This window comes from Halobacterium sp. CBA1132, from assembly GCF_001485535.1.
Lineage (GTDB): Archaea > Halobacteriota > Halobacteria > Halobacteriales > Halobacteriaceae > Halobacterium.
This window is the reverse complement of sequence record NZ_BCMZ01000001.1, coordinates 2,394,914-2,502,644: the sequence shown is the minus strand read 5'-3', so window position 1 is coordinate 2,502,644 and position 107,731 is coordinate 2,394,914. Positions and strand designations below refer to the sequence as shown.

The 107,731-nt window shown below is 67.7% G+C and carries 120 protein-coding genes, 2 tRNA genes and 5 pseudogenes (2 of these 127 cut by a window edge); 67 read left to right on the top strand and 60 right to left on the bottom strand.

Going from position 1 to position 107,731, the window contains the following annotated elements:
• Positions 1 to 1,014, top strand: a pseudogene (locus AVZ66_RS13140) (tryptophanase); its annotated part reaches 63 nt to the left of the window's first position; the annotation flags it as partial.
• A gap of 13 nt (positions 1,015 to 1,027) precedes the next feature.
• Here the strand turns inward: AVZ66_RS13140 and AVZ66_RS13135 are convergent.
• A complete protein-coding gene (locus AVZ66_RS13135) occupies positions 1,028 to 1,687 on the bottom strand; it encodes a metallophosphoesterase (RefSeq protein ID WP_058984525.1) in 660 nt (219 codons plus the stop codon).
• 25 nt (positions 1,688 to 1,712) lie between these two features.
• Complete coding sequence (locus AVZ66_RS13130) at positions 1,713 to 2,297, bottom strand: IMP cyclohydrolase (RefSeq protein WP_058984524.1); 585 nt, start codon at positions 2,295 to 2,297, stop codon at positions 1,713 to 1,715.
• 137 nt (positions 2,298 to 2,434) lie between these two features.
• Here AVZ66_RS13130 and AVZ66_RS13125 point away from each other — a divergent pair.
• From AVZ66_RS13125 to AVZ66_RS17095, 4 genes are all read left to right on the top strand, one after another.
• Positions 2,435 to 2,507, top strand: a tRNA-Gln gene (locus tag AVZ66_RS13125).
• A 334-nt stretch (positions 2,508 to 2,841) separates the two neighbouring features.
• Positions 2,842 to 4,059, top strand: a complete 1,218-nt coding sequence (locus tag AVZ66_RS13120; RefSeq protein WP_058984523.1) for a permease — start codon at positions 2,842 to 2,844, stop codon at positions 4,057 to 4,059.
• 49 nt (positions 4,060 to 4,108) lie between these two features.
• On the top strand, positions 4,109 to 4,855 hold the full coding sequence (locus tag AVZ66_RS13115; RefSeq protein ID WP_058984522.1) for a Yip1 family protein: 747 nt from the start codon (positions 4,109 to 4,111) through the stop codon (positions 4,853 to 4,855).
• Between the two features lie 66 nt (positions 4,856 to 4,921).
• Positions 4,922 to 5,056 carry a hypothetical protein gene (locus AVZ66_RS17095; RefSeq protein ID WP_269432494.1) on the top strand — a complete coding sequence of 45 codons (135 nt, stop codon included), beginning with the start codon at positions 4,922 to 4,924 and terminating at the stop codon, positions 5,054 to 5,056.
• 174 nt (positions 5,057 to 5,230) lie between these two features.
• Here the strand turns inward: AVZ66_RS17095 and AVZ66_RS13110 are convergent, their stop codons facing one another.
• Genes AVZ66_RS13110 through AVZ66_RS13100 form a run of 3 tightly spaced genes read right to left on the bottom strand, consistent with a single transcriptional unit; the run spans position 5,231 to position 8,520 of the window.
• The gene (locus AVZ66_RS13110) at positions 5,231 to 5,608 is read right to left on the bottom strand and encodes a hypothetical protein (protein ID WP_058984521.1); all 378 of its coding nucleotides are present in this window, start codon (positions 5,606 to 5,608) and stop codon (positions 5,231 to 5,233) included.
• 42 nt (positions 5,609 to 5,650) lie between these two features.
• Entirely contained in the window at positions 5,651 to 6,160 is a 510-nt protein-coding gene (cgi121, locus tag AVZ66_RS13105) for a KEOPS complex subunit Cgi121 (RefSeq protein ID WP_058984520.1), read from the bottom strand.
• Positions 6,157 to 8,520, bottom strand: a complete 2,364-nt coding sequence (locus AVZ66_RS13100; protein WP_058984519.1) for an ATP-dependent DNA helicase — start codon at positions 8,518 to 8,520, stop codon at positions 6,157 to 6,159. Before AVZ66_RS13100 ends, cgi121 begins: the two co-directional genes overlap by 4 nt.
• Before the next feature lie 127 nt (positions 8,521 to 8,647).
• On the opposite strand from AVZ66_RS13100, the gene AVZ66_RS15760 reads away from it, so the two are divergent.
• Genes AVZ66_RS15760 through AVZ66_RS13090 form a run of 3 tightly spaced genes read left to right on the top strand, consistent with a single transcriptional unit; the run spans position 8,648 to position 10,829 of the window.
• The gene (locus tag AVZ66_RS15760; protein ID WP_082678847.1) at positions 8,648 to 9,925 is read left to right on the top strand and encodes an AAA family ATPase; all 1,278 of its coding nucleotides are present in this window, start codon (positions 8,648 to 8,650) and stop codon (positions 9,923 to 9,925) included.
• A gap of 5 nt (positions 9,926 to 9,930) precedes the next feature.
• Positions 9,931 to 10,527, top strand: coding sequence for a hypothetical protein (locus AVZ66_RS16345; RefSeq protein WP_157575669.1), 597 nt, complete (start codon positions 9,931 to 9,933; stop codon positions 10,525 to 10,527).
• 59 nt (positions 10,528 to 10,586) lie between these two features.
• Positions 10,587 to 10,829 (top strand): ferredoxin, encoded by a 243-nt coding sequence (locus AVZ66_RS13090; protein WP_058984517.1) that lies wholly within the window; start codon positions 10,587 to 10,589, stop codon positions 10,827 to 10,829.
• 183 nt (positions 10,830 to 11,012) lie between these two features.
• Here AVZ66_RS13090 and mdh read toward each other — a convergent pair whose 3' ends face one another.
• A complete protein-coding gene (gene mdh / locus AVZ66_RS13085; protein ID WP_058984516.1) occupies positions 11,013 to 11,927 on the bottom strand; it encodes a malate dehydrogenase in 915 nt (304 codons plus the stop codon).
• 163 nt (positions 11,928 to 12,090) lie between these two features.
• On the opposite strand from mdh, the gene AVZ66_RS13080 reads away from it, so the two are divergent.
• From AVZ66_RS13080 to AVZ66_RS16725, 4 genes are all read left to right on the top strand, one after another.
• The gene (locus AVZ66_RS13080) at positions 12,091 to 12,723 is read left to right on the top strand and encodes an Sjogren's syndrome/scleroderma autoantigen 1 family protein (protein WP_058984515.1); all 633 of its coding nucleotides are present in this window, start codon (positions 12,091 to 12,093) and stop codon (positions 12,721 to 12,723) included.
• A gap of 24 nt (positions 12,724 to 12,747) precedes the next feature.
• Positions 12,748 to 13,140: a universal stress protein gene (locus AVZ66_RS13075; RefSeq protein WP_058984514.1), complete on the top strand. Its 393-nt coding sequence runs from the start codon at positions 12,748 to 12,750 to the stop codon at positions 13,138 to 13,140.
• 62 nt (positions 13,141 to 13,202) lie between these two features.
• On the top strand, positions 13,203 to 14,186 hold the full coding sequence (locus AVZ66_RS13070; RefSeq protein WP_058984513.1) for a tyrosine--tRNA ligase: 984 nt from the start codon (positions 13,203 to 13,205) through the stop codon (positions 14,184 to 14,186).
• Positions 14,187 to 14,284: 98 nt separating this feature from the next.
• Entirely contained in the window at positions 14,285 to 14,461 is a 177-nt protein-coding gene (locus AVZ66_RS16725; RefSeq protein WP_197407773.1) for a hypothetical protein, read from the top strand.
• A gap of 177 nt (positions 14,462 to 14,638) precedes the next feature.
• Here the strand turns inward: AVZ66_RS16725 and AVZ66_RS16720 are convergent, their stop codons facing one another.
• Positions 14,639 to 14,815: a hypothetical protein gene (locus AVZ66_RS16720; protein WP_197407772.1), complete on the bottom strand. Its 177-nt coding sequence runs from the start codon at positions 14,813 to 14,815 to the stop codon at positions 14,639 to 14,641.
• A gap of 117 nt (positions 14,816 to 14,932) precedes the next feature.
• Here AVZ66_RS16720 and eif1A point away from each other — a divergent pair, with 117 nt between their 5' ends.
• The 7 genes from eif1A to AVZ66_RS13035 all read left to right on the top strand — a co-directional run bounded on the left by eif1A (position 14,933) and on the right by AVZ66_RS13035 (position 21,985).
• Positions 14,933 to 15,220 (top strand): translation initiation factor eIF-1A, encoded by a 288-nt coding sequence (gene eif1A, locus AVZ66_RS13065; RefSeq protein ID WP_058984512.1) that lies wholly within the window; start codon positions 14,933 to 14,935, stop codon positions 15,218 to 15,220.
• Positions 15,221 to 15,233: 13 nt separating this feature from the next.
• Complete coding sequence (gene rio1, locus AVZ66_RS13060; RefSeq protein WP_058984511.1) at positions 15,234 to 16,121, top strand: serine/threonine-protein kinase Rio1; 888 nt, start codon at positions 15,234 to 15,236, stop codon at positions 16,119 to 16,121.
• 194 nt (positions 16,122 to 16,315) lie between these two features.
• A complete protein-coding gene (locus AVZ66_RS13055; RefSeq protein ID WP_058984510.1) occupies positions 16,316 to 17,482 on the top strand; it encodes a tryptophan--tRNA ligase in 1,167 nt (388 codons plus the stop codon).
• 149 nt (positions 17,483 to 17,631) lie between these two features.
• Positions 17,632 to 18,183 carry a pre-rRNA-processing protein PNO1 gene (locus tag AVZ66_RS13050; RefSeq protein WP_058984509.1) on the top strand — a complete coding sequence of 184 codons (552 nt, stop codon included), beginning with the start codon at positions 17,632 to 17,634 and terminating at the stop codon, positions 18,181 to 18,183.
• A 202-nt stretch (positions 18,184 to 18,385) separates the two neighbouring features.
• Positions 18,386 to 20,074 carry a thermosome subunit alpha gene (gene thsA / locus AVZ66_RS13045; protein WP_394326155.1) on the top strand — a complete coding sequence of 563 codons (1,689 nt, stop codon included), beginning with the start codon at positions 18,386 to 18,388 and terminating at the stop codon, positions 20,072 to 20,074.
• A gap of 323 nt (positions 20,075 to 20,397) precedes the next feature.
• Positions 20,398 to 21,384 carry an ornithine cyclodeaminase family protein gene (locus AVZ66_RS13040; RefSeq protein ID WP_058984508.1) on the top strand — a complete coding sequence of 329 codons (987 nt, stop codon included), beginning with the start codon at positions 20,398 to 20,400 and terminating at the stop codon, positions 21,382 to 21,384.
• A 406-nt stretch (positions 21,385 to 21,790) separates the two neighbouring features.
• Positions 21,791 to 21,985, top strand: a complete 195-nt coding sequence (locus tag AVZ66_RS13035) for a cold-shock protein (RefSeq protein WP_058984507.1) — start codon at positions 21,791 to 21,793, stop codon at positions 21,983 to 21,985.
• Positions 21,986 to 22,054: 69 nt separating this feature from the next.
• On the opposite strand, the gene ligA is transcribed toward AVZ66_RS13035, so the two are convergent.
• Together ligA and AVZ66_RS13025 are read right to left on the bottom strand one after the other, a co-directional pair.
• Positions 22,055 to 24,190 (bottom strand): NAD-dependent DNA ligase LigA, encoded by a 2,136-nt coding sequence (gene ligA, locus AVZ66_RS13030; protein WP_058984506.1) that lies wholly within the window; start codon positions 24,188 to 24,190, stop codon positions 22,055 to 22,057.
• 39 nt (positions 24,191 to 24,229) lie between these two features.
• Positions 24,230 to 25,381 (bottom strand): MFS transporter, encoded by a 1,152-nt coding sequence (locus AVZ66_RS13025; protein WP_058984505.1) that lies wholly within the window; start codon positions 25,379 to 25,381, stop codon positions 24,230 to 24,232.
• Between the two features lie 130 nt (positions 25,382 to 25,511).
• Here AVZ66_RS13025 and AVZ66_RS13020 point away from each other — a divergent pair, with 130 nt between their 5' ends.
• The 5 genes from AVZ66_RS13020 to AVZ66_RS13000 all read left to right on the top strand — a co-directional run bounded on the left by AVZ66_RS13020 (position 25,512) and on the right by AVZ66_RS13000 (position 30,019).
• Positions 25,512 to 26,795, top strand: a complete 1,284-nt coding sequence (locus AVZ66_RS13020; protein WP_058984504.1) for an O-acetylhomoserine aminocarboxypropyltransferase/cysteine synthase family protein — start codon at positions 25,512 to 25,514, stop codon at positions 26,793 to 26,795.
• The gene (gene metX / locus AVZ66_RS13015) at positions 26,795 to 27,976 is read left to right on the top strand and encodes a homoserine O-acetyltransferase (protein ID WP_058984503.1); all 1,182 of its coding nucleotides are present in this window, start codon (positions 26,795 to 26,797) and stop codon (positions 27,974 to 27,976) included. Before AVZ66_RS13020 ends, metX begins: the two co-directional genes overlap by 1 nt.
• 48 nt (positions 27,977 to 28,024) lie before the next feature.
• Entirely contained in the window at positions 28,025 to 28,222 is a 198-nt protein-coding gene (locus AVZ66_RS13010; protein ID WP_058984502.1) for an antitoxin VapB family protein, read from the top strand.
• Positions 28,219 to 28,623 carry a PIN domain-containing protein gene (locus AVZ66_RS13005; protein ID WP_058984501.1) on the top strand — a complete coding sequence of 135 codons (405 nt, stop codon included), beginning with the start codon at positions 28,219 to 28,221 and terminating at the stop codon, positions 28,621 to 28,623. Before AVZ66_RS13010 ends, AVZ66_RS13005 begins: the two co-directional genes overlap by 4 nt.
• A gap of 100 nt (positions 28,624 to 28,723) precedes the next feature.
• Complete coding sequence (locus tag AVZ66_RS13000; RefSeq protein WP_058984500.1) at positions 28,724 to 30,019, top strand: O-acetylhomoserine aminocarboxypropyltransferase/cysteine synthase family protein; 1,296 nt, start codon at positions 28,724 to 28,726, stop codon at positions 30,017 to 30,019.
• Here the strand turns inward: AVZ66_RS13000 and AVZ66_RS12995 are convergent, their stop codons facing one another.
• The 3 genes from AVZ66_RS12995 to AVZ66_RS12985 form a co-directional block, all read right to left on the bottom strand.
• Complete coding sequence (locus AVZ66_RS12995; protein ID WP_058984499.1) at positions 30,020 to 30,550, bottom strand: hypothetical protein; 531 nt, start codon at positions 30,548 to 30,550, stop codon at positions 30,020 to 30,022.
• A 267-nt stretch (positions 30,551 to 30,817) separates the two neighbouring features.
• Positions 30,818 to 31,453 (bottom strand): phosphoserine phosphatase SerB, encoded by a 636-nt coding sequence (gene serB, locus AVZ66_RS12990; protein ID WP_058984498.1) that lies wholly within the window; start codon positions 31,451 to 31,453, stop codon positions 30,818 to 30,820.
• 51 nt (positions 31,454 to 31,504) lie between these two features.
• Positions 31,505 to 32,296: an HpcH/HpaI aldolase/citrate lyase family protein gene (locus AVZ66_RS12985; RefSeq protein ID WP_058984497.1), complete on the bottom strand. Its 792-nt coding sequence runs from the start codon at positions 32,294 to 32,296 to the stop codon at positions 31,505 to 31,507.
• 219 nt (positions 32,297 to 32,515) lie between these two features.
• Here AVZ66_RS12985 and serA point away from each other — a divergent pair, with 219 nt between their 5' ends.
• The 4 genes and pseudogenes from serA (at position 32,516) to AVZ66_RS16340 (ending at position 36,590) form a co-directional block, all read left to right on the top strand.
• Complete coding sequence (gene serA, locus AVZ66_RS12980; protein WP_058984496.1) at positions 32,516 to 34,099, top strand: phosphoglycerate dehydrogenase; 1,584 nt, start codon at positions 32,516 to 32,518, stop codon at positions 34,097 to 34,099.
• Positions 34,100 to 34,131: 32 nt separating this feature from the next.
• Positions 34,132 to 34,633, top strand: a pseudogene (locus AVZ66_RS12975) (acyl-CoA thioesterase).
• A 139-nt stretch (positions 34,634 to 34,772) separates the two neighbouring features.
• A complete protein-coding gene (locus AVZ66_RS12970; protein WP_058984495.1) occupies positions 34,773 to 36,239 on the top strand; it encodes an ATP-binding protein in 1,467 nt (488 codons plus the stop codon).
• 153 nt (positions 36,240 to 36,392) lie between these two features.
• Entirely contained in the window at positions 36,393 to 36,590 is a 198-nt protein-coding gene (locus tag AVZ66_RS16340) for a hypothetical protein (RefSeq protein WP_157575668.1), read from the top strand.
• Here the strand turns inward: AVZ66_RS16340 and thrC are convergent.
• The 11 genes from thrC to AVZ66_RS12920 form a co-directional block, all read right to left on the bottom strand.
• The gene (gene thrC, locus AVZ66_RS12965) at positions 36,587 to 37,834 is read right to left on the bottom strand and encodes a threonine synthase (protein ID WP_058984494.1); all 1,248 of its coding nucleotides are present in this window, start codon (positions 37,832 to 37,834) and stop codon (positions 36,587 to 36,589) included. The two genes, AVZ66_RS16340 and thrC, sit on opposite strands and share 4 nt — an antisense overlap.
• A 63-nt stretch (positions 37,835 to 37,897) precedes the next feature.
• Positions 37,898 to 38,059, bottom strand: a complete 162-nt coding sequence (locus tag AVZ66_RS16335; RefSeq protein ID WP_157575667.1) for a hypothetical protein — start codon at positions 38,057 to 38,059, stop codon at positions 37,898 to 37,900.
• Between the two features lie 45 nt (positions 38,060 to 38,104).
• Entirely contained in the window at positions 38,105 to 38,986 is an 882-nt protein-coding gene (gene argF / locus AVZ66_RS12960; RefSeq protein WP_058984493.1) for an ornithine carbamoyltransferase, read from the bottom strand.
• Complete coding sequence (locus AVZ66_RS12955) at positions 38,974 to 39,984, bottom strand: [LysW]-lysine hydrolase (protein WP_082678846.1); 1,011 nt, start codon at positions 39,982 to 39,984, stop codon at positions 38,974 to 38,976. The genes argF and AVZ66_RS12955 overlap by 13 nt, the downstream gene beginning before the upstream one ends.
• Positions 39,981 to 41,093, bottom strand: coding sequence for an aspartate aminotransferase family protein (locus AVZ66_RS12950; RefSeq protein ID WP_058984491.1), 1,113 nt, complete (start codon positions 41,091 to 41,093; stop codon positions 39,981 to 39,983). Before AVZ66_RS12950 ends, AVZ66_RS12955 begins: the two co-directional genes overlap by 4 nt.
• On the bottom strand, positions 41,090 to 41,926 hold the full coding sequence (locus tag AVZ66_RS12945) for an acetylglutamate/acetylaminoadipate kinase (RefSeq protein WP_058984490.1): 837 nt from the start codon (positions 41,924 to 41,926) through the stop codon (positions 41,090 to 41,092). Before AVZ66_RS12945 ends, AVZ66_RS12950 begins: the two co-directional genes overlap by 4 nt.
• A gap of 28 nt (positions 41,927 to 41,954) precedes the next feature.
• A complete protein-coding gene (gene argC, locus AVZ66_RS12940; protein WP_058984489.1) occupies positions 41,955 to 43,028 on the bottom strand; it encodes an N-acetyl-gamma-glutamyl-phosphate reductase in 1,074 nt (357 codons plus the stop codon).
• Positions 43,028 to 43,942, bottom strand: a complete 915-nt coding sequence (lysX, locus tag AVZ66_RS12935) for a lysine biosynthesis protein LysX (protein WP_058984488.1) — start codon at positions 43,940 to 43,942, stop codon at positions 43,028 to 43,030. The genes argC and lysX overlap by 1 nt, the downstream gene beginning before the upstream one ends.
• Position 43,943: 1 nt before the next feature.
• Positions 43,944 to 44,108, bottom strand: a complete 165-nt coding sequence (gene lysW / locus AVZ66_RS12930; RefSeq protein ID WP_058984487.1) for a lysine biosynthesis protein LysW — start codon at positions 44,106 to 44,108, stop codon at positions 43,944 to 43,946.
• Positions 44,109 to 44,335: 227 nt separating this feature from the next.
• Positions 44,336 to 45,865 carry an argininosuccinate lyase gene (argH, locus tag AVZ66_RS12925; protein ID WP_058984486.1) on the bottom strand — a complete coding sequence of 510 codons (1,530 nt, stop codon included), beginning with the start codon at positions 45,863 to 45,865 and terminating at the stop codon, positions 44,336 to 44,338.
• A complete protein-coding gene (locus tag AVZ66_RS12920) occupies positions 45,862 to 47,097 on the bottom strand; it encodes an argininosuccinate synthase (RefSeq protein WP_058984485.1) in 1,236 nt (411 codons plus the stop codon). Before AVZ66_RS12920 ends, argH begins: the two co-directional genes overlap by 4 nt.
• Positions 47,098 to 47,407: 310 nt before the next feature.
• On the opposite strand from AVZ66_RS12920, the gene AVZ66_RS12915 reads away from it, so the two are divergent.
• Both AVZ66_RS12915 and AVZ66_RS12910 read left to right on the top strand, forming a co-directional pair.
• Positions 47,408 to 47,602 carry a hypothetical protein gene (locus AVZ66_RS12915; protein ID WP_058984484.1) on the top strand — a complete coding sequence of 65 codons (195 nt, stop codon included), beginning with the start codon at positions 47,408 to 47,410 and terminating at the stop codon, positions 47,600 to 47,602.
• Positions 47,603 to 47,639: 37 nt separating this feature from the next.
• Positions 47,640 to 48,167, top strand: a complete 528-nt coding sequence (locus tag AVZ66_RS12910; protein WP_058984483.1) for a 2'-5' RNA ligase family protein — start codon at positions 47,640 to 47,642, stop codon at positions 48,165 to 48,167.
• Positions 48,168 to 48,538: 371 nt separating this feature from the next.
• Here AVZ66_RS12910 and AVZ66_RS12905 read toward each other — a convergent pair whose 3' ends face one another.
• A complete protein-coding gene (locus AVZ66_RS12905; protein WP_058984718.1) occupies positions 48,539 to 50,719 on the bottom strand; it encodes an ATP-dependent DNA helicase in 2,181 nt (726 codons plus the stop codon).
• A gap of 173 nt (positions 50,720 to 50,892) precedes the next feature.
• Here AVZ66_RS12905 and AVZ66_RS16715 point away from each other — a divergent pair, with 173 nt between their 5' ends.
• Positions 50,893 to 51,045, top strand: coding sequence for a hypothetical protein (locus AVZ66_RS16715; protein WP_197407771.1), 153 nt, complete (start codon positions 50,893 to 50,895; stop codon positions 51,043 to 51,045).
• 43 nt (positions 51,046 to 51,088) lie between these two features.
• On the opposite strand, the gene dpsA is transcribed toward AVZ66_RS16715, so the two are convergent.
• Together dpsA and AVZ66_RS12895 are read right to left on the bottom strand one after the other, a co-directional pair.
• Positions 51,089 to 51,628: a DNA starvation/stationary phase protection protein DpsA gene (gene dpsA / locus AVZ66_RS12900; RefSeq protein ID WP_058984482.1), complete on the bottom strand. Its 540-nt coding sequence runs from the start codon at positions 51,626 to 51,628 to the stop codon at positions 51,089 to 51,091.
• A 96-nt stretch (positions 51,629 to 51,724) separates the two neighbouring features.
• On the bottom strand, positions 51,725 to 52,672 hold the full coding sequence (locus AVZ66_RS12895; protein WP_058984481.1) for a cation diffusion facilitator family transporter: 948 nt from the start codon (positions 52,670 to 52,672) through the stop codon (positions 51,725 to 51,727).
• Between the two features lie 57 nt (positions 52,673 to 52,729).
• On the opposite strand from AVZ66_RS12895, the gene AVZ66_RS12890 reads away from it, so the two are divergent.
• Together AVZ66_RS12890 and AVZ66_RS12885 are read left to right on the top strand one after the other, a co-directional pair.
• Positions 52,730 to 53,116 (top strand): hypothetical protein, encoded by a 387-nt coding sequence (locus AVZ66_RS12890; protein ID WP_058984480.1) that lies wholly within the window; start codon positions 52,730 to 52,732, stop codon positions 53,114 to 53,116.
• 37 nt (positions 53,117 to 53,153) lie between these two features.
• Complete coding sequence (locus AVZ66_RS12885) at positions 53,154 to 53,666, top strand: metallophosphoesterase (protein ID WP_058984479.1); 513 nt, start codon at positions 53,154 to 53,156, stop codon at positions 53,664 to 53,666.
• A 97-nt stretch (positions 53,667 to 53,763) separates the two neighbouring features.
• Here the strand turns inward: AVZ66_RS12885 and AVZ66_RS12880 are convergent, their stop codons facing one another.
• Positions 53,764 to 54,393, bottom strand: a complete 630-nt coding sequence (locus AVZ66_RS12880) for a helix-turn-helix domain-containing protein (protein ID WP_058984478.1) — start codon at positions 54,391 to 54,393, stop codon at positions 53,764 to 53,766.
• A gap of 206 nt (positions 54,394 to 54,599) precedes the next feature.
• Between AVZ66_RS12880 and AVZ66_RS17090 the strand changes: the two genes are divergently transcribed.
• Positions 54,600 to 54,734, top strand: coding sequence for a hypothetical protein (locus AVZ66_RS17090; RefSeq protein WP_269432493.1), 135 nt, complete (start codon positions 54,600 to 54,602; stop codon positions 54,732 to 54,734).
• Here the strand turns inward: AVZ66_RS17090 and AVZ66_RS12875 are convergent.
• Positions 54,731 to 55,747, bottom strand: a complete 1,017-nt coding sequence (locus AVZ66_RS12875; RefSeq protein ID WP_058984477.1) for a low specificity L-threonine aldolase — start codon at positions 55,745 to 55,747, stop codon at positions 54,731 to 54,733. The genes AVZ66_RS17090 and AVZ66_RS12875 overlap by 4 nt on opposite strands.
• A 94-nt stretch (positions 55,748 to 55,841) precedes the next feature.
• On the opposite strand from AVZ66_RS12875, the gene AVZ66_RS12870 reads away from it, so the two are divergent.
• Together AVZ66_RS12870 and AVZ66_RS16330 are read left to right on the top strand one after the other, a co-directional pair.
• Positions 55,842 to 56,951: an aminopeptidase gene (locus AVZ66_RS12870; RefSeq protein ID WP_058984476.1), complete on the top strand. Its 1,110-nt coding sequence runs from the start codon at positions 55,842 to 55,844 to the stop codon at positions 56,949 to 56,951.
• A 469-nt stretch (positions 56,952 to 57,420) separates the two neighbouring features.
• Positions 57,421 to 57,570, top strand: a complete 150-nt coding sequence (locus tag AVZ66_RS16330) for a hypothetical protein (protein WP_157575666.1) — start codon at positions 57,421 to 57,423, stop codon at positions 57,568 to 57,570.
• A 255-nt stretch (positions 57,571 to 57,825) separates the two neighbouring features.
• Here AVZ66_RS16330 and AVZ66_RS12865 read toward each other — a convergent pair.
• Positions 57,826 to 57,900: transfer RNA gene (locus AVZ66_RS12865), tRNA-Arg, on the bottom strand.
• A 115-nt stretch (positions 57,901 to 58,015) separates the two neighbouring features.
• On the opposite strand from AVZ66_RS12865, the gene AVZ66_RS12860 reads away from it, so the two are divergent.
• Both AVZ66_RS12860 and AVZ66_RS12855 read left to right on the top strand, forming a co-directional pair.
• The gene (locus tag AVZ66_RS12860; protein WP_058984475.1) at positions 58,016 to 58,591 is read left to right on the top strand and encodes an AAA family ATPase; all 576 of its coding nucleotides are present in this window, start codon (positions 58,016 to 58,018) and stop codon (positions 58,589 to 58,591) included.
• Positions 58,588 to 59,019, top strand: coding sequence for an RNA-binding domain-containing protein (locus AVZ66_RS12855; protein WP_058984474.1), 432 nt, complete (start codon positions 58,588 to 58,590; stop codon positions 59,017 to 59,019). The genes AVZ66_RS12860 and AVZ66_RS12855 overlap by 4 nt, the downstream gene beginning before the upstream one ends.
• Here AVZ66_RS12855 and AVZ66_RS12850 read toward each other — a convergent pair whose 3' ends face one another.
• Genes AVZ66_RS12850 through AVZ66_RS12840 form a run of 3 tightly spaced genes read right to left on the bottom strand, consistent with a single transcriptional unit; the run spans position 59,020 to position 61,153 of the window.
• Positions 59,020 to 59,988, bottom strand: a complete 969-nt coding sequence (locus AVZ66_RS12850) for a hypothetical protein (RefSeq protein ID WP_058984473.1) — start codon at positions 59,986 to 59,988, stop codon at positions 59,020 to 59,022. It abuts the gene before it with no gap.
• A 28-nt stretch (positions 59,989 to 60,016) separates the two neighbouring features.
• Positions 60,017 to 60,574, bottom strand: coding sequence for a magnesium transporter (locus AVZ66_RS12845; RefSeq protein WP_058984472.1), 558 nt, complete (start codon positions 60,572 to 60,574; stop codon positions 60,017 to 60,019).
• Positions 60,575 to 61,153: a magnesium transporter gene (locus tag AVZ66_RS12840; RefSeq protein WP_058984471.1), complete on the bottom strand. Its 579-nt coding sequence runs from the start codon at positions 61,151 to 61,153 to the stop codon at positions 60,575 to 60,577. It lies immediately after the preceding gene.
• A 79-nt stretch (positions 61,154 to 61,232) separates the two neighbouring features.
• On the opposite strand from AVZ66_RS12840, the gene AVZ66_RS12835 reads away from it, so the two are divergent.
• Positions 61,233 to 61,811 carry an NUDIX domain-containing protein gene (locus AVZ66_RS12835; RefSeq protein WP_058984470.1) on the top strand — a complete coding sequence of 193 codons (579 nt, stop codon included), beginning with the start codon at positions 61,233 to 61,235 and terminating at the stop codon, positions 61,809 to 61,811.
• Here the strand turns inward: AVZ66_RS12835 and AVZ66_RS12830 are convergent, their stop codons facing one another.
• Positions 61,812 to 62,723 carry a hypothetical protein gene (locus AVZ66_RS12830; RefSeq protein ID WP_058984469.1) on the bottom strand — a complete coding sequence of 304 codons (912 nt, stop codon included), beginning with the start codon at positions 62,721 to 62,723 and terminating at the stop codon, positions 61,812 to 61,814.
• Between the two features lie 48 nt (positions 62,724 to 62,771).
• Complete coding sequence (locus AVZ66_RS12825) at positions 62,772 to 64,160, bottom strand: signal recognition particle protein Srp54 (RefSeq protein WP_058984468.1); 1,389 nt, start codon at positions 64,158 to 64,160, stop codon at positions 62,772 to 62,774.
• A gap of 299 nt (positions 64,161 to 64,459) precedes the next feature.
• Here AVZ66_RS12825 and AVZ66_RS12820 point away from each other — a divergent pair, with 299 nt between their 5' ends.
• Positions 64,460 to 64,765: a hypothetical protein gene (locus tag AVZ66_RS12820; protein ID WP_058984467.1), complete on the top strand. Its 306-nt coding sequence runs from the start codon at positions 64,460 to 64,462 to the stop codon at positions 64,763 to 64,765.
• A gap of 85 nt (positions 64,766 to 64,850) precedes the next feature.
• Positions 64,851 to 65,282 carry a hypothetical protein gene (locus AVZ66_RS12815; protein WP_058984466.1) on the top strand — a complete coding sequence of 144 codons (432 nt, stop codon included), beginning with the start codon at positions 64,851 to 64,853 and terminating at the stop codon, positions 65,280 to 65,282.
• 45 nt (positions 65,283 to 65,327) lie between these two features.
• Here the strand turns inward: AVZ66_RS12815 and ftsY are convergent, their stop codons facing one another.
• The 6 genes from ftsY to thpR all read right to left on the bottom strand — a co-directional run bounded on the left by ftsY (position 65,328) and on the right by thpR (position 68,741).
• Positions 65,328 to 66,422: a signal recognition particle-docking protein FtsY gene (gene ftsY, locus AVZ66_RS12810; protein WP_058984465.1), complete on the bottom strand. Its 1,095-nt coding sequence runs from the start codon at positions 66,420 to 66,422 to the stop codon at positions 65,328 to 65,330.
• Positions 66,423 to 66,426: 4 nt separating this feature from the next.
• Entirely contained in the window at positions 66,427 to 66,885 is a 459-nt protein-coding gene (gene pfdA, locus AVZ66_RS12805) for a prefoldin subunit alpha (RefSeq protein ID WP_058984464.1), read from the bottom strand.
• Between the two features lie 135 nt (positions 66,886 to 67,020).
• On the bottom strand, positions 67,021 to 67,686 hold the full coding sequence (locus AVZ66_RS12800; RefSeq protein WP_058984463.1) for a translation initiation factor IF-6: 666 nt from the start codon (positions 67,684 to 67,686) through the stop codon (positions 67,021 to 67,023).
• Positions 67,687 to 67,690: 4 nt separating this feature from the next.
• Positions 67,691 to 67,969 (bottom strand): 50S ribosomal protein L31e, encoded by a 279-nt coding sequence (locus AVZ66_RS12795; protein WP_058984462.1) that lies wholly within the window; start codon positions 67,967 to 67,969, stop codon positions 67,691 to 67,693.
• Positions 67,969 to 68,121 carry a 50S ribosomal protein L39e gene (locus AVZ66_RS12790; protein WP_058984461.1) on the bottom strand — a complete coding sequence of 51 codons (153 nt, stop codon included), beginning with the start codon at positions 68,119 to 68,121 and terminating at the stop codon, positions 67,969 to 67,971. Before AVZ66_RS12790 ends, AVZ66_RS12795 begins: the two co-directional genes overlap by 1 nt.
• A 62-nt stretch (positions 68,122 to 68,183) precedes the next feature.
• Positions 68,184 to 68,741 (bottom strand): RNA 2',3'-cyclic phosphodiesterase, encoded by a 558-nt coding sequence (gene thpR, locus AVZ66_RS12785; protein WP_058984460.1) that lies wholly within the window; start codon positions 68,739 to 68,741, stop codon positions 68,184 to 68,186.
• Positions 68,742 to 68,795: 54 nt separating this feature from the next.
• Here thpR and AVZ66_RS12780 point away from each other — a divergent pair, with 54 nt between their 5' ends.
• The 5 genes from AVZ66_RS12780 (at position 68,796) to sufU (ending at position 73,472) form a co-directional block, all read left to right on the top strand.
• On the top strand, positions 68,796 to 69,560 hold the full coding sequence (locus tag AVZ66_RS12780) for a tetratricopeptide repeat protein (protein ID WP_058984459.1): 765 nt from the start codon (positions 68,796 to 68,798) through the stop codon (positions 69,558 to 69,560).
• Entirely contained in the window at positions 69,560 to 69,850 is a 291-nt protein-coding gene (locus AVZ66_RS12775) for a DUF424 domain-containing protein (RefSeq protein ID WP_058984458.1), read from the top strand. The genes AVZ66_RS12780 and AVZ66_RS12775 overlap by 1 nt, the downstream gene beginning before the upstream one ends.
• A 442-nt stretch (positions 69,851 to 70,292) precedes the next feature.
• Positions 70,293 to 71,501 (top strand): response regulator, encoded by a 1,209-nt coding sequence (locus AVZ66_RS12770; protein ID WP_197407769.1) that lies wholly within the window; start codon positions 70,293 to 70,295, stop codon positions 71,499 to 71,501.
• Positions 71,502 to 71,579: 78 nt separating this feature from the next.
• Complete coding sequence (locus AVZ66_RS12765; protein ID WP_058984456.1) at positions 71,580 to 72,824, top strand: aminotransferase class V-fold PLP-dependent enzyme; 1,245 nt, start codon at positions 71,580 to 71,582, stop codon at positions 72,822 to 72,824.
• A gap of 222 nt (positions 72,825 to 73,046) precedes the next feature.
• Entirely contained in the window at positions 73,047 to 73,472 is a 426-nt protein-coding gene (gene sufU / locus AVZ66_RS12760; protein ID WP_058984455.1) for a Fe-S cluster assembly sulfur transfer protein SufU, read from the top strand.
• 320 nt (positions 73,473 to 73,792) lie between these two features.
• Here the strand turns inward: sufU and radA are convergent, their stop codons facing one another.
• Complete coding sequence (radA, locus tag AVZ66_RS12755; protein ID WP_058984454.1) at positions 73,793 to 74,824, bottom strand: DNA repair and recombination protein RadA; 1,032 nt, start codon at positions 74,822 to 74,824, stop codon at positions 73,793 to 73,795.
• Positions 74,825 to 74,965: 141 nt separating this feature from the next.
• Between radA and AVZ66_RS12750 the strand changes: the two genes are divergently transcribed.
• Positions 74,966 to 76,117, top strand: coding sequence for a 60S ribosomal export protein NMD3 (locus tag AVZ66_RS12750; protein ID WP_058984453.1), 1,152 nt, complete (start codon positions 74,966 to 74,968; stop codon positions 76,115 to 76,117).
• Positions 76,117 to 77,157 carry a class I SAM-dependent methyltransferase family protein gene (locus AVZ66_RS12745; protein WP_058984452.1) on the top strand — a complete coding sequence of 347 codons (1,041 nt, stop codon included), beginning with the start codon at positions 76,117 to 76,119 and terminating at the stop codon, positions 77,155 to 77,157. The genes AVZ66_RS12750 and AVZ66_RS12745 overlap by 1 nt, the downstream gene beginning before the upstream one ends.
• A 120-nt stretch (positions 77,158 to 77,277) precedes the next feature.
• On the opposite strand, the gene AVZ66_RS12740 is transcribed toward AVZ66_RS12745, so the two are convergent.
• Positions 77,278 to 79,089 carry a helicase C-terminal domain-containing protein gene (locus AVZ66_RS12740; protein ID WP_058984451.1) on the bottom strand — a complete coding sequence of 604 codons (1,812 nt, stop codon included), beginning with the start codon at positions 79,087 to 79,089 and terminating at the stop codon, positions 77,278 to 77,280.
• Between the two features lie 208 nt (positions 79,090 to 79,297).
• Here AVZ66_RS12740 and AVZ66_RS16710 point away from each other — a divergent pair, with 208 nt between their 5' ends.
• Positions 79,298 to 79,699, top strand: a complete 402-nt coding sequence (locus AVZ66_RS16710; protein ID WP_058984450.1) for a DUF2178 domain-containing protein — start codon at positions 79,298 to 79,300, stop codon at positions 79,697 to 79,699.
• A gap of 5 nt (positions 79,700 to 79,704) precedes the next feature.
• Positions 79,705 to 79,929 carry a helix-turn-helix transcriptional regulator gene (locus tag AVZ66_RS12730; RefSeq protein ID WP_058984717.1) on the top strand — a complete coding sequence of 75 codons (225 nt, stop codon included), beginning with the start codon at positions 79,705 to 79,707 and terminating at the stop codon, positions 79,927 to 79,929.
• Here the strand turns inward: AVZ66_RS12730 and AVZ66_RS12725 are convergent.
• A complete protein-coding gene (locus tag AVZ66_RS12725; RefSeq protein ID WP_058984449.1) occupies positions 79,926 to 80,123 on the bottom strand; it encodes a hypothetical protein in 198 nt (65 codons plus the stop codon). The genes AVZ66_RS12730 and AVZ66_RS12725 overlap by 4 nt on opposite strands.
• Before the next feature lie 97 nt (positions 80,124 to 80,220).
• On the opposite strand from AVZ66_RS12725, the gene AVZ66_RS12720 reads away from it, so the two are divergent.
• Both AVZ66_RS12720 and AVZ66_RS12715 read left to right on the top strand, forming a co-directional pair.
• The gene (locus AVZ66_RS12720; RefSeq protein WP_058984448.1) at positions 80,221 to 81,123 is read left to right on the top strand and encodes an NAD(P)H-binding protein; all 903 of its coding nucleotides are present in this window, start codon (positions 80,221 to 80,223) and stop codon (positions 81,121 to 81,123) included.
• Positions 81,116 to 81,835 (top strand): hypothetical protein, encoded by a 720-nt coding sequence (locus AVZ66_RS12715; protein ID WP_058984447.1) that lies wholly within the window; start codon positions 81,116 to 81,118, stop codon positions 81,833 to 81,835. Before AVZ66_RS12720 ends, AVZ66_RS12715 begins: the two co-directional genes overlap by 8 nt.
• Here the strand turns inward: AVZ66_RS12715 and AVZ66_RS16705 are convergent.
• Positions 81,832 to 82,005, bottom strand: coding sequence for a DUF5786 family protein (locus AVZ66_RS16705; protein WP_231727121.1), 174 nt, complete (start codon positions 82,003 to 82,005; stop codon positions 81,832 to 81,834). The genes AVZ66_RS12715 and AVZ66_RS16705 overlap by 4 nt on opposite strands.
• Positions 82,006 to 82,070: 65 nt before the next feature.
• On the bottom strand, positions 82,071 to 82,355 hold the full coding sequence (locus AVZ66_RS12710) for a hypothetical protein (protein ID WP_058984446.1): 285 nt from the start codon (positions 82,353 to 82,355) through the stop codon (positions 82,071 to 82,073).
• Positions 82,356 to 82,491: 136 nt separating this feature from the next.
• On the opposite strand from AVZ66_RS12710, the gene AVZ66_RS12705 reads away from it, so the two are divergent.
• Both AVZ66_RS12705 and AVZ66_RS16700 read left to right on the top strand, forming a co-directional pair.
• Positions 82,492 to 83,292 carry a PHP domain-containing protein gene (locus tag AVZ66_RS12705; RefSeq protein ID WP_058984445.1) on the top strand — a complete coding sequence of 267 codons (801 nt, stop codon included), beginning with the start codon at positions 82,492 to 82,494 and terminating at the stop codon, positions 83,290 to 83,292.
• Positions 83,293 to 83,346: 54 nt separating this feature from the next.
• Positions 83,347 to 83,508 carry a DUF6757 family protein gene (locus tag AVZ66_RS16700; RefSeq protein ID WP_197407768.1) on the top strand — a complete coding sequence of 54 codons (162 nt, stop codon included), beginning with the start codon at positions 83,347 to 83,349 and terminating at the stop codon, positions 83,506 to 83,508.
• A 41-nt stretch (positions 83,509 to 83,549) separates the two neighbouring features.
• On the opposite strand, the gene AVZ66_RS12700 is transcribed toward AVZ66_RS16700, so the two are convergent.
• Positions 83,550 to 83,867, bottom strand: a complete 318-nt coding sequence (locus AVZ66_RS12700; RefSeq protein ID WP_058984444.1) for a ferredoxin family protein — start codon at positions 83,865 to 83,867, stop codon at positions 83,550 to 83,552.
• Between the two features lie 91 nt (positions 83,868 to 83,958).
• Here AVZ66_RS12700 and AVZ66_RS12695 point away from each other — a divergent pair, with 91 nt between their 5' ends.
• Both AVZ66_RS12695 and AVZ66_RS12690 read left to right on the top strand, forming a co-directional pair.
• Positions 83,959 to 84,462, top strand: a complete 504-nt coding sequence (locus AVZ66_RS12695; RefSeq protein WP_058984443.1) for a cupin domain-containing protein — start codon at positions 83,959 to 83,961, stop codon at positions 84,460 to 84,462.
• A gap of 43 nt (positions 84,463 to 84,505) precedes the next feature.
• Positions 84,506 to 84,877 (top strand): thiol-disulfide oxidoreductase DCC family protein, encoded by a 372-nt coding sequence (locus AVZ66_RS12690; RefSeq protein WP_058984442.1) that lies wholly within the window; start codon positions 84,506 to 84,508, stop codon positions 84,875 to 84,877.
• Here AVZ66_RS12690 and AVZ66_RS12685 read toward each other — a convergent pair.
• Together AVZ66_RS12685 and AVZ66_RS12680 are read right to left on the bottom strand one after the other, a co-directional pair.
• Entirely contained in the window at positions 84,874 to 85,782 is a 909-nt protein-coding gene (locus tag AVZ66_RS12685) for a phosphotransferase family protein (protein ID WP_058984441.1), read from the bottom strand. The genes AVZ66_RS12690 and AVZ66_RS12685 overlap by 4 nt on opposite strands.
• 169 nt (positions 85,783 to 85,951) lie before the next feature.
• Entirely contained in the window at positions 85,952 to 86,698 is a 747-nt protein-coding gene (locus AVZ66_RS12680) for a type 1 glutamine amidotransferase (protein ID WP_058984440.1), read from the bottom strand.
• A gap of 231 nt (positions 86,699 to 86,929) precedes the next feature.
• Here AVZ66_RS12680 and AVZ66_RS12675 point away from each other — a divergent pair, with 231 nt between their 5' ends.
• Positions 86,930 to 88,114, top strand: coding sequence for an HD domain-containing protein (locus AVZ66_RS12675; RefSeq protein WP_058984439.1), 1,185 nt, complete (start codon positions 86,930 to 86,932; stop codon positions 88,112 to 88,114).
• A 9-nt stretch (positions 88,115 to 88,123) separates the two neighbouring features.
• On the opposite strand, the gene alaS is transcribed toward AVZ66_RS12675, so the two are convergent.
• On the bottom strand, positions 88,124 to 90,907 hold the full coding sequence (gene alaS, locus AVZ66_RS12670) for an alanine--tRNA ligase (RefSeq protein WP_058984438.1): 2,784 nt from the start codon (positions 90,905 to 90,907) through the stop codon (positions 88,124 to 88,126).
• 116 nt (positions 90,908 to 91,023) lie between these two features.
• Between alaS and AVZ66_RS12665 the strand changes: the two genes are divergently transcribed.
• The 3 genes from AVZ66_RS12665 to AVZ66_RS12655 are packed head-to-tail and all read left to right on the top strand — an operon-like array spanning position 91,024 to position 93,911.
• Positions 91,024 to 92,295, top strand: a complete 1,272-nt coding sequence (locus tag AVZ66_RS12665; RefSeq protein ID WP_058984437.1) for a PQQ-binding-like beta-propeller repeat protein — start codon at positions 91,024 to 91,026, stop codon at positions 92,293 to 92,295.
• Between the two features lie 58 nt (positions 92,296 to 92,353).
• The gene (locus AVZ66_RS12660; protein WP_058984436.1) at positions 92,354 to 93,403 is read left to right on the top strand and encodes a glutathione S-transferase family protein; all 1,050 of its coding nucleotides are present in this window, start codon (positions 92,354 to 92,356) and stop codon (positions 93,401 to 93,403) included.
• A gap of 28 nt (positions 93,404 to 93,431) precedes the next feature.
• Positions 93,432 to 93,911: a TspO/MBR family protein gene (locus tag AVZ66_RS12655; RefSeq protein ID WP_058984435.1), complete on the top strand. Its 480-nt coding sequence runs from the start codon at positions 93,432 to 93,434 to the stop codon at positions 93,909 to 93,911.
• Here AVZ66_RS12655 and AVZ66_RS12650 read toward each other — a convergent pair.
• The 4 genes and pseudogenes from AVZ66_RS12650 to AVZ66_RS16915 all read right to left on the bottom strand — a co-directional run.
• Positions 93,908 to 94,222, bottom strand: a complete 315-nt coding sequence (locus tag AVZ66_RS12650) for a hypothetical protein (protein WP_058984434.1) — start codon at positions 94,220 to 94,222, stop codon at positions 93,908 to 93,910. The genes AVZ66_RS12655 and AVZ66_RS12650 overlap by 4 nt on opposite strands.
• Before the next feature lie 56 nt (positions 94,223 to 94,278).
• Positions 94,279 to 94,896 (bottom strand): annotated as a pseudogene (locus AVZ66_RS16925) (replication factor C small subunit); the annotation flags it as partial.
• Between the two features lie 3 nt (positions 94,897 to 94,899).
• Positions 94,900 to 96,150 (bottom strand): annotated as a pseudogene (locus tag AVZ66_RS16920) (replication factor C small subunit); the annotation flags it as partial.
• Between the two features lie 51 nt (positions 96,151 to 96,201).
• Positions 96,202 to 96,555, bottom strand: a pseudogene (locus tag AVZ66_RS16915) (AAA family ATPase); the annotation flags it as partial.
• A 155-nt stretch (positions 96,556 to 96,710) separates the two neighbouring features.
• Between AVZ66_RS16915 and AVZ66_RS12640 the strand changes: the two are divergent.
• Genes AVZ66_RS12640 through AVZ66_RS12630 form a run of 3 tightly spaced genes read left to right on the top strand, consistent with a single transcriptional unit; the run spans position 96,711 to position 98,411 of the window.
• The gene (locus AVZ66_RS12640; protein WP_058984432.1) at positions 96,711 to 97,769 is read left to right on the top strand and encodes a polymer-forming cytoskeletal protein; all 1,059 of its coding nucleotides are present in this window, start codon (positions 96,711 to 96,713) and stop codon (positions 97,767 to 97,769) included.
• A 47-nt stretch (positions 97,770 to 97,816) separates the two neighbouring features.
• On the top strand, positions 97,817 to 98,014 hold the full coding sequence (locus tag AVZ66_RS12635; RefSeq protein WP_058984431.1) for a ubiquitin-like small modifier protein 2: 198 nt from the start codon (positions 97,817 to 97,819) through the stop codon (positions 98,012 to 98,014).
• A 1-nt stretch (position 98,015) separates the two neighbouring features.
• Entirely contained in the window at positions 98,016 to 98,411 is a 396-nt protein-coding gene (locus AVZ66_RS12630) for a GNAT family N-acetyltransferase (RefSeq protein ID WP_394326154.1), read from the top strand.
• Here AVZ66_RS12630 and AVZ66_RS12625 read toward each other — a convergent pair.
• Entirely contained in the window at positions 98,403 to 99,773 is a 1,371-nt protein-coding gene (locus tag AVZ66_RS12625) for a phosphoglucomutase/phosphomannomutase family protein (protein ID WP_058984430.1), read from the bottom strand. The genes AVZ66_RS12630 and AVZ66_RS12625 overlap by 9 nt on opposite strands.
• Positions 99,774 to 99,877: 104 nt before the next feature.
• On the opposite strand from AVZ66_RS12625, the gene AVZ66_RS12620 reads away from it, so the two are divergent.
• Positions 99,878 to 100,453: an NADPH-dependent FMN reductase gene (locus tag AVZ66_RS12620; RefSeq protein WP_058984429.1), complete on the top strand. Its 576-nt coding sequence runs from the start codon at positions 99,878 to 99,880 to the stop codon at positions 100,451 to 100,453.
• Here AVZ66_RS12620 and AVZ66_RS12615 read toward each other — a convergent pair whose 3' ends face one another.
• The gene (locus AVZ66_RS12615; RefSeq protein WP_058984428.1) at positions 100,454 to 100,711 is read right to left on the bottom strand and encodes a GIY-YIG nuclease family protein; all 258 of its coding nucleotides are present in this window, start codon (positions 100,709 to 100,711) and stop codon (positions 100,454 to 100,456) included.
• Between the two features lie 38 nt (positions 100,712 to 100,749).
• The gene (locus tag AVZ66_RS16695; protein ID WP_197407767.1) at positions 100,750 to 100,899 is read right to left on the bottom strand and encodes a hypothetical protein; all 150 of its coding nucleotides are present in this window, start codon (positions 100,897 to 100,899) and stop codon (positions 100,750 to 100,752) included.
• 239 nt (positions 100,900 to 101,138) lie between these two features.
• Between AVZ66_RS16695 and AVZ66_RS12610 the strand changes: the two genes are divergently transcribed.
• Entirely contained in the window at positions 101,139 to 101,306 is a 168-nt protein-coding gene (locus AVZ66_RS12610) for a DUF1931 family protein (RefSeq protein WP_058984427.1), read from the top strand.
• A 44-nt stretch (positions 101,307 to 101,350) separates the two neighbouring features.
• Here AVZ66_RS12610 and rpiA read toward each other — a convergent pair whose 3' ends face one another.
• Entirely contained in the window at positions 101,351 to 102,025 is a 675-nt protein-coding gene (gene rpiA, locus AVZ66_RS12605; protein WP_058984426.1) for a ribose-5-phosphate isomerase RpiA, read from the bottom strand.
• A gap of 110 nt (positions 102,026 to 102,135) precedes the next feature.
• On the opposite strand from rpiA, the gene AVZ66_RS12600 reads away from it, so the two are divergent.
• Complete coding sequence (locus AVZ66_RS12600) at positions 102,136 to 102,648, top strand: hypothetical protein (RefSeq protein WP_058984425.1); 513 nt, start codon at positions 102,136 to 102,138, stop codon at positions 102,646 to 102,648.
• Here AVZ66_RS12600 and AVZ66_RS12595 read toward each other — a convergent pair whose 3' ends face one another.
• The 3 genes from AVZ66_RS12595 to AVZ66_RS17085 form a co-directional block, all read right to left on the bottom strand.
• A complete protein-coding gene (locus AVZ66_RS12595) occupies positions 102,649 to 103,773 on the bottom strand; it encodes an ORC1-type DNA replication protein (RefSeq protein ID WP_058984424.1) in 1,125 nt (374 codons plus the stop codon).
• Between the two features lie 87 nt (positions 103,774 to 103,860).
• Positions 103,861 to 105,861: an endonuclease MutS2 gene (locus tag AVZ66_RS12590; RefSeq protein WP_058984423.1), complete on the bottom strand. Its 2,001-nt coding sequence runs from the start codon at positions 105,859 to 105,861 to the stop codon at positions 103,861 to 103,863.
• A gap of 241 nt (positions 105,862 to 106,102) precedes the next feature.
• The gene (locus tag AVZ66_RS17085; protein WP_082678842.1) at positions 106,103 to 107,263 is read right to left on the bottom strand and encodes a twin-arginine translocase subunit TatC; all 1,161 of its coding nucleotides are present in this window, start codon (positions 107,261 to 107,263) and stop codon (positions 106,103 to 106,105) included.
• A 92-nt stretch (positions 107,264 to 107,355) separates the two neighbouring features.
• On the opposite strand from AVZ66_RS17085, the gene tatC reads away from it, so the two are divergent.
• On the top strand, positions 107,356 to 107,731 hold the 5' end (the start) of the coding sequence (gene tatC / locus AVZ66_RS12580; RefSeq protein WP_058984422.1) for a Sec-independent protein translocase TatC. 1,814 nt of this gene lie beyond the right edge of the window; the window shows 376 of its 2,190 coding nt (coding positions 1-376); it begins with the start codon at positions 107,356 to 107,358; the stop codon falls past the right edge of the window.

The window sequence follows — 107,731 nt, the reverse complement described above, 5'->3', positions numbered from 1 at the left end:
GATACGACGCGCGCCCACATCGCCGCGAACGGCGGCGACCCTGTGGACTGCCCGGTTCCGGAAGCCCGCGACGGCGACAGCGACCACCCGTTCAAGGGGAACTTCGACGTGGACACGGCCCGCGAGGTCGTCGACGACGTCGGCGCGGAGAACGTCCCGCTAATCGTGCTCACTGTCACGAACAACTCGATGGCCGGCCAGCCGGTCAGCGTCGCGAACACTCGCGAGGCCGCCGCGTTCGCCGAAGAAATCGACGCGACGTTCGTCGTCGACGCCTGTCGGTTCGCGGAGAACGCCCACTTCGTGACGCGCCGCGAGGACGAGTTCGCCGGCGACTCCGTCGCCAGCGTCGCCCGCGAACAGCTCTCGTACGCCGACGCGTGCGTGATGAGCGGGAAGAAAGACGGCCTCGTGAACGTCGGCGGGTTCGTCGGCCTCCGGGAGAAGGGGGACCTCTTCGAGGCGTGCCGCCAGCGCGGCATCCTCTACGAGGGGTTCTCGACGTACGGCGGGATGAGCGGCCGCGACCTCGCGGCGTTCGCCGTCGGCCTCCGCGAAGCCGTCGACCCGCCGTACGTCGGCGAGCGCGTCGCGCAGGTCGAGGCGCTCTGCGAGGCCCTCGGCGACCGCGGCGTCCCCGTCTACCAGCCGGCCGGCGGCCACGCCGTCTACGTCAACGCCAACGACGCGCTCCCGCACATCCCACGGGAGGCGTACCCCGGGCAGGCGTTCGTCTGCGAACTCTACCGCGAGGGCGGCGTCCGCGCCGTGGAGCTCGGGCGGTTCGCGTTCCCCGGAACCGAGCGCGACGACCTCGTGCGGCTCGCGGTGCCGCGACGCACGTACGGCCCGGACCACCTCGAACACGTCGCGGACACGGCCGCCGCGGTCTGCGAGAAGGGCAGCGACGTCACCGGCTACGAGGTCGTCTCCGAGCCCGAGATGGCGGAACTCCGGCACTTCTCCGCGGAACTCCGGCCGGTCGACGAGGAGACGCACGCGTCCTCCCCGTAGCGCGCGCGAACCGTCACCGGCCGTCCGCGAGTCGCTCTGCGGTCGCGTCCGGCAGCCCCGCGTCCCGCACGGCGTCCGCGACCCGGTCGATGTCGTACTCGACGCGACGCTCCTCGACAGTCAGGTCGTCGAGGTCCAAGACGGCGTACGCCGCGCGCGGGTCGCGGTCCCGTGGCTGCCCGACACTCCCCGGATTCAGCACCACGCCGTCGTCGTAGACCTCGTGGTGTTGGACGTGCGTGTGCCCGAGAATCAGGACGTCCTCGTCGCCGAGCAGGTGCGGGCCGAACGACTCCGGGTACGTGTAGCGGTCCTGCACCTCGGGGTGGTCGTGGACGACCTTCACGCGGCCGTCGAACAGCGTCCGCTCGCGCGGCAGGCGCTCGACCCACCCGCGCTGGACGTCGTTCAACTCGGCTTTCGCGTGCCGCACGCCCGCTTGGGCCATCCCGTTCCCGCCGAAGTTCCGGTCGGTCGCCACCATCCGGTCGTGGTTCCCCATCACCGTCGGCACGTCGCGCTCGCGGAGCGCGTCCACGCACTCCGCGGGCCACGCGTTGTAGCCGACCACGTCGCCGGCGCAGACGAGCGCGTCCACGGCCGGGAGGTCGTCGAAAACAGTCTCCAGTGCCACGAGATTCGAGTGGATGTCGGAGAGGACGGCGACCTGCATACGCAGGACTGCGTCGCCCGCGGCCTTAGTTCTCCGGTCCGTTCTCGATGGCCGTCGCGTAGCCGTCGCCGTCCCGCACCACGCCGACCGAACAGACTGCGTGCTCGAACGCCGCGCTGTACGCTTCCGCCGCGGCCTCGCTTGCGCTCTCGGCCTCGAAGCCGATTGGTTCGGGGCTGTCCTTCTCGTAGGTCGCGACGAGCGTCGGCTCATCGACTGCTTCCACGAGCAGCGCGTCCTTCCGCACTGTTCCGATGTACGCGTCCCCTTCGGGCGTCAACACGCCGGCGATGCGGGGCGTGTCGTAGTCGTCTTTCTCGTAGTCGAGCGCGAGCAGGCTCTCCGCGAGCGCGTCCCGCGCCGGATAGCCGAGGCCGAGCTTCTCCGTAATCGGGTCGACGTGGCTGCCGTTCCCGACGACGGCGTGGCCCGCCGCCGTCCGGTAGCAGTTGTACGACACGTAGGGGTTGTCCGTCTCCGGCGCGTCCGGCGTTGGCGCGACGGTCACCGCGTCCTCCCGCTGGACCGCTCGGCGGTTCGGGAACGACCGCGAGGACACTCGGTACGCTGCCACGTCCGGACCGACGACGACGAACCGTCCGACGTACATACGCGAACGTGCATTCTCGGACGGCAAATAGGCGTCGAACTACACACGTTTGAGCGGTCGCCGGAGCGCTCGCGGTGCCTCCGTCGTCGGGGTTCGCAACACTCATAAGCCACAATCGCCTTCTACCGTGTGCGAGCAGTCCATTGGGGTAGCGGCCAATCCTGAAGCCTTCTGGGGGCTTCGACCCTGGTTCGAATCCAGGATGGACTACTTCTACTGCGAACGCGAGACGCGTAGCGTTCGAAAATCGCGGAGCGATTTTCGCAGCCCATCAGAACCGCGTTGCGGTTCTGAGGACGTCTCGGCCCGTGCGAACGGCAGCGCCGTGAGCACCGTGAGCAGTGAATCGTCGGGATTCGTCCTCTGGAAGTCGCGCGCAGCGTAGCGAGCACGTCTTCCTCCAGTTCGAATCCAGGATGGACTATTCTCCTTCGACACTCGACTTCGCAGCGGCGCGTCTGCTTCACGTTCCAAACTCTCGCCACCAGCCAGCCGAACGAACCCAACCACAACGCCACTAAACGGGGCGCCCGTACGCGTACACATGAGCGTCGTCGACACGCTCGCGGAGGGACTCCGACTCGGCGGGGAGATGTTCTGGGAGACGTGGTGGGCGCTCGTGCTGGGGTTCACCATCGCGGGCGCCGTCGAGACGTTCGTCAGCGAGGAGCGGATGTCCCGCGTGCTCGGCGGGTCCGGGCTGCGCGAACTCGGGCTCGGCACGCTGTTCGGCGCGGCGTCGTCGTCGTGCTCGTTCGGCGCCGTCGCGACGACGAAGAGCCTCTTCAAGAAGGGCGCGTCACCGATAGCGAGTCTAGCGGCGTTCCAGTTCGCGTCCACGAACCTCGTCATCGAACTCGGGCTCGTGATGTGGATTCTGCTCGGCTGGGAGTTCGTGCTCGCGGACTACGTCGCCGGCCTGTTGCTCATCGTCCTGCTCGCCGCCGTCTTCCAGTACGTCGTGCCGGGAGAGTGGTTCGCCGCCGCCCGCGAGCACGTCCAGTCCGCGGAGGGCGTGCGCGACCCGGTTTGCGGGATGGACGTCGACCCGGCCAGCGACGACATCGTCGCGCTGGAGACCGACTCCGGGACCGAGTACTTCTGCTCGGAGTCCTGCAAGCGCACGTACGAAGACGAACAGCACGGCGAGTCGCGCCACCCGAGTCTCGCGACGAAGCGCGGGTGGCGCCTCGCCGCGAAGAACGCGGTCGGGGAGTGGCAGATGCTGTGGACGGACATCGTCGCGGGCTTCCTCGTCGCGGGGCTCATCGGCGCGTTCGTGCCGCGCGCGTGGTGGACGACGCTGTTCGACGTCGGCGCGCAGGGGTCGTTCTCGTGGGTCGCCGCGAGCGCGATAATCGGCGTCACGGTGGGCGTCGTGACGTTCGTCTGCTCGGTGGGGAACGTGCCGTTCGCGGTCATCCTCTGGAGCAACGGCATCGCGTTCGGCGGCGTCATGTCGTTCATCTTCGCTGACCTCATCGTCCCGACCATCACCGACGCCTACCGGCGGTACTACGGGCTGCGGATGGCGGCGGTGCTGTTCGTCGGCATCTTCGTCACCGCCGTCGTCTCCGGCATCACTATCCACTACGTCTGGCACGGCCTCGGGCTCGTGCCGGCGCAGGGCGAGGTCGGCGGCACCGCGCCCTCGGGGTACACGACGTACCTGAACGCCGCGTTCGCGCTCGTGTTCCTCGCGGAACTGTACTTGATGTACGGCGCTGACGCCGACGAAGCGGAGAGCGCGCACGCGCACTGAGAGAACAGCCGGTACGTTGAAACGCGCCGTGGGCGAACCATCCGCTCCCATGCTTCGGGACGCCCTCCACGGCCTGCGGACGCTGCTGTTCCACCCGGGCTCGTTCTTCGAGACGCACCCGCCCGAGCGGTCCCTCGGCGGCGCCGCAGTCGTCGTTATCGTTGTCGCTTTTCTCACGACCATCGCGTTCGTCGCCGTCGGCGAGTACATGGCCAGCCAAATCGACGCCACCGTCACGGTCACGACGATGGAGCCGTGGCCCCAGTCGCAGTGCGCGAGCTTCGCCGAGATGAACGTCTCGACGCCCGAGCCGTGTACCATCGACGAACCGCAGACGAAGCAGGTCTCGGTCGGCGCGAAGCTCCGCGACGCCATATACCGGCGCGTTCCCGTGCTCTTCTTCGCGACGCTGCTCGGCTGGGTGCTGGTCGCCGTCGCGCTGCACGCGGTCGGCGCGTTCACCGGCAGCCGCGGCTCGTTCACCGCGACGCTCTCAGTCACCGGCTGGGCGATGCCCGCGCAGCTCGTCCAGTCCGCCTTCGGCATCGTCGGAATCGTCGTCCTGTTCTCGGGCGTCGACCTCGCCAGCGACCCCGAGCTGCTGGCCGACCAACTCCGCCGGCTCACCAACACGACCGGCAGCGCAATCGGCGTCCTCGGCGCGCTCGTCGGCACCGCGTGGCAGGCGTACATCTGGACGCACGGCCTCCGCGAGGGCCACGATACCTCGCTGGGCAGCGCGGCCGCTGCGTCCGCGCTCGTCGCCGTGTTGCTGTTCGTCGTCTCGCTCGCGTAGCCACTTTCAGTTTCACTGTGCGGCAGGATCCCGTTCTTGTGTGCGACGTTCGTCTGACGCCGGTAGATGGACCATCCCTCGGACGCTGGCTGGCGCGTCAAGTGCCCGCGCGGCCACACGCGACTGCGCCGGCAGCGCGACGGCCGCTACTACTGTCGGAGTTGCCAGCGCCACTACGACAGACGCGACCTGCGGCAGTGACGACCGCCGTGCGTCTGACGAGCGCATGCTCCTCGCGGGCGACGTTTCGACTGGAAAACCGACTGACAACTTCCACCCGCGACGACCCCGATACCACCTTCTCGACGGGATAATCGCGGGGCAGCGGCCACCCCCGACCCCTCCGTTTCGACTGGAACGGGGTGTGGTACCGTCTCACTCGTCCTCGACGAGGTCCATCGCGTCGAGTTCGCGCTCGGGGTTGTATTCGGCGAGGTCGCCGCGTTCGATGCCCGCGCGCCCCGTCAACTCCCCGAGAATCGCCTCGCGGGCGTCCTCCGGGGTGTCGTACTCCTCGGGCACCAGCCGGTCGAAGACGTCCGCCAGCGCCTCCGTCTCGTTGACGACCTCGTCGCGCTCGGTCGCGTACGCCGCGCGCAGGTCGCTGGCGTTCGTCGGATAGCTCGACCCCTGCACCGCGGCCTCCATCGCCGTCAGCGTCTCCTCGACGTGCTCGGCCTGCGGGCGCTCGTGCTCGCTGGGGAACTCCTCGGTCGACTCCTCGGGCACGAAGTCGTCGCTGTCGTCGCTCATACCTAGGTGGTTCGACGCGCCCGGCAAATGCGTGCTGGCCGCCTACTTCTCGACGTCCAGCAGCGTCACGCGCTCCCGCACGACGCCCGCGAGGTCGCCCGCGGCCGCGTCCAGTTCGGCGTCGCTCACGTCGAAGAACTCCCGAATCGTCTCGCGGTCGCCGTAGACGCCCGCTCCGCTCGGCTCGTCGGCCGCCAGCACTCGCCCGCCGTCGAGGAACGCCGCGACTGCCGCCGCCGCGCTGTCCTCGTCGCCGCCCGCGACAACGACCACGACCGCCTGCTCGCCCTCGTCGACGCCCATTTCGAGCGCCTCCCGAATCTGCCGGCGGCCCGCCGCGTACAGCAGGACTTCGACCGACCGGTCGCTGGCGACGTTCTCGCCGCGGTCGAACGCGCGGTCGGCGTGCTCGACCGCCGCCGCGAGATGCTCGCGGTCCGCGACGTACGCCGCGTCGAACGCCTGCACGACGGTCTCGGGGCCGCCCTCCGGCAGGGCCGCGACGAACACCTCGACGTCCTCGACGACCACGCTGCCCGCGACCAGCTTCACGAGAAGTCCCCCAGATTCGCCTGCCCGCCACGGTCGGCCTCCTCGGCGGCCGCCACCGCGTCCGCGTCGGCGTCCACGCTGTCCATCTCGGGGTTCGAGTGCCCGACGTTCTCCAGGATGCGCTCGGCGGTCTTCTCGCGGCCGCGCACCGCCCCCAGCACGAGGCTCTTCTCGGCGTCCCGGAGGTCGGCGCGCGACTCGACGCCCGCGTTGTAGAGGCGGCGAGCGCGCTTCCGGCCGACGTTCCGCACGCCCGCCAAATCGAGGAGTTCCTCGCGGACGCCGTACTCCACGCGCTTGCGCGCCTCGCGCACAGCGGCCGCCGACTCCACGTCGTCGAGGTCGCCGGCGAGGCGCTCGGCGGCGTGCAGCAGCCACTCTGCGGTCTCGACCTTCCCGCGGATGTCCCCGGGGCCGACCCCGTAGCGCTCCGCGATGCGGTCCTCGTCCAACTCCGAGGCCCAGTCTTCGAGGAGCTTCGCGGTCTTCAACGCCGACAGCCAGTCCTCGAAGGCCGCCTCCTCCTCGCGGGGTGCAGACCCGAGCAGTTCGTCCTCGCGCTCGTAGGCGAGCTCCGTGTACTGCTCGCGGTCCCCCGACCGCAGGTAGAGTTCGTACATGTCCGGCGTCCGGCTCACGAGGTGGAACAGCCCGAACGGCGTCGGACTCGCGCCCCCCTCGCCGGTGTCACCGTCCGCCTCTGGCGCTGGTTCCTGCATCTCGCTGGCGGTCTGGAAGCCGGCGTCCTCGGGGTCGCCACTCGCTCGCTGGCGGCCACCGCTGGCCGTCTCGCTGCGTTCTGCCGCCCGCAGTCCGTCGACCAGCGTCGCCGCGCTCATCGGGTCGACGTACAGTTGGCTCACGAGGTGGCCCGTGCTGGTCGCGCGCAGCGTGCCGTCCTCGCGCTCCACGAACTCGTTCCGGTCGAGGTACGCCAGCACGTCCCGCGTGACGCTCTTCAGCCGCCCGGGGTCGTCGGTCTGCGTGGCGTACAGCGTCTCCCCGAGGAACTCGTGGAGTGCGTCCTCCGTTGTCGTGAATCCCGTCGCGACGGCCGCGAGGACGTGCGTGCGGAGCGCGGGCTCCGCCGCGAGTTTCGAGCGCACGGGCTCGGGCTCCGCGTAGATGTACCGGTCGAACAGCTCCTCTAGCTCGTCGTGGTCGTTCGCGAGCAGCACCGCTTCGCCGTACGGGTCTCGACCGGGGCGGCCCGCGCGCCCGAACATCTGGTGGACCTCCAGCACGGACAGCGGCTGCATGCCGCCCGCAGTGCCGTCGTAGCGCTGCCAGTCCCGCACGACGACTCGGCGGCTCGGCGTGTTCACGCCCGCCGCGAGCGTCGGCGTCGCGGAGACGACTTTGATGGCGCGGTCGCGGAACGCGTCCTCGACGAGCTCTCTTTGCTCTCTCGACAATCCCGCGTGGTGGAACGCCGCGCCCTTCTCCACGGCGTCCGCGAGGTCGGTGCTGGTCTCCGTGTCGCTGACGCCCCTGATTTCGTCGGCGACCTTCCGGAGGCGCTCGCGGTCGTCGTCGCTGATGCCCTGCTTGGTGACGTCCGCGAGCCGGCGCGCCGCTGCCTCCGCGTTCCGCCGGGAGTTCACGAACACGAGCGTCGAGCCGTCGTCCGCGAGCGTGTCCTCCACGATGGCAGCGGTCTGACTGTCGCTGCCGCCGGTCGCGAGTTCCTCCTGCGTGCCGTCGTCGTAGTGGACCGCCTGCCCGTAGTGGACGCCCGTCCGCAGGTCGATTGGCCGCCACTCCGAGTCCACGAGTTCGGCGTCCAGCCAGTCAGCTATCTCGTCGGCGTTCCCGACCGTCGCCGACAGCGCCACCACCTGGAGGTCCTGCACGCGCTGGCGGAGTTTCGCGAGCGTCACTTCCAGCGTCGGGCCGCGGTGGTCGTCGTCGACGAGGTGGACCTCGTCCGCGACCACACACGAGAGGTCGTCGATCCAGCCAGCACCGTTGCGTACGAGCGAGTCGACCTTCTCGGAGGTCGCGACGATGATGTCGTTGTCCGACAGCCGCGAGCCGTCGTCCTCGTAGTTCCCCGTGGAGACGCCCACGGACAGCCCGAACTGCTCGAACGCCTCGAACTCGGTGGCCTTCTCGCCGGCGAGCGCGCGCAGCGGCACGATGTAGAGGGCGGTGCCGCCGTCCTCGATGGCCGACAGCATCGCCAACTGCGCAATCAGGGTCTTCCCGCTGGCGGTCGGCACGCTCGCGACGACGCTCTCGCCCTCCGCGACGCCCGCCTCCACGGCCTCGGCCTGCGGCGGGTACAGCTCCTCGATGCCCCCCGATTCGAGGTGGTCGGCGACCCCCTCGGGGAGACCGGGTACGTCCGCGACTTTCATTACCCCGGAATAGGCTCGTCTCGCGGTTTAAACTGTCGGGCCGGGCAACACCAAATATATACGTTGACCTGTCTCAATCTAAGAGTATCTGGAAAGTTCGCTGTTCCCCAATCATGGATTAGTTAAAATGGTAGATATAGAACGAATTTCGGTTAAAAATTTCAAGGGTCACTCTGATTTCGCCTTCCAAGCGAAGGATATCAACATCATCACTGGTAGGAATAACGTTGGTAAGACTTCTATTCTGGAAGCTATTGACTTAGACTTTAATCCAACCAATGTCCGTGACTACGCTAGCAACGCTGATAAACTGGTAAACGCAAAAACTGACCAAGCTGAAATTCTTTGCACTTACTCGGGAAGTAGCGGACAGGCTGGGCTTGCGGAATTTACGAGTGAAGGCGAAAGGCAGAAACTAACTATTCGGCTTGCCACTGAGGAGGAAAAAATAGATTTCTTTAACACACTTATTGACCGACAAATAAGTGGTGAAGAAAGAGTCCTCAGCGAGCTAAAGGAATCAATTGATCACTCAAATGAAATTGAGACTACCCTCCGCGATTCGGTTGAACGGGTAATTAGTGATTATCTGGCAAATGATGACTTCGATCGGCTTTTTAACTCAGCTATTATTCTAGAACGGGAACAGTCGAAAGTACCCTTTGTCTACATCTCAAAAAATCTCGAAGAATTTGTGTCTGATGTATCGGAAATACTGGCGTACGAGATAGATATTGAATCATCGGACTCTACAGAATACTCTGGCGTTGAATGGGCAATCGAGCGGATATTCCGCGGCCTAATAATTGGTCGGCATGGTAGGAGTAACTACCTTGGAAGAATTGAAGACTCATCCGAAGTCAAATTTGTAAAGTCATTTGATATATCTGAGAAAGATATCCGGTCTCATAATGATTATTCTGTTATACTCAGTCGAATTGAGGACGATCTACGTAATTATGGTCTAGTTGAGAATCTGCATGATTTTAGTCTGGACGAACTAGTTTTTGACGAGAACGGCGATAGATACTCTATCCCATATGATTTCATGGGTGACGGATTTAAGGCGATGGTTGGGCTCCTGTGGGAGCTTCGGGTTAGTGAAGAGCAGAATTACGCTCTCCTCCTCGAGGAGCCGGAAAATCACATGCATCCAGGGTATATCCGGGATCTCGTCGGATTTCTAACCGAGTTTACGACACAAGAAGATACACAAATCTTTATCACCACACATAATATGGACTTTATACGTGAATTTCTTGAATACCCTGGTGAAAATATGCGACCTTACCTTCGCGAAAGTTTCCAAATTATACAAGTAAGGGAACACGCGTCAAAGGTGCTTAACTATGAACAGGCGAAGAGTGAGTTGGAAGAACTTCACCTTGATCTTAGGGGTGGATGAGTCAGATGAGCCGGAGTCTTATTCTTTGTGAAGGCAAGTGGGACATGCACCTATTAAGACAGGTGTTTGAAAGGCTTGACTCTCATCTTGATGTCCGAGAGTTTAATTTAGAAGAGTATGACGGACCGAGACGAGGAGAAGAAACAAGAAAAATTGATTGGTTAAAAAGACCGGACTACCCAGGAGATGTTTTGATTAAGGCTGAGGGTGGTCGGACTTTCCTTAAGCGCACTATAGCAAGTTCTATTAATGATTTAGTGGATGGCGATTTACACTTAAGAATATTAGCAGATTTAGATCACAGGTCCGTTGATGAATGGCTAGGGGATGTAAACGAGCGATTTGATTACACGAAAGATGTTCGAATCGACACTACATCCCAGATATACGACTGCAATATTTTGTGCTGTCATTCTTGCTCTATATTTATTGGGGGAAATTCGGTTGACGAGTTCAACCTAATAGCATTCAAACAAAAAATGGAGGAGGCAGTTGGCATTGATAAAGGAATACATGATAAAAATGATAAATGCCGACTAATAAATCAGTTTTCTGAAGATAGCGGCGACTTCAATGTTGCCGTTGAAAGAACGATACTGTAACCATCCAGATTTTCGCCCAATAGCGGCACGCCTATAACTACTAATTTTGTAATACTGGTATGCGAGTCGAGTTCGACCGCGACGTCTGCATCGGGATGTTCCAGTGTGTCGCGGAGTGGGACGCCTTCGAGAAGGACACCGACGCCGGCAAAGCAGTCCTGCAGGACAGCGAGGAGGTCGAGGACGGCGTGTTCGCGCGCGAGATTCCCGAGGACGCGGAGTTGGACGCGAAGTTCGCGGCGCGCTCGTGCCCCGTCGACGCCATCACCGTCTACGACGACGACGGCGAACAGGTCGTCTGAGGTCTCGTTTCCGCGTTTCCGACGCGGGCAAGGCTTATGCTAACTCACAACACACTAGCGACTGTGATGTGCCACCACTGGGAGGAGGTACCGATTCGGGAACTCGACCCCGAGGCGGAGTCCGTCGACGGCGAGGAACCCGACGACGTAGCCAAAGAAGTCGCGCCCGCGTAGAGCGCTCGTTTACGCGATTTTCTCGTACTGGTCGGAGAGCTTCTCGGCGGCCTCGCCGAGCTGGTCGCGCTCGTACTCCGTGAGGTCCCACTCCACGACCTCCTCGACGCCGTTCGAGCCGAGTTTCACGGGGACGCCGAGACCGACGTCGTCCAGCCCGTACTCGCCGTCCAGCACGACGCTGCCGGGGAGGACTTCGCCCGTGTCGCGGAGGATGGCCTCGACCATGTGGGCGACGCCCGTCGCCGGCCCCCACTGGGTCGCGCCCTTCTTCTCGATGACGTTCATCGCGGACTGCTGGAGTTCCTCGAGAATCTCCTCGCGTTCCTTGTCCGAGAACTCGGGGTCGGCGCCGTCCACGCGCACCTTCGAGAACACGGGCACCTGCGCGTCGCCGTGCTCACCGAGGATAGTCGCTTCGACGTTCTGCACCGGCGCGTCGAAGCGCTGCCCGAGCACGTAGCGGAACCGCGCGCTGTCGAGGCGGCCGCCGAACCCGACGACCTTGTGGCGGTCGCGGTCACCGGCCTCGTAGAGGTGGCGGTTCAGGAGGTCGACGGGGTTCGACGTCGTGACCGTCACGAAGTCGTCGTTGTGCTCGGCGATGGAGGAGCCGATGTCCTCCATGATGGGCGCGTTGTCGCCCGCGAGGTCGATTCGCGTCTGTCCGGGCTGGCGAGGAATCCCGGCGGTGATGACGACGACGTCGGAGCCAGCGGTGTCCTCGTACGTCCCCTGATAGACCTCCGTGTTGGAGTCGTAGGCGACGCCGTGGTTCGCGTCAGCGGCCTGCCCGACGGTCTCGTCTTCCTTGTCCGGGATGTCCACGAACACGAGTTCGTCGGCGATGTCGCGGAGCGCGAGGTTGTAGCCTGCGGCGGCGCCGACCGTGCCGGCGGCCCCCACGATGCTGACTTTCGACATATCACGTGTACCAACCTTTGGGAATCCGTTAAGCGCTTCGGTGGCACCCAGCGCGCGGGAAATTCGCCTGCACGGACGGCGACGACCGTCGACGCGCGCCGGAGTGCTCGAAGCGGGGGTCGCCTCCGCAGGGTTTTCGAGGCGTCGCGTCCTGTGCACACCCATGAGCGACACTGACGACGGCTTCGACGAGGAGGCCGTGCGCGAGGAACTCCGGGAGAAGTACGACGACGACGACCGCGGGGAGACCGAGCGCATGAGCGAACTCCTCCTGCAGGGCGCGACGATGACCAACAAGCACTGCGACCGCTGCGGGAACCCGATTTTCCGCTACGAGGGCCAGTCGTTCTGCCCGAACTGCCAGCAGTCCGGCGGCGAGCAGCAGGCCGCGAGCCAGCCGGCCGACACGCGAGCGCAGGCGGAGGCCCAGCCTGCCGAGGGCCAGCAGTCCGCCGACCGGCAGTCTGCCGACGGACAGCCCGCCGACCAGCAGTCCGCGGGCCGGCAGCCGTCTCGTTCGGTCGAACGCCAGCAGTCCGCTCAGCCCACTCGCGAGCAACCGCCGGCGCAGCCCGCGACGCCCGAGCAGTCGCCGGCCGACAGTCAGCAGCCACCCGCCGGAACCGAGCCGGCTTCCCCCACGCAGTCCGGGGAGGGCGCGGACGCGCTCGACGCCTCGATTGCCGCGCTCGCGCGCCGCGCCGCCGGCGCCGACGACCCGCGTCGCGCCCGCGAGTTCCTCGAAGCCGCCCGCGAGGGCGCCGAAGCTCTCGACGCGCTCCGCCGCAACTCGTAACACGGCGGCCACACACCTCCACACATGGATATTCTCGTGCCCGTCGACGGCTCCGACTGTAGCTTCCGCGCGCTCGGGTTCGCCGCGGAGATGGCGGGCCGCTACGACGGCGACATCGACGTCGTTCATTTCGCCGACTCCGAATCGGAGAGCACCGACGCCGTCGTCGACCGCGTCGACCGCGTCCTCGACGCGCAAGGCGTCGACACGGAACCCGAGGTCAACACGGACATCGACGTGGAGTTCCGGCCCAGTGACAGCGTCGGCGACGACGTCCTCGAACTCGTCGAAGAACGGGGCTACGACCACGTCGTGATGGGCCACCACGGCGCCGGCGCGCTCGAACGCGCGCTCCTCGGGAGCGCCGCCGAGACGGTTCTGCGCGCTGACCGCGTGCCCGTCACGGTCATCCCCTGAGCCGGCGGAAGCGTTCACACACTTCCAAACCGCTTAACCCCGAGCGCTGACTCCGCAGTCGTATGGACACCTACGAACTCCTCTCGCGGAACGCGGCGGAAGTCGTGACCGAGGAGGAACTCGAAGCGCTCGCCGACGACCCCGACGGGAAGCGAGCGTACGTCGGCTACGAGCCCTCGGGCGTGCTCCACCTCGGCCACCTCCTCACCGCGAACAAACTCATCGACCTGCAGGACGCCGGCCTCGACGTCGTCGTGCTGCTCGCGGACGTCCACGCCTACCTCAACGGGAAGGGCTCCTTCGAGGAGATTCGCGCCACCGCCGAGCAGATGAAAGCGCAGTTCCTCGCCTACGGCCTCGACGAGGACAGCACGGAGTTCGTGTTCGGCAGCGACTACCAGATGGACGACGACTACCAGCTCGACGTCCACGAACTCGAACTGGAGACATCGCTGAAGCGCGCCCAGCGCGCGATGGCCGAGATTCAGAGCGGCGAGACCGCGAAGGTCAGCCACCTCGTCTACCCGCTGATGCAGGCGCTGGACATCGAGTACCTCGATGTCGACGTCGCGGTCGGCGGCATGGACCAGCGGAAAGTCCACATGCTCGCCCGCGAGGAACTGCCGAGCCTCGGCTACGAGAAGCGCCCCGCCATCCACACGCCCATCGTCGGCGACCTCGAAACCGGCGAGGGGAAGATGTCCTCCAGCGAGGGCATCACCATCTCCATGGAGGACTCCACCGAAGACCTCGACGAGAAGGTGAATTCGGCGTTCTGCCCGCCGACCCGCGACCCCGAGGGCGACCTCGTCAACCCCGTGCTGGAGCTGTTCCAGTACCACGTCTTCCCGCGCTTCGAGGGCGTCGTCGTCGAGCGCCCCGACGAGTACGGCGGCAATCTGGAGTACGACGACTACGAGGCGCTCGCCAGCGACCTCGAATCCGGCGAACTCCACCCCGCCGACGCGAAGGGCGCGCTCGCGGACTACCTCGACGAACTCATCGCGCCCGGTCGCGAGCGCCTCCGCGAGATTCGCGGCGAGTAGTCGGCGTCTGAATCGCGGCGAGTTCGCTCGGGCCGTCGCCGCCGACGCGGCGTCGCGGCCACCCGGCTTTTCCGTCTGACTCGGCAACTACCGGCCCCATGGTGGAATACTGTGACAGGTGCGGTACGGCTCTCGACCCGGAACAGCCCCGTCACCAGCGGTACGTCTTCGAGGCGGCGAGCGACGACACGGAGACGGTGACCGGGCGACTCTGCTCGGACTGCTTTTTCGAGTTCGAGGAGTGGCTGGAGACGAAGTCCGTCGTCGAGGAGTGACCGAAGCCACGCCACCAGGAGCGCAGTGTGTGGCGCCACGCGCTGCGAGAGACGCTTTCGGCGATAGCGCAAAAACGCGGGTTCACTCAGGTGTCTGCAAAGCGCGTCGTTGAATCAGGAAGCCACGGGGTCGTCCGAGACGGCTCTGCTCTCTCGAACCACTTGGCCCGAGGCGATTCACATTCCGAACACGCCCATCACTGATTTCGCGGCCCGGCGCACGAGCAACGCGAGGCCGAGGAGGACGAGGACGAGGCCGGCGGCGACGATTGGGGCGTTCCACGCGACGACGCCGATGCCGGCGAGAACCAACAGGACGCCGACGACGCCGGAGATCCCGAGTTTGTCGAGCATATCTCCGACCAGCGCCACCACGGGGGTAAGCGTATTGGTCGCGGGGAGCGCGTTCGCGGGGTCGTCTGCACCCCTGATTGTACAGGGTTTAAACCGCTCGCTGTCGTATTCGACGCTATGAGCGACGACGAAGGTGGACGCACGAACCTTCGGATGCCCGAGGACGACGAGGTGTTCGCGGAAGTCACAGACATGCTCGGCGCGAACCGCGTCCGGGTTCGTTGCGCGGACGGGGAGGAGCGGACCGCCCGCATCCCCGGCCGGATGCAGAAACGCATCTGGATTCGGGAGGGCGACGTGGTGCTCGTCGAGCCGTGGGACTGGCAGGACGAGAAGGCCGACGTGGCGTGGCGGTACGAGAAGTCCGAAGCCGACCAGCTCCGAGAGGAAGGCCACATCCAATGACGGTGGCGCGGCGGTGACCGACGACTTCGGACTCGCCGAGGACACCGAGGGGGCGTCCGGAGACGAGTTCGAGGAGATCGACGTCTCGGACACGGAAGCCGACCGCATCGCGCGCCGGCAGGACCGCGAGTTCGCGGAGTTCCGGAAGCGCCTGAAGGACAACGAGCGGTTCAAACTCGACGACGGGGCGTTCGACGACGCGACGTACGCGGCAATCTACAAACTGGTCGAGGACGGCTACGTGGGCGCGTTCGGCGGCCCGATTTCGACCGGGAAGGAGGCCAACGTCTACGAGGCCCTCGACCACGACGGCGGCGACGTCGCGGTGAAGGTCTACCGCATCAACGCGTCGAACTTCACGCAGATGCGGGACTACCTGGAGGGCGACCCGCGCTTCGAGGGGATTCGCGGCGACAAGAAGGCGGTCGTGCTCTCGTGGACGCGAAAGGAGTTCGCGAATCTCCAGCGCGCCCGCGAGGCGGGCGTTCGCGTCCCCGAACCCATCGCTGTCCAGCGGAACGTGCTCGTGATGGAACTCATCGGGCAGGAGGGCGACCCCGCGCCGACGCTGAACGACGTCGACGTGGACAACCCCGAGACGGCCTACGAGGTGGTCCGCGAGTACATCCGTCGGCTGTACGACGCGGGACTGGTCCACGGCGACCTCTCGGAGTACAATCTCGTGGTGTACGACGGCGAACTCGTCGTCATCGACGTGGGGCAGGCGGTCACCATCCACCACAACAAGCACGGCGAGTTCCTGCAGCGGGACTGCCGGAACGTCGCGAACTTCTTCGCGCGGCAAGGGGCGGATGTCGACCCCGAGTCGCTGTACGACTACGTCGTGGAGAACGCGTCCCCGCGCTCCGCGGAGGAGACAGAGCGGCCCGACGACGGGTAGACCGGAATCGTTTTTGCGGCCGTCGAGCTACTCGCGAGTATGCAGTCCGCTCCCACTGGCTGGCGTTGGCGTGCTCCGGGAGCGGACAGTCTCGTCGCCGCGGCCTGACGGGCGTCACTCGGTCGGGTCGGGGGCGTGGCTCCCTCGCTTCTCTCGCGCACCGCTTCGCCGAGCACCAGCCACATCCACACAAAATGCCAGCCGACTCCGAGACCACCCAGCAGGACAGCACCGATTCGGTCACGCCGTACAGCGTCGCGGGCGACGTCGACTACGAGAAACTGCTCGCCCGGTTCGGCGCGGACGCGCTGACAGACGACCAACGACGCCGCTTCCCCGACCACCCGATCGTGCGCCGCGGGTCGTTCTACGCGGGCCGGGATGTCGACGCGTTCCTCGACGGCGAAACGCAGTCCATCGTCACCGGCATCGGGCCGTCCGGGCCGATGCACCTCGGGCACGCGATGGTGTTCTACTTCGCGAAGCGCCTGCAGGAAACGTTCGGAGCGCGCGTCTACGTCCCCGTTTCCGACGACGAGAAACTCTGGTTCAAAGACCAGACCGCCGACGAGACCAGCGACTACCTCGACGAGAACCTTCGCGACCTGCTCGCCGTCGGCTTCGACCCCGAGTTGACGCGAATCGTCGTCGACACCGAGGACGCCGACGTAATCTACCCGCTCGCGACGGCGTTCGCCCGGGACATCACGAACTCGACGCTCGAAGCCGTCTACGGGACGCCCGAAAACGCCGGACAGGGGTTCTACCCGGCGGTCCAGACCGCGCACTTGGTGCTCCCGCAACTGGTCCACGGCGCCCACGAGACGCTCGTCCCCATCGCCGTCGACCAAGACCCCCACGTTCGCGTGAGCCGGGACGTCGCCGCGAAAGCCCGCTACCCCGTCCGGAAGCCGGGCGCACTCCTGATGCAGTTCCTGCCGTCGCTTGGCGGCCCCGGGAAGATGAGCAGTTCCGAGGGCGTCGCGATTCGGCTCACCGACGACGCCGAGACGGTGCGGCGGAACGTCCGCGAGCACGCCTACACTGGCGGTCGCGCGAGCGTCGAGGAGCACCGCGAGCACGGCGGCGACCCCGAAGTGGATGTCCCGTTCCAGTATCTCGCGGCGTTCTTCGAGCCCGACGACCGTGAACTCGCGCGAATCGAGCGCGACTACCGGCGCGGCGACCTGCTCTCGGGCGAACTGAAGGAACTCGCCGCCGACCGCATCGCGGCGTTCCTCGCCGACCACCAGCGCCGCCGCGACGCGCTCGGCGACGTCCACGAGGAACTCGCAGCGTACCGACTCACCGAGGACGAGCGCGAGCGTGCGCGTGCGGTAGTCGGCTTCCAGCGAGGATAACTGGCGCACTCGCGGCTGACTTCCCATCCGAATCGGCCGTGCTGTCTGACGGCGACGAGTCGCTGTCGTTGGAGAGCCGGAACGGCCGTGAACCGCTCACACGCCGTGAGAGAAGGCTTTTACGGTCCCACCGAGTATTCTGGGGTATCATGAAGCACGTGAAGATTCCGCAGGACCGAATCGGCGCGCTCATCGGCGAGGGTGGGGAGACCCTGCGCCGCATCGAGCAGGCCGCCGAGGTCCGTCTCGACGTCGACTCCGAGGACGGGTCGGTCGCCATCGAGCGCACCGGCGACCCGATTCGGGGGATGCAGGCGCCGGAAATCGTCCGCGCCATCGGTCGCGGGTTCGACCCGGACGCCGCGCTCAGCCTCCTCGACGACGAGATGCGGATGTTCGAGACTGTCGACATCGAGCGCGCCGCCCGCAACGACAACGACCTCCGCCGCAAGAAGGGCCGGCTCATCGGCGAGAACGGCCGCACGCGCGAACTGATGGAGGAACTCACGGGCGCGAACGTCGTCATCTACGGGTCGACGTTCGGTGTCATCGGTCAGCCGAACGAGGTCGACGTCGCGCGCTCGGCCGCCGAGATGCTGCTGGACGGCGCGCCCCACGGCTCCGTCTACTCGTTCCTCGAGCGCAAGCGCGCCGAGGAACTCAAACAGCAGGGCATGGAGTACCACGAGTTCTCGGGCTGACGCGGTTCTATCCGCACTTCTGCGGCTCTCGTTTTCCTCACCCGACAGCGGGCGCTCCATCACGTGAGCTTCGACAGAGTAAGCATAAATACCGAATTCCGGAATCGTGGATTTGGCGCTGACTGGCGTCTCAGCGCGTCTCCCCAGGTGTGGTACTCCTTTACGCACAAGTTTTAAATAGAATCGCATTCAATCAATGAGTATGGCGCAGCAGATGGGCAATCAGCCCCTTATTGTACTCTCCGAGGACAGCCAGCGCACCTCCGGAGAGGACGCACAGTCGATGAACATCACCGCCGGGAAAGCCGTCTCCGAGGCCGTTCGGACGACACTCGGCCCGAAAGGCATGGACAAGATGCTCGTGGACTCCACGGGTAACGTCGTCGTCACGAACGACGGCGTCACCATCCTCAAGGAGATGGACATCGAGCACCCGGCGGCCAACATGATCGTCGAGGTCGCCGAGACCCAGGAGACCGAAGTCGGCGACGGCACCACGTCCGCCGTCGTCGTCGCCGGTGAACTCCTCTCCGAGGCCGAGAACCTCCTCGAACAGGACATCCACGCGACCACGCTCGCGCAGGGGTACCGACAGGCAGCAGAGCAGGCCAGCGAACTCCTCGAGGAGAAAGCCGTCGACATCTCCCCGGACGACACCGAGGAACTCGAGAAGCTCGCCGCGACCTCCATGACCGGCAAGGGCGCGGAGAACGCCAAAGACGTCCTCTCCAGTCTCGTCGTGCGCGCCGTCCAGTCCGTCGCGGACGAGGACAGCGTCGACACCGACAACGTCAAAGTCGAGAAAGTCACCGGCGGCGCCATCGAGAACTCGGAACTCATCGAGGGCGTCATCGTCGACAAGGAGCGCGTCAGCGAGAACATGCCCTTCGGCGTCGAGGACGCCAAGATCGCGCTCGTCGACGACGGCCTCGAAATCAAGGAGACCGAGATCGACACCGAGGTCAACGTCACCGACCCCGACCAGCTTCAGGAGTTCCTCGACCAGGAAGAGGAGCAGCTCAAGGAGATGGTCGACGCGCTCTCGGCAGCCGGCGCGAACGTCGTCTTCGTGGACGGCGGCATCGACGACATGGCCCAGCACTACCTCGCACAGGAGGGCATCCTCGCCGTGCGTCGCGTGAAATCCGACGACTTCACCCGTCTGTCCCGCTCGACCGGCGCGACGCCGGTCTCGAACGTCAAGGACATCGAAGCCAGCGACCTCGGTGAAGCCGGCAGCGTCGCCCAGAAGGACATCGGCGGCGACGAGCGCATCTTCGTCGAGGACGTCGAAGAGGCGAAGTCCGTCACGCTCATCCTCCGCGGCGGCACCGAGCACGTCGTCGACGAAGTCGAGCGCGCCATCGACGACGCCCTCGGCGTCGTTCGCGTCACGCTCGAAGACGGCAAGGTGCTGCCCGGCGGCGGCGCCCCCGAGACCGAACTCGCGATGGAGCTGCGCCAGTTCGCCGACTCCGTCGGCGGCCGCGAGCAGCTCGCCGTCGAAGCGTTCGCGGACGCGCTGGAAGTCATCCCGCGCACCCTCGCCGAGAACGCGGGCCACGACCCCATCGACTCCCTCGTGGACCTCCGCAGTCAGCACGACGCCGGCGGCTCCGCGGCCGGCCTCGACGCCTACACCGGCGAAGTCATCGACATGGACGCCGAAGGCGTCGTCGAGCCGCTCCGCGTGAAGACCCAAGCCATCGACTCCGCTACCGAAGCGGCGACGATGATTCTCCGCATCGACGACGTCATCGCCGCCGGCGACCTCGCCGGCGGTCAGGTCGACGGCGACGACGGCGGCGACGAAGGCCCGCCCGCTGGCGGCCCCGGCGGCGCCGGCGGCATGGGCGGCGGTATGGGCGGCGGCATGGGCGGGATGATGTAAAATCGGCAGGAGCCGATTTTACAGCAGCCGACGGAGCTCCGCTCAGTCGGAATGATGTAAACCCACTTTTTGCTACACTCGGACGGCTTCGCCGTCCTCGTTCGCAAAAACTTGGGGAAAAAGCGCCGTCACCCACCTTCGGTGGGTTCGGCGCCAGCGCGCTCCGCGCGCTGTGAACCGGCGACCTCCGGTCGCCGGATGCTCCCGTTTCGCCGCGCTGCACCGCTCGCTCACCGACTCGCGTCTTTCTTTCGGAACTGCCGGACAGCGGCGCCTCTCGACACAAGGGAGGTTCTAAGTGCGGTGCCTGCAATTTTTGCGGCATGGAGACACTGCTGCTCAACAAGGACGACGTCGCCGAGAACGTCCAGATGGGGGACCTCATCCCCGCCGTCGAGGACGCGTTCGCCGCCTACCAGCGCGGCGACGCGCAGATGCCGTCGAAGTCGTACATCGACCTGCCGGAGTACAACGGTGACTTCCGCTCGATGCCCGCCTATCTGGACGCCGGCGACTGGGACGCCGCGGGCATCAAGTGGGTGAACGTCCACCCGGACAACCCCGACCGCTACGACCTCCCGACGGTGATGGGGACGATGGTCTACTCCGACCCCGAGAACGCGTACCCGCTTGCCATCATGGACGGCACGGAGCTCACGATGCAGCGCACGGGCGCCGCCGCCGCCGTCGCCACGGACTACCTCGCCGTCGAGGACGCCTCCAGTTTCGGCGTCGTCGGCGCGGGCGTCCAGTCGTACACTCAGTTGGAGGCCATCTCGACGGTCCGTGACATCGAGGAGGTCGTCGTCAGCGATGTCAACGAGGACGCCGTGCGCGCGTTCGTCGAGCACTTCGAGGACAGCTTCGACGTCCGCGAGGGGTCGATTAGCGACGCCGGCCACTGCGACGTGCTCTCGACGGTCACCCCCGTCGAGGACCCCATCGTCTCCCGCGAGGACGTCGCCGACCACACGCACATCAACGCGATGGGCGCCGACGCCGAAGGCAAACACGAACTCGCCGACGACCTCCTCCTCGACAGCAAGCTCGTCATCGACGACCACGCCCAGACCACCCACTCCGGGGAAATCAACGTCCCCTACAACGCGGGCGTGCTCGGCGACGACGACATCTACGGCCAAGTCGGCGAACTCGTCACCGGCCTCAAGGACGGCCGCACGCCCGAGGACGGCGTCACCGTCTTCGACTCGACGGGCCTCGCGATTCAGGACGTCGCCGCCGCCCACGTCGCCTACGAGCACGCCGACGAGCACGACAACGGCTACGAGTTCGACCTGCTCGGCGTCTAGAACGCACGTTTTGCGCTGCGGGCCGCCTGCGGCGGCCTCTGCTCACGGGCGCTTTGCGCCCGTTCACATGGTTAGCGGGACCTTCGGTCCCGCTCAACTCGGCAAAACCTGCACTAAAAGCACTCCTCCTTCGTGGTTCGAGAGAGCGAAGCTCTCTCGTCATCACGAAAGAGCGCGACGCGCTCTTTCGAACGACTTCGTTTCACTCCACTCAGTCGTCGGCCCGAGCGCTCACGCTGTTCGCGCTCGGTGAACCGCTCGCCTCGGGATCTGTCGAGCCGCGAGGCTCGCGGATGCGTGTCACCGCCACTCTCCGTGGTCGATTTTGGACGTTCGTCCGGCCGACCCCCGTGCTACCCTTCCTCTCGGAATGGTTATACGTGAATGGGGCCTCTATCTGTACGTAATGGCAGAAGGCAAGGTTGACTTCTTCAACCAGACTGGCGGCTACGGTTTCATCACGACTGACGACGAGGACGACGACGTGTTCTTCCACATGGAAGATGTGGGCGGCGAGGACCTCACCGAGGGCACCGAGATCGAGTTCGACATCGAGCAGGCCCCCAAGGGCCCCCGCGCGAAGAACGTCATCCGCGCGTAACTCCCGAATTCAGAACTAACTGCGGATTCTCCGCTTTCCACGCCGCACAGCGACGCGCACGGGAGCGACCTACTGTTCGACGTCGACGCCGCGCTCGTCGAGCAGCGCGAAGAACTCTCCGGGAGATAGCTCCGGGACGCCGTGTTCGTCGGCGTCCTCCCGCTTGCTCGCGCCCGGATTGTCGCCGACGACGAGGTAGTCGGTGTTCCCCGACACCGACGACGTGGCGTGGCCGCCGTGGCGCTCCACGAGGTCCTGCAGGTCGCCGCGCGTCCACTCGTCGACGCTGCCCGTGAACACGACGGTGAGGTCCGCGAGTTCGTCGCTGCTCGCACTCTCCGGGGACTGGGGTTCGCCGAGGCGGTTCTCTTCACGCAGGCGCTCGACGACGCGGCGGTTACGGTCGTTGTCGAGGAACTCCCGGACGTGGCCCGCGACCACGTCGCCGACGCCCGGGACCTCGCGCAGCTCGTCCTCGTCGGCGTCCAAGAACGCGTCCAGCGTCCCGAATTTCTCCGCGACGTCCCGCGCGACCGTCGGGCCGACCTCGGGGATGCCGATGGCCGCGAGGAACTCGCTCAGCGGCGGGTGGCGCGCCTCGGCTAACTCATCGTGGACGTTCCGCGCGCTCGTCTCACCCCAGCCCTCCAGCGCCGCGATATCCTCGACCGTGAGGTCGTAGAGGTCGGCGACATCGTCCTCGACGAGGTCCGCCTCGACGAACTGCTCGGCGGCCGCCTCACCGATGCCCTCGATGTCGAGTACGTCCGCGAAGTAGCCGACCGCGCGCACCAGTTGGGCGGGACACGCCAGCCCGCCCGTGCAGAACGCGATGGGGCCGTCGTACTCCACGTCGCTCCCACAGCGCGGGCAGCACTCCGGCATTTCGAAGTGCCCCTCCGAGCGGGACTCGACGACTTCCTCGACGTACGGGATGACGTCGCCGGCGCGCTGCACGCGCACGCTGTCTCCGATTCCGACGCCCTTCGCCGCGATTTCCTCGCGGTTGTGGAGACTGGCCCGGGACACCGTGACGCCGCCGACCTCCACGGGTTCCAGCAGCGCGACCGGCGTCAGCCGCCCCGTCCGCCCGACCTGCACGACAACGTCGGTAACTCGCGTGACCTCCGCCCGCGGCGGGAATTTGTACGCGAACGCCCAGCGGTAGTGCCGCGCCGTCACGCCGAGGTCGACGCACGTCCGCCGGTCGTCGACTTTCAACACCACGCCGTCGATTTCGTAGTCCAGTTCCTCGCGGTCCTCGCCGAGCGCGTGCCGGTACTGGATGGCGTCGTCGATGCTGTCCACGCGTTCGCTACGCTCGTTGACCTTCAGCCCCCAGTCCGGCAGCGCCTCGTGTTCCGCCCAGTGCGTGTCGAGGCCGGCGTCGAGGCCACCCCGTGAGGGACCAGTCTCTATCGCGTCCCGCGACTCGCCGGCCGCGAGCACGTCGTAGAAGAAGCAGTCGAGGGGGCGTTCGGCGGTGACGCTCGGGTCGAGTTGGCGCAGCGTTCCCGCGGCGGCGTTGCGCGGGTTCGCGAACGGCTCCTCGCCGCGTTCGACGCGCTCGGCGTTGTACTCCTGGAACGCGTCCCGCGGGATGTACACCTCGCCGCGCACTGCGAGGAAGTCCGGCGGGTCGCCGCGGAGGCGCTGGGGGACGCTCTCGATGGTGCGGACGTTCTCCGTGACGTCCTCGCCGGTCTCGCCGTCGCCGCGCGTGGCGGCGCGCACGTACCGCCCCTCCTCGTAGACGACTTCCACGGAGAGGCCGTCGAATTTCGGTTCGCAGACGAAGCGCACGTCCCCGGCCTCGCGTTCGACGCGCTCGGCGAACTCGCGGATGTCGGCCTCGTCGCCGCTGGAGTCGATGGACAACAGGGGGGCGACGTGGTCGACCGTGCCCAGTTCCTCGACGGGTTCGCCGCCGACGCGCTGCGTGGGGCTGTCTTCGGTCTGGAGGTCGAACGCGTCCTCTAACTCCTGCAGCCGCTCGAACAGCTGGTCGTAGGCGTGGTCTGAAATCACGGGGTCGTTCCGGACGTAGTAGCGGTAGTCGTGGTAGCGGACGGCTCCCCGCAGTAGTTCCGCTTGTGCTTCGGCGTCGTCCGCGTCGAGGTCGTCGACGGGCGCGAAGCCAGTGTCGGGGTTTCGAACGTAAGGGTTGTCCTCGGGCGCGTCGTCGAGGGCGTCCGCGTCTGCCATGCAGCGGCGTACGTGTGCCTCGGTGGTAAGCGGTTGGGGCTACGCGTCCAGTCGCAGTAGCGCGGGCAGCGCGAGCGCCGCGAGCAGGAGTTCGGCGCCGCCCGCGAGCGCGAACGCGGTGGTGAAGTCGTACTGCTCGGCGACCCAGCCGCCGCCGACGATACCGGTGAGGAAGCCCAGCGAGCCGGCGACGTTGAATCCGCCCATGCTGACGCCGCGCTCGTCGTCGCCCGCGATGTCGGTGACCAGCGCCATCGTCGCGGGGGACATGAGCGCGCCGAGCACGCCGACCAGCACCATGCCGCCCTGCGCGAGACGCACGTGGGGTGCGAGCCCGATTGCGACGACGACGAGGCCGTAGGTCGCGGAGCCGACGGCGATGGGGACGGTGCGGCCGACGCGGTCGGAGAGCCGGCCGAAGGGGTACTGGAGGAGGGCGAACGGCGCGAAGAACAGTGCGAGCGTGAGGCCGACCGCGCCGGCGTCGAGGCCGAACACCTGTCGGAAGTACAGCGAGCCGACGAGCGCGAAGAAGCCCGCGGTGAAGCGGTCGATGAACCCGAACGCGAACGGGACGCTCAGCGTCGGGCGGTCGCGGAGTACCTGTAGGCCCGAGCGTAGGGAGTCGCCGTGTCCGCTGGGGGCGCGGTCGGGGACGCGGAGCGCGGCGACGCCAGCGACGGCGAGCGCGACGCAGCCGACGACCAGCGGCAGTTTCGGGTCGAGCTCGGTGAGACGGCCGCCGACGGGCGCGCCGAGCGCGGTTCCCGAGCCGATGGCGATGCCGGCGGCGCCCATGTCCTTGCCGTGGTCGTCGGAGAGGTCCATCAGCATCGTCATCGACAGCGAGAACGCGCCGATGGTGGCTGCGCCTTGGGCCGCGCGGAGCACGAGTACCGTTCCGAAGTCGACGTGGAGGGTGGCGAGCGCGGCGTACCCGAGGCTGCCGCCGAGCGCGCCCGCGGCGATGAACGGGACGCGGCGGCCGGCGCGGTCGCTGGCGACGCCCCAGACGCCCGCGAACGCGACGAATGCGGCGAACTCCGCGGCGAGGAACCAGCGGCTCCCGGTGTCGGGGTCGTCGGCGCCGAACGCGGCGACGAGGTCGGCGGCGCCCGGGTAGAGGAGGACTTGCGCGAACAGCACCGCGAACACGACCCCCGCCAGCGCCGCGCGTTCGCGTCGAACCATACGCGTCGTTTCGCCCGTACCGTCAAGAACGCGCCGGATTCCGCTACGCGGCCGGGGCCGATTCGCTGGAGCGGGCAAGCGTTGCCGTAACTACCATGCATATTCTTCTCGGGCTATATTACTTCGATACATGACTGACGCGAGCGGCGGGCGCCACACCCGCAGCGTCCACGCGGGACAGGACCCCGACGAGACAGGGGCGCGCGCCCCGCCAATCTACCAGACGACGTCGTACGTCTTCCCCGACGCCGACGACGCCGCCGACAGGTACGCCTTGGAGTCGGAGGCCGACGTCTACTCGCGCATCTCCAATCCCACCGTCTCCACGCTGGAGGACCGCCTCGCCAGCCTCGAAGGTGGCGTCGACGCCGTCGCCACGAACGCCGGCATGGGCGCCATCGACGGCATCACCACCGTGCTCGCCGAAGCCGGCCGGAACATCGTCGCCAGCGAGGACATGTACGGCGGCACCGGCACCTACTTCTCGCACATCGCCGGCAAGCGCGGCGTCGACACCCGGACCGTCGACGCCCTCGACCCCGCAGCCGTCGAGGACGCCATCGACGAGGACACCGCGTTCGTCCACGTCGAGACCATCGCGAACCCGTCGCTCGTCACGCCCGACTTCGAGGCCATCGCGGACGTCGCCCACGACCACGCCGTTCCCCTCGTCGTGGACAACACGTTCGCCACCCCGCACCTCTGCCGTCCAATCGAGCACGGCGCCGACATCGTCTGGGAGTCCACGACCAAGTGGCTCCACGGTGCCGGCACGACGCTGGGGGGTGTCGTCGTGGACGGCGGGACGTTCCCGTGGGACCACGCGGACGCCGACTTCCCCGAACTCTCGGGCGAGAACCCCGCCTACGGCTTCGACTTCACCGAACGCTTCGGCGACCGCGCGCTCGCCGCGGCCGTCCGCCAGCGCGCCGTCCGCGCCACCGGCACCGGCCAGACGCCCTTCGACGCGTGGCAGACGATGCAGGGCGTCGAGACCCTGCCGCTCCGCATGGACCGCCACTGCGAGAACGCCGCCGCGCTCGCGGACTTCCTCGCGGCCCACGAGGACGTGGCGTGGGTCTCCTACCCCGGAGTAGCGGACCACCCCACGCACGACGAAGCCAGCGAGTATCTGGACCAGGGATACGGCGGGATGCTCACGTTCGGCCCCGAGGGCGGCTTCGACGCCGCGAAAGCCGTCTGCGAGGGCGTCGAGTTGGCGTCGTTCGCGGCGAACGTCGGGGACGCCAAGACGCTCGTCATCCACCCCGCCAGCACCACGCACGCACAGCTCTCCGAGGACGAGCAGCGCGCGGCGGGCGTCAGCCCGGACATGATTCGCGTCTCCGTCGGCATCGAGGACACCGCGGACGTGCTCGCGGACTTCGACCGAGCGCTCGGGGAGGCCCACTGATGCCCGAGACGACGTTCGACGAGTTCGAGTTCGAGAGCGGGCAGACAATCGAGGACTTCACCGTCGCCTACGAGACGTACGGCGAGTTCACGGGTGACAACGCGGTGCTGGTCTGTCACGCGCTCACCGGCAGCCAGCACGTCCGCGGCCGCGGCGACGGCCAGGGCCGCGGCTGGTGGCACGACGTCGTCGGCCCCGGGAAGGCCATCGACACGAACGAGTACTACGTCGTCTGCGCGAACGTCCCCGGGTCGTGCTACGGCACGGACGGCCCCGCCAGCGAGGGGCCGGACGGCGAACCGTGGGGTACGGACTTCCCGCCGGTCACGGTCGGCGACTGGACGCGCAGCCAGCGCCGCCTGCTCGACGACCTCGGCGTCGGCCGCCTGCACGCGGTCCTCGGTGGCAGCGTCGGCGGCATGAACGCCCTCGACTGGGCGCGGCGCTTCCCCGACGACGCCCGCCGCGTCGCCGCCATCGCCGCCGCCCCCCGCCTCGACGCGCAGTGTCTCGGGCTGAACGCGGTCGCCCGCCGCGCCATCCGCGGCGACGCGAATTGGAACGGCGGCGACTACTACGATGGCGAGTTCCCCGAGCAGGGGCTCGCGCTCGCCCGCCAACTCGGCCACCTGATGTACCTCTCGAAGGACTCCATGGAGCGGAAGTTCGGCCGCCGCACCGCGGGCCGCGAGGCCGGCAGCGACGCGTTCCCCGTGGACGACGCGGGCGCGTTCTTCCCGTACCGGGACGTCGAGTCGTACCTCGACTACCAGGCCGAGAAGTTCACCGACCGCTTCGACGCGAACAGCTACCTCTACCTGACGCGCGCGATGGACGACTACGACCTCGCGGAGGGCTACGATTCGGACGCCAGCGCACTCGGCGCGTTCGCCGGGGAAGCCCTGCTGGTGTCGTTCACGGGCGACTGGCACTTCACCGTCGACCAGAGCGAGGGCGTCGCGGAGGCGTTCCGCGAGCAGGAGGTCCCGGTCTCGCACCACGTCGTCGAGTCCGACCACGGCCACGACGCGTTCCTCGTCGAACCCGAGTCCGTCGGCCCCCCGGTCCGTGACTTCCTCGCGAACGGCGTCGCCGGCCGCGCCGTCACGGACACCGTCGACCACGACGACGACCGGCGGACGCTGTACGCCCCCGTCCACAACAGCCTCTTCTCGGGGTAGCGCCCTTCCGCCGAAACGACTACGTCTCTGTATACGACACGTATACACATGAGCACGAGCATCCGCGTCAGCGACGAGACGAAGTCGAAGCTCTCGCGGCTCAAGCGCGACGACGAGACATGGGACGACTTCCTCAGTCGGCTCGCCGACGAGGAAGACCCGATTGACGTCGGCGCGTGGTCCGAGGCGGAAGCCGACCGCGCTCGCGAGGCCGTTCGCGCGTCCCGCGAGAGCTTCCAGCGATGACGTTCCTCGACTCGTCGGTCATCATCGACATGCTCGCTGGCGTCGACGCGACCGTCGAATACGTCCAGCGCCAGCCTGAACCGTACCTCACGTCGTCGCTGTGCGTGTTCGAGGTGCTGAACGGGAAACTCGGCAGCGGATCGACGGACGTTCGTGCTGCGCGCCGGGACTTCGACGGCGTCCACGCCATCGACCTCACCGAGGACGTCGCTATCGAGGCAGCCGCGCTGCAGGACGCGCTTCTCGACGACGGCCAGCGGATGGCCGCCCGCGACTTGCTCATCGCGGCCACCGCTAAATCTACCGGCGACGAACTCGTTGTCGCCGACGGCGACTTCGAGACGACCGTCCTCCAGTCACACCTCGACGTGACGAACCTCGCTTCCGGCGATTGTAGCTAGTCCAGCGCGTCTGTTTCGCTGCTTTCTCGGCGTCACCGTAGCCGGCAGGAACTGCGGGCGACCCCCCGGCTTAACGACCCCGGGGCACGCAGTAGGGGGCATGGGAGACGGAGACGACTACGAGTTCGACACGAACAGCGTCCACGCGGGCCAGGAAGTCGACCCGGCGACCGGGTCGCGCGCGCCGCCGATCTACCAGACGACGTCGTACGTCTTCGAGGACAGCGACGACGCGGCCGCACAGTTCGCCCTGGAGAAGCCGGGATACATCTATTCGCGGCTGATGAACCCGACCGTGGAGACGCTCCAGGAGCGCCTCGCGGCACTCGAAGGCGGCGTCGGCGCCGTCGCGACGTCCTCGGGGATGGCGAGCCTGGACCTCGCGACGTTCGTGCTCGCGAGCGCCGGCGACAACATCGTCGCGTCCAGCGACCTCTACGGCGGGACGTACACGTACCTCACGCACAGCGTCGAGCGCCGCGGCATCGAGACGGAGTTCGTCGACGCCCTCGACTACGACGCCTACGAGGAGGCCATCGACGAGGACACCGCGTACGTGCTCGTCGAGACCATCGGCAACCCGAGCCTGACGACGCCGGACTTCGAGCGCCTCGGCGAGATTACGGACGAGGCGGGCGTTCCCCTCATCGTGGACAACACGTTCGCGACGCCGTACCTCTGCAACCCCCTTGAGCACGGCGCGGACGTCGTCTGGCACTCCACCACGAAGTGGATTCACGGCGCCGGCACCACCGTCGGTGGCGCGCTCGTCGACGGTGGGGAGTTCCCGTGGGAGGAGTACGCCGACAAGTACCCCGAGGTTGCCAAAGACAACCCCGCCTACCACGGCGTGAACTTCGCGGACGCGTTCGGGGACGCGGCGTTCACGTACACCGCAATCGCGCGCGGTCTGCGCGACCTCGGGAACCAGCAGTCGCCGTTCGACGCGTGGCAGACCCTCGAAAAACTCGAATCGCTGCCGCTGCGCATGGAGAAGCACTGCGAGAACGCCCAGAAGGTCGCCGAGTACCTCGTCGACCACGAGGACGTCGCGTGGGTCACGTACCCGGGGCTGGAGGACCACCCGACCCACGAGGAGGCAAGCGAATATCTGGACGGCGGGTACGGCGGGATGATTACGTTCGGCCTCGAAGCCGGCTACGAGGCCGCCAAGGAGACCACCGAGAACACCGACCTCGCGAGCCTGCTGGCGAACGTCGGGGACGCGAAGACGCTCATCATCCACCCCGCCAGCACCACCCACCAGCAGCTCACTGACGAGGAGAAGGACGCTGCGGGCGTCCGCGACGACCTCGTGCGCCTGAGCGTCGGTATCGAGGACCCCGCGGACGTGGTCGCGGACCTCGAAGCCGCCATCGAGGAAGCCTCCCGGTAGTCAGTCTCGGAGCCGGTGGACGAGCGTGCTCCGCTGGCTGTACGCCTGATACACCGCCGACGCCACGAGTAGCGTGAAGACACCGAGTGCGTACGCGCTCGCGCCCACCTCGCTTACGACGGGGACGCCGACCTCCGCCGCGACGACGAGGAGCGCGCCGAGCACGCCCAGCGCGGCGTAGTACTCGGCGTACGAGAGGCCGTACTTCGGGACGACCTCCATGTAGACGCCGACAGTGGGCGCGTTCTCGGCGGGCCGGAGTTCCTTCGTCTGTTCGTCGTAGGAGGCGATGCCGAGCTTCGCGAGCTTCGGCACGTGGGTCTGCTGGAGGGAGATGTAGACGCTCTGCCGGACGTCGCGGGGCGGCGGGTCCTCGCCGGTCTCCCGGGCGGCGATCGCCTCCGAGAGTTCGCGCACGGTCACCGGCTCGCCGGCGTCGCCGAGCAACTCGATGACCATTCGGCGCCGCTCGTTCCGGAGCACGTCGTGGATGTCCGCCTCGGGAAGCGTACCGTCTGAATCGTCCGCCACTACCGCCACGTTCGTCACTTCCACCAATCAACTTTCGGTTGCCGGCGACCGCCCAATCACGTGAAGAAAGCGACGTTAACGACCAATTAAGCAAGGGTGAACGGGGTCTAGCCGAACCCGCCCGGGTCGGTACCGCTCAGTGTGCCCTGGCCGCCCGACTCGGGAATCCCCGCGACTCCACCCGTCGCGGGTTTCTCGTCACACGCTCTACGAACGGAACCACGCCCGCGGCCGGCGCGGGCAGTCCCATCCTTCAGTACGCGCGCTTCAGAAGACGTCGCGCTCGCGCAGCAGCGTCCCTAGCTCGGCCATCGACGCGACCACGGTGTCGCAGTGCTCGTCGACGCCGGGCTTGGGCTGGAAGCCGACGCCGAAGCCGGCCCCGTCGAGCATCGGCGCGTCGTTGGCGCCGTCCCCGACCGCCACCGAGTCCGCGACGTCGACGCCGAACTCCTCGCAGACGTCGACGAGCGCGTCGTCTTTCGTTCCCTCGATGAGCGGCCCCTCCACGTCGCCCGTGAGTTCGCCGTCGGCCTCCGGCAGGCTGTTGGCGACCACGCGGTCGACGGTCACGCCTGCGGCGTCGAGGGCGGCTTCCACGCCGCGACCGAACCCGCCAGTGAGGACGACGACGCGGACGCCGCTCTCGGAGAGTTCGCCGAGCAGTTCGCCCGCGCCGTCCCGCAGGCGGACGTCGCTGTACACGTCGGCCGCGTCGTCGGCAGAGAGGCCGGCGACGAGGCTGGCGCGCTCGCGGAGGCTCTCGGCGTACGAGAGTTCCCCGCGCATCGCGCGCTCGGTGATGTCCGACACTTCGTCGCCGACGCCGTGGCGGGCGGCGAGTCGGTCCATCATCTCCGAGTCCGCGAGCGTGCCGTCGAAGTCGAACGCGACGAGCGTCATTGGCGCGGCCTAGGCGACGGGCAGGGAAAAGCGTCGCTCCTCGGGCAGACGTTACTCGCGAGTACCGAACTCGTCGAGCCAGCCCGAGACGACCTCCTTCAGAGCGCCCGTGGTGCTCCCGAGGTTCAGCATCTGGTAGCCGTTCTCGGCTTTCGCCGCGGCGTCGTCTATCCCGAACGCGAGCCCGCCGACCGGGACGCCGGCGTCGACGGCCGCCGCGCGGACCGCCTCGACGGCCTCCTGCACGTCCGGGTGGTCGACTTCCCCGGGGTGGCCGTACGCCACCGAGAGGTCCAGCGGCCCGAGGAAGACGAAGCCGAGTTCGGGAACGGACAGGATCTCGTCGATGTTCTCGACGGCTTCCCGGGTCTCGATGGTGGTGCCGACCATCGTCTCGCGGTCCTCGTGGGCGACGTAGTCCTCGCCGAGCCCCCAGCGACGTGCCCGCGGCGACCCGAGCCCCCGGTTCCCGGGGTCGCCGTCGTACTCGAAGCGCGCGGACTTCACGGCGGCCTCGACTTCCGAGGCGGTCTCGACGCGCGGCAGGAAGACGTTCCGAACACCGAGGTCGAGGGCCTTCCGCACGAGCGTCGGCTCCGTGTCGGGCAGCCGCACGAGCAGTTCGACACCCGTGCGTTCGGCCGCCCGCAGGAGGTTCTCGACGCTGGGGCCGTCCCACGGGTCGGGGCCGCCGTGCTCGAAGTCCAGCCACACGAAGTCCACGCCGAGCTCGCCGTAGAACTCCACGAGCGTCGGGCTGTACGTCGAATCGAGCACGCCGACGGCGACGCCGCCGTCCCGGACGCGCTCGCGCAACTGGTTCGCCGGTCGTGACGCTGTCATGCGTGTCTGCCGTCGTGCGCTCGCCGTATAGCCTCCGGGGCCGGCCACCGATTCCCCCGAGTCCGGCAAGCCCCGCCGGATTCGGGCGCGCGCGTGGGCAAACGTCCACTTTCCGCGGCGGTATATTACACGTACTTGCGTATTCTGGTCGTTCGTGAACCACCGACAATTCGTGTGCGTGCGGAAACGCTTATCAGCGAGTGAACCGACCGACTTCGCATGAAGGTACTCGTCACGGACCCCATCGCGGACGCCGGCCTCGACCGACTCCGCGAGGCGGGCCACGACGTCGAAACCGCCTACGACGTGGAGGGCGACGCGCTCCTCGACGCCGTCAGCGACGCCAACGGCCTCATCGTCCGCTCCGGCACCGAAGTCACCGAGGAAGTGTTCGACGCCGCGCCCGACCTCGTCATCGTCGGCCGAGCCGGCATCGGCGTGGACAACATCGACATCGACGCCGCCACCGAGCACGGCGTCATCGTCGCAAACGCGCCCGAAGGGAACGTCCGCGCCGCCGCCGAACACAGCGTCGCGATGGCGTTCGCCGCCGCGCGCTCCATCCCGCAGGCCCACGGCCGACTCAAGGACGGCGAGTGGGCGAAAGGCGAGTTCCTCGGCACGGAACTCAACGGGAAGACCCTCGGCGTCGTCGGCCTCGGCCGCGTCGGCCAGGAGGTCGCCAAGCGCCTCGGCGGCCTCGGCATGGACCTCGTCGCCTACGACCCCTACATCGGCGAGGACCGCGCCGAACAGCTCGGCGCCGACCTCGTGGAGTTCGACGAGTGCATCGCCCGCGCGGACTTCGTCACCGTCCACGTCCCGCTCACCGACGAGACGGAGGGGCTGCTCGGCGAGGACGAGTTCGCGCAGCTCGAAGACGGCTACGTCGTCAACGTCGCGCGCGGCGGCGTCGTCGACGAGGACGCGCTCGCGGACGCCGTCGAGGACGGCGTGCTCGCGGGCGCCGCACTCGACGTGTTCGCCGACGAACCGCTGCCCGACGACTCGCGGCTGCTGGACGTCGAGGACATCGTCGTGACGCCGCACCTCGGCGCGTCCACGCAGGCCGCCCAAGAGCACGTCGCCACCTCCACCGCCGACCAGGTCGTCGCCGCGCTGAACGACGAACCCGTGCTGAACGCGCTGAACGCGCCGAGCGTCGACGAGAGCTCGTTCGGCCGCATCGAGCCGTACATCGGCCTCGCCGAGACCGCGGGGAAGGTCGCCGCCCAGCTGTTCGACGGCCGCATCGAGCGCGTCGAAGTCAGCTACGAGGGCGACATCGCCGAGGAGGACCTCGAATTGGTCACGGCGAGCGCCCAGAAGGGCGTCTTCGACCCGCTGGAGTGGCAGGTCAACGCGGTCAACGCCCCCCGGGTCGCCGAGGAGCGCGGCATCGACGTCACGGAGTCCAAGTCCCGGCAGAGCGCGGACTTCCAGAGTCTCGTCTCGGTCACGGTCGGGAACAGCGAGCAGGAACTCACCGTCTCCGGCACGCTGTTCGCTGGCGACGACCCCCGCCTCGTGCGAATCGACGGCTACCGCGTCGACGCCGTCCCGCACGGCCACATGCTCGCCGCGCGCAACGAGGACGAGCCCGGCGTCATCGGCTTCATCGGCACCGTGCTCGGCGACGCCGACGTCAACATTGCGGGGATGTTCAACGCCCGCGAGACCATCGGCGGCGAGGCGCTCACCGTCTACAACCTCGACTCCACGGTGCCCGAGAGCGCTCTCGACGACCTGCTGGCGGACGACCGCATCATCGACGTCCACAACATCGAGCTGAACGGCGAGTAACCCTTTTCTCCCGTCGGCCCGCCCGTCCGTTCGTGCCGACAGTTTCGGAGACGTACATCGAGAATCGCGTTCGCGTCCAGCCCGACGACACGAACAACTACGCGTCCGCGCACGGCGTTCGAAAATCGCGGAGCGATTTTCGCAGCCCGTCAGAACGCACAGCGTTCTGAGGACGGGAACGTCGTGAAGTGGATGGACGAGGTGGGCGCGATGTCCGCGATGCGCCTCGCCGGCTCGACGTGCGTCACCGCGCGCATCAACGGCCTCGACTTCGAGCGCCCCATCCCGCAGGGCGACATCTGCGCCATCGAGTCGTACGCCTACGACGCCGGGACGAGCAGCATTCGCGTGCGACTGCGGGCGTTCCGCGAGGACCCAAGAACTGGGGAGACCGAACAGACGACGAGTTCGCACTTCGTGTTCGTCGCCGTCGGCGAGGAGATGAAACCGACGACGGTGCCGTCGCTGGACGTGGAGACCGACCGCGACCGCCGACTCGAACAGGAGGCGCTCGCGAGTGAGTCGGACCACTGACGAACTGACCGGTATCCTATCCCAGTTCAGAGCGCGGTCAAAATATTCGGGATAGAAATACCGACTGCACTCCCGCATTTCCGGAGTAAAATTGCGACTGCAACCCCAAATTTTTGAACTAGCGGAATTTACTGCCGGCATGAACGAGGCCGATGTCCTCCGAACCCTCTCGCGGATGAATACGTGGTGGGATGGCAACGAGGTCCCAAACTCCCTCCTGAAAGCTGATCACCACCGACTGGACTTCCACCACCTGAGAGGTCGGATTCACGACGAACGGCCAGTGCTGACGATTCGTGGTCCCCGACAGGTCGGGAAGACGACGCTGGTCGGCCAACTCATCGACTCCCTCTTGCAACGCCCCCTGACCGAGCCCGAGCACGTCCTCTACGTGAACGCGGAAAACACTCAGCTACTCCCCGAAGTGGACGGATTGATCGAGGATTCAATCGAGGCCTACGAGGCGAACATTCTCGGGAAGTCGATCCGAGACGCATCTGGTCGCGTCTACGTCTTCGTTGACGAGATACAGAAAATCCCGAACTGGGCGGAGACAGTGAAGTACTACACAGACACGTTTGAGAACCTGAAATTCGTCGTGACAGGCTCAATCAGCACGCTCATCCGCCGGGACGCAAGCGAGTCTCTCGTCGGACGGCTCGACGAGTACCTCCTGATGCCGATGAAGTTCGCGGAGTACGCGCGATATCACGACGTCCTCAGCCAGGTGGAAGTCGCGGACGACGCGCACAGAATCCGGGATGCTCTGAAGGAGTCTCTGGGAGAAGGAGACCCAGATGCGTTCACGAACCAGCTAGCGGGGTTTTACGGCCGGTTCGGTGAGACGGAGCCACAGCTCCGTTCGCTGAGCAACGACTACCTGCTGAAGGGCGGCTATCCGGATGTCCTGGACGAAGAGTACGTCGACGCGTTCGCAGCTCTGGACACGAATCTCCGAAATACGGTCCGCGGCGACCTTCCATCGGTGTTCGACGTTCGCAAACCGGAGGTGGCGCTCGAACTGCTGAACCTCGTGGCGTACTCTTCCGGGCAGAAGTTCAGCGTGCAGAGTCTCCAGGAGTCGTTGTCGGTCGGCCGAGAGACCGTGGAGAACTACCTCGACTACCTAGAGGAGTTCTTCCTCATCGGCCGCGTGTCACGGTACTCTTCGTCGGCGTACGGAGGTGGCGGGCAGAAGAAAATCTACATTCCCGATACCGGGCTTCTCAACACCTTGAACTCGAATCTCGTCGAATCGACGCTCGACAACCCCGACGCGATGGGGGGGATTCTGGAGACGGCGTGCTTCGATCTCTGCAAGCGCCTCCAGTTCCACCTTTCCGACTACCAGACGGCGGAGGTGTCGTACTGGGACGACCCAGGGGAGGTTGATTTCGTCCTCTCGACGCCGTCGTACTGTCTCCCCGTCGAGGTGAAGAACGGGGATCCGGTCGGGAAGGACCTCCGCGGGCTGCGAGCCGTGCTCGATTCGACGCCCGCAAAGTTCGGCATCGTCGTGAACAGAGCCGGGGAGCTAAGACAGGAGTCCGTAGAAACCGGTGAGATCGTCCACGTCCCCGCCTGGCTCTTCTTCACGTTCTGCTGAGAGCGGCCGCGCCGCCGTGCCGATTCCCACGGCCTCAAATGCCCGAACGACCCCGGTGAGACAGTGACAGCAGCGACGGCTTCGGAGGGACCGGTTGACGACGGCCGCGGGGAATGGCTTGTGCGCGGGTACGCTGGACGGCTGTTGGTCGCGGTGTCAGCCGGTTGGCTCGCCATTCAGTGTGGGCGGCTCGTGCTCTCGCCGATGCTGCCGGCCATCAGCAGCGATCTCGGCATCAGCGACGCGCAGGCCGGCTTCGCGTTCGCGACGCTCGCGAACTACGACCTGGCGTTCTACGGCCTCGTGGCCGCACTGCTCGCGGCTGCCGGCATCGTCGCCTGCGTCACCTAGAGAGCGTCGAGCACGCCGTCCGCGTCCGCGGGGACGGGCGTCGTGTCGCCGCCCGCCGCGGCGGCCGCCTCGGGGTCCTTGAGGAGGTGGCCGGTGGTCAGGCAGACGACGCGCTCGTCGGCGTCGATTCTGTCTTCCTCGCGGAGTTTCAGGAGGCCGGCGACGCTCGCCGCCGACGCCGGTTCGACGCCCACGCCGTCCTCCGCGAGCATCCGCTGCGCCTCCGTGATCTTCTCGTCGGAGACGGCGACCGCCGTCCCGTTCGTATCGTAGATGCCGGGCAGCGCCTTCGGCGCGTTCACCGGGTTGCCGATGCGGATGGCGGTCGCGCGCGTCTCCACGTCGTCCCAGCGCTCCACGTAGTCGCGCCCCTTCTCGACGGCCTCGACCATCGGCGCCGCGCCCTCCGCCTGCACGCCCGTGAGCTTCGGCATCTCGGACTCGTCGAGTTCGCCCGCCGCGACGAGTTCCCGGAAGCACTTGTAGAGCGCGGCGGTGTTGCCCGCGTTCCCGACCGGGAGCACGATGCGGTCCGGGAGGTGGCCGTGCGCATCACGGGACTGCTCCAGAATTTCGAGGCCGATGGTCTTCTGCCCCTCCAGGCGGAACGGATTGAGGCTGTTCAGGAGGTACGCCTCCCCGCGGTCCGCGAGTTCCGCGACGACGTCGAGGCAGTCGTCGAAGTTCCCGTCCACCTCGCAGATGCGCGCGCCGTGCAGCGCCGCCTGCGCGACCTTCCCCGCGGCGACCTTCCCCGCGGGCAGCAGGACGAGGACGGGCGTGTTCGCGCGAGCGCCGTACGCCGCCAGCGCCGCCGACGTGTTCCCGGTGGAGGCGCACGCGAGTCGGTCGACGCCGAGTCGGTCCGCGACCTTCACGCCGACGGTCATCCCGCGGTCCTTGAAACTCCCCGTGGGGTTGGCGCCCTCGTGTTTCACGCGGAGGTCCGCCACGCCCGCCTCGGCTTCGATTTCGGGGACATCGTACAGCGGCGTGTTCCCCTCCCGAATCGAGACGCCCTCCTCGAAGGGCAGCGCCGCCGAAAACCGCCAGACGCCCTCCCCGGAGAAGTCGTCGAAGGTTGGGTACTCGTCGTAGCGGGCTTCCAGCAGGCCGCCGCAGTCCGGGCACTCGTACACCACGTCGTCGAACGGCGCGATGGCCGCGCCGCACTCGACGCACGCCAGCCAGACGCCGTCGTCGGCGGCGTCCGGCGTCGGGCCGTCCAGCGAGAGGTCAGTCATGGCTACGTCTCGGTGACGGAGACACAAATACGGGGCGGGTGTTGCGGCTTTTGCCAGCGCCGGTCAGGAGTGGAGCATCGCGTACCCGACCAGCGAGAAGAAGACGAGGACGCTCAGTGCGGTCCACTCGACGAACTCGAGGGCGAGACCGAACAACAACAGGAAGTTCGCGACGAGCAGGACGAGCGCGGCGTCGAGGCGCTTGCGGAGGGCATCGTCTGTCATCACTCTCGCGCTCGCGGGCGACGAGGGAAAAACTGGCGGCGGGGCTCAGTCGACGAGTTCGACGAGCAGCGCCTTCTGGGCGTGCAGGCGGTTCTCGGCCTGCTGCCAGACGACGGACTGCTCGCCGTCGATGACGTCGGCGGTCACTTCCTCGCCGCGGTTCGCGGGCAGGCAGTGCATGAACGCGGCGTCGCCGAGCAGGTCGTCGTCGACCTGGAACCCCTCGAAGGCGTCGAGGCGCTGCTCGCGCTCGCTCTCCTGGCCCATGCTCACCCAGACGTCCGTGTAGACGACTTCGGCGTCCTCGGTGGCGGCCTCGGGGTCCGTGGTCACGGTCACGTCCCCGTGTTCCTCGGCGCGCGCGACGACGGAGTCGTCCAGCGCGTACTCCTCGGGCGTCGCCACCTGCACGTCGTAGCCCATCATCGCCGCGCCGACGGTGAACGACGCCGCGACGTTGTTACCGTCGCCGACCCACGCCACGGTCCCGGAGTCGCCGACGACCTCCCGGAGCGTCAGGAGGTCCGCGAGCGCCTGACACGGGTGGGCGTCGTCGGTGAGACCGTTCACGACCGGCGCGTCGGCGTGCGCGGCAATCTCCTCGAGGTCGTCGTGGTCGAACACGCGCGCCATCACGGCGTCGACGTACCGGCCGAGCGCGCGGGCGGTGTCCGCGACGGGTTCGCCGCGCCCGAGTTGGATGTCGTCGTCGCCGAGGAAGACGCCGTGGCCGCCGAGTTGGGTCATCCCGACTTCGAAGCTCACGCGGGTTCGCGTCGACGGCTTCTCGAACAGCATCGCCAGCGAGCGCCCGGGGAGGGCCTCGTGTGGCATGCCGTCGGCTTGCGCGCGCTTCAACGCGGCCGCGTCGTCTACGACGCCGGCCAGTTCGTCGGTCGTGAGGTCGTCGATTGTCAGGAAGTGCATAGGCGGTCTGCTGCGGTGGTGAGTACGTCGACGCCGCGGTCGAAGGCGGCGAGGTCGATGCGTTCGTCGGGCGCGTGGTCCAAGTCGGAGTCCCCGGGGCCGTACGTGGCCACCGGGCAGTCCCACGCGCCGGCGTAGATGTTCGCGTCGCTCGTGCCGGTCTTCCGGAGGTGCGTGGGGTCGCCGCCCGCGTCCCGGATGCCGGCGCGGAGCGCGCCCGCGACGGGCGTCCGCGGGCTCGCCATGACGGGCGGAATCGACTCCGTCCACGTCACCGAGCCGGCCTCCGTGCAGTCCGCGACCGTCTCGTGGACGTCGTCGGCGGTGGTTCCGGGCGGCAGGCGGAACTGCATCTCCACGGTCGCCTCGACGGCAGTGCCGTCCTCGGCGAGCCCGCCGTCGAAGGAGACGGGCTTGACGGTCACCGACTCGAAGACGGTGTCGTCGTCGGGGAACGCCGCGCGCACGCGCTCGGTCCACGCGGTCGCAATCTGGACCGCGTTGGGCTCGGGCCGCGAGGAGTGGCCGCTCTCGGTGGCGACCTCGTAGGTGCCCGCGACGAGCCCGCGGTAGCCCAGCGTCAGCGCGTCCCAGCCCGACGGCTCGCCGTTCACGACGGCGTCGGGCTCCGCGCGGTCCTCGACGAGGTGGCGCGCGCCCGCTGACGTGGTCTCCTCCTCGACGACGCCCGCGAACGACGCGCCGGTCTCGACGCTCGCCGCGGCCATCGCGGCCAGCGGCCCGGTCGCGTCGACGCTGCCCCGGCCCCAGAGTTCCCCATCCTCGACACGGACGTCGATGTAACCGGGGACGGTGTCGACGTGGCTCGTGAGGAGCACGCTGTCGTCGCCGGGCGCGCGGACGTTGCCGGCGTCGTCGGTCCACGCCTCGCGGCCGTGGCTCTCGAAGTAGTCCACGAGCACACCGGCAGCCTCGGATTCCGCACCCGAAACGGAGGGGGTCGAGACGAGGTCGCGGAGGAGGTCGCGTGGGGTCATAGCTCCTCGGCGAGCGCGTCGACCACGCGGTCTGCGTGGGGCTCGGTGACAGTTAGCGGCGGTAAGAGCCGGACTACCGTGCGGCCCGCGGGGAGCGCGAGGATGCCGTGGTTCATCGCGAGCGCGCGCAGCGCCCGGTTCGCCCCCCGTTTCACCTCGACGCCGACCATCAGCCCGTCGCCGCGAACGTCACGCACCGGCAGTTCCGCGAGCTGTTCCTGGAGGTAGTCGCCGACGCTCGCCGCGTTCGCCGCGAGGTCGTCGTCCTCCAGCACGTCGAGGGTCGCGAGCGCGGCCGCACACGGCACCGGGCCGCCCGAGAACGTCGACCCGTGGTCGCCGCTGTCCTCCGCGAGCCAGTCTGCCACGAGGGTCGCGCCGATGGGGAGGCCGCTGCCAAGCCCCTTCGCGACGGTGAGCGCGTCCGGCGCGACGCCGGCCTGCTCGCACGCCCACAGCGTGCCCGTGCGGCCGAGCCCGGTCTGAATCTCGTCGAAGACCAGCGCCGCGCCCGTCTCGTCGCAGGCGTCACGGGCGGCCTGCAGGTAGCCCTCGGGCGCGGGGTGGACGCCTCCCTCGCCCTGAATCGGTTCGAGGATGACGGCTGCCGTCTCGTCGTCGACGGCCTCGGCGAGCGCGTCGCTGTCCCCGTAGTCGACGAACTCCACGTTCTCGGGGACTGCGAACCCCTCGCGGTACTTCTGCTTCCACGTCGCCGCCAGCGCGCCGAGCGTGCGGCCGTGGAACGCGCGCTTCGCGGCGACGACCTTCTCGCGGCCGGTCGCGTGGCGCGCGAACTTCAGCGCCGCCTCGTTGGCCTCCGTCCCGGAGTTACACAGCCAGACGTTCGAGAGGCTGCCGGGCGCGAGGTCGCCGAGGCGGTCGTACAGCGCGGTCCGCGTCTCCGTGGGATACGAGCCCTGTACGAACAGCAAGTCGCTGGCCTGTGACTCGACGGCCTCCACTACGTCGGGGTGGCAGTGGCCGACCGGCGCGCACGCGTACGACGCGCCCATGTCGAGGTACTCCGTGCCGCCGTCGTCGTAGACGTACGGCCCCTCGCCGGACTCGATTTGGATGGGTTTCTCCCCGAAGACGAAGCCGCTCATGAGAGGGCCTCCGGGCTGAAGCGCGTGCCAGCGCCTTCGAGCGCGGCGACGATGGGGTCGCGGCGGTTCGCGTCCGACACCACGACCGACTCCGCGCCGCCTTCGAGTGCTTCGGTCGCCGCCAGCACCTTCTTCGTCATGAACCCCTCCGCGGCCTCTTTCACGCCGTCGAGGTCCTCGGGCGTCAGCACGTCCTCGATGAGCGACTCGGGGTCGTCGGGGTCCGCGTAGACGCCCTCCACGTCGGTCAACACGACCAGCGTCGCGTCGAGCGCGCCGGCGACCGCGGCGGCCGCGCGGTCCGCGTCCGCGTTCACGGCCGTCCACTCCTCCTCGTCGTCGCTCTCCGCCGCGAACATCGGCACCGACACCACGGGCACGTAGCCCGCGTCTAGCTGCGTCTCCAGCAGGTCGGTGTTGACTGCTTCGATGGTGCCGGAGTGCTCGCCGCGACGAATCTTCTTCTTGCCGTCCTCGACGACGCGCACCGCGGACTTCCGCGGCCCCGACAGGAGCTTCCCGTCGACGCCGTTCAGGCCGACAGCGGGCACGCCAGCGTTCTCGAACGCCGCGACGAGGTCGGTGTTGACCTTCCCCATCGCCATCTCGAAGACGTCCATCGTCTCGCGGTCCGTGAACCGGCCGGTGACGCCCGACGGCGACTCGACGTAGTCGGGCTCCTTCCCGACCATCTCCAGTGCGTCGTCGACCGCCGTCGACCCGCCGTGGACGACCACGACGTCCTCGTCGTTCACCGAGAGGTGCGCGACGTCGGTCACCGCGCCCGCCGGGTCGACGGCGCGGGCGCCGCCGATTTTGACTACTACAGTCACGCGAACCACCCCTGGTGGTGAGCGTGACTCATGGACTCCCCACCGGGTGCAACCCGAGTTGGTCGAGGCCCGCAGACTCCTCGAAGCCGAGCGCGACGTTCGCCGCGTGGACGGCCTGCCCCGCGGAGCCTTTCATCATGTTGTCGATGGCCGAGAACGCCACGATGCGGCCGTTGTCCGCGTCCAACTCGAAGCCGACTTCCGCGCCGTTCGTGCCGGCGACGGCCTTCGGCTCGGGGTAGCGGTAGACGCCGCTGCCGCCCGCGACGATGTCGACAAACGGCTCGTTCTCGTACGTCCCGCGGTACGCGCTCCAGAGGTCGCCCGTGGAGACACCGGAAGACGAGTCTTCCGAGCCCCCGCTCACTCCGTTCGCGGGGAACACGTGGCAGGTCGCGCTCGCGCCGCGGACCATGTCCACGGCGTGCGCGGTGAAGGAGACGGAGAGTCCGAGCTCCTGCTCGATTTCGGCCTCGTGGCGGTGCCCCGTCGGCGCGTACGGGCGCACGACGCCCGAGCGCTCGGGATGCGAGGAGGCGGGACCGCCGCCCGCGCCGCCCTCCGAGGACCCGACTTTCACGTCCACGACGACGTGCGCGCCGTCGAGGAGGCCGGCCTCCTGTAGCGGGCGGAGGCCGAGAATCGTCGCGGTGGCGTTGCAGCCGCCGCCCGCAATCAGGTCCGCGCCCGGCAGGTCGCCCCGGCTGAGTTCCGGGAGCGCGTACACAGCGTCGTCGAGGTGTTCGGGCGCGCTGTGGCCGTCGTACCACTCCTCGTACTGCGCTTCGCTCTCCAAGCGGAAGTCCGCGCTCAGGTCGACGACGGTGTCCGCGGCGGCCTGCCACTCGTCGAGGTGGTCCATCGCGACGCCGTGGGGCGCCGCCGCGAACAGCACGTCGACGGAGTCGAGGTCCGTCGGCGGCGTGAACCGCAGGTCGAGGTCGCGGAGGTTCGGGTGGACGCTCCCGACGGTCTTGTTCGCGTACTCGCGGCTGGTCGCCTGCGCCACCTCGAACTCGGGGTGGCCGGCGAGCAACCGCAGGAGTTCGCCGCCCGCGAACCCGCTCCCGCCGACGACGGTGGCGGTCGTGCCCTCGGCCATCAAGGCGTCACCTCCACTTCCGCCGCGGCGCGGTCCTCCAGCCAGTCGACGACTGTCGCGGGCACGTCGACGTCGCTGGCCTCGTTCAGCGCCTTGAACTCGACGGTGTGGTTGACCTCGTGGACGGTGTAGCCTGCTCCCGGCTCCTCGTCGTCGCCGGTCGCTCCTTCCGGGGCGCTGCGCGCCCCGCGCTCCATCAGGTCCACGCCCAGCAGGCCGCCGCCGACCGCGTCGCTGGCGGCTTCGACGAGTTCGGCGACCTCCTCGTCGACCTCGAAGGAGTCTGTCTGCGCGCCCTTCGCGGCGTTCGTCAGCCAGTGGTCGCCCGAGCGCGTCATCGCGGCGACGGGCTCGCCGTCGGTCGCGAGCACGCGGATGTCGCGGCCCGGCTTCTCGACGAAGTCCTGGATGTAGAACACCTTGTGCTCGTAGTGGCCGAGCGTCGCCTTGTGTTCGAGGACCGCCTCCGCGGCGTTCCGCGAGTCGATTTTTGCCATCAGGCGCCCCCAGGAGCCCACGACGGGCTTGAGGACGCACGGGTAGCCGTACGCCTCGATGGCTTCGAGGGCGCTGTCCGTGGTGAACGCGACCGTGGTGTCGGGCGTGGGGAGTCCCGCGTCGTCCAGCGCGAGGCTCGTCCGCACTTTGTCCGCGCAGACGGCCGCGGTTTCGGGGCTGTTCACGACGGGGACGTCGTAGTGCCGGCAGAACTCCGTGGCGTACTTGCTGCGGCTGGTCGCCAGACAGCGGTCCACCACGACGTCGCAGTCCGCGATGGCGGCGTCCGTGCCGTCGAGGCCGAACCCGTGCTTGCGGACGTCGATCTTCTCGACGTCGTGGCCGCGCTCGCGAAGCTCCCCGAGGAGGAGCTTCTCGTCTTTGCGAATCCGGGAGTACAGGATGCCGACGCGCAACTTACTCCCCCCAGTCCTCGGAGAGCTCGGGCGCTCGATCGAGGACCGGCGGGGCGGTGTCGACGACTTCCAGTTCGGTGCCACAGGTGTCGCAGTCGACGATTTCGCCGACTTCGAGGTCGTCGTGCAGGGCCACGTCGGACCCGCATTCGGGACATGTGCTCATAGCACTCCCACGTTCTCACTGATAGCACTTAAGCTAATCGGACTTGTCAAACTTCTTTTACGAACGGGAGAAGTAGCTAACGGCGCGAAGGCGCCGGAATCGAGCGACCAGTCGAAACCAAATACGTAGTAAGTATGTTGTCTATTTGCCCACGAAGGGGCGGTCGCTCTCGTCGCACTGCCGCCGACGCGGCCGTCGGCTGTCCGCGACCCGCGCCGACCGCCGCCTCACTCATACGCCGCCACCTCCGTAGCGAGGTCGTCGGCCGCCGCGACCAGCGCCGCCTCGCGGTCCGTGACCGCGGCTTCGTCCGCCGCTATCCCCTCCTGCACGTCGTCGAGGGCGTCCCGCAGAGCTTCGGGCGCCGGGCCGCCAGTCGAGTCGCGCTGCGCGACGTTCGTCACGGGGTCCAGCGCCGCCGCCACGACCTCCGGGTCCGCCAGTTCCGACAACGGCTCTCCGGTCACCTCGCGGGCCGCCGCGTCCACCGCGACGAGGTCCGCGCTGTGCTCGCCGGCGACGGCGCTGACGCCGTCGCCCGTGTGACTCTCCGGGACCGAGTTCGCCGCGTCGGCGTCTTCGGTGTGTTCGGCCGCCAGCGCGACGATTTCGTGCGCCGTGCGGAACGGCATCCCCGCCGCCGCGAGCGCGTCCGCCACGCCCGTCGCCGTCGAGAACCCCTCGCCCGCCGCCGCTTCCAGCTCCTCGGCGGGCCACTCCGCCGTCGCGACCGCGCCCGCGGCCACCTCGACGGCGTCGGTCACGTCGTCGACGGCCTGCCACGCGTGCGGCGTCGCACGCTGGAGGTCGCGGTTGTACGCCCGCGGCAGCCCCTTCAGCGTCGTCGCGAGGCTCGTGTACGCGCCCACCGCGTCGCCCGCGGTCGCGCGCACCAACTCCAGCGTGTCCGGGTTCTTCTTCTGGGGCATGATCGAAGACGTCGAGGAGTAGTCGTCGCTCAGCTCCACGAACCCGCGGTTCGCGAACAGCACGACGTCCTCCGCGAGCCCCGAGCACGTCACCGCGACCGAGGACAGCGCCGCCACCGCCTCCAAGAGGAAGTCGCGGCTCGCGGACGCGTCCATCGAGTTCGCCACGACGCCGTCGAACCCGAGCAAGTCAGCGGTGCGCTCGCGGTCCACATCGAACGTCGTGCCCGCGAACGCCGCCGCGCCGAGCGGCGACTCGTTCGCGCGGCCGAACGCGTCCAGCAGCCGGCCGGTGTCGCGCGCGAGCGCCCCCTCGTAGGAGAGCGCCCAGTGCGCGACCGTCGTCGGCTGCGCGGGCTGGAGGTGCGTGTACCCCGGCATCACCGTCTCCGCTTCGGCCTCGGCGACCTCCGCCAGCGCCGTGCGGAGCGCCAGCACGCCGTCCAGCGCGGCCAGCAAGTCCTCGCGGAGGCGACACCGGATGCACGTCGCCACCTCGTCGTTGCGCGAGCGCGCCGTGTGCATCTTCCCGCCGACGCGCCCGACGCGCTCGACGACCGCCGTCTCGATGGCTTCGTGAACGTCTTCGCCGTCCGGCAGCGCGTCGAAGCCCGCGTCCTCGACGCTGTCGAGCGCCGAGAGAATCGTCGCGGCCTCGCCGTCGTCGACGATGCCCCGTTCGGCCAGCATCACGACGTGCGCGCGGTCGACGGCGAGGTCGGCCGCGAAGATGCGGTCGTCGGCGCTCATCGAGGAGAGGAACGACCGCGCGGGGCCGCCGCTGAAGCGGTCGCGGCGCACCACCGTGCCGTCGCTCTCCCCGCTCATTCGTCGGACGCCTCGTCGCTCTGCGCCTCGCTGCCGCCATCCGGCGCGAGTTCCGGCTTGCTCGCGTTCGCGAGGCGGGACTGGAAGCCGTGGTACTTCGCGACGCCGGTCGCGTCGCCCTGCTCGATGCCGTTGACGGTCTCCGTGTCGAAGCTCGCGGCGTCCGCGGAGTACACCGCGTACTCGCTCTCGCGGGCGACCGGACGGGCCTGCCCGCCCTCGAATTTGATGGTGACCGTGCCCGTGACCTTCTGCTGGGTGCCCTCGAAGAACCCGTTCAGGGCGTCCATCAGCGGGTGGTCGACGAGGCCCTCGTAGGCCTTCTGGGACCACTGCTGGCTGACCTGCTTGCTGAAGTCGCGCTCGTCTTTCGTCAGGACGAGCTGTTCGAGCGCCTCGTGGGCCGTGAGCAGCGTCGTCGCCGCCGGGTGTTCGTAGTTCTCGCGGACCTTCAGGCCGAGCATGCGGTCCTCCATCATGTCCGTGCGGCCGACGCCGTAGCTCCCGGCGAGGTCGTTGAGGTACTCGATGAGCGGCACCGGTTCCATCTCGTCGCCGTCGACGGCGACCGGGACGCCCTGCTCGAACTCGACGTCGATGGTCTCGGTCTCGTCGCTCGGGGCGTCCGTCCAGTCGTAGATGTCCTCCGGCGGCTCGTAGCCGGGGTCTTCGAGGTCGCCGCCCTCGACGCTACGGCTCCAGAGGTTCGTGTCGATGCTCCACTCGCCCTCGTTGCCCGCCTCTACTGGCAGGCCCTTCTCGTCCGCGTAGTCGATCTCCCACTCGCGCGTGAGACCGAGTTCGCGAACGGGCGCGATGACGTCGAGGTCGCTGGCGCGCCAGACGGCTTCGAAGCGCAGCTGGTCGTTGCCCTTCCCGGTGCAGCCGTGCGCGAGCGCCGTGCAGCCCTGTTCTTCAGCGACGCCCAGAATCGCTTCCGCGATGACCGGGCGCGCGAGTGCGGTGCCGAGCGGGTAGCCCTGGTAGCTCGCGTTCGCCTGCACCGCCTCGAAGCAGAGGTCGGCGAACTCCGCTTTCGCGTCCACCACGTAGTGGTCGACGCCGAGCGCGTCGGCCGTCTCGTGGGCTTCCGCGAACTCCGATTCGGGCTGGCCGACGTCGACCGTCACGCCGATGACGTCGTCGTAGCCGTACTCTTCTTTCAGCAGCGGTACGCAGACCGTCGTGTCGAGCCCGCCGGAGAAGGCGAGCGCGACCGTTCCTCCTGTCATTGTGTGTTCCGTGTGTGTTGTGTGCCGCAGTAGTCGGGAAGTGATGCGAGACCGAAAACGAGGAGTGTAGCTATAGTGGGGTCAGAAGGACCCCGGTCGTCGCGGCACGCGGCGGGAGGAGACCGAACAGCCGACGGTCCCGCGGCTCACAGCGGGCGAGCGGCGGGCGGGAGCCGACGACTGCGTCATTACCAGTTTCGAACGGTCCCGACGGCTTAAGCGTTGCTCCCGTCCCGTTGTCTTGCCATTGATGGTAACACGACCCACGACTGCCTGAACCCTTATCCGCGTCGTCTCCGAACGCGTCCGTATGCCAACAGCCCGCGGCAAACTCGAGGTCGAAGACCTCCTGAAAATCGTGCTCCTGCTCGTCGTCGTCTGGATCGCCCTCGAAATCCTGGAGGGCATCATCGGCGTCCTCGGCGGCCTCCTCGGGCTCGCGCCGCCGCTGCTCGGTACTATCGTGGTCGTGCTCATCGTGCTGTGGCTGCTCGACGTCATCTAACGCCAGCGCTTTGCCGCTCCGGCCCCCACGAGAGCGTGTGTACAGCGTGAACGCTCCGGTGCCGGACGCGGTCAAGGAGGTCGCAGCGGACCTCCGCCCGGCGCTGTCGGAATTCGCTCGCGTCCGCGAACGACGCGAGCAGACGCTTCTCGTCAAGCGCGTCCCCGCCGACGACCGCAAACAACTCCGCACCGCGTGGCAGACCGCCCAGGACGCCCTCGACGGCGCGCCAGCCGTCGAAGCCCGCGTCGCCGAAGTCGACACCTTCGAGAATCCTCCGAACGGCTCCAGTCCCGTCGTCTACCTCGCCGTCGAGAGCCCCGGCCTCCACGGCCTCCACCAGCGCCTCTGCGAGGTGTTCGACCCCGTCCCAATCATGGAGGGCGGTGACGACTACGACCCCCACGTCACGCTCGCCCGCGACGCCGACGGCTTCCGCGGCCGCCGCGCCGTCGAGAACGTCGACGGCCGCCGCGTCGGCCCCGTCACGTGGACCATCGACGAACTCTACCTCTACGACGCCGAACGCGGCGAACGCGTCGACACGCTCTCCTTGCCCGCGTAGATTCTCAGTTGCTCGTCGTCATCTCGACGGTAACACCTCGAAAGCCCCGGGCCGCTCGGTGCTCCGGGACTCGTTGTGCTCCTCGGCCTCTGGCCTGCGGTGCTTACTTCGTCCGGGAGCAGCCGACCGGCCCGCCCCTTTCAACCCACCCGTAAACGGTTGGTTAGCCGGTAATTGGGCGGACTGAAAGGGGCGGCGGGCTACGGGAAGCACGGCGAAGCAAGCACGCGAGCACCGCGAGCGCGCACAGCGAGCCGCGCGACCGTAGCCCGCCGGGGCTTTCGAGGTGTCAGCGGTCACTTCGAAGGAGTACGCCGGGAATTTCGAGGTGCCGTCGAAGGAGCTGGAGACGCCAGCCGCTGATACGAGACCTACGGACTCGGGGGCTGCCCGTCGTAGGCGTCGAGGTCCGTGTAGAAGTTCAGCATCGACACGCGGAGTTTCTCGGGGTCGATGTCGAGGAGTTCGCGGCGCTCTTCGGCGGGGAACGTCGGGTTGACGCTGTACTTTCGCATGGACGTGCGGCTCTCTTTGGTGTAGCGGCGGTCGACGAGCATGCGCACGCCGAAGTCGTCCGGGGAGCGAATCACGCGGCCCATCGCCTGCCGGGTCTTGCGGACGGTGGGAATCTCGACGGCGTAGCGCCAGCCGGCGTCCTCGTTGCGGCGGTCGTCGCGGTCGCCGAACACGCGCCCGTAGGCGTCTTGGACGGCTTCGGCGCGCGCGTCGAGGTGCGGGTAGGGGACGCCGACGACCGCTACCGTTCGCGCGTCGTCGCCGTCGAAGCTCACGCCCTCCGCGAGCGTCCCCCACAGCGACGTGAACAGGGCGCCGTTGCGGTCGTCCGTGAACGTCTGCCGGAGCTCTTCGGCGCTGGTGCCGGGTTGATCGAGGTAGCGCGCAGCCTCCACGTCCGCCAGCAGGTCGTGGTAGCGTTCGGCTTCGCTGTAGCTCGGGAAGAAGAACAGGCAGTTCCCGGGCGTGAATTTCACGGCGTCCCGGAGCGCGCCCGCGACCTCCCGCTGGGTGTCGGGGTCGTCCCGGTTCGAGGAGAACAGCGGCTTCGTGTCCACCGCGAACGTGCGGCGGCGTTCTTCGGGGAACTGGAGGCCGAACGCCATCGTCTCCGGGTCCTCCAAGCCGAGCACGTCGGCGGTGACGTCGAACGGGCGAAGGGTCGCGCTCATCAGAACGCTCGCGTGGACGGCGTCGAAGAGGTCCGTCGTCACGTCCCGCGGGATGCACGTGTACAGTTCCGCGCGGCCGTAGACGTCGTTCGTTCCTTCGTCGCGGCGCACCGCGGCGGTCGGGTACTGCCCGAGTTCGCCGCTGTCCTCGACGTAGGACTCCACGAACTCCGCGGCCTCCAGCACGAAACACTCCCGGCGCGTCGTCGTCTCGCCGTTCCGGTAGGCTTCGTCGTACTCCTCGTCGAGGTACTCGCCGAGCGCGAGCGCGTCGTCGACGTCCTCCCGGATGCCGGGGCCGGTGTACTGCTGGAGGAACGCCAGCGTGAGGTCGTCGCGCTTGTCCTCGTTGGCGACCGGGACGTCCGTCCAGTTCCCGTCGACCTCCGAGCGCGCGAGCGCCCGGTCGCCGCCCGGCCCGAACGCGCCCTCGTAGGTCTCCACGAGCGCGTCCCGGAACGCCGACACCACGCGCTCGGCGCCCTCCGCACGGCTCTCCTCGACCTCCTCCAACTCGGAGAGCGCGCTGTCGAGGGTGTTCTCGGTGAGCGTCTCGGTGGCGTGGTCCCGGGCGGCGTCCTCGACGTTGTGTGCCTCGTCGAACACCACCACCACGTCCTCGGGGTCGCGGCCCAGCCAGCGGAAGAACTGCGCGCGAATCCCCGGGTCGAGCAGGTGGTGGTAGTTACAGACCGCGAGGTCCACGCCCTCGATGCCGTCTTTGAGGAGTTCGTACCCGCAGAGCCCCCGTTCGTCGGCGTAGTCGTAGATGTCCTCCGGGGTGCGGACGCCGTCGTAGAGCCACTCGTAGAACTCGTCGTTGTCGCCGACGAGGTTGTCGTAGTAGCGCTCGCAGACGTTGCCCTCGCGGAGGTCGTCGAGGTCGTCCTCCACTGATTCGAGTTCGTCCAGCACCGCTTCGCGGGCTTCGGCGGCCTCGGTGTCGCCGTCCTGGCTCTCCTCCAGTAGGGCCTGCTGGCGCTCCTCTAGCTGCCGTTTGTCGCGTTCGGCGTCCACGAGTTCGTGGGTGTTGTCCCGGAGGACTTGGCACTCCTCGTAGTCGACGTCGATGTGACACATCGACCCCTTCCCCTTGAAGACGACCGCGCGCAGCGGCGCGGCGTCGTGAATCTCGCGGGCTTCGCGGACGAACTGGCGCATCTGCTGGTGGACGTTCGTCGTGATGACGACCGTCTTGTTCGTCTCGCGGGCGTGCGCGAGCGCCGGGGCGAGCGCGGCGAGCGTCTTCCCGGTGCCGCAGGCTCCCTCGAACAGCACGTCACGGCCGCTGTCGAGGGCGTCGCGGATGCCGTCCATCGCCTCCCGCTGGTTGTCGTACGGCGACGGCTTCGGGAAGAACTCCATGTAGTCGGGGGAGTTGCTCGCGGCCACGTTGGGGGCTGATTCGGCGCGACGGCGTATAAACGTCCGGCTCCCAGCGGAAGTAGTCGCGGGGGGAGCGGCAGCGTAGCGGCCCGCCCCGAGAGGTTTAGGCACACCAAAACGTATATTCGTGGGTGGGTCCGTACGGGGTAGTAATGGCAGCCACGCAGGACCGCGAGGACGACGCGCCGGCCGCCGGCGAGGGTGTGGCGGCGTTCCAGTCATCGCCGGACAAGACCGTATTCACGGAGTCGGACAACCCCGACGGCTGGATCTCCACGGACCGCACCGTCGACATCGAACGATAGTCGCTGCTGTTCGTCGCGGCGTCGAAAGAAAAACTGGTTCTGTCTACTCTCGGGCGACCAGCGTGTCGTCTTCGAGGTAGTGCTCGATGTGGTGGGCGTCCTCCTCGACCTGCACGAGGTTCTCGCGGAGGATTTCGGCGGTCGCGTGGTCGCCGAGGTTCTGCGCGAGGTCGACGTGCTCACGCAGCGTCTCGATGATGTCGCCGTACATCTCGAGGTCGTTCTCCAGTGACGTCCGGATGTCGTAGACGTCCTCGTCCTCGGGTTCGACCGGGGAGGCGTCTTCGAGCGTGGACATGCTGGCGTGCGGGACGCCGCCCAGTGCCTGCGCGCGCTCTGCGAGTTCGTCGGCGAACGCCTCGGCGTTCTCGGCGGCGTCGCCGAGGAACAGGTGGAGGTCGCGGAACTCCGCGCCCTCGACGTTCCAGTGGTGTTTCCGAATCTGGTGGTAGAGGACGTACGTCGCCGCGAGGTCCGTGTTGAGCGCGTCGATTACCTGTTCGGCCTTCTCCTCGTCGATGCGGAGGCCTTCGGAGCCTTCGACGTCGCCGGCGTGCTTCAGCACGTGCTTCTGGGTGCTCATTACACTCCGACGTTCGTCCGCATCTCACTTAAAGGTTTACCAACTGGAGAAATATATTTTGTAGACGCGAAAACAGAGTTCCCGAAACCCGTGCGACTATCTCTCAGCCTCGGGCTCGACGTACACCTTCGACACCGCCGGGTTCGCCTCCCGGAGCGCGTCTTCGAGGCTCGTAATCACGTCGTCCATCCCCTCGGTGTCCAGTGCGGGGTCGAACGCCACGTCCGCCGTCACGAGAACCTCGTTCGGGCCGAAGTACACCGTCCGGAAGCCAACGATGGAGTCGACCTCGGGGCGCTCCTCGACGATGCGCCGCAGGTCGTTCTCGTCGGCCGCCGGGAGGCTCTCACCGAGCAGCAGGCGCTTGTTCTCCCACGCCAGCGCCGCCGCGAACCCCATCAACAGCAGCCCGATGAGCAGCGCCGCCGCCGCGTCGTAGACGTGGTTGCCGGTCTGCTCGGTGAGGAACACGCCCACTAGCGCGATTCCCAGACCAAGCAGCGCCACCGTGTCCTCCGTGAGCGCGGTCAGCGTCGTCGTGTCGCTGGTGCGGCGGAACGCCTCCCTGAACCCGCTCCAGCCGTGGCGCTCGATCTGGCGTTGCATCTCCCGGTAGGCCTTCACGAACGCGTACGACTCGAACACCATCGCGCCGAGCAACACCGTGTAACTCGCCCACACGCCCGGGAACTCGTAGCCCAGCAGTTTCGCCTGCCGGCCGAGCACGCGCCCGTGGCCGGTCAGCGCCTCGTAGCCGTGGCTCGCGGACTCCCAGCCCGCGATACCGAACAACATCACGCTGACGAGAAACGAGTAGAAGAACTGCGCCTTCCCGTAGCCGAAGGGGTGCGAGCGCGTGCGTTCGCGCTCGCCGTACCGCAGGCCGATGAGCAGGAACACCTGGTTGCCGGTGTCGGAGACGGAGTGGTACACCTCCGAGAGCATCGCCGGGCTCCCGGTCACGAGGAACGCGAGGAACTTCAACACCGCAATCGCGCCGTTCGCAAACAGTGCAGCGAGAACGACCGACTTGCTTCCGGCCATTTCGTCGTGATTCAGCCCGCCGACACATAGGTATTGGCCCAGCCCCAACGCGGAGGTGTGACAGAGTATCAGCCGGGCGCGTGCAACATCGGTCACGCCGAGCGACGCAAACGCTATCTCTCCGGCGTCGCCGGGTTCGGGGCCGCCGCGCTGCTCGTTGTCGCCGTCGCGACGCTCCACGCCGACCCCGCGTGGCTGCTGGCCGCCGTCGCGCCGCTGTTCGTCGGCTTCCTCGGCGTCGTTCAGGCGCGGGCGAAGTTCTGTGTCGGGTTCGCGATGGCGGGCGTCTACGACGTCAGCGGCTCCGGCGACAGCCAGCGACCGGCACCCGAGGCCGGCCAGCGCGCCGACCGCAAGCGCGCCATCGTCCTCTCGGTGGCGGCGCTCGCCGCAGCGACCGCGAGTGCGCTCGCGCTGTACGTCGCTGCGGGCGCGCTCTCGTAACCCAACAGTCACGGCCACGCGGCCGCTACGTCCGCTCGTGATAGCCGTTCTGTCCGACACCCACAGCACGGACGGGCACGAGTTGCAGGGCCGCGCGCTGGCGGCGGTCCGGGAGGCCGACCGGGTCGTCCACGCCGGCGACTTCACCACCGAGACCGCCCTCGACGCGTTCTACGACGCCGGCGACCAGTTGTTGGCCGTCCACGGCAACGCCGACGAGCCAGCGGTCCGCGACCGCCTCCCGGAGTCGCGGACACTGGACGCGAACGCCCTCCGCATCGCGGTCACGCACCGCCAGCACGGCGGCGCCACTGGGCTCGCGTTGTTCGGTCGCGAGCGCGGCGCCGACCTCGTGGTCTCGGGACACACGCATCGACCGGCGGTGACAGAGACAGAAGACGTGGTGTTGTTGAATCCCGGAAGTCACGCCGACCCGCGCGGCAACGCGACGGCGCACGCCGAATTACACCACGAGGGAGGGGGCGTTCGCGGCGAGATTCGGGACCGCAGCGGGAGCGTCCTCCGGGAGTTCCGGGTGGAGGGCCGGTAGCGTCAACGGGGACAGGCCGGGGGGAGCCTGTACCACGTCGTACACCCGCAGGTATCAAATAGCCGACGTAGACTCAAAACACGACTTTACCGTCCGGTTATCGAGCGTACCACGCGGCGCCGACGAGCGCGAGCGCGAGGACGCCACCGAGGAAGAACGCTGCGCCGGCTGGCAGCGACGCGGCGGCGTCGGCGGCCGCGTTGGCTGGCTCGCCGCCGTCTGCGACGAGCGCCGAGAACTCGCTGGTCGTCTCGACGCTACTCTCGCCGGCCGTGCCCGGCGCCTGCAGGCCGGTGCCGACGAACTGCTGGACGAGCAGGCTCACAACACCCAACACGCCGACGACGCCCAGCAGGTTCGTGAGCGCCGAGCGCACGGACTTGCTCTCCTCCTCGTCGCCCGCGAACAACACCACGGGGGCGTCGGCGGGCGCGTAGACGCTCATCTCGCGGCCCTTCGCCGAGTAGCGCGTGTCGCACTCCTCGACGAGGTCCGCGTCCTCCAGATTATCGAGGTGGTACTGGGCGTTCTGGAGGGACGTCTCGCACTCCTCGGCGAGTTCCGACGGGGTCGCCGGCGTGTCGTGGAGCGCGCCGTACAGGTCCCGCGCGGTCCCCGAGGCGAGCGCGGACAGGAGGCGGTCGGCGTCCTCGGAGTCGACGCCGACCACGCGGGGCTCCCCCTCGGCGTCGTCGACCTCCGAGCGAGAGGGTAACAGACCGGACATACCCGCGCTTCGCGTCCGACCGTATTGAGCTTTTCCTGACACAACCGCTGTTCGCCGGGTCCGTGGGCCTCAGTCGTTCGCTCCGCTCACGGCTCCCGGTGGTCGCCGTTCGCATCAACGTGGTTCTCGCTCGTTCGCTTCGCTCACTCGCTCCGAACCACGCTCGCGGGGGAAACGACTAATGCCCGCGGGTCGAACCCCGTGGTATGGTGGAACTCGGCCCCGCGTTCTACGTCCTCGCCGCCGCCTTCCTGTTGTTCGTGTTCTTCGTGTTCCTGTTCCTCCGACGCACGCTCGCCGGCTTCAAGGAGGGGTTCCAGAGCGGGAAGGACGGCGACTAGAGCGCGCGCTCGACGGCTTCGACGGCGGCCTCGACGTCCGCGTCGCCCACGTCGAGGTGCGTGCAGAACCGAATCGTGTACTCGCCGAACTCGCTCCCGAGGACGCCCTCGCTCTCGCAGCACTCCAGTAGCGCTGCGGCGGTCACTCCCGCGTCAGTCGTGTCCACGAGGACGATGTTCGTCTCGGGTTCCGCGACCGATAGTCCGTCGAGCGCGTCGAGTTCGGCGGCAAGCGTCTTCGCGCGCTCGTGGTCGCGGTGGAGGCGGTCGCGGTTCTCTAGCGCTTCGAGGCCCGGCGCGGCGATGATTCCGGCTTGCCGCATCCCGCCGCCCATGAGCTTCCGGACGCGGCGCGCCTGCTCGACGAATTCTTCGCTGCCCGCGAGCATCGACCCGACGGGCGCCCCCAGCCCCTTCGAGAGGCAGAACATCACGGAATCGACGGGCGCTAGCAGGTCCGCGGCGTCGGCGTCCAGCGCGGCCACGGCGTTGAACAGGCGCGCACCGTCGACGTGGACCGGGACGTCGAGGTCGTGGGCCGCCCGCGCCGCGGCCGCGACGTCGTCGGCCGGCACCGGGACGCCGCCCTTCACGTTGTGCGTGTTCTCCAAGCAGAGTAGGCGCGTGCCCGCACGATGGAGGTCCTCTTCGACGTATCCGTCCCGGACCTGCTCAGGGGTCGGCGCGCCGTTCGCGCCGCCGTCGTACGTCCGCACCTGGAGTTGGGAGTGCTGGGCGAACCCGCCGAGTTCGTACTTGTAGACGTGGCTCTCGCGCTCGACGAGCGCTTCCTGCCCGCGCTCCGTGTGGACCCGGGCGGCGATTTGGTTGCCCATCGTCCCCGTCGGCACGTACATCGCGGCGTCCTTCCCGACCGCCTCGGCCGCGCGGCGCTCCAGTTCGTTGACCGTCGGGTCCTCGCCGTAGACGTCGTCGCCGACCTCGGCGTCGGCCGCGGCCGCCCGCATCTCCTCGCTCGGTGTCGTGACGGTGTCGCTGCGCAGGTCTATCACGTGCGCTCGTCCGCGCCGCAGCGCCAAAAGTGAGGCGTCACGGAGGCACTTCGATTCGAAAAGTCCTTTTCGTCGTTCGCGCGAAACGTGCGGTATGGACGACCGCATCCACCGGCACGCCGAAATCATCGTCGACCGCGCCATCGACCTCCAGCCCGACGAGAACGTCGTGGTGAGCCTGCCGCCGGTCGCCGAAGACCTCGCCGTCGCCCTCTACGAGGAAATCGGGAAGGTCGGCGCCAACCCCGTGATGCTCGCGCGCGGCGACCGCGGCATCGGCACGGACCGCGCCGCCCGCGCGTACCTCCGCGAAGTCGACCCCGACGACCTCACCGAGCCCGAACACCTCCTCCAGCTGTTCGAGCACGCCGACGCCGCCGTCGTCGGCCGTCCCCACGAGAACGTCAGCGAGCAGAGCGACGTCAGCACGGAGGTCGGCTCCGCGTTCGCCGCCGCCTACCGCGACGTGCTGAACGCGCGCCTCGACACGAAGTGGTGTCTCACGCACTACCCCGCGTCCGCGGACGCCCAGCTCGCGGAGATGTCCACGGAGGCCTACGAGGACTTCGTCTACGACGCGATGCTCAAGGACTGGGACGAGGTCGAGGCCCACCAGGAGCAGATGGTCGAGATTCTCGACCCCGCCGAGGAAGTCCGCATCGTCTCCGGGGACACCACCGACGTCACGATGAGCGTGAAGGACATGGTGACGCTCAACGACTGCGGGACGAACAACCTCCCCGCGGGCGAGGTGTTCACCGCGCCCGTCCCCGACAGCGTGGAGGGCGAGGTCACGTTCGACAAGCCGGTCTACCATCAGGCCCGCGAGATTCAGGGCGCGTGGCTCAAATTCGAGGACGGCGAAGTCGTGGACTTCTCTGCGGACCAGAACGAGGACGTCCTCGAAGGCATCCTCGAAACCGACGACGGCGCGCGCCGCCTCGGCGAACTCGGCATCGGGATGAACCGCGACATCGACCGGTTCACCTACAACATGCTGTTCGACGAGAAGATGGGCGACACCGTCCACATGGCGCTGGGTCGCGCGTACCCCGCGACGGTCGGCGAGGGCGTCGAGCAGAACGACTCCGCCAAACACGTTGACATGATCGTGGACATGAGCGAGGATTCCTACATCGAGGTCGACGGGGAAGTCGTCCAGCGCAACGGCACCTTCAAATTCGAGGACGGGTTCGAAGCGTAGCGAGAGTCGGAAGGGGCGAGCGCAGCGAGCGACTGAGACTCTCGGGAACTGCGAGCGGGGAGGGACGAACCGCGAGCCTGTCGTAGCGTGGCTCGGAGGGGGCGCGGCTCGGAGGGAGCGCAGCGACCGAGAACCGCGGAAATGGCGAGCGGCGACTTTTGGGAGCCGTGAGCAAACGAGCGAAGCGTACGAATGAGAGCCACGGGACTGACGAACAGCGAACGGCGTGAGCCGCGCCGAGCGCGTGCCCGGTAGCGAACAACCCGCGTTCGTGGTCGCTTTCCCCGCGAATTTTCGACGTGAACGCCGCCAGCGACGGGAAATCTACGCCACAAAAGGTTTGAAACCGCTCTGTTGTCGCGCTCCGACCGGAACGTGCCTTCTGGGCGCGAAGCGCGCCTCTCCGGCGCAGGTGTGTTATCACTTGCCAACCATCGTTTTAAGTCAGTGGCGTGTGTAAGCGTGTCACGTGCCAAAGCTCGACTGCCCCGACTGTGGTCGCGACATCGCGATGCACGAACTCGAAACGCGAACAGTCGCCCAGACCACGGGATTCGAGACGAGCTACCGCTGCCCGTTCTGCCGCGCGGACTTCGAGGAAGTCGCCCAGATGATGTGACCCTCGGCAGTTCGACGCGACGCCCCGGGCACGACCACGATTCTAGCGCTCGCTAGTCGCACGAACAGACCGTGGAGCCTGTTCGTCCATCTCGCAAACGCTACCGGGTCAGAGCACTCTCGGTTTCGTCGCCTACACACCCTCTCGAAGTCGGATTGCGTTCAACTGCGTGTCAAGCGTGTAGTCGGCGGCCATGTCGATGCCTACCGATTGGTTGTTCGCCGGCGGCGCCAACCGGAGCGTCTTCGCGTCCAACGGACACACTGGGATTCGAACCCAGAATCCTCCGCTTAGAAGGCGGATGCCTTATCCGAGTTTGGCCATGTGTCCACGGCTCGCCCGCTGGCGTCCGATACCTGTGCGTACCGCGTCATCGATTAAAAACCGACGGGTTGGCGCCGAGGAGTCGAAGCACACAGGTACGGTCGGCTGCTACGTCGGTGTAATGAGAGTTATCGGTACCGTGGGGATGCCGGGCAGCGGCAAGAGCGAGGCTGCCGCCGTCGCCGAGGAGCTCGGTGTGCCCGTCGTCATCATGGGCGACGTCATCCGGCAGGAGTGCCGGGACCGTGGCCTCGACCCGGCCGAGCACCACGGCCGCATCGCACAGCAACTCCGCGAGGAGAACGGCCCGGGCGCTATCGCGGAGCGCTCGCTGCCCATCATTCGCGAGCACCTCGAAGACAGCGACGTGGTACTGGTCGACGGCATCCGGTCGGGCGTAGAGGTCGAGCAGTTCCGCGAGGCGTTCGACGGCGCGTTCACGCTCGTCGAGGTGTACGCGCCCTACGACTTGCGCCGCGAGCGCATCGAGGGCCGCGGCCGCCCCGGGGACGTCGAGGGCGAGTCGCTCGCGGACCGCGAGGAGCGCGAGCGCGGGTTCGGGATGGACGAAGCCATCGAAGCCGCCGACGTTCGCATGGAGAACACGGGGAGCCTCGAGGAGTTCCACGAGCGCGTCACCGAACTCCTCACAGAGGAGGTCGACGACCCGCCGGAAGCAGGGGTGGAGGAGTCGTGAGCGACGACCAGGGCGTCCTCTACAGCGTGGACGTGGAACTGTCCGCGCCCGTCGAGCCGACGGAGGTCACGGACCGCGTCGCCGAGACGATTACCGGGCTGTTCCCGACTGCAGACGTCGAAACGCACGGAGATAGAGTTACCGCGGAGTGCCACGACGTCGAGCAGTTCCGCGAGCAGTTGTTCGAGCAGCGCATCCTCGACACCGCTCGGAAGGAGTTCCTGCGAAATCAGACGGACAGCGGCTTCAGTTTCGACTTGAAGAAGCAGGCGGCGTACGTCGGGAAGGTGAACTTCTCCGTGGGGAGCGCGGACGAACTCGGCGACCTCCACGTCGAGGTCACGGTGAACGAGCCGGACGTGGAGTCGTTCGTCTCGTACTTCGCGCCGCGGACGGAGGACGGCGAGCCGGTCGAGGCCGACGAGTAGTCACGCCAGCAGGACGGCGATTGCGACCGCGATGAAGACGACTTTTGCGGCGACGTTGACGGCGATGACTTTCGACCCGAAGCGCGCCCCCCAGATGCCGTACTGGAACGGAATCGAGCGCTTGAACGTCGACACCGCGAACGAGACGATGCCGCCGACGAGCATCGTCGCGACGGCTTCGCGGGCGGTGAACGTCCCGGGGACTTGGGGCGCGATGAAGATGGCGCCGGTCGTGGTGTCGACGGCGAACGTCGCGATGGCGGGCACGCTCGCCGATGGCAGCCCAACCAAATCGGTCAGCGGCGCGGCGGCGGCCGTGTACTCCGTCACGTCGTAGGCGGTCGTGAGGTAGACGACGGCGGTGTAGACGACTGCGAGGCGCGGCACGATGCGGACGAGTTTGTCCTTGGTCTTCGAGAGCGCGCCGCGGACGGCCTCGCCGCGCGTCTCCTCGTCGTCGCCGGGGAGGTCGACGTCAGCGTCGGTGGCGGGCGCGACGTTGCGCTCCGTGAGGAGCAGCGCTCCCGCCAGCACACCGGCGAGCGTGATGGCGAGGCTGACGCCGGCGCGCGCACCGACGTACATCAAGCCGACTTCCAGCCCGAGAATCGGAATCAGCACCGGTGCGTAGAACGTGAAGATGTGCTGGACGAACCCGAAGAACGTGTTGATGGTCACCGCAATCAGGGTCGCGCGGTCGTCGAGCACGCCGGCGTCCCGGTACTCCTTGAGCATCCCGTAGCCCGCAGTGGGGGACGCGGTGGTCGCCAGAATCGCTGTCCCCACCTCGTCAGGGAGGTTGGCGGGGCCGGTCAGCGGCTTCGCGAACCGCGCGACGTACTCCACCGCGCCGAACGCGACGGCGAGGTTCGCGAGTGTGAGGCCGACGGCGATGGCGACGGCGACGGCCGCGACCCGAGGGAGGACGTCCGCGAGGAGCGCCGCGAGTTGCACACCGGCTGTTCGCACGCCGGGGAATTACCGGTGTCGGTCGCGGCTACACGACCGCACCCACGACCAGCAGGAAGACGACGACACCGAGCACGTCGCAGGTCGTCGTCACGACGGGGATGACCACGTCGTCCGGGTCCAGTTGGAGTTCGAAGGCGGCGTAGGTCGCAGTGGTCGCGATGGCGACGGCGACGACCGCCAACAGCAGGCCCGAGGCCGCCGCGATGAAGACGACGGTGCCGAGGCCGAGCGCGGCGTCACCGAGCGCGTACCGGGCGAGCCACGCGCCCGCGCCGACCGCTGGGAACAGCGTGGCGGCGAGCGCGAACGTCGCGGCGGCGTTCCCCGCGAGCGCGTCGTCGGTCGGGTCGAACGCCAGCGTGCCGAGGTGGAACGCCGTCGACAGCCGGCTGGCGAGCACGCTCCCGAGGTTGCCGGCGACCGCGATGATGCCGGGGACGAGCGTCAGCAGTGAGGGGTACTTCGTGAGGACGTCGCGGCTGGCGTCCAACACGAGGCCGCCCCAGAGTTCGACGACGGTGAGCGCGACCAGCAGCGGGAACGTCGCCGCGACGATACCGCTGACGCTCCACTCCTCGGGCACTCACACCACCCCGGCGGCGATGGCGAGGCGCGCGCCGGCGAGCATCGTCGCGATACCGATGACGTCTCCCGTGGTAGTGACGACGGGGCCGGCGAGCGCGTCCGGGTTGAGGCCGCGCCGGAACCCCACGAACACCGTGAGGATGACGACGAGCGTGAGGCCGAGCCCGGAGAGCACGCCCGCGACGAGCGCAACGACGACGAGCGCGGGGAGCGGCGCGACCGCGAGGTCGAGCGCGTGGCGGATGCCGTACCCGACGGTCGCGGCGACGGCGGAGATGACGACGCCGTTCAGCATCGCCGCGGCGACCGCCGAGCGCACACGCCGGTCGGGCACGCCCAGTTCGGGTTCGACCAGTCCCTGGTGGAGGCCGGTCGCGAGGCGCGCGCCCAGCGACCCGTAGACGCTCCCGCGGGTCGCCAGCAGCGCGGGGACGATAGTGAGGAGGCCGGGGACGACGGTGAGTTCGCGCTCCATCCCGCCGAGTACGACCCCGGAGAAGACGCTCGCGACGGCGGACAGCACGAGGATGCCAAGCGCCTCGCGGTAGGCGTCCTCGGCGACCGCGCGAATGGTCATGGCCGGGGGAACGCGCCCACCGCGGAAAAAACCCGCCGGCGGGCGTGGCTTTTTGCGGTACGCGTGCGAACCCCCACTCGTGAGCGAGGCCCCCGAGACCGTCGCCGCGCGGCTCCGCGAACGCGCCCGCCGCCTCCGCGAGCAGGCGGTCACCGAGCACGCCGACGGCGACGCGCGCGTGTTCGATCCGCAGCCGGTCGACCCGCCGCCGCACGCGACCGACGACCCGTTCCCCGAGTCCGTCGACGAGCAACTCGACCGGCTGCCGGGTGTCGGCGGCCTCGTGGTCGTCGAGGATGGGCGCGTGCTCGGCGTCCAGCAGGGCTACCGGGAGGGCTGGACGAACCCGGGCGGCGCGCAGGACCCCGGCGAGTCGCTCGCGGAGACGGCGGTCCGCGAGACCCGCGAGGAGACCAACATCGAGGCCGAGGTGACGGGCGTGCTGTACGCCCGCGACTTCGCTATCGACTACGGCGGCCCCGAACGCGTCCACGTCCCACTGGTCGTGTTCACGGGGCGTCGCGTCGGCGGCAGTCGCGCCGCGCCGCTCGTCCGCGTCTCGTCGGGCGAACCCGAAATCGAGGACGTCCGCTGGTTCGACGCGGCGTCGCTGCCCGACGACTTCCGGGACCGCGAACTGATTCTGGAGTTGCTGTAGCTACACGCCGTCCGTCCGCAGGAGGTAGACGAGCGCGCCCGCGCCGCCGAACACGACTGCGCCGGCGAGCCACGGCGCGCGTTTGGGTGGGTTCTCGTGGCGTCCCGACCGCCCGTCGAGGAAGACTGCGACCGGGGCGAGCGCCCACGAGTGTGCGAACACCGTCGCACCGAGGGGGAACGTGAGGTCGAACGCCGACAGCGCCAGCCCCACCGCGAACGCGACGATGGTTCCTGCGAGGACGTCTTGCCAGACGCTCGCGGCCTGTTCGGGCGTGTCGACGACCGCCGCCTTCCGCGCGAGGTACGCCGCCGCGACGCCGACGTTCAGGACGGGGATTGCGCCGCCCGCCGCCCACGGGAGCGGACGCGGGGACCACATCGTGTCCACCGTCTGCCACGCATCGTAGCCCAGCGAAGACGCGAGCACGACGACCGCGGCCGCGAACAGCGGCGTCGCCGCGAACTGGTACGCCGTCCACGCGAGGAAGAAGCCGAGCAAGCCAGCGACCGCGCCGGCGACGATTGCGACCTCCGACAGCGAGTGCGTGTTCTCGCTCGCGGGAACCGTCCGCTCGCGGAGCGCCTGCGTTCCCGCCACGTCGACGCGGTACGCGCCGTCCTTGGATTCGAGGACGACGCGTTCCCCGTCGAGCGCGCCCGGATTGCCGGCCGGCTCGCCGACCGCGTCCAGCACGCGCGCCAGCCGACTGCTCGCGTGGCCGCCGCTGGGCCACGCCTCGAAGACGCGAACGCTCCCGCGCTCGCCGTCCTCGGACTCGCGTTCGACCACGAGTTCGAGCGCGTGGCTGGCGTCCACGTCGAAGGGGTACGCGTCGGGCACGTCGTCGACCGGCACGCGCGTCACTCGCCGGACGCGCGCCTCCCGTGTGGTCGACTCTCGTGCACTCATCCACCCCGACGTACGCGCCCGACGGCAAAACAGTACTGGTCGGCCCGGTTAGAACATGCCGCCGAACCCGCCGCCACCGCCGCCACCGCCGCCCTGCTGCATCTGTTTCATCATCCGCTGCATGTCGCCGTCGCCCATCCCCTGGAACTGCTTCATCGTCTGGGACATCATCTTGTGCTGGTCGAGCAGTTCCCGGATGGTGTCCTCGCTCTGCCCGGAGCCCTTCGCGATGCGGCGGACCTGCGAAGCGCCGACCGAGCGCGGGTTCTCCAGTTCCTCCTCGGTCATCGAGTCCATGATGACCTCGAAGTTCCGCATGCGCTCCTGGGTGACGTCCATGGCGTCGTCCGGGAGCTGGTCCATCATTCCGCCGCCCATCCCCGGAATCATGTCCATCACTTGGTCGAGGGGGCCCATGTTGTCCATGGCCTCCATCTGCTTGCGCATGTCCTTCAGCGTGAACTCTCCCTTCATCAGGTCCTCGGGGTCCCAGTCGTCGTCCTCTTCGAGCCCCGTCTCCTCCATCGCGCGCTCGACGCGCTCGGTGAGCTGTTTGAGGTCGCCCATCCCGAGCAGCCGCGAGATAAAGGAGTCCGGCTCGAAGCGCTCGATGTCTTGGACCGTCTCCCCGGTCCCGAGGAACGCGATGGTCGACCCCGTCTCGTCGACCGCGGTCAGCGCACCGCCACCTTTCGCCGTCCCGTCGAGTTTCGTGATGGCGACGCCGTCGATGCCGATTGCCTCGTCGAACTCGCGGGCCTGGTCTTTCGCGCCCTGCCCGATTGCGGCGTCGAGCACGAGCAGATTGCGGTCGGGGTCGACCGCGCGCTCGATTTCCTCGATTTCGCTGATGAGGTCGTCTTCGAGCGCGTGGCGGCCCGCCGTGTCCACGATGTGGACGTCCGCGTCCTCGGTGGCTTCGAGGCCGTCCCGAGCGATCTTCACGGGGTCGTCCTCGTCCGGGTCGCCGTAGAACGCGACCTCCGCGCGGTCGGTCATCTGGTCGGCTTGGTCGTAGGCGCCCGGGCGGAACGTGTCCGTCTGGATGACTGCGGGGCGCAGTCCCTTCTTCGAGAACCACCACGCCATCTTCGCCGCGGTGGTCGTCTTCCCCGACCCCTGCAGACCCGCCAGCAGGATAGTCTGGTTTTCGAGGGGAATCTCGGTGGAGTCGCCGACGAGGTCGACGAGTTCCTCGTAGACGATGCGGAGCACGTGGTCGCGGGCGGACGTGCCGCCCGGCGGCTCCTCTTCGAGCGCGCGTTCTTCGATGGAGTCCGATAGCTCCATCACGAGGCTCACGTCGACGTCGGCTTGGAGCAGCGACCGCTGAATCTCCTTGACGATCTCGTCGACGTCCTCCTCGGAGATGCGGGACTTCCCACGGAGCTTGTCGAGTGTCCCCCGCAGGGAACTCCCGAGGTCGTCGAGTACCATTGTTACCAGTCAGTAGGCGTCCGGCCCGTAAGAGCCTTTTTCTGCGTAGCGCGGTCGACCGCAGGGAGACCACGGAAATACGAGCGGTGACCAACGGGAGCCGTGAGTAGCGTGGCGAGCGAAGCGAGCCACGTCACAGCGAGCGGTGAGCGATAGCGAACCGCGAGCAGCGTCCCGGCGCGCCACGTCACAGCGAGCGCGGAGCGAAGCGATGCGCGAGCCGCGTGGTCGACCGCAGGGAGACCACACTGCGTTCGAACTCTCGGTGTGTTTTTGTCGAACCGTTGTGACGACTCTGTATGGGCCTCCTCAGTGAGCGACCGCTAGGCTTCGAGATTATCGCGGTCTGGACTGGACTACTCGGGCTCGCGAGCCTCGTTCTGTCAGTTCCGCGGTCACTGACGTATCTCCCCGTCGGCGTCCTCTACGTGGCCGGTTCGTACGGTCTGTGGCGACAAACCAGACGTGGTGCGGCAGTCCTCGTCGCCGCGTGGGTCGTCGGTGCGGCCCATTCGGCTTTCGTCGTGGGGCAGGGACTTCCACTCCTCGGGGCCGTGCTCGTCGCCGGCTACGTTTACCACCGGAGAGCAGCTCTCAAGCCCTGACGAGTTCACTCGCCGACGAGGTAGCGGTCTAGGTGCCGCCCCCACAGTCGGTACGTTCAACCGCACCGATGCCGTACGCCTGTTCGTGCCTACGTACGCTACGAGAGCGCTCGTCTCCGTGCTCTGTGAACTCGCGGCCGACGCCGACCCGGACGGCATCTCGGTTCGGCTCGCCGCGACCCCCGCGGGCGACCTACAGCCGACCGACGGCCCCCTGACGGGGCTGGACGCGGGGACGCCCGTGCTCTCGGATTTCTACTTCCCGGACGCCGGGTCGTCGCTCACCGGCGTCTTCGGGATGGACCTCGCGGCGCCCACCGGGCAGACGGCTGGTCGGTTCGTCTCCCACCCGGACGGCGACCCGACGGTCTCGGTCACGGACGACCTGCACGCGACCGTGCTGGTGGCGGTTCCGCCGTGGGACGCCGACGATGTCCGGGCGTACGACCGCGACGACAAGCGCCTGGACTTGGTGCTCGTGGCCGCGGAGACGCCCGACCCCGAGACGCCGCTCTGAGGAGCGCCGCGGCTGGGCGGCGCGGGAGAACGCAGAAATCGGGAATCAGTCTTCGAGCAGGTCGTCGACGAGCGCCTCCGGGTCGAACTTCTGGAGGTCGTCGTACCCCTGCCCGGTGCCGAGGAACAGAATCGGCTTCCCCGTGACGTGCGACACCGAGATGGCGGCGCCGCCCTGACTGTCCGCGTCGGCCATCGTCAGAATCGTGCCGTCGATGCTCGCGGCGTCGTCGAACTCGCGGGCGCGGTTGACCGCGTCCTGTCCGGCGACCGCTTCGTCGACGAACACCGTGTAGTCGGGGTCGACAACGCGGTCGAGCTTCTCCAGTTGCGTCATCAGGTCACTGGACGTGTGCAGTCGACCGGCAGTGTCGCCGAGCACGACATCGATGTCGTTGGCTTCGGCGTACTCCACGGCGTCGTACACGACCGCAGTCGGGTCGCCGCCCTGCTCGTGGCTGATGAGTTTCACGCCGAGGTTGTCGGCGTGCTCCTGGAGTTGCTCGTTCGCGCCGGCGCGGTACGTGTCGCCGTTCGCCAGCACGACCGAGTACCCCTGATTCTCGAGTCGCTTCGCGAGTTTCGCGATGGTCGTCGTCTTCCCGACGCCGTTGACGCCCGTGAACACGACCGTCACCGGCTTCTCGGCCTTGTCGATGGCGTCCTCGAAGTCGAAGCCGTTGACGTCGATGACCGACAGCAGCGCGTCGCGGAGCGCGTCCTCGACGAGCGCGCCCGTCGACTGCGTGAACTTCTTCTCCTCGCCGACGAGGTCCGACCGAATCTGGTCGAGAATCTCCTCGGCGACGCTCATCTCCACGTCGCTCTCCAGCAACGCGAGTTCGAGTTCGCGCAGCGGGCCGTCGAGGTCCTCCTCGTCGATGACGACGCGACCCCGAGCCAGCGACGACGCCTTGCTCACGAAGCCGCCGCTGGAACTCGTGTCCTCCGTAGACTCCTCCTCGACGGCTTCGGCCTCGGTCTCGTCCGTCTCGGTGGCCTCGGATTCGGCCGCCGCGGCGTCAGCCTCGGGCTCGGCTTCGGCAGCCTCGTCGCTGTCGAGTTCTTCGGCGTTCTCCTCCGCGACCTCCTCGGCGTCCTCGCGGAAGTTCGAAAGTTTGTCCTTCAGCCCGTCGAACATGCCCTTATTCGCCGCCCTGCTGCTGGCCCTGCATCTGCTGTTGCATCATCTGTTGTTGGGCCTGCTGGGCCTGCTGTTCGAGCGCGGACTGCTCCTCCTCGACCTCGGCGATCTCGGAGCGGACCTCCTCGATGCGCTCGTCGAGCGTGTCGCGCTTCTCGTCGAGCACGTCGGCCGCGTCGTCGGCGTCCTGCTCGGCCGCGTAGCCGCCGCCGAGGCTGACGACGACCTCGTCCATGTCCTGCACTTCGGCGCGGACGTACGCGTCGCCGCCGAGCGGGACCTGCACGGTCGAGCCGGTCTCGAGGACTTCGAGGGCTTCCTGCGCCTCGTCGACCTCGACCTTCTCGGCTTCGAGTTCCTCGACTTCCTCCTCGAGTTCCTCTTTCTCCTCTTCGAGGGCCTGAATTTCCTGTGAAAGCTGCTGAAGCTGCTGTTGACCGCCGCCGCCTCCAAGACTCATACCCAAAATTCGGAGAGCGAGCGGGAAGTATCTTCCTACTCGGGAACTCGATGGCGCGCCGAGACGCCCGCGCTCGCGGGCGACAGCGCTCCTGCCGGAAGTGGTGGCGCGGCGAAAACGAGGGTGACAGCGGCGTCAGTCGATGAAGCCGAGCGCGTCGTCGATGCGCCCGAGTTCCGGGCCGGTGGTGTCCTCGCCGACGACGTAGCCGTCGTCGTTGGCGACGAGACCGGAGCCGACCAGCGGCGCGCCGTAATTCACGGTCCCGATGTCCGCGGGGACGCCGAGGGCGTCCTCGATCGCGTCGAGCTCCTCGTCCGTGGACTTCGGGTGGCAGAGCACGCCGTCGTTCGTCGCGACGGCAGCAGTGCCGACGGTGTTCACGCCCGCGAGGCGGCCGCGGGTCACGGGCACGTCGAGGGCGTCTTCGACGGCGCCGACGGCCTCCCGGGAGAGCTCCGAGTGGACGTACGCGCCGTGGTCGTTCGCGACGACGACGTTGCCGGCGGCGTTCACGCGTCCGGGGAGTTCGCCGACGGTGACGTCGGCGGCGTCCTCGATGCGGTCGCGTTCGCGCTGCCGGATGCGGCTGCTCGCCAGTAGGCCGTTGGCGTTGCCCGCGACTAGCGAGCCGACCGTCGACGAGCCGCCGACGTTCGTCGGGACGGCGGGGACGCCGAGTTCGTCGGCGAGTTCGTCGGTCAGCTCCTCGGAGATGTCCGGTCTGACGACGACGCAGTCGTTGGTCGCGCGGGCGAAGACGCCGACGTACGGGGACCCGAGGAAGGCAGCGCGTAACAAGTTCTTACTCTTCGTATTCGGCTTCGACGACGGTCTCGCCGTCCTCGACGAAGCGCGCGGCGTGCACGCGGACCTTCCGCGGCGGGTTCTTCTGGCCTTCCGACCAGATGGCCTCGTTGATGGAGGGGTCCAGACGGACCTCGTCCTCCTCGACGGCGAAGTGCTTCGCGAGGTGTTCGCGGATGATGGTCATCGCCTGTCCGGCCTGCTCGTGTTGGGGCACCTTCGTCACGTCGCGCAGCGGGACGGTGACGATGCGCTCCTCGAAGTCGCTGGCGGACATTATTCGTCGGTGTTGTTACGCCGCCAGTTGCGGCGCTTCGGGTTGCGCTGGACGTCCCGGTTCGTCTTCATCATGACCCACGCGGGCACGCGGCTGTTCTGGCGTTCGAGTTTCGCCAGTCGCTTCTTCTGCGCCTTCGATTTCTTGCCCATAGTGGTCGTCGCTACCACCGCCGTCGTTAAAACGTTGTTCTTCTGAAGCCGCCTCAGGCCGTCTAGAGGTCGACGGCGTGGACAGTCTCGTACTCGGGCCCGGCCGGCGTGAGCGTGCTCTCAGTGAGTCGGACCTCGTCGACGCGCACCGTTCCGACCTCGGGGTGGCGCTCCTCGACGAGACGCTGGACGAGTTCCTTGCCGCCAGCGTGGTTCATGCGGGCGAGCGTGACGTGGGGCGTAAACTCGTGGTCCTCGGCCTCGAAGCCGTGCTCGTCGACGAACTCGGTCTCGATGCCCTCGTGGAGCCGGGCGAGCTCGGCGCTGCCGGCGTCGACGCCGAGCCACACGACAGAGATGTAGTCCAGACTCGGGAACACGCCCAGTCCGGCCAGTTCCGCGTCGAACGCTTCGACGCCGCTCTCGTCAACCGCTCGCTCCAGCGCACCCGCGAGTTCGCGCTCGCGGCCCTCGTCGACCTCACCGAGGAACTTCAGCGTGACGTGGGCCTGCTCGGGGTCCACGAAGTCCAACCCCGACGCCTCGGCAAGTGCTCCCTGTAGGTCGGCGACGGAATCGGCGAGTCGCTCCGGGAGGTCGACACTGACGAACAGCCGCATACCGGCCGTTCTCGGTGCGTTGCCCTTAACCTCCCGGCCGCGCTAGTCGGGCGTATGACTGACCGAGAGGAGCCCGAGCCGCCCGAGGACCCGGTCGCGGACCACGACTTCTCCGAGGGGGAGGGCTTCGACGACCCCTACGAGGGGTTCGACCTCGACCCGCCGGAGCTCTCCGTCGACGACCCGTCGAGCGTCGACCCCGTCGACAGCCGCGTCGTCAGCGACTCGCTGGACGAGCGCGTCGTCCAGAACGACGACGTCGACGCCGACGAACTCGTCGACGTCGGCCTCAGCTACCTCGGCATCAACCGCAACGAGCAGGCCGCGGACGCCTTCGAGCGCGCCGCCCGCTTCACCGACGACGAGAACCTCGAACAGGAGGCGTGGGTGAACAAGGGCATCGCGCACGGCCAGATGGAGGAGTGGGACGAGGCCGTCGGCTCCCACCGGGAAGCCCTCTTCGTCGCCGAGGACGGCGACTTCGAGGCGGAAGCGCACACGAACCTCGCGTACGCCCTCTGGGAGTTCGACGAGGACGAGGAGGCCTACTACCACGCGGAGAAGGCCGTCCGGGAGAACGACCGGCTGCCACAGGCGTGGTACAACCTCGGCTACATCGAGAACGAGCGCGACCGCCACGAGCAGGCCCTCGACGCGCTGAACAACGCCGTCCGGCTGGGCTTCCAGCAGGCCGATGTCTACGAGGAGAAGCAGCGCGCCCTCGAAGCGCTCGGCCGCGACGAGGAAGCCCAGAAGGTCGCCCAGCAGGCCGAAGACATCCGGGAGGCCCAGGAGCGGGACCTCGTCGAGCGCGAGTGATGATACTCAGCGAGCGACAGACCGACCGCGGCCTCCTCGTCACCGCCTGCGACCCCGACGTCCTCGGGGAGACGTTCGCCAACGGCGACACGGAGTTCACCGTGAACGAGGAGTTCTACGGCGGCGAGCGCGTCGACCCGGACGCCGTCCGCGAGTCGCTGGCCCGTGCGAACGTCGCGAACCTCGTCGGCGTCGACGTCGTCGACCTCGCCATCGAGGAGGGCCACGTCGAGGAAGCGAACGTGCTCGACCTCGACGGCACCGTGCACGCGCAGTTCATGCGGCTGTAGTAACTCCCAAACACAAGTTTTTATGCGTCTGTTTTATCTAACTCATGAAGTAACAGGCAGATGCCCCTTTCTCAATCAACAGACGTAGCACTACGTCTGATATCTGGAATCTATCTTTTACTTCCGCTGCTCGCGATACTTCTTCAAACTATGGTGAGTTTCTACGCGCGTCACAGCAGCGATCTCTCTGTTGTGAGGAAAACAACATCTCTTATTGTTGCTCTTATTGGATTTATTGTATTAGCTCTCGCCGGTCTATTGTTCGTTGTCGTCATTATTGGGAGTCAACTTGACCCACTCTTGAAGTGGGGTGCAGGTCTCTCTTTAGGTGGGTTAGTGATATTCGGATTGGCTGTTGGTCTACTTGTGAGAGATGTCCTCACTGAATTAGAACAATAAAATTGTGAAAATGTTCAAGAGTAAAATTAAGCCGAGCAATTTGGTGACGGCTCTTCTTGGACTGTTAGTTGTAACTATGGTCGGCGTCCTCCTAATCGCATTTCTGTCTTCTAATCTGGATAGCTCATCAACTATCTTGTCTATCGTTCTGGCGTCTATATCCACAGTTTTAGCCCTTTTTGCCGTCCTATTGGTATACCAACACCGCCTTCTCTCCCAAGAGAGAAAAGAGAAAATTCAGGCAATTGAAACACTCTCCAAAATAGAGGAACAATACCATCCTGATGTGGTAGTTCAGTCGTGGAGTATCGGCTCCGACTTCGCATCGGTCACGCTATCGAATCATGGATTTGGGGCTGCTAAATCCTTCCAGTTAACGGTGGCTGCTGAAGTATACAAATCTGATGAGCTCATCTCAATCGTTCCTGATCTACTGAATGTTGGCATGCACCGGGTTAGCAAGCGTGAAAAGGACGCGATCCAACCAAGCGAATCTGATGTCGAGTTCCGGTCGGAAGATTCTCTCTCATTTGATTCGGACGCTACAAGCGAAATAGCTCAGTATGATAGTGAATCTATAAAATACAACGTTAAATTAGAATTTGAGGATCTTATCGATAATCAACATGAGAAATTAGTTTTCACGGTTGACACTCCCTCTGGCACAGAAGTTACTAATATCCATGACGCGATTGAGGAGGGATTCACAACTGTCGAGAGTACCGCACACACCAAAGGAGATTCGCAGCCAACTATTCTCTTTGTGGATGATGAGAAGCCCCTTGCGGATCTTTTTGCTACTTGGTTGAGTGATGAGTATGAAACAATTCCTGTCTATTCGGGGCAGGAAGCCATTGAGCATCTGGAGGACGCGGACTTGGTTTTCGTTGACCGTCGATTGCCGGAAATGTCCGGTGATAGAATTGCCGAAGTTGCAAGAGAGCGAGGATATGATATCCCAATTGTCGCTCTAAGCGCTGTTGATCCGTCGCCTGAAATATTGGATGTCCCGTTTGATGATTACCTTCTAAAGCCGATGGCACGAGATGTCCTCATTGAGGAAGCTGATCGGCTACTTGAGATACGGGATTTCTCCAATGAATTTCGAGAATATTTCCGGCTCCAATCGTTGACAACTACACTTCGTACCCACGGTGATGTGGAGGAATTAGAAGAGGATGAGCGCTACTTAGCTGCTGTAGAAAAGGTCCGTGAAATGGAGGAGGATCTGGACATCAATCAGAAAAAGTAATTCTGGTTCCATATTTCTGAACATTATACTTTTACAGCACCGAAGAACAGTAGTGTCCCCGCCCCCTACCTGCGCGTAATGGAAGCCACCGAGCAGGACCCCCTCGACGTCGACGCCATCCGGGCCGACTTCCCCATCCTCGACCGGGAGGTCAGCGACGGTCAGCCGCTCGTCTACCTCGACAACGCGGCGACGACGCAGACGCCCGAGCAGGTCGTCGACGTCTTCTCCGACTACTACCGCGGGTACAACGCGAACGTCCACCGCGGCATCCACCAGCTCAGTCAGGAAGCCTCCATCGCCTACGAGGAGGCCCACGACCGCCTCGCGGAGTTCGTCGGCGCGGACGGCCGCGAGGAGATGATTTTCACGAAGAACACCACCGAGTCCATCAACCTCGTGGCGTACGCGTGGGGACTCAACGAGCTCTCGGAGGGCGACGCGGTCGTACTCTCGGAGATGGAGCACCACTCGTCGTTCGTGACGTGGCGCGAGATCGCGAAGAAGGTCGGCGCGGAAGTCCGCTACATCCGCGTGGACGACGACGGCTACCTCGACATGGACCACGCCGCCGAACTCATCGACGACGACGTCGAGATGGTTTCGGTGGTCCACGCCTCGAACGTCCTCGGCACCGTCAACCCGATGCGCGAACTCGCGGACCTCGCCCACGAGCAGGACGCGCTCATCCTCGGTGACGGCGCCCAATCCGTCCCGAACCGCCCCGTCGACGTGAAGGAACTGGACGTCGACTTCTACGTCTTCTCCGGGCACAAGATGGCCGGCCCGACCGGCATCGGCGGTCTCTACGGCAAACAGGAGATTCTCGAAGACATGGAGCCGTTCCTCTACGGCGGCGACATGATTCGGCGCGTCTCCTTCGAGGACACCACGTGGAACGACCTCCCGTGGAAGTTCGAGGCCGGCACGCCGCTCATCGCGCAGGGCATCGCGCTCGCGGAAGCCGCCGACTACCTCGACGACGTCGGCATGGAGGCGATTCAGGCCCACGAGGAGCGCATCACGGAGTACGCCTACGAGCGCCTCGACGAATTCGACGACGTGGAAATCTACGGTCCGCCCGCGGACGACCGCGGCGCCGTCGTCGCGTTCAACGTCGACGGCATCCACGCCCACGACCTCGCGTCGATTCTGAACGACCACGGCGTCGCCATCCGCGCCGGCGACCACTGCACCCAGCCCCTCCACCAGAAGCTCGACATCGCTGCGTCCGTGCGTGCCTCGTTCTACCTCTACAACACCAAAGAAGAGGTCGACGCGCTCGTCGACTCGCTGGACGCCGCGCGCGAGATTTTCAACTAGCGCACGCACTTTTTGCTGCGCTCGCGGCGCTTCGCGCCGCTCGACTTGCAAAAACTTGCGGAAAAAGCGCTTCGTCCTCCCTACGGTCGTCCTCGCGCCCGAGCGCTCACTGCGTTCGCGCTCGGTGAATCGCGCGGCGAAGCCGCGCGAATGCGACTCCCGGTAGTTAGCGTGTCGTTCCGCGGAACGTTTTTACGGCGTTCTGCCCTACGAACGCTCAATATGAGTATGGGCTCGGACATGTACCGGCAGCAGATTCTCGACCACTACCGCAACCCCCGGAACCACGGCGAGCTCGGCGACGCGACGTTCTCCCGCGACGGCTACAACCCCTCGTGTGGCGACGAACTGGAGTTCGACGTGAAGCTCGAAGACGACGGGGAGACCATCGAGCGCGTGGCGTTCCGCGGCGACGGCTGCGCCATCAGCCAGGCCTCCGCGAGCATGCTCACGCAGAAGCTCCCGGGGATGACCCTCGAGGAAGTGAAAGAGCTCGACACCGACGACGTCCTCGACATGCTCGGCGTCGAAGTGACGCCGATGCGCGTGAAGTGCGCGGTGCTCTCCGAGAAGGTCGTCCAGGACGGCGCGAAAATCTACGAGGGCGAAGCCGACGTCAACGAGACGACCACCGAAGACGACGACTAACGCTCGCCGATACTCTCACTTCTCGTCTTTCCACGAAAAAGCAGCGACTGCTCTCGTTCTGTCATCCAACCAGCGCTGCAAGCATTCGCGGTGCGAGCGGCTTGAAAAGCCCGAGCACCGCGATTCACTGCGCGAACGAGCGTAGCGAGGGAGCGCAGGCCGACGACTGACCAAAGCGAGCGTAGCGAGCGGCGGTCACGTGAGTGAAGCGAACGTGACCTCGGTAGAGCTCCACTCTGCCGGTGGGAAGGAGGAGTGCTTTTAGCGTAGCTTTTGCCAGGGAGCGCGCCGTAGGCGCGCGACCGCAGCAAAAGGTACTGCTATTCGGGCTTAATCCCGCCGTCTTGGACGCGCATGACGGCTTCGCCGTCGGCGAGGTTGGGCGCGTCGACGAGTTTGACGATGCGCTTGTCGTTCTTGGACTTGCGGAGGTACATCCGGAACGTGGACTTGTGGCCGAGGATGTTGCCACCGATGGGCTTCGTGGGGTCACCGAAGAAGGAGTCCGGGTTGGACTGCACTTGGTTGGTGACGACGACGGCGGCGTTGTAGAGGTTGCCGACCTTGTCGAGGTCGTGGAGGTGTTTGTTGAGTTTCTGCTGGCGGTCGGCGAGTTCGCCGCGGCCGACGTACTCCGCGCGGAAGTGCGCAGTCAGGGAGTCGACGCAGAGCAGTCGGACGGGATAGTCGTCGTCCTCGTACTCGGAGGCGATGTCCTGGGCTTTCTCCGCGAGGAGCATCTGGTGGTTGGAGTTGAACCCCTTCGCGACGTGAATCTTGTCGAGGAACTCCTCGACGAGCGCCTCCATCGCTTCCTCGTCGTCGGGACTGCCGTCGATGTCGCGGTCGTCCATCGCGGCCTGAATCTTCTCGTCGCTGAGCCCGCGCACCATGTCGTCGATGCGTTCGGGGCGGAACGTGTCCTCGGAGTCGATGAAGATGGCGCGTCCGTGCAGGCCGCCCTGTTCTTGGGGGAGTTGGACGTTCACCGAGAGCTGGTGGGTGACCTGGGATTTGCCGGCGCCGAACTCGCCGTACACTTCCGAGATGGACTGGGTCTCGATGCCGCCGCCGAGCATCTCGTCGATCTCGGGGACGTTCCACGTGAGTTTGCCGATCTGTTCGCGGCGTTCGAGGACGGTCGCGCCGGTCTCGAAGCCGCCGACGTCGGCGGCTTCGCGGGCGCCCTGGATGACGTCTGCGGCGGTGCTGTCGCCGATGTCTGCGGTGTTGGAGAGTTCGCCGGCGGACGCGACGGCGATGCTCTGGAACGACTCGAATCCGTTCTCTCGGAGTTTCTCCGCGGTCGCGGGGCCGACGCCGGGGAGTTCCTCGAGGTCTGCTTCGGGCATGTATACAGAGGTTGTCCCTACCGCATCATAAAGCCTCGTATACACCGAACTGAAAGTGAAACTGGCGGGCGGAATCGTCCGCTCGCTGTCCGACGAGCCTGCGACGGGCAACTTAACAGGCAGCGCGGCCTACCGCGGTGTATGACTGACGCAGGCACGTTCTGCCCCCGCTGCGGCGACGCCATCGACGCTGGCGACGCTGCCGCCGAGCGCGACGACGCTCGTGGCGCACAGCAGGCGTCGGAGTCGTCTGCTGGCGTCACCCGCCGCGAGCGCTCGCTGTGTGACGCCTGCTACTTCGAGGACTTCGAGTTCGTGGACGCGCCCGAGCGCATCGAAGTGATGGTGTGTGCGCGCTGCGGCGCGGTCCACCGCGGGAACCGCTGGGTGGACGTCGACGCCGACGACTACACCGACGTCGCCATCGAGGAGGTCAGCGAGGCGCTGGCGGTCCACGTCGAGGCCGAGGACGTCGACTGGGAGGTCCGTCCCGAGCAGGTCGACCAGAACACGATTCGGATGCACTGCCTGTTCACGGGCGTCGTCCGCGGCGAGGTCCAGACCGAGGAGGTCACCGTCCCGGTGAAAATCAGCCGGCAGACGTGCAAGCGCTGCGGCCGCATCGCGGGCGACTCGTTCGCCTCCATCGTACAGGTGCGGGCGGACGGCCGCGACCCGACCAGCGACGAGACCGAGCGCGCCACCGAACTCGCCCACCGCATCGTCGCGGAGATGGAGGAGACGGGCGACCGGAACGCCTTCGTCACGGACGTCTCCGACGCCGAGTCCGGCATCGACCTGAAGCTCTCGACGAACAAGATCGGTCTGAAACTCGCGAACAAACTCATCGAGGAGTTCGGCGGCGGCTTCGAGGACCACGAGAAGCTCGTCACCGAGGACGAGGACGGCAACGAGGTGTACCGCGTGACGTACGCCGTCCGCCTCCCCGAGTTCAAGCCCGGCGACGTCATCGACCTCGCGGACGACGACGGCGGTCCCGTGCTCGTGCGGTCGGTCCACGGCAACCTCAAGGGCGTCCGCGTCACGACGGGCGAGTCCTACGAGGCCAGCTACGAGGACGGCGACTCGCCCGACGCCCGCAAACTCGGCGAGCGCGACGACGCCACGGACGCCACCGTCGTCACCGTCGAGGACGACAACGCCGTCCAGATTCTGGACCCCGAGACCTACGAGTCCAAGACGGTCCCGCGGCCGGACTACCTCGACGACGACGCCGCCACCGTCCCCGCGCTCAAGTCCCGCGCCGGCCTCCACGTCCTCCCCGAGGCGTGATGGCGCTCGCCGTCGTCGTGCCGAAAGCCGACACCGAGGCCCGTATCGCCGACTTGGAAGCCGAGAGCGTCTACGACGACTCCCGCAAGGTCGCCGAACACGACGCCGAGCACGTCGAACTGCCGGTCACCGAGCGCCCCGGCGAGACGACCTTCGAGCGCGTCGTCGAACAGGACGACCCGGAGGTGCGCGCGCCCGGACTCGACGACCTGCTCGCGGAGCGCGGCTGGAGCGAGGCTGAGCGCGACCGCGCGCCCTCGTCGTGGGCGGTCGTCGGCACCGTGATTCTCGCGGACTTCACTGACTGCCCGCGCCCCGTCGAGGTTGGCGAGGCGTTCTTAGAACTCCACGGGGAGGCCGACACCGTGCTCGCGCGCGGCGGCATCGACGGCGAACACCGCGAACCCGACGTCTCCGTCATCGCGGGCGAAGGCGACACCGAGACCGTCCACACCGAGCACGGCACGAAGTACGCCATAGACCTCTCGCGAGTGATGTTCGCGCCCGGGAACAAGGCCGAGCGCGCCCGCATGGGCGAGGTCGTCAGTGAGGACGAGCGCGTCCTCGACATGTTCGCGGGCATCGGCTACTTCGCGCTCCCGATGGCGCGCGCCGGCGCCCGCGTCACCGCCGTCGAGAAGAACCCCGAGTCGTTCCGCTACCTCGCCGAGAACGCTCAACTCAACGGCGTCAGCCGAAATCTGGACTGCGTACTCGGGGACTGCCGCGACGTCGACACCGAGGCCGACCGCGTCGTCATGGGCTACTACGACGCGCTCGGCGGCGGCCCCGTCGACGACGTGGAGACGCGTGAGGGTGGCCCGGGCTATCTGGACGCCGCGCTCGACAACCTCGTTTCGGGGGGTGTCCTGCACGTCCACAGCGCCGTCCCGGAGGCGGAACTCTGGGAGCGTCCCGAGTCGCGACTCCGCGCTGGCTGCGAGCGCGCCGGGAGAGCGGTCGACGTGGCGGACCGACGCGTCGTGAAGTCCCACAGCGCGGGCGTCGAGCACGTCGTGTTGGACGCGCGCGTCGCGTAACCAGTACGGCTTTGACCGCCCGCCCTCTTCTCGGCAGTATGACGCGAGAACAGTTGCTCGCCGTGTTCCTCGCAGTGTTGGTGGTCGGGTCCGTCGTCGCGTACGGGTTAGTGTACTAAGCTACTCGGCGTCCCAGACGTCCGCGACCGGGCTCCCGGAGCGGGAACTGCGGCCGCTGTCGCCGTCTCGGTCGTCGCTCGCGGTGCTCTGCTCGCTGGCGCTCGTGTTCGAAGTCGACGTGCTGTCGGACCCGCCGCTGGCGTACGTTGCTTCCACTTGGTCGATATCGCCCGCGCTCTCGGCGAGCGCGGCGGCCGCGTCGGGTTCGGGGAGGTCGGGTGTCGTCATCGCGTCCACCTGGTCGCGGAACCACGGCGGCATGTCGGTGCGCGCGCGGTCGAACAGGTCGAGGATACTCGAATCCGCGATGTAGGTGGCGCCGTGGTCGTCGGGCGCGCGAACCACGCGCCCGCAGCCCTGAATTACGGTGCGGAGCGCCGTCCGGTAGTACCACGCCCACTGGCCGTCCGCGAGCCGCGCGGCGACCCGCGAGTCGTTCGTGTTCAGGAACGGGGCCTTGCACAGCACCTGCCAGCGCCCGAGGTCGTACTTCAGGTCGAGGGCCTCCTCCATCTTCACCGCGACGAACACCTCGGGGTCGTCGCTCGCCTTCCAGCGCTCCAGTTCGGCGTCCCGCGTGTCCGAGTCGTGGGTGCGTACGCGGTCACCGACGCCGAACTCCTCGAGGTGGCCCGCCAGTTTCTCCGCGATGTCGTAGCTGTGGGCGTGGACGATGCCCTTCTCGTCGGAGTGGTGGGCCATCACGCGCACGATAGTTTCGGCCATCTTCGGGAGCGTCTGCTCGCGGTCCTCGTAGGTCATCTTCCCCTGCGTCACGTCGTACAGCGGGCGGTTTTCGAGCGGGAACGTGTGTTCGACGTCGACGAGCGCGACGTTCGCGGGGTCGAGGCCGACGCTCCGGCAGAACGCCTCCTTGTTCAGAATCGTCGCCGACAGCAGCGCGTGCTTGTTCGCGCGGTCCCAGACCGTGTGCTTGAGGTAGCGCTCGGGGTCCATCGGCTTCACCGTCACCGACTGCTCGTCCGCATCTACGACCCACGTGGTCGCCGATTCTGGGTCCTTGTAGTCCTCGACGAACCAGTTCAGTTCCGAGATGAGTTCTTGCAGCCTATCGCGCCGCCCGGCCTCGTCGGGCGTGAGTTCGTCCTGCCCGAGCAGTTCGTCTTTCGCGCCCTCGCAGGTCCGCACGAGGTGTTCGGCGAAGTTCACCGCGCCGTCCGGGTCGCCGTCCACGTCGGGCACCCGGACGTCCTCCCAGACGGGGACCGTGCGGTCGTTCAGGTCTATCGTCGCGTACATCTCCGCCCACTCCGCGAGCCCGTGGGCCTCGTCGACGACGCAGACGTCGCGCTTGCGGAACACCTCCGACCCGGCGGTGCGCATGAAGTACGCCAGCGTCATCGCCGCGAACTCCCGGCTGGAGGCGATGGCGCGGTCCGAGAAGTACGGGCAGCGGTGTTTCACGGCGCAGTCGTAGCCGCGCTCGCGGGCGCAGGGCGCGCGGTCGACGGGCGTGTTCTCCTCGCCCGGCAGAATACAGGTGTAGTTGGACTTCCCGCGGATGAGCTTCAGGTCGTCGAGCAGGTCGTCCTCGGCGACGTCGTCGAGTTGGGAGACCTGCGGCGTCGTGTAGTAGGCGCCCGTGGGGTCCACGGGGTCGGCGTCCTCGACGCGGCGCGCGCAGCCCATGATGGCGCGCGCGATGAGGCTCTTCCCGCTGCCGGTGGGCGCGCGCACGAGCACCACGTCGTTGCCCGCGTCGAACGCGTCGCGGACGTCCCGCAGCGCCTGCTGTTGGGCGCCGCGGAACTCGGGGGCGGGGAACTCCCCGACGATGCGCTCGGGATTCACTGCTCGATGGCAGGCGCGCCGTCGGGTTAACGCCACCGCTCGCGGTCGGTTGGGCCGCCCCACGAGCACGGACGTAAAACTTATTTTACTGTGTAAAAGACGTTTGTCTGTAAAACGCTCTTTACGCCGAGAGCGTTCGACAGGTGATTCCGATGCCCGAAACCCGCTCCACGCAAGCACGCACTCGAACCGCCGCCGGCCCGGAGGTGTGTCGCTCGTGAACGCCCTCGCCGACCCGCCGCGCGTCCGCAAGACCGTCGGCGGACTGGCGGCCGTCGCCGGCCTCGCGCTCGCCGCGTTCACCGTCCTGAACCGACCGCTCGTCGGCGTCGGCGTCTACGCTGCCGCCATGGTCGCCGTCGTCGCCGTCCAGTGGCGCGCGGACGCGACCATCTTCGACGAGCGCGACGAAGCCATCGCACAGGAAGCCGCCCAGCTCACGCTGACGGTCTTCGGGTGGGCGTCCGCCGTCGTGTTTCCCGCGCTCACCGTCGCGTGGGGACTCGGCTCCTTCGACTGGGGGCCGGCCACCAGCGCCGTCGCGCTCTCGGTCGCCGTGCTCTACCTCACGTACGCCGGCCTCCTGTTCGCGCTCCAACGGCGGAGGTGACCGCGGTGGAGAACTCGCTGCGCGACCACCGCGACCGCTCCGACATCAGCCAGCGCGAACTCGCCGAGCGCGTCGGCGTCACCCGCCAGACCATCAACGCCGTCGAGGGCGACCGCTACGACCCCTCCGTCGAACTCGTGTTCAAACTCGCGGCGTTCTTCGAGGTCCCCGTCGAGACGCTGTTCAGCCCCGACGTCGCCCTCGACGCGACCGTCTCGGACCTCGACTAATCCAGCGCCGCCACGTCGTCCGCGCTCGGCTCGTCCGGGAGCGCGTCGATGCAGTCGAAACAGAGGAAGAACTCCGAGTTGTCCGCGAATTCGAGGGTCATCCCGCCGGTGCCCGTCGGGTCCATCGTCCAGATGTCGCCGATGCCGCCCGCCACCCGGACGCTGTCCCCGCAGCCCTCGCAGCGCTCGCTCATACCCCCGCTTGGGGGTCGGCGGGCAAACGCTTTCGCCTCCCGGGCGCGTGCCAGTGTCGCCCTCGAAAGTTAAGCGGCCGCGGCCCCACAGTCCGGTATGCGCGTTCTCGTTACGGGTGCCACCGGCTTCGTCGGCGGGCACCTCGTCCCCGAACTCGTCGACGCGGGCCACGACGTCCGCGCGCTCGTCCGCGACCCCGACCGCTACGACGCCCCCGAAGGCGTCGACGTCGTCACGGGCGACCTGCTGGACGCCGAGTCGCTGTCGGGCGTCTTCGACGGCGTCGATGCCGCCTACTACCTCGTCCACTCGATGGGCGCCAGCGGCGACTTCGCCGAGCGCGACCGCCGCGCAGCCCAACAGTTCTCCGCGGCCGCCGACGCCGCCGGCGTCAGTCGCGTCGTCTACCTCGGCGGCCTCGGGGAGACGGGCGACGACCTCTCCCCGCACCTCGCGTCCCGGCGCGAAGTCGAGGCTGTGCTCGCGGACGCCGCGTTCGACCTCACGACGCTGCGCGCGGCCGTCATCGTCGGCGCCGGCAGCGCGGGCTTCGACGTCGTCTACCAACTCATCGACGCGCTCCCCGTGATGGTGACGCCGAAGTGGGTGCGCACGCCCTGCCAGCCCATCGCCGTCCGCGACGTCGTCGCCTACCTCGTGGGCGTCCTCGACCACCCCGAGACGGCGGGCGAGACGTACGAAGTCGGCGGCCCGCAGGTGCTGTCCTACGAGACGATGCTCGAACGCACCGCCGAACTCGCGGGCAAGCGCCTCGTCGTCCTGCCAGTGCCCGTCCTCTCGCCGCGGCTCTCGACGTACTGGGTGGACCTCGTGACCGACGTGCCGCGGTCGGTCGCCCACCCCCTGATTCACGGCCTGAAGAATCCCGTCGTTGTCACCGACCCGTCCATCAGGGACGTGCTCCCAATCGAGTTGACGCCGTTCGCGGACGCCGCGCGGCGCGCGCTCCGCGAGTACGGAGAGGCCGTCGATGGGTGACGGCGCCGACAGCGAGCGCGAGCAGGCGGTCTACGGCGAGGCGTGGGTGTACGAGAGCATCGTCGGCGCGATTCCCGGTATCTCGGTCTCGGACCGGACTGCCGTCCTCGTCCAGTTCGCGGGCTTCGAGGCGGTGTTGCTCGCGCTCGCGTTCGTCTACGACCTCCCCGGGACAATTGTGCCCGGCACCGCCGCCGTCGCCGTCGCCGCCGCCGGGAGCGCGTTCATGCTCTCCATCGGTCGCCAAGCCCGAAAAACCGGAGTGCCGGTCCGCTACCGGCGGCTGCTGTTCGCGTCCAGCATCGAGGTGGTACTCGGCGTCGTCGCGTACGTCGCCCTCCTCACCTACTTGTTCGTCTACGACCCACGGGACGGCGCGACGCTGTTCGGAGCGCTGCTCGGCCAGCAACCGCCCGTAATTCCGGCGGCGTTCGCGCTGCTCGTGCTCTGGGACGTCTGCTACCGGATCGGCACGGGCTGGTGGGCGGCGGTCGTCGCGCTGTGGCGGTCGCTGGTCTACGAGTTCGACGTCGATACCGCCGCCGTCGTGCGCTCGGTCGACCGGCGGACGCTGGCGTTCGGCGCGCTCCAGACTGTCTTGCTTCCGTTCGTGTGGACGCACCCGCCGCTGCTGGTCGCCGTCGCTGGGCACGTCGCGGCGGTCGTACTCGTCACTACCGGGTCGCTGCTCGCGATAAAACAGGACGGTTAGTTCGACTGCAGCTGCTGGAACTGGTCGATGAGGTCCTCCGCGGAGTCACCGTCCTCGAACTCCACTGACCCCTCGTAGCTCGTGCGCGTGTCGTCGTCGGCGACTTTGACGTTGTTGGTCTTCGCTTCGCGGCGCTCGTGTTCGGCTTCGTCATAGGCACCCATTGACATGGTAACTACACTCACCCTTGGAAGTTCGTTAGTAAGAATGTATCGCTGGTTCGCCCCCGAGATAGTCAGAACGAGACCTGCTCGGGACCGTCGGCGCCCATCGGCGTCGGGTCGCGGTCGCTGTACCCGACGCGACCGACCGCGCTGGCGTCGAGGGCGCTGTACACCGCGAACGTCGCGGCTTGAGCGTCCTCGAAGCGCGCCTCGCCGGTGCGCTCGATGACCGATTCGAGCGTCTCGCTGCCGTCGGGGTGGGAGAGCTCGTGGTCTCCGATGGCGTCGGCCAGCTCGTCGGCGGTCAGTGGGTAGCTCTGCGACGCGAGGACGTCGGCGGTCTCTCGGAGTGTCATCAACATCACGAACTTTCACGATACACAAGTACGTTGCGCATGAACGATAATGAAGAATTTAATTTGTTTAAGGACGACCGTATGACGAACCGCAACACACCGGGTCGTTTAGGTGGCGCCGCCGACGCCCCCTAGTATGGTCTACGCGGACCTCCACGTCCACACGCAGCACTCCGACGGCACCCTCACGCTCGACGAGGTGCCCGCGGCCGCCAACGAAGCCGGCGTCAGCGCCGTCGCCGTCACGGACCACGACCGCGTCCACCCCGGCTTCCGCGCGCCCGTCGAGGAGCGCGGCGGCGTCGAAGTCGTCGCCGGCATCGAACTCCGCGTCGAAGCCGGCGACCAGCGCCTCGACCTCCTCGGCTACGGCGTCACGCCCACGGACGCGCTCGTCGCCGAGACCGAGCGCATCCAGCGCGACCGGGTCGCCCGCGGCCGCGCCATTATCGACGCCGTCGAAGCCGAACTCGGCGTCTCCCTCGATGTCGAACCCCGCGAGGGACTGGGCCGCCCGCACATCGCCCGCAGCGTCGTCGCCCACCCCGACACCGACTACGACCAGCCCGACGACGTCTTCGCGGACCTCATCGGCAACGACGGCCCCTGTTTCGTCGCCCGCGACGTCCCCGACTTCGAGACGGGCGTCGAACTCCTCTCGGGAGCCTGCGGCGTCGTCGGCCTCGCGCACCCGCTCCGGTACCCCGACCCCGAGGCCGCGCTCGCGCGCTGCGACGCCCTCGACGCCGTCGAACTCCACTACCCCTACGACCGCCCCGTCGGCGAGGCGCCCGACGACGACGGCCGCGCGCTCGTCGAAGCCGCAATCGACGACTACGACCTCCTCCCCGCGGGCGGCACCGACGCCCACGGCCGCGAACTCGGCAGAGCCGGCCTCGACGAGGCCGCCTACGAGCCGCTGCGCGCGCGACTCTGACGGAACTGTGCCGATGCCGTGAGGTTCAGGTAGCTGTGGGCCCAAGCGAGGCGTATGCAGTGTCACTACTGCGACCGGGACGCGGACCTCACCGTCGAGAAGGGCGGCCTGAAGGTCGGCGTCTGCGAGGAGCACTTCCAGAAGCGGCTCGACGAGCTCTCCGACAGCGACGCCCTCCAGCAGCTCCGAGAGCAGCTCGAAATCGAACGGTCGTAGCGACCCCGTACGGTCTCGCTCGGCGACTAACGCCCTCCCTTCTACCGGCTCGGGTCGACATCGATTGCGTCCACCGGACAGACGTCCACGCAGAGCATGCAGTCGATGCACTGGGTCTCGTTGGCGGGGTCGGCTTTCCGCTCGGATTCGGGGTGGCCGGGCGTGTCGACCCACTCGAAGACGTCCACCGGACAGTCTTCGAGGCAGGCGCCGTCCGCCAGACAGATGTCGAAGTCGACGGCGACGTGCGTGCCGTGAACGCCGAGTTTCTCGGGCTCCTCGACGGGTCCCCAGACGTCGTGGCCCTTGTGCGTGTCCACCTGCTTGCGGTTCTCGTGGAACTGCGGGTCGATTGCCATACCCACGAGTCGGGCGGCCGGCGGTATCAACCCAGCGGGTGCCGGCCCGCGTCGAGTCAGGCTTATCCGAACTCGCGGCGTCCCACCGCCCATGCGACACGTCCGCCTCGACGACCTCGACTCCCGGATGGGCCCCGCCGACCGGAACGTCCCGCTGACGGACGCGCTCGGCGTCGCCGACGCCGCGCTCAACTACTACGAACTCGACGCCGGCGACAGCTTCGCGTACGGCCTCCACAGCCACCAGAACCAAGAGGAAATCTTCCACGTCCTCGAAGGCACGGTCACCTTCGAGACGCTGGATGTCCAGCAGGCCGGCGACGACGCCGCCGTCGACGCCGACGAGACCGAAGTGAGCGCGGGCGAACTCGTGCGCTTCGGGCCGGGCGAGTTCCAGCGCGGCGTCAACCGCGGCGACGAGCGCGTGCGCGCGCTCGCCGTCGGCGCGCCACAGGACGCCGGCGACACCGAGATTCTCCGCGAGTGCGAGGACTGCGGGGAGACCACCACCCAAGAAATCGAACTCGCGGACGACCACAGCGAGATTCGCACCGTCTGCGAGGCCTGCGGCGCGGTCACCGCGCGCTTCGACTGACGCGGCCGACGGCTTTCTTGTTCCCCGGGCCGTAGTCACGCGTATGACCGAGCATCCGCCGCGGCTCGTCTTCGACGACGACTGCGGGTTCTGCACGTGGTGTGCGCACTTCGCCGAGCGCCACGGCGACGTCGAAATCGTGGGGTTCTCCGAGCTCTCCCCGGACCAACTCGCGCGGCTCCCCGCCGACTACGAGCGCTCCGCGCACCTGCTCACCGACGACGCCGTCTACTCCGGGGGCGCTGCCATCGAGCGCACGCTCGCCCACGACTTCCCCGTGCTCGCGCCCGTCTTCGCAGGGCTGCGCGAGGTGCCGGGCTACGCGGACCTGCGCGAGCACCTCTACCGCTGGGGCGCGGACAACCGCGACCTCCTCGGAAAAATCGTCCGCGACGAGCCGCCCGCACGGAGTTAGTCGAGGCCGGACAGCGCCTCGAACACGTGGTCCCGCAGCGCGTTCGCGTGGGTCGCCGTGGCGTCGGGACCGTGCTGATTCTGGACGTACAGCGACTCGAAGAAGTAGACGGTGTGCAGGACGGCGTACAGCGACTGCTTCCGGTCGAAGTCGTCGGGGAGCGGCCGTACGCGATCGTAGCCGTCTCGGAACGCTCGCTGTGGTGTGTCGCCGTCGAACGTCGAGAGAACGGTCCGCCAGTAGTCGAACCCGGCGGGGGCGGCGATTGCGTGCTCGAAGTCGACGACACACGTCACGTCGCCGCCCTCGACCGCGACGTGCTCGGGCGACCACCAGCCGTGACAGCAGACCGGGTCGCCGGCGTCCCCGAACAGTCCCGGGTGCTCCCGGAAACAGTCGAGAACGGCGTCAGCAATATCGGCGTGCCCGTGGTTCGCGAGGAGTGGTCGACGCCGCTGGACGAACGCGATTGCGGCGGTTTGCCACTCTCCGTGCGAAGCGTGAGGCATCCCGTCCTCGAACTGGAGGCGCCCGTAGCCGTCGAGGGACGCCGCAGTCTCCTCGTGGAGGGTCGCGAGCGCGCTGCCCGCCGCTCGCGCCCACCGTTCGTCCGCCCGCTGGTCGCCGTCGGGTGCCGGCGCGTCCGGGTGCCACGCGGCGACGTAGTAGTCGTCGCCCACCGACAGCACGTCCGGGACGGAGACGGTCGTGTGCTCGCCGACGAACCGCGTGACTCGCCCTTCGGTGCTCGCGCTCCCCGTCGGCCCGGTGTCGCCCTTGTAGACGGCGCGCTGGCCGTCCACCCGTACCTCGTACACTTCGTGGGGCGGCACCGCGTGGAGTTGACGGACGATGCTGTGCTCGTCGAACGTTGCGTCGAGTCGGTCGTGGACGTGTTCGGTCATGAGAGTCCGCCGCGTGACGTGCGGCGGCCGGTCGCCCACAGCGCAGTGCTGCGGCTACGACCGTGAGAGCGTACTCCGATGGACACGTCGGACAACCGTAACAGTTCGGGACTGGCACCGTCGCGCGAGGACCATCGTGGAACTCGCCGCGCGTCCCGCGAGAGCCGCGTCAGTCCGCGGCCTTCGGCTGGACCAGCGACTGCGTGAAGTTCTCGAACAGCCGTTTCGCCTCGCAGGCCGCCGCGTAGTTCGCGGGCGTGATGCCGTCCAGCACTTCCTGCTTGCGCTCGTCGGCGAGGTCGTCTTTCCGCGTGGTCACGTCCGCGGCGGTCTCGGTGTCGTACTCGGGGTGGAACTGGACGCCCACGGACTCGCCGAGGCGGAACGCGTGGACGCCGTAGTCGTTCTCCGCGAGCAGCTGCGCGTCCGGCGGCAGCTCCACGACCGCGTCCGAGTGGGTCGTGAACACGGTGAACGTCTCGTCGACGCCGTCGAACAGCGGGTCGTCGCCGACGCGCTCGACGCTCCGGTAGCCGATTTCGTACTCGCCCATGCTCTCGACGTCGCCGCCGAGCGCGCGGGCGACGACCTGGTGGCCGAAACAGACCCCGAGCACGGGGACGCCCGCGTCGTGGCAGTCCGCGACGTAGTCCACGAGCGCGCGAATCCAGTCCTCGTCCCAGTACACCGACGACCGCGACCCCGTCACCACGACGCCGTCGAACTCGAAGTACTCGTTCGACGAGCCTCCGGTCGCTGTGCTCCCGGAGACGCCGTCGAAGTCGTGGCTGTCGGGGAGGTCGCCGTCGGCGGCGTGGAACTCCACGAGGTCCGCGTCGAGTTCGCGGCGGAAGTTCCGCGCCGTGTCTGTGGGGTCGTGGGCCGCGTTCAGCAACGCGACGCGTGGCCGGCTCATGGCAGTCTGAAGTTGTCCACGGTCAAAAGGCGTTTCGGCGCTCACACGTCCTGTCGCAACGTCGGAGACGGGGATGACAAGCCGTCTCCGCCTCTCCCACCGTCGGTCGGACTGTACAATACGCTGCGTGGTAACGATAGACACACTTGGACATAACTCTACGGAATGGCGCAAACGTTCGCGACGTCTCCGAACCACCTTTGGTGGTCTCGGCCCCTTCTCGGAGGTAGGATGCGCGCCATCAAGGACAGCGTTCACGACTGGGTGGAGGTCGACGGCGTCGCCGAAGCCCTCCTCGACACGCCCGCCGTCCAGCGACTCCGCCACATCAAGCAGCTCTCGACGATTCGACTCGTCTACCCCTCTGCGAATCACACGCGCTTCGAGCACTCGCTGGGCGTCTACCACCTCGCCGACCGCGCGCTCGACCACCTCGACGTCACCGGCGCGCGCGCCGACACCGTCCGCGCCGCCGCGCTCCTCCACGACGTCGGCCACGGTCCCTACGGCCACCAGACCGAGGGCATCATCCAGCGACGGCTCGGCCGCCACCACGACGACATCGCCCACCTCCTCGTCGACGGCGACATCGGAAGCGTGCTCCGCGACCACGGCCTCGACCCCGACCGAGTGGCCGCCGCCGTCCGCGGTGACGGCAAACTTGGCCAGTTGGTCGCGGGCGAACTCGACGCCGACCGCATGGACTACCTCGTACGCGACGCCCACCACACCGGCGTCCCCTACGGCACCATCGACTACGGGCGACTGCTGCGCGCGCTCACGTTCCGGGGCGACGACCTCGTGCTTGCGGAGGGTAACGTCGCCACCGCCGAGTCGCTGCTGGTCGGCCGCGCACTGATGAACGCGACCGTCTACCGCCACCACGTCTCCCGCATCGCGGGGACGATGCTCGATCGCGCCGGCGAACGCCTCCTCGACGGCACCGACCTCGACCCCGAGTCGTTCGCGCGCATGACCGACGCCGAACTGCTGGGCGCGCTCCGCGACCACGACGCCACCGCCGACGCCGCGCGCCGCATCACCGAGCGCGACCTCTACAAGCGCGCCGTCTGGGCCGAACGCGACGATGTCCCCGACGGCGTCGTGGACGCTGACTACGACGCCGTCCGCGAGTTCGAGCGCGAAATCGCCGACACCGCCGGCGTTCCCGAGAGCGAGGTCGTCGTGGACAACCCCGGCCGCCCGTCGATGCCCGAGTCCTCCGTGCGCGTCGTCGTCGGAGACGAAATCAGACCGCTCGACCAGCAGTCCCCGCTCGTGCAGGGCTTGCAGGAGTCCCAGCGCGTCCAGTGGCGCTTCGGCGTCTACGCGCCCGACGAACACGTCCCCGAAGTCGCCGCCGCGGCGGAGCGCGTGCTCGGCCTCGACGGCGTCGGCGACACCTCAGAACAGTAGCGCGCGCCGTTACGCGCTCGCGACTTCCCGCAGAATCTCCGGCGCGGCTTCCAGCGCCTCGTCGAGTTTCTCCGTGTCCGGGCCGCCGCCCTGCGCGAAGTCCGGCGGACCGCCACCGCCGCCGCCGACCATGCCAGCGAGTTCACCGACGACGTCGCCCGCGTTCACGGGCACGCCCTCCGGCACCGCGACGACGAACTGCGCGCCGTCCTGCCCGGAGCCGACGACTGCTATCTTGCCCTCGGCGACGAGCGCGTTCGCCGTCGCCTGGAGTTCGTCCATGTCGCCGTCGAGGCGCTGGACGACCGCCGTCGTGTCTGTGACCTCGACCTCCTCGCCGCCAGCGCCGCCCGACGCGCGGGCCTCCGCGACCTGCTCTTTGAGGTCCTCGATGGTCTTCCCGCGCTCCTTCCACTCCGTGAAGAACCGCTCGGCCGTCTCGGGCACCTCACTGGGTGCCACGTCGAACGTGTCCGCGGCCGCCAGCAGGTCGTCCTCTAACTCTTGGACGTGCTCGATGGCGGCGTCGCCCGCCGCGAACGTCAGCCGTTCGACGCCGTCCTGCACGCGCTCGGTGTTCAGCAGTTTGATGGCGCCGATCTCGCCGGTGCGGTTGACGTGCGTCCCGCCGCAGGCCTGCACGTCCTCGGCGACGTGAATCAGGCGGATGTTCTCGCCCGCCGGAATCCCGCCCTGGTAGAGGTCGAAGCCGTACTTCTCCTCGGCCTCGTGGCGGTGGGGCCACTCGCGCTGCACGCTCGTGTTCTCCCGCACGATGTCGTTGGCGACGCGCTCGATGCGCTTGGCCGTCTCGCGGTCGATGCGCTCGAAGTGGCGCACGTCGATGCGGGAACTCTCCGTCCCCTTCTGCGCGCCCGCCTGCCGGACGTGTTCGCCGAGCACCTCGCGCGCGGCGTGGACGACCACGTGCGTCGCGGTGTGGTGGGCCATCAGGCGCTGGCGGCGCTCCATGTCGATTTGGCCGCGCACGAACTCGCCCTTCCCGGGGTCGTCGGTGGTGCGGTGGAGCACCACGTCGTCGCGCTTCTGGACGTCCACGACCTCGATGGACTGGTCGTCCGTCGAGAGTGTGCCGTGGTCGGCGGGCTGGCCGCCGCCCTCGGGGTAGAACATCGTCTGGTCGAGTACGACGTCGTAGACCTCTTCGCCGTCCTCCCCGCGCTCGAAGACGTCGAGCACGACCGCCTCGAACTCCGAGCGGTAGGGGTCGTCGTAGTACAGCGCCTCCGTCTCCGGGAGGTCGTCGAGGCGCTCGTCCTCGCTCTCCTCGGTTTCGAGGGCTTCCGCGGAGTCGTGGCGCTCGGCGACCAGCGAGTAGAAGTCGTCGGGCGCGTCCACGCTCGCGCCGACGTCGTCGGCGATGTCCGCGACCATGTCCGGCTGGATGCCGTGGGAGTCGTACAGCTCGATGAGCTCGCTGGTCGGAATGGGTTCGCCGCGCTCGGCGTACTCCTCGGCGAGCTGGCGGACCTTCCGGCCGCCGCGCTCCAGCGTCTCGGCGTACTTCTCGACCTCGCTGCGGACGATGGAGCGGATGGTGTCGCGGTTCTCGTAGCCGAGGCGCTCGGCCTGCATGTCCACGAGTTCGTCCAGCGGCACGTCCGCGCCGACGTTGTCCACGAGGCGCTTCGTGCGCCGCAGCACCATGCGCGCGAGGTAGCCGGTGCCGACGTTCGACGGCACGATGCCGTCGCCGAACATGTACGCCAGCGTCCGGGAGTGGTCCGCGATGGCGTAGATATCTTCGAGGGGCCGCAGCAGGTCGAGCAGTCGCTCTGTCTCGACGCCGAGCTGGTCGGCGATGTTGTCCCGCGCCGCCTCGATGTCCTCTGCCTCGTCGATGTCGAGGTGGCCCGCGAGCTTCGCCGCCCGGTGGACGAGCTGCTCTTCGTCGTCGGTGTGTTCGATGCCCGCTTGCTCTTTCAGGAACTCGATGGTCTCCGGATAGATGGCCTCGTAGACGGTCGGCGTCCCCTGACTGACCCACGTCCACCGCTCCAGCCCGTAGCCGGTGTCGACGATGTACGTGTCCATCGGGCTGTACGTGTTCCCGTCTTTCATCTCGTAGTCGCCGTCGGGGTCCTGCTCCATCGACATGAAGACCAGCGTCGCCAGCTCCGCGCCCTTGTAGATGACCTCGAAGGCGGGTCCGGCGTTGCCGCCGCCGACCCACGGGTCCTCGATGTACGTGACCTCCTTCGGGTCGACGCCCATGTCCACGAAGAACTCGTCGCAGTACTCGACGGTCTCGTCCTTCCAGTACACCTCGCCCTCGTAGGCGTACTCGTCGGCGGCGTCCTCGCGCGTGTTGAACGCGTGGTGGGCCATCATCTCGAACGCCATCGTGTGTCGGCCCGTCTTCCCGACGTTGTCGATGTCCTGCATCCGGATGCAGGGCTGGCTGACGGTCAGGGGATTCGCGGGCGGCGGCGTCTGCCCGGAGGTCACCAGCGGCTGGAAGTCGTAGATGGAGGCCTGCGTCAACAGCACGTCGTCGCGCCAGCGGTTCGCCGCGACCGGATACGGGTCGATGCGCTCGTGGTCGTTGTCCTCGAAGAAGGAGAGGAACCGCTCGCGCATCTCTTCGAGCGTGTACTCCTCGTCGAACCCGGGGTCGTCGATGAACTGGTAGTCCTCGCAGGGCGGTTCGCCACACGTTTCGCGGTCCGGGTCGCGCGTCCAGAAGTGCGCCCCGCACTCCGTACACTCCCGTCGCTGGAAGTTCTCCTCCTCGAAGTAGTCGAGGCGGTACTCCGACTCGAGGTCGCTCATTACCAGTATGGTGGCCGACCGACGAGTAAAACAGTTCCGGGGCTGGCTCGCGCCCCGAATTCGGTGATTTCGGGCTAGCGATAGGCTTACGGCCGCCGGCCCGCAACCGTCTTCGCATGTCTCGTCGTCGGTTCTCGCGTCGCGCCCTCCTCGGCGCGCTCGGCGCGGCGGCGGCCGCGACCGCCGGCTGTGTCGCGCCAGCGGACGCCCCCGAGTCCTCCCAGCCCGGCCAGTCCACCGAATCGGAGCGCGAAATCTCGCTGGCAAGCGACGCCGGTTGGACGACGTACGGCTACACGAACGCCCACACCGGCCACAACCCCGAGGCCAGCGGCGTTGCGGGCGACCCGACGCAGGTCTGGGAGGGGTTCGTCGACGGCATCTACACGCTCCGCGAGCCCGCGGTCGCGGACGGTCGGCTGTTCGTCGGGAGCGGCGAGTCGATGTGGGCGTTCGACGCCGAAACGGGCGACCCCGAGTGGGACACGGACCTCGGCGCGCTCCCCCACCAGTACCCGCCGACGCACCGCGACGGCACGCTGTTCGTCGTCGCCAAGCAGTCCGGCGGCGTCAACACCGACCTCCCCGGGTCCGTGCGAGCGCTCGACCCCGCGGACGGCAGCCAGCAGTGGCGCACCGACCTCCCGGTCACGTCGACTGTCGCCCACGACGGCGACCGCCTCTACGTCGCCGCGAAAGCGGACGAGAAGGGCTACGTGCAGGCGCTCGACCCCGACACGGGCGAGCGCGGCTGGCGCTTCGACGTGCCGGACGCTTCCCGGAGCTACGTGCTCGGGTCGCCCGCGTCCGTCGACGACACGCTCTACGTCACTGCCACCCACCTCGCCGACGACGGCACGACCACCGGCGCGCTGTACGCGCTCGACCCGGAGAATGGGGACGTGTCGTGGTCGCTGGAGACCGACGCCGCGCTCCCGTTCGCGCCCGTCGTCGCCGACGACCGCATCCACGTCGTTGCGCGCGACGGCACGGTTCACGCCGTCTCCACGGCCGGCGAGCGCGAGTGGACGGCGGACGCTGGCGGGAGAGTGTACACGCGCCCGACGTACGCCGACGGCCGGCTGTTCGTACTAACTGTCGACGACATCGTGGCCTACGACGACGGCGGCGACGAGGACTGGCGGGGCGCCAGCGACCGCACCCAACTCACCGGGATGGCGGTCGGCGGCGACACGCTGTACGTCGGCGGCGAACCCCTGTTCGCGCTCGACGCCGCCACCGGCGACGTGCAGTTCGAACTCACCGAGGACGTCTTCCACTTGACGTACGGCGCGCCCATCGTCGTCGACGACGTGCTGTACGCCGGCATCTGCATCAAGGACGAGGCCGGCGCGATGTACGACAACTCCGTGCGCGCGTTCGTGTAGCCGGCGAGTCGGGCCGCCTCCCTCAACGGCTAAACCGCCGGCGCTCCACTGTCCGCTCATGGGACGCATGGTGGACGGCGAGTGGCGCACCGACGAGGAGATGATAGACCACGGCGAGAGCGGCGAGTTCGAGCGCGAGGAGACGTCGTTCCGCGACTGGGTGGGCGAGGACTACCCCGCCGAGTCCGGGCGCTACCACCTCTACGTCTCCTACGCGTGTCCGTGGGCGCACCGAACCCTGCTCACGCGCGCGCTCAAGGGTCTCGACGACGCCGTCTCCGTCAGCGTCGTCGACCCCGTGCGCTTCGACCAGGGCTGGGAGTTCGCCCCCGACAAGCCCGGCGCGACCCCCGACCACCTCTTCGGGTCGGAGTACCTCCGCGACGTGTACGCGCAAGCCGACGCCGAGTACACCGGCCGCGTCACCGTGCCCGTGCTCTACGACACCGAGGAAGACACCATCGTGAACAACGAGAGCGAGGAGATCATGCGGATGCTCGACGTCGCCTTCGACGACTTCGCGACCCGGGACGTGGACCTCTACCCCGAGGGGTATCAGGACGAGGTCGACCGCCTCATCGAGGACATCTACGACCCCATCAACAACGGCGTCTACCGCGCGGGGTTCGCGGACAGCCAGCGCGCGTACGACAACGCCGTCGACGACCTCTTCGAGGCGCTCGCACACTACGACGACCTCCTCGCCGACCAGCGCTACCTCGCGGGCGACGTGCTCACCGAGGCCGACGTCGCGATGTTCACCACCCTCTATCGCTTCGACGAGGTCTACCACACGCACTTCAAGTGCAACCGCCAGCGCATCGCCGACTACGACAACCTCTGGCCGTACCTCCGCGAACTCTGCCAGCTGGGCGCCGCCGAACAGAGTGAGGGGGCGCCGAATGAACGAACGGGGAGCGAAGCGACCCGTGAGTCCTCGGTCGTCGCGGACACGCTCCACATGGACCACGTCAAGCAGCACTACTATCGCAGCCACGGTCACCTCAACCCCAAGCGTCTCGTTCCCACGGGCCCGAACCCGGATTTCTTCGCGCCCCACGACCGGGACGACCTGCCGGGCGGCCCGCCCGCGGACCTGCGCGAGTAGTTTAGGTGCTGGCCCGCGACGACCCCGTATGGACCTCTCACGGGACGACCTGCCGGGCGTCGCGCTCGCCGTCGTCGTCTGTAACGCCGTCGGCGCCGCCCCGGCGCTCGTCACGGCCACCGGCGCCGGAACGTGGTACGAAACGCTCGCTCAGCCGGCGCTCGCGCCCCCGAACTGGGTGTTCGGCCCGGTCTGGACGCTGCTGTTCACGCTGCTCGGCGTCGCCGCCTACCTCGTCCTCCGGGACAGCGGCGGCCGCCAGCGGCGACTGGCGTTCGGGCTGTTCGTCGCGCAGTACGTCCTCAACGTCGCGTGGACGCTCGTGTTCTTCGGCAGTCAGGACATCACGGGCGGCCTCGCCGTCATCGCCGCGCTCTGGGTCGGTATCGCCGCGACGCTCGCGGCGTTCTGGCGCGTGCGGCCCGCCGCCGGCGCACTGCTCGCACCGTACCTCGCGTGGGTGTCGTTCGCCGCGTACCTCAACTACGCGTTCTGGGCGCTGAACTAGTCCTGCTGGTCGAAGTCGGGGCCGCCGCGCTCCTCGGCGGTGATGGCGACGCCCTCGTCGGCCCACCGGTGAATCTGCTCGTCGACGGCGTGCAGAATCTCGCTGGTGTCGTTGCCGCTGTCCTGCGCCACCTGAATCGTGTACGCCGCCAGCAGGCCGACGTGCGGGGAGACGTCGTCGCGGTCCCGGTAGTCGTTCTGCAGGAACATCTCCGGGCCGTTGGGCGCGTGGTACAGCAGCGCCATCGGCACGTCGTCGAACGCCGAAATCGTCTCGATGACCGTCTCCTGGTACTCGGTGAGGTCTGCCATTACGCGCTCGTGGCGGTGCGGCGGGAAGAGTCCTGTCGTTCGCCGCCCGCTCGCGGCTACTCGTCGGCGTTCAGCGCAATCGAAGCCAGTAGTGCCTCTAACTGGACGCGCTCGTTGGCGCCCTCCGCGATGCGGTAGTCGGCCTCGCCGAGGCGGTCGAGCAGGCGGACCGCGGCCGCCTCCTCGACGTCGAACTCCCAGACCGAGCGGTGGACTTGGTCGATGATGTCGCCGCCGGCCAGTCCGCGATTCGAGATGAGGTCGTCCAGCGTCGAGCGCGCCGCGGTGAAGTCGCCCGCGATGGCCTCCGTCACCATGTCCTCGATTTCCTCGGGGCGCGCGGTCGCCGTGATGGCGAAGACGGTCTCCTCGTCGACGACGTCGCCCGTCGCGGACGCCGCCTGCAGCGCGTTGATGGCGCGGCGCATGTCGCCGTCCGCGGCGTACACGAGCGCGTCGATGCCGTCCGTCGTGTAGTCGAGATTCTCGCGGTCGGCGAGGTCGCGGAGGTGGGCGGCGACCGCGTCGTCGTCGATGGGCGAGAACCGGAACACCGCACAGCGGGACTGAATCGGGTCGATGATCTTCGAGGAGTAGTTACACGAGAGGATGAAGCGGGTGTTCTCCGAGAACTGCTCCATCGTGCGGCGGAGCGCTGATTGTGCGTCGTCGGTGTTGTGGGTCAGTATTCCGTTGCCGAGCATGAAATTCGGCGTTCCGTCCATGCTGATGTTGTACGCCTTCCCACGGTGGCTGTACTCGACTCGACGTATTTCGGCGGTCGAAACTGGTGCTCGGCCCCCGTCGGAGACGGCTTTGGGGTCGAATTCGTCTTTCGCGTAATGGTCGTCGTGGGGGAGTTCGCCGTCTCCCACCACGACAAACTCGTACTCGTCGCCGTACTTCTCTAGGAACTCCTCGACTTTCTCCGTTCGACCCCAGAGCTTCGCGACCCCTTTCACTTCGATAACTGTATCGTCGATTAAGAAGTCGGGATAGTACGTCGAGTCGGACAGCTCGAACGCCGGTTCGTACTCGTATTCGACGCCGGCATCGTCTAGCGCCGTTGCAACCTCGTACTCCCATTCGGACCGAACGTAGTGGCCGAGCTCGTCGCTGTACCTGACCTTCGGTCCCGTCGGTTCGTGGCCCATCAGCGCTTCAGAGACTTTTTCCGCGACCTCCGGGTCACGCATCGGGTTGTTCTCACCCGTGATATCACAGACAGGGTAGTCGGTGTTCTGCACCCGTTTGTCGTTGATTTCTGCTTTTTCCTCCTCGTCCAGTTCGTTCCACCATTGAGACGAGGCCGCCCCAATCTTCTCCTTCACGTCTTCCGGGTCGGCGTCGACGACCCACTCCTCCCACGTCGTCTCTGACCGCAGTTCGCTCAGCGTTTCGGTGAATTCCTCGATAGTTTCTTCGTCCATGCTCCAGACCGAAACGCCGTGGAACTCACCCCCGTGGTTCGGGTTGTTTTCGCCGGCAAATCGACCGTCGGAGAGCTTTTCGACTATCGCCTCCCGGCGCGCCTCCGACCACTCTGTCCCGTACATCGGGTTACCGTCGCCCTGCATCTCCTGACTGTGCCCCTCGTTTTTGCACTCGACCGAGCAGAATCTGCCCGCGGTCCAGTCGTCGCAGATCTCGCAACGGGACACTCCGATGTCGTCTTTGAAGTCGGCAATCTCGTCACCCGGTTGTAGTTCCCGGAGTTCGCGCTCGACGAGTTCTCCCTGTTCGCCCACCACGAAGAACGGATGGGTCGCACTCGCGAGGATTTCTCTCCCGTCGTCGAGTTCGACCTCGAAGAAGTCTGCGACCCCCGAGTCGACGAGTCTACCCTGATCCGACTGTATCTCGTTCGTCTCGAAGTCGACTGAGGGGACTGGCTCGCCGTCCTCGGCGACCTCTTCGATTGGCTTCACTTCGGGCGACGACGGATATCCCGTGACGACCTCGGTACCAGGCGGGACGCACAGCGCGTCCGCCTCGTCGAGGAAGATAATCTGGTAGTCGTACCCCCGTCGGTCGGTGCGCGCGAAACTCTTGATGCGGTCCCGCACCACGTCGATGCCGCGCTCGTCGCTGGCGTTCAGTTCGAGGAACCGCTCCTGCCAGTCGTCGCCGTAGAGTTCCTTGGCGATAGAGACCGCTGATGCCGTCTTCCCGGTGCCCGCTGGCCCCGCGAACAGGAGGTGCGGGAGATCGTCGCGGTCGACGTAGCTCTGGAGGCGCTCGGTGATCGAGGGGTGCCCGACGACGTCTTCGAGCGTCTGTGGCCGGTACTTCTCCACCCAGATTTCCTGCCGACCGCCGGCGGCGTCTGCCATACGCACACGCAGGTCCCACCCGGCCTTAAAGGCCGCGAGACGGCGACCCGTCGCCGCGAACCGAGCGCGTCCCAGCACCGCTACGGCCGCGGAACGCGCGAATCAGCGTCTCGACCCACACTAGCGTTAAGTTCCCGTCCGGTGTCATCTAGAGTATGCGTTCCGCTACTCCCCGCCGCGCGGTCGCGTTCGCCCTCGTCGCCCTTCTCGCCGTCTCGTCGTTCGCCGGCGTCGCCGCTGCCGACGACCGTGTCGGCGGCACCATCGTCGTCGAGGAGAACGAAACCGTCACGGACGGCCTGCAAGCCAGCGGCGGCACGGTCATCGTTCGCGGCACCGTCGACGGCGACCTCGAAGCGTTCGCCGGCAACGTCGACGTCACCGAATCCGGCACCGTCACGGGTGACCTCGGTGGCGCCGCCGGGTCGATTCGCATCGCCGGCACTGTCGGGGGTAGCGTCGACGCCGCCGCCGGCAACGTCGACATCACCGAGACCGGCGCCGTCCGCGGGGACGTGCGAGCCGGTGCTGGCTCGTTCACGCTCGCCGGGACCGTCAACGGCACCGTGCGAGTCGGCGCCGGCAGCGTCGCACTCGGCCCGACGGCCGTCGTCGGCGGCGACTTCGTCTACGACGGCGAGTTCACGCAGGCCGACGGCGCCACCGTCGGCGGCGAAGTCCGTCACGACCCCGACCTCGGCTCGATGCAGGTGTCGGTCCTCCCGAGCATCCCGGGCTGGCTCGTCACGCTGTACTTCCTCGCAGTCACGCTGTTCGTCGGCGCGCTCCTCCTCGTGGCGCTCCCGGGCGTCTCCGCCACCATCGCGGACGCCACCGCGTCCTCGCCGCTGCGAACGCTCGGCGCCGGCTTGCTCACGCTCGTCGGCGCGCCGTTCGTCTTCGTCCTGCTGTTGTTCACCATCGTCGGCATCCCGATAGCCGTCGTCGGGATGTTCCTCTACGCGCTCGTCCTCGCGCTCTCGTACGTCTGGGGCGCGTACGCCGTCGGCGAGTGGATACTCGGACTCGCCGACCGCGAGAGCCGCTGGCTCGCACTCCTGGCCGGCGTGCTCGCAATCCACGTCGTCAGCTACGCGCCGTTCCTCGGCGGGCTCATCGAGTTCGTCGTCCTCCTGCTCGGCCTCGGCGGACTCACCGTCGCCGGCTACCAGCACGTCCGCCGTCGCCGCGCCGATGACGACCCGGCGGCGTGACCGCCACAATCGCGGCGACTAAGGCCGCCCGCGGGCTACGCGTCGGTATGCGCGTGACCGTCGAGGTGGTCGGCGAGGACACCCACGAGTTCGACGTGACCGACGAGACGTACGCCGACCTCCTCGAAGCAGTCGAGTTGAGCCCGCACGAGGTCTCGGTGATGGTCGACGGGACGCCGGTCCCCGAGGACCAGCCCGTCGACGCCGAGCACGTGCGCGTGCTGCGGCTCATCCGGGGTGGGTAGCGTGTCGGAAGCGGGGCCGCGCGGCGTCGTGATTCGGCGCGCTTCGACCCGCGACCACCTCGGCGTGATGCGCGTGCTCGACGGCGCGAACCTCGAACTCTCCAGTGACACCGCAGAGCGGCGCATCGACGCCGGCACGGTCGTCGTGGCGGACGACGACAACCGCATCGTCGGCGCGCTCGTCGCCGTCTCCCGCGAGGCGGGCGCGCACGTCGAAGCAATCGCCGTCCGCAGGCGGCGGCGCGCGGACGGCATCGGCTCCGCGCTCGTCGAGCACGCCGCCGGCGAGTGGACGCCGCTGACCGCGGACTTCGACCCGGGTGTGAAGCCGTTCTACGACGCGCTCGGGTTCGACTGCGAGAAACGAGGCGACCGCTACCGTGGCATTCTAGACTAGCGGCTCGACGAGGTCGCGGCCCGCGGCGAGGAGGGCCTCGACGCGCTCGGGGCTGTCGCCCTCCGCGTACACCCGCATCTTTGGCTCCGTACCGGAGGGCCGGACGAGCAGCCACGAGCCGTCCCCGAGGAGGATTTTGAAGCCGTCCGTGTCGTTGACGCGCTCGACTGGCACGCCCGCGACCTCGTCGGGGAGTCGGTCTTCGAGTTCGTCGAGGACCGCCTCCTTGCGGTCGTCCGGGCAGTCGACGCTCACCTTGTCCTGGTGGATGTCGCCGAACTCCTCGGTGATGGCGTCGAGGCGGTCGTCGAGCGGGCGTTCGCTGGCCGCGGCGCCCGCTAGCAGCGCCATCAGCACGCCGTCCTTCTCGCGGACGTGCCCGCGCATCGTGTACCCGCCGGACTCCTCGCCGCCGAAGAGGGCGTCGTGTTCGCCCATCGCGTCGGCGACCCACTTGAAGCCGACTGGCGTCTCCACGACCTCGCAGTCGTGGGCGTCGGCGAGGCGGTCAACGAGGAACGTCGTCGACACCGTGCGGACTGCGGGCCCCGTGTCGGATTCGAGGAGGTAGTCGTACGCGAGCGCGTAGAACCGGTTCCCGTCGAGGACGCCGCGTTCGGGCGTGACGACGGCGACGCGGTCGGCGTCACCGTCGTTGGCGACGCCGAAGTCCGCGTCGTGCTCGTCGACGGCGAGCGCGAGGCCCTGCAGGTTCGCCTCGTCGGGCTCCGGGGGCGTCCCGCCGAACTCGGGGTCGCGCTCGCAGCGCTCCCGAATCACCTCGGCGCCGGCGGCTTCCAGCAGTTCGTCCGTGACGCCGCGCCCGCTCCCGTGCATCGCGTCGTACACGACCGTCAGCCCCGAGAGGTCGGCGTCCACGAGGTCCCGGCAGTGCTCTGCGTGCGGCGTCACGAAGTCGACCTCGCGGATGTCGCCCTGCGCGGCGCCCTCCACGGGTTCGCGGAGGTTCGCCTCGATGGCCTCCGTCACCTCGGGGAGCGCCGGCGCGCCGTCACCGGGGATGAACTTCACGCCGTTGTACTCCGGCGGATTGTGCGACGCCGTGACGACCAGCGCGCCCGCGAGGTCCCGCTCGACGATGGCGTGCGCGACCAGCGGCGTCGGGCAGTCGCGCTCGGGCAACAGCACGTCGAAGCCGTTCGCCGCGAGGACGTCCGCGATGTCCTCCGCGAACCCCTCCGACGTCTCGCGCGCGTCGTAGCCCACCGCGACGGTTTCGCCGGCGTGGCCCTCGCTGGCGAGGTAGTCCGCGGTAGCCTGTGCGACCGCGCGGACGCGCCCGCTCGTGAACACGTCCAGCGTCGCCCGCCAGCCGTCCGTCCCGAAGGAGATGCCGTCCATGCGCGGAGCGTCGCCGCGTCGCGTCAAAATCCCTGCGGTCCCCGCGGTCGGCGCGGCGGGCGCGACCACGTCGAACTTTATTCCCCGTCCGCGAACGCCGTCGCATGGAGTTCACACCGCTGGTCGTCGGCGTCACCGGCAGCCAACGCGCCACCAGCTACACGCGCCAGGCCGTCGAGCACGCGCTCGACGCCGCCGAACGCGCGGGCGCCGACACCGACAACGTCGACCTCGCCGACGCCGACCTGCCGCTGTACGACCCCGACCGCGATGTCGCGGACGCCGGCGACGCCGAGGCACTGCTCGACCGCGTTCGCGCCGCCGACGCCGTCGTCGTCGGGTCGCCGAACTACCACAGCAGCTACTCCTCGACGTTCCGGAACTTCCACGACTACTGCGGGTTCGACGAGTACGAGAACACGCCCGTCGGCCTCGTCGTCGTGGCTGGTGGCGGCACCATCGCGTCGCCGCTGGACCACATGCGCATCACGATGCGGGGCGTCCACGCCGACGTCGTCGCCGAACAGGTCGGCATCCGGAACGCCTCGCAGTACTTCGAGGACGGCGTCCTCACCGACGACGACCTCGCCGGCCGCCTCGACGACCTCGCGAACGCCGTCGTCGACGCCGCCTACCGGTGGGAACTCGCCGACGAGGCGGCCGCGAACGCCGAGCACTGACTACGGCCACGGGTCGTCCTGCTCGGCGACGAGTGCTGCCTTCTGCGGGCGCGAGAGCTGTTTCACCTCGTACTCGCGGCTCATCGCCGCGGACTTCGTCTCGAAGGACTCGACGTACTGGAGGGTGACGGGGGTGCGGCCGCGCGTGTACTTCGCGCCGTCGCCGGCGTCGTGTTCCGCGACGCGGCGCTCGACGTCCGTCGTGTAGCCCGTGTAGTAGGTGCCGTCGCTGCACTCCAGCACGTAGACGTAGTGCACGCCCCCAGTGAGGGCGCACGGAACCGACTGCGTTTCGGTCAGGCCCGCCGGGCGCGGTCTTTCGACACTTCGGCGATGCCGACGTTCGCCGCACAGTTCGGGCACGCGTGGAGGTGGCCGTCCTCGTTGGCGAACACGCGCGCGAAGTTCTCGGAAACGTGGGCGTCGCAGTGGTTACAGCGGGGCATGTGGTGTCTCTGGCGCGAGTGGCCAGCGTGTGTGAATACGGCACATACTAATAAGTGAGTTTTCCCAATTTCGAACAAAATTTGGCCACATTCGAAGACGAGTTCGCCATCCCCGCTCTGTGCCGCCGACTCGTTCGGTAGTCGTTCCCGGTGCTCACTCCGGTAGGAAGGCGTGCGTAGCCGCTCTGGCCGCATCTTATGGGAAGCCTTATAAGGAGGCGAGGAAAAAACCAGGTCGTATGGCAGACCTCATCGTCAAGGCCGCTGTGAAGGAAGAACTCGACGACAAGAACGTTGCCTCCGACTTCTACGAGGCGCTCGACGAAGAAGTCTCCGAGCTCCTCGAAGACGCCGCCGCTCGCGCCGAATCCAACGGTCGCAAGACCGTTCAGCCGCGCGACCTGTAACTCGGTTCGACCCGCTTCGTTTTTTGCGACGCCACGCCCCGTAGCTACGCGTTCGTGACCCGAACGCCGTCGTCGGTACCCACGTAGACTGCATCCGCTACCCCGACGAACAGCCCGTGTTCGACAGCGCCCGGCAGCGACGACAGCGCCGCTGCCACCGCCTCGGGGTCGTCAACGCGGCCGAACTCGCAGTCCAACACGAGGTTCCCGTTGTCCGTCACCACGGGGCCGTCCTTGCGCTCGGCCGTCCGGAGCTCCGGCTCCCCGCCGAGTTCGCGCACGCGCTCCGCGACGACGGGCCGCGCGTCCGGCAGCACTTCCACTGGAATCGGGAAGTCCAACACGTCGACTTCCTTGCTGGGATCGGCCACGACCACGAACCGGTCCGCGCTCGCGTCGACGTACTTCTCGCGAGCGTGCGCCGCTCCGCCGCCCTTCACGAGGTCCATGCCAGCCACCTGGTCGGCGCCGTCGATAGCGAGGTCGACGGACGCCTCCTCCAGCGTCGTCAACGGAATCCCCGCGTCGATAGCGAGCTGTCGGGACTGGTAGGAGGTCGCCACCCCCTCGACGTCGAGGCCGCGCTCGCCGATGGCGCGAATCGCGTGCGCCGCCGTGCTCCCGGTCCCGAGTCCGACGACCATCCCGTCCTCGACGTCGTCGGCCGCTGCTTCGCCCGCGCGCTGCTTCGCCACCTCGCCGCCGCCCGTGTTCTTCATACGCCAACGTCGGCGACCGCCGACGAAAAACCCACGCACCCGCCCGTAACCGATGCCTGAACTCGCGTAGGCGGCGGATAACTACGTATGCGGCCCTCTCGGGAACAGACATGAACGACGCCAGTCTCACCGACACACGCGAGGCACCCGTCGCGCTCGTGCTCGCATCGGGCGTCTCGGGAGACGGCGCGCACGTCTGCGCCCAGCGGCTCGCCACCGCTGACGCCGCGCTCGCTGTGTTGCTCCGCCAGCCTCCCGATAGCTGGCAGGACGCCCGCGACGCCGCGCTCCCGCCGACGTGCTTCGTCACCGCCACCCCACACGGCGACGACGGCGACGCTGTCGCCGCCCCCGACGACCTCACGGGCCTCGGTATCGCGGTGTCCGAACGCCTGCGCGACATCCCGGCCGACGCCGAACCCGCCGTCTGCGTGGACTCGCTGACGACGCTGCTGCAGTACGCCGACACCGACCGCGCCTACCGATTCCTGCAAGTGCTGTGCGGTCGCGTACGCGCCGCTGGCGGCACCGTTCACTGTCACGCCGACCCCGCCGCCCACGACGCGGCAGAACTCGACCGGCTCGTCGGCCTCTTCGACGGCGTTCGCTCCGTCGAAGCGTAGTTACAGTTGTTCCTTGACAGCGTCCGGGTCGTGGGTGAGCCGCAGCGTCCGCGAGCGCCCGCGCCCGTCCAGTTGCTCGTACTCCGCGTCGATGAGTCCGAGCTTGTCGAGCTTGTTCACGATTTCCGTGTACCGCGTGTACCCGAGGTCGGTGCGGTCGTTGAACGCGTCGTAGACGTCGCCCGCCTGCTCGCCGTCGCAGTCCGCGACCGTCTCCACGAGCGCGCGCTCGGTCTCGGAGAGCGCGCGCAGGCTCCGCGAGAGGTGAATGTTCTTCGCCTCCTCGGAGACCGCTTCGACGTCCTCCAGTTCGACGGTCGTGCTCGCGCGCGACTCGGCGTGCAGGCCCGCGCGCCGCAGCAAGTCGATGCCAACGCGGAGGTCGCCCGCCTCGTCCGTGAGCTCCGCGACGCGGTCCAGCACCGTCGTCGGCACTGCGTCCTCGCGGAACCCGACGTCCACGCGGTCCCCGAGAATGTCCGCGATTTCGCCGCGGTCGTACGCCGGGAAGTACGCCTCTTCGGGCCGGAACACGGACTGCACGCGGCCGTCGAGGTTCTCGATGACGTCGAGGTCGAGGTCCGAGGACACCACGATGACGCCGACTTTCGCGCCCGAGTGCGTCTCGTGGGCGCGCAACAGCGAATAGAGTGTGTCGGAGGCTTCGTCCTCGTAGAACAGGTAGTTCACGTCGTCCAGCGCCACCACCAGCACCTCCTCGTCGTCGGCGATGCGCTCGGCGACCTGCCCGAACAGCTTCTTGAACGAGATGCCGGAGGAGGGCGGCTCGTAGTCGAATATCTCCTCGAAGATGCGGGAGAACACCGCGTACCGCGTGGAGTCCACTTGGCAGTTCACGCGCACCGTGCGGACGCCGTGCTGGCCGCCGAGCTCCCCGAACAGCTTCTGGACCGCGGTCGTCTTCCCGGTGCCGGGCGGCCCCCGGACCATCACGTTCAGCGGGCGGTTCCCGCGGACCGCCGGCCGGAGCGCGTACTGCAGCGTCTGGAGTTCGGACTCGCGGTGCTGGAACACCTCCGGGACGTAGTCGATTTCGAAGACGTGTTCGTCCCGGAACACGGACTCGTCCCACCCCAGCATCCCCTCCTCGGGGTCGTCGCTCATCACTTTCACCACGCTCGCGAACCCACTTAACCCTTCGCCACAGAACCGGCATTCGCCGCCGAGAGCCGGCGACGAGCCAAAATCGCGTCAGAACTTCCCGAGCAGCCGGTCGTAGAACGACCCCGCGGACGCGCCGTCGCCGCCTTCCGTCCCGTCGCCCTCCGTGGCCAACTTCTCCACGATGAGTTCGGGCGTCGAGCGCGCGAGGTGGTTCTTGACCGGGGAGCGCTCGACGACCAGTTCGCCGTCCTCCAGCCCGCGAGCGCGGATGCCGTCGACGGTCACGTCGAACCCACACTGGTCGCGGATTTCGCCCGCGAGGTGGGAGACGAACACGCCCGACGCGCCCGCTTCGTGGAGTTCTTCGAGGATGCCCGCCACGATTTTTGCGGAGGCGCCCGGCTCGGTGATGGATTCGAGTTCGTCCACGAGTACGAGTTTCCGCGCCGCGCCCTCGGTGAGTCCCGCGAAGTCTCGCAGTGTCGCCTCGAACGCGCCCGCGTCGAGCGTCCCCTGTGACTTCGCGTAGTAGTGCAGTTCCTCGACCTCGGGCACTCTGGCGGACTCCGCGGGCACCGGGAGTCCCATGTGCGCGAGCACGACCACGACCGCTACGAGGTCGAGCGTGCTCGTCTTCCCGCCGGAGTTCACGCCGGAGAGCAGCGCCACGCCGTCGACGCCGTAGTCCACGGGCTCGACGTCCTCGAAGGCGACGTCCAGAATCGGCGACCGCCCGCCTTCGATGTCGAACCCGCGGCCGCCGCGCTCGGCGAGCACGCAGTCGAAGTCGTCGGCGAATCGCGCGACGGCCAACTCCACGTCCAGTTCGAGCGCGCGCTCGACGAGGCCCCGAGTGGGCTCCCGGAGGTCCGCCAGCGTCGCCGCGAGTTCGCGCTTGCGCTCGGCGCTCCGGCGGTCCCGGGACGCCGTGAGTTCCTCGCGGAGCCGCGACACCGCTTCTGGGTCGTGGTCGACGGGGAACGTCGGCGAGTCTCCGAACGCCTGCTCGGCGATGCTCGCCTCGCCGTCGCGCAGGGCCAGCGCGTCCACGAGGTGGTCGCGCGCGGCGTCGACGGCGTCGGCGTACTCGTCCGCGAGTTCCCGCGAGAGCAGGCTGTCCACGCCCGCGCCGCGCTCCACGAGGCTCAGGAGGTCCGACCCCTCGATGGTGACGTCCTGCTCTTGGATGACCTCCCGCAGGTGGTCGTTGGCCACTGACTCCGCCGTCGACACCGCGGCGTCCAGGTCGTCGACCGCCGTCGACAGCCGGTCGAGTTCGTCGTCGCCCGCCACCGACCCCTCCGAGTCCAGTTGCGCGAGCGCGTCGTCCAGTTCGTCGAGGTCCACATCCGTTTCGAGGCCGGCGGCCTCGTGGACCGCGACGGCCGCCCGAATGCGGTCGCGGTTCGTCGCGAAGAAGGACAGCACGCGCTCGGGGACGACTTCCTCCGGGCGCTCGATGGCGTCGGGTTCGACGCGCACGTCGCCCTCGACCTCCACGCCCGTGAACGCCTCGTCGAGCGCCACGACCGTCGAGTAGCCGCGCGCGAGGTCCGCCAGCCCGCGGGCGTCCTCGACGACCTCCACCGACAACTCCGGGAACGCGTCCCGCGCCTCGCTGTACGTCTCCGCGTCCGTCGTCGCTAGACAGCGGTCTCGGACCGACAGCCCGTCGGGCTTCGACAGCGGCTCGACGCCCGCCAGCCCGTCCAACACCGCGGGGTCGGGGTCGCGGACCATCGCGTCAGTCGCGAACTCGTTGACCTCCGCGATGCGCGAGTCGACCGCGCTCGGGTAGAACGTGCGCAGCCGCTGGCTCGCGTAGTCGGTGACCGCGCGCTCCTGCAGCAGCGCGAGCACGCGGTCGTACACTTCGCCCGCGCGGTCCGTCGCCAGGAAGCCGCCCGAGTCGTCGTGGCGCGCGCGAATCGCGCCGCGAACGATGCGCGCGGCCCGTCCGTCGCTGACTCCGGGCGCGCGAGCGACCGCCGCCACGTCCCCACGCCGTAGTGCGTCTTCGGGTTCGTCGAGCGACCGCAGCGACTCCGCGGTCTTCGCGCCCACGCCCGGAATCCCCTCCAAGTCCATCGCCGTGGGGTACGTGGCTCACACGTAATAAGGTCTTACGCGAAATCCGACGGACGAGCATCCGCGTCCCGAGTGGTTCGACAGAACCCGAGGGGCGCGGTTCACGCCGCGACCGTAGGGAGCGGCGGCCGAGGAACCCTCGAAGCCGCGCTCTGCGCGGCTGAGGGGGTGACGCTGGCTTTTTCCGCAAGTTTTTGCCAGCGAGCGGTGCAGAGCACCGCTCGCGCAGCAAAAAGTGCGTTTAGTTGCCCGTCCATCGGAGCAGCGCGAGCGTGCCTTCGAACAGGGCGATCATCGTGAGCGCGACGATGATGGGGACGACGCCCGTGGGGTCGATGGCGCCGAACGTGAACGAGATGCCAGCGAACGCCGCCCAGAACAGGAGGCGGCGGTCTTCGAGCCACTGCCGGGTGGTGACCCCGAGCATGATGGCGAGCATGATGAACAGCGGAATCTGGAAGACGATTGCCAGATACCCCATCACCATGAGGATGAGGTTGAACGTTGAGCCGAGCGCGAACGCGACGTCCGCGGTGGGTTGGGTGTACCCTTGGAAGTAGTCCATCGTGTACGGGAGCACGAGGAGGTACGCGAACGCGACGCCCAGCACTGCGAGCACGAGGCTGGTTGGGACGGCGGCGAGGTAGTAGCGGCGTTCGTGCTGGTAGAGGCCGGGGCGCATGAACGCGTAGGACTCGTAGACGAACACGGGTAACGCGATGACCAGTCCCGCGAGGCTCGCGACTTTCACTTGCGTGATGACGAGTTCGAGGGGCTGGTAGAGCCGGGGGTCGACTGCTTCGCCGCCGGGGAGGACATAGTTCCAGATGGTGGTGACGAGTTCCTCGGTGAGCGGGAAGACGACGACGCTGACGAGCGCGGCGATGGCGATGACGATGGCGAGCCGTTTGACCATCTCCTCGACGTGGACGGCCAGCGGCTCTTCGACGTCGGATTCGGGCGCTTCGAGGCCGATGGCGTCGTCCGGCGGCGCCGGGTTGTCCTCGGCGTCGACGACGGAGTTCTCTCGCGGGTCGAGCGCGGCGTCCTCGTCGGGTTCGTCGGCTTGGTGTTCCTCGTCGGCGAGCAACTCGGGTTCGCCGTCCGACGCGGGGTCGGCGCTCTTGTCGTCGCCCGCGGCGATGGCGTCCTCGTCCCAGTCCCACTCGTCGCCGTCGTCGTCCGCTTCGACGCGTTCGACGGCGGGCGTGAGGTCGCGCCACTCGTCGTCTCGGGTGACTCTGGTGAGCGGCCCGCTCTGGGCGTCGTCGACGCGACTGACCGCCGACGAGAGGTCGTCCCACTCGCTGCGGCCGCTGTCGCCGTCGACGCGACGAACGGCTGGCGCGAGCGTCTCCCAGTCGTGGTCGCGGTCGCGCCCGCCGTTCGGTTCCTCGGCCATTCGTGTCCGTGCTTTGGCGACGGGGGCGTTATAGGCTTTCTTTTGGGTACGGACGGGAAGATTGATAATTCCGAGTGGGTTAGCCGGACGCAATGAGTAGCTCCGGCTCGGGCCCGATAAATCCCAGTACGGCCCGCACCATCGAGTCCGGCCGGCAGACCCTCGGCGTGATGCTGCGGACCGCCCAGTCGAAGCTCCAGCACGTCTTCATCGCGTTCGTCGTCGGCCTCATCGGCGGTATCATGGCGATGCGGCTGTACATCTGGCCGCAACTCGAAACCGACCTCCTCGTGGAGGCGGCCAACGTCATCGCGCAGACGCCGTTCGACGTCATCCTGATGCAGGTGAAAATCGGCCTGTTCACGGGCGTCGTGTGCGCGCTCCCAGTCCTCCTCTATCACGCCCGCGAGCCGCTCGTCGAGCGCGACATCATCCCCGACGTCTCCGTCTCCCGGCGCAACGTCGCGC

Bases quoted from the DNA above. Each gene is read 5' to 3' on its own strand.
- AVZ66_RS13135 (WP_058984525.1), bottom strand. From the start codon at position 1,687: ATGCAGGTCGCCGTCCTCTCCGACATCCACTCGAATCTCGTGGCACTG.
- AVZ66_RS13130 (WP_058984524.1), bottom strand. From the start codon at position 2,297: ATGTACGTCGGACGGTTCGTCGTCGTCGGTCCGGACGTGGCAGCGTAC.
- AVZ66_RS13120 (WP_058984523.1), top strand. From the start codon at position 2,842: ATGAGCGTCGTCGACACGCTCGCGGAGGGACTCCGACTCGGCGGGGAG.
- AVZ66_RS13115 (WP_058984522.1), top strand. From the start codon at position 4,109: ATGCTTCGGGACGCCCTCCACGGCCTGCGGACGCTGCTGTTCCACCCG.
- AVZ66_RS17095 (WP_269432494.1), top strand. From the start codon at position 4,922: ATGGACCATCCCTCGGACGCTGGCTGGCGCGTCAAGTGCCCGCGCGGC.
- AVZ66_RS13110 (WP_058984521.1), bottom strand. From the start codon at position 5,608: ATGAGCGACGACAGCGACGACTTCGTGCCCGAGGAGTCGACCGAGGAG.
- AVZ66_RS13100 (WP_058984519.1), bottom strand. From the start codon at position 8,520: ATGAAAGTCGCGGACGTACCCGGTCTCCCCGAGGGGGTCGCCGACCAC.
- AVZ66_RS15760 (WP_082678847.1), top strand. From the start codon at position 8,648: ATGGTAGATATAGAACGAATTTCGGTTAAAAATTTCAAGGGTCACTCT.
- AVZ66_RS16345 (WP_157575669.1), top strand. From the start codon at position 9,931: ATGAGCCGGAGTCTTATTCTTTGTGAAGGCAAGTGGGACATGCACCTA.
- AVZ66_RS13090 (WP_058984517.1), top strand. From the start codon at position 10,587: ATGCGAGTCGAGTTCGACCGCGACGTCTGCATCGGGATGTTCCAGTGT.
- mdh (WP_058984516.1), bottom strand. From the start codon at position 11,927: ATGTCGAAAGTCAGCATCGTGGGGGCCGCCGGCACGGTCGGCGCCGCC.
- AVZ66_RS13080 (WP_058984515.1), top strand. From the start codon at position 12,091: ATGAGCGACACTGACGACGGCTTCGACGAGGAGGCCGTGCGCGAGGAA.
- AVZ66_RS13075 (WP_058984514.1), top strand. From the start codon at position 12,748: ATGGATATTCTCGTGCCCGTCGACGGCTCCGACTGTAGCTTCCGCGCG.
- AVZ66_RS13070 (WP_058984513.1), top strand. From the start codon at position 13,203: ATGGACACCTACGAACTCCTCTCGCGGAACGCGGCGGAAGTCGTGACC.
- AVZ66_RS16725 (WP_197407773.1), top strand. From the start codon at position 14,285: ATGGTGGAATACTGTGACAGGTGCGGTACGGCTCTCGACCCGGAACAG.
- AVZ66_RS16720 (WP_197407772.1), bottom strand. From the start codon at position 14,815: ATGCTCGACAAACTCGGGATCTCCGGCGTCGTCGGCGTCCTGTTGGTT.
- eif1A (WP_058984512.1), top strand. From the start codon at position 14,933: ATGAGCGACGACGAAGGTGGACGCACGAACCTTCGGATGCCCGAGGAC.
- AVZ66_RS13055 (WP_058984510.1), top strand. From the start codon at position 16,316: ATGCCAGCCGACTCCGAGACCACCCAGCAGGACAGCACCGATTCGGTC.
- AVZ66_RS13050 (WP_058984509.1), top strand. From the start codon at position 17,632: ATGAAGCACGTGAAGATTCCGCAGGACCGAATCGGCGCGCTCATCGGC.
- thsA (WP_394326155.1), top strand. From the start codon at position 18,386: ATGGCGCAGCAGATGGGCAATCAGCCCCTTATTGTACTCTCCGAGGAC.
- AVZ66_RS13040 (WP_058984508.1), top strand. From the start codon at position 20,398: ATGGAGACACTGCTGCTCAACAAGGACGACGTCGCCGAGAACGTCCAG.
- AVZ66_RS13035 (WP_058984507.1), top strand. From the start codon at position 21,791: ATGGCAGAAGGCAAGGTTGACTTCTTCAACCAGACTGGCGGCTACGGT.
- ligA (WP_058984506.1), bottom strand. From the start codon at position 24,190: ATGGCAGACGCGGACGCCCTCGACGACGCGCCCGAGGACAACCCTTAC.
- AVZ66_RS13025 (WP_058984505.1), bottom strand. From the start codon at position 25,381: ATGGTTCGACGCGAACGCGCGGCGCTGGCGGGGGTCGTGTTCGCGGTG.
- AVZ66_RS13020 (WP_058984504.1), top strand. From the start codon at position 25,512: ATGACTGACGCGAGCGGCGGGCGCCACACCCGCAGCGTCCACGCGGGA.
- metX (WP_058984503.1), top strand. From the start codon at position 26,795: ATGCCCGAGACGACGTTCGACGAGTTCGAGTTCGAGAGCGGGCAGACA.
- AVZ66_RS13010 (WP_058984502.1), top strand. From the start codon at position 28,025: ATGAGCACGAGCATCCGCGTCAGCGACGAGACGAAGTCGAAGCTCTCG.
- AVZ66_RS13005 (WP_058984501.1), top strand. From the start codon at position 28,219: ATGACGTTCCTCGACTCGTCGGTCATCATCGACATGCTCGCTGGCGTC.
- AVZ66_RS13000 (WP_058984500.1), top strand. From the start codon at position 28,724: ATGGGAGACGGAGACGACTACGAGTTCGACACGAACAGCGTCCACGCG.
- serB (WP_058984498.1), bottom strand. From the start codon at position 31,453: ATGACGCTCGTCGCGTTCGACTTCGACGGCACGCTCGCGGACTCGGAG.
- AVZ66_RS12985 (WP_058984497.1), bottom strand. From the start codon at position 32,296: ATGACAGCGTCACGACCGGCGAACCAGTTGCGCGAGCGCGTCCGGGAC.
- serA (WP_058984496.1), top strand. From the start codon at position 32,516: ATGAAGGTACTCGTCACGGACCCCATCGCGGACGCCGGCCTCGACCGA.
- AVZ66_RS12970 (WP_058984495.1), top strand. From the start codon at position 34,773: ATGAACGAGGCCGATGTCCTCCGAACCCTCTCGCGGATGAATACGTGG.
- thrC (WP_058984494.1), bottom strand. From the start codon at position 37,834: ATGACTGACCTCTCGCTGGACGGCCCGACGCCGGACGCCGCCGACGAC.
- AVZ66_RS16335 (WP_157575667.1), bottom strand. From the start codon at position 38,059: ATGACAGACGATGCCCTCCGCAAGCGCCTCGACGCCGCGCTCGTCCTG.
- argF (WP_058984493.1), bottom strand. From the start codon at position 38,986: ATGCACTTCCTGACAATCGACGACCTCACGACCGACGAACTGGCCGGC.
- AVZ66_RS12955 (WP_082678846.1), bottom strand. From the start codon at position 39,984: ATGACCCCACGCGACCTCCTCCGCGACCTCGTCTCGACCCCCTCCGTT.
- AVZ66_RS12950 (WP_058984491.1), bottom strand. From the start codon at position 41,093: ATGAGCGGCTTCGTCTTCGGGGAGAAACCCATCCAAATCGAGTCCGGC.
- argC (WP_058984489.1), bottom strand. From the start codon at position 43,028: ATGGCCGAGGGCACGACCGCCACCGTCGTCGGCGGGAGCGGGTTCGCG.
- lysW (WP_058984487.1), bottom strand. From the start codon at position 44,108: ATGAGCACATGTCCCGAATGCGGGTCCGACGTGGCCCTGCACGACGAC.
- argH (WP_058984486.1), bottom strand. From the start codon at position 45,865: ATGAGCGGGGAGAGCGACGGCACGGTGGTGCGCCGCGACCGCTTCAGC.
- AVZ66_RS12920 (WP_058984485.1), bottom strand. From the start codon at position 47,097: ATGACAGGAGGAACGGTCGCGCTCGCCTTCTCCGGCGGGCTCGACACG.
- AVZ66_RS12915 (WP_058984484.1), top strand. From the start codon at position 47,408: ATGCCAACAGCCCGCGGCAAACTCGAGGTCGAAGACCTCCTGAAAATC.
- AVZ66_RS12905 (WP_058984718.1), bottom strand. From the start codon at position 50,719: ATGGAGTTCTTCCCGAAGCCGTCGCCGTACGACAACCAGCGGGAGGCG.
- AVZ66_RS16715 (WP_197407771.1), top strand. From the start codon at position 50,893: ATGGCAGCCACGCAGGACCGCGAGGACGACGCGCCGGCCGCCGGCGAG.
- dpsA (WP_058984482.1), bottom strand. From the start codon at position 51,628: ATGAGCACCCAGAAGCACGTGCTGAAGCACGCCGGCGACGTCGAAGGC.
- AVZ66_RS12895 (WP_058984481.1), bottom strand. From the start codon at position 52,672: ATGGCCGGAAGCAAGTCGGTCGTTCTCGCTGCACTGTTTGCGAACGGC.
- AVZ66_RS12880 (WP_058984478.1), bottom strand. From the start codon at position 54,393: ATGTCCGGTCTGTTACCCTCTCGCTCGGAGGTCGACGACGCCGAGGGG.
- AVZ66_RS17090 (WP_269432493.1), top strand. From the start codon at position 54,600: ATGGTGGAACTCGGCCCCGCGTTCTACGTCCTCGCCGCCGCCTTCCTG.
- AVZ66_RS12870 (WP_058984476.1), top strand. From the start codon at position 55,842: ATGGACGACCGCATCCACCGGCACGCCGAAATCATCGTCGACCGCGCC.
- AVZ66_RS12860 (WP_058984475.1), top strand. From the start codon at position 58,016: ATGAGAGTTATCGGTACCGTGGGGATGCCGGGCAGCGGCAAGAGCGAG.
- AVZ66_RS12840 (WP_058984471.1), bottom strand. From the start codon at position 61,153: ATGACCATTCGCGCGGTCGCCGAGGACGCCTACCGCGAGGCGCTTGGC.
- AVZ66_RS12830 (WP_058984469.1), bottom strand. From the start codon at position 62,723: ATGAGTGCACGAGAGTCGACCACACGGGAGGCGCGCGTCCGGCGAGTG.
- AVZ66_RS12825 (WP_058984468.1), bottom strand. From the start codon at position 64,160: ATGGTACTCGACGACCTCGGGAGTTCCCTGCGGGGGACACTCGACAAG.
- AVZ66_RS12820 (WP_058984467.1), top strand. From the start codon at position 64,460: ATGGGCCTCCTCAGTGAGCGACCGCTAGGCTTCGAGATTATCGCGGTC.
- ftsY (WP_058984465.1), bottom strand. From the start codon at position 66,422: ATGTTCGACGGGCTGAAGGACAAACTTTCGAACTTCCGCGAGGACGCC.
- pfdA (WP_058984464.1), bottom strand. From the start codon at position 66,885: ATGAGTCTTGGAGGCGGCGGCGGTCAACAGCAGCTTCAGCAGCTTTCA.
- AVZ66_RS12795 (WP_058984462.1), bottom strand. From the start codon at position 67,969: ATGTCCGCCAGCGACTTCGAGGAGCGCATCGTCACCGTCCCGCTGCGC.
- AVZ66_RS12790 (WP_058984461.1), bottom strand. From the start codon at position 68,121: ATGGGCAAGAAATCGAAGGCGCAGAAGAAGCGACTGGCGAAACTCGAA.
- thpR (WP_058984460.1), bottom strand. From the start codon at position 68,741: ATGCGGCTGTTCGTCAGTGTCGACCTCCCGGAGCGACTCGCCGATTCC.
- AVZ66_RS12780 (WP_058984459.1), top strand. From the start codon at position 68,796: ATGACTGACCGAGAGGAGCCCGAGCCGCCCGAGGACCCGGTCGCGGAC.
- AVZ66_RS12775 (WP_058984458.1), top strand. From the start codon at position 69,560: ATGATACTCAGCGAGCGACAGACCGACCGCGGCCTCCTCGTCACCGCC.
- AVZ66_RS12765 (WP_058984456.1), top strand. From the start codon at position 71,580: ATGGAAGCCACCGAGCAGGACCCCCTCGACGTCGACGCCATCCGGGCC.
- sufU (WP_058984455.1), top strand. From the start codon at position 73,047: ATGAGTATGGGCTCGGACATGTACCGGCAGCAGATTCTCGACCACTAC.
- radA (WP_058984454.1), bottom strand. From the start codon at position 74,824: ATGCCCGAAGCAGACCTCGAGGAACTCCCCGGCGTCGGCCCCGCGACC.
- AVZ66_RS12750 (WP_058984453.1), top strand. From the start codon at position 74,966: ATGACTGACGCAGGCACGTTCTGCCCCCGCTGCGGCGACGCCATCGAC.
- AVZ66_RS12745 (WP_058984452.1), top strand. From the start codon at position 76,117: ATGGCGCTCGCCGTCGTCGTGCCGAAAGCCGACACCGAGGCCCGTATC.
- AVZ66_RS12725 (WP_058984449.1), bottom strand. From the start codon at position 80,123: ATGAGCGAGCGCTGCGAGGGCTGCGGGGACAGCGTCCGGGTGGCGGGC.
- AVZ66_RS12720 (WP_058984448.1), top strand. From the start codon at position 80,221: ATGCGCGTTCTCGTTACGGGTGCCACCGGCTTCGTCGGCGGGCACCTC.
- AVZ66_RS12715 (WP_058984447.1), top strand. From the start codon at position 81,116: ATGGGTGACGGCGCCGACAGCGAGCGCGAGCAGGCGGTCTACGGCGAG.
- AVZ66_RS16705 (WP_231727121.1), bottom strand. From the start codon at position 82,005: ATGTCAATGGGTGCCTATGACGAAGCCGAACACGAGCGCCGCGAAGCG.
- AVZ66_RS12710 (WP_058984446.1), bottom strand. From the start codon at position 82,355: ATGACACTCCGAGAGACCGCCGACGTCCTCGCGTCGCAGAGCTACCCA.
- AVZ66_RS12705 (WP_058984445.1), top strand. From the start codon at position 82,492: ATGGTCTACGCGGACCTCCACGTCCACACGCAGCACTCCGACGGCACC.
- AVZ66_RS16700 (WP_197407768.1), top strand. From the start codon at position 83,347: ATGCAGTGTCACTACTGCGACCGGGACGCGGACCTCACCGTCGAGAAG.
- AVZ66_RS12700 (WP_058984444.1), bottom strand. From the start codon at position 83,867: ATGGCAATCGACCCGCAGTTCCACGAGAACCGCAAGCAGGTGGACACG.
- AVZ66_RS12695 (WP_058984443.1), top strand. From the start codon at position 83,959: ATGCGACACGTCCGCCTCGACGACCTCGACTCCCGGATGGGCCCCGCC.
- AVZ66_RS12690 (WP_058984442.1), top strand. From the start codon at position 84,506: ATGACCGAGCATCCGCCGCGGCTCGTCTTCGACGACGACTGCGGGTTC.
- AVZ66_RS12685 (WP_058984441.1), bottom strand. From the start codon at position 85,782: ATGACCGAACACGTCCACGACCGACTCGACGCAACGTTCGACGAGCAC.
- AVZ66_RS12680 (WP_058984440.1), bottom strand. From the start codon at position 86,698: ATGAGCCGGCCACGCGTCGCGTTGCTGAACGCGGCCCACGACCCCACA.
- AVZ66_RS12675 (WP_058984439.1), top strand. From the start codon at position 86,930: ATGCGCGCCATCAAGGACAGCGTTCACGACTGGGTGGAGGTCGACGGC.
- alaS (WP_058984438.1), bottom strand. From the start codon at position 90,907: ATGAGCGACCTCGAGTCGGAGTACCGCCTCGACTACTTCGAGGAGGAG.
- AVZ66_RS12665 (WP_058984437.1), top strand. From the start codon at position 91,024: ATGTCTCGTCGTCGGTTCTCGCGTCGCGCCCTCCTCGGCGCGCTCGGC.
- AVZ66_RS12660 (WP_058984436.1), top strand. From the start codon at position 92,354: ATGGGACGCATGGTGGACGGCGAGTGGCGCACCGACGAGGAGATGATA.
- AVZ66_RS12655 (WP_058984435.1), top strand. From the start codon at position 93,432: ATGGACCTCTCACGGGACGACCTGCCGGGCGTCGCGCTCGCCGTCGTC.
- AVZ66_RS12650 (WP_058984434.1), bottom strand. From the start codon at position 94,222: ATGGCAGACCTCACCGAGTACCAGGAGACGGTCATCGAGACGATTTCG.
- AVZ66_RS12640 (WP_058984432.1), top strand. From the start codon at position 96,711: ATGCGTTCCGCTACTCCCCGCCGCGCGGTCGCGTTCGCCCTCGTCGCC.
- AVZ66_RS12635 (WP_058984431.1), top strand. From the start codon at position 97,817: ATGCGCGTGACCGTCGAGGTGGTCGGCGAGGACACCCACGAGTTCGAC.
- AVZ66_RS12625 (WP_058984430.1), bottom strand. From the start codon at position 99,773: ATGGACGGCATCTCCTTCGGGACGGACGGCTGGCGGGCGACGCTGGAC.
- AVZ66_RS12620 (WP_058984429.1), top strand. From the start codon at position 99,878: ATGGAGTTCACACCGCTGGTCGTCGGCGTCACCGGCAGCCAACGCGCC.
- AVZ66_RS16695 (WP_197407767.1), bottom strand. From the start codon at position 100,899: ATGCCCCGCTGTAACCACTGCGACGCCCACGTTTCCGAGAACTTCGCG.
- AVZ66_RS12610 (WP_058984427.1), top strand. From the start codon at position 101,139: ATGGCAGACCTCATCGTCAAGGCCGCTGTGAAGGAAGAACTCGACGAC.
- rpiA (WP_058984426.1), bottom strand. From the start codon at position 102,025: ATGAAGAACACGGGCGGCGGCGAGGTGGCGAAGCAGCGCGCGGGCGAA.
- AVZ66_RS12600 (WP_058984425.1), top strand. From the start codon at position 102,136: ATGAACGACGCCAGTCTCACCGACACACGCGAGGCACCCGTCGCGCTC.
- AVZ66_RS12595 (WP_058984424.1), bottom strand. From the start codon at position 103,773: ATGAGCGACGACCCCGAGGAGGGGATGCTGGGGTGGGACGAGTCCGTG.
- AVZ66_RS12590 (WP_058984423.1), bottom strand. From the start codon at position 105,861: ATGGACTTGGAGGGGATTCCGGGCGTGGGCGCGAAGACCGCGGAGTCG.
- AVZ66_RS17085 (WP_082678842.1), bottom strand. From the start codon at position 107,263: ATGGCCGAGGAACCGAACGGCGGGCGCGACCGCGACCACGACTGGGAG.